The organism is Pseudomonas sp. RC10-4-2, from assembly GCF_050433085.1.
GTDB classification, from domain to species: Bacteria; Pseudomonadota; Gammaproteobacteria; order Pseudomonadales; family Pseudomonadaceae; genus Pseudomonas; species Pseudomonas aeruginosa.
Window position 1 is genome coordinate 387,148 of record NZ_JBNPXX010000001.1, and the last position, 113,086, is coordinate 500,233.

Consider the following 113,086-nt stretch of genomic DNA (forward strand, 5'->3'; position numbering starts at 1 on the left):
CCAGTTCCAGCGGCTGCTCCAGGTGGCTTTCGATGTAGTCGGCCAGGCGCCGCCGCACGTGCGCGGCCAGCCCGCCCTGCCAGCGTACGTCGTTACGCCTGCCGCACCCGGTGAGCAGCAGGTGGTCCACCGCCTGGTGGGCGAGGCTGGTGCATAGCAGGCGCTCGCCGGGTTCGTTCCAGTCCTGTCGTTCCAGGGTCCGGCACAGGGCGGCCAGCGGCTCGTCCTGGATGTAGGTGCGCTCCTCCAGTTGCAGGCTGCGTGGTTCGCAATCGAGGGTGCGTACCGCCGCGCCGGCCAGGCGTTCCGGGCTTATGTACAGGTGCATGAAGCCCAGGCCGCGTGTCACCGCCCAGTCGGAGTGGTGTTCGGCCGGCATCACGCAGAAGCGGTCGGGGCCGCCATAGAGCCCGGGACGATCGCGGCGGAAGGTCTGCCAGCCGCCCTGCAGGTAGAGCGACAGGGTGTGATGGCCGGGGTCGCTGTAGCCGAGGATCTCCGCTTCGTCGCGGTACCAATGGGCGAGCGCCAGGCCGTCGCTGAGCGTGCTGCTGCGCAGCAGGCGCGCATTGGAGGTCCGGTCGAGGGTGCGGAATACCTGGAAATCACTGGGTTGGTGCATGCCGGCCATGCTACCCGCGCCCGGACGCTGCCGCGAGAGGCGGCGGATGAAAAGCGCAAGAATGGACAATGGTCGCGCCCGGCCTCGCCCGCAGACTGACGGCATCCTGTCGTCGCGGAGTCGCCATGAATCTTTCGCTGTACCTGCTCACCGTGCTCATCTGGGGCACCACCTGGATCGCCATCAAGCTGCAGATGGGCCCGGTGGCGATCACCCTGTCGATCGCCTACCGCTTCGCCCTGGCGGCGCTGGTGCTGTTCGCCGTGCTGCTGCTCGGCCGCCGCCTGCAAAGGCTGGACGCACGGGGCCAACGCCTGTGCATGGCCCAGGGCGTATGCCTGTTCTGCCTGAATTTCATCTGCTTCTATACCGCCAGCCAGTGGATTCCCAGCGGCCTGGTGGCCGTGGTGTTCTCCACCGCCACCCTGTGGAATGCGCTGAACGCCCGCCTGTGGTTCGGCCAGCGCATCGCGTCGAACGTGATGGCCGGTGGCGGTCTCGGCCTGCTCGGCCTGGGGCTGCTGTTCTGGCCGGAATTGGTGGGTCACCAGGCCACCCCGGAAACCTTCTACGGCCTCGGCCTGGCCCTGCTAGGCACGCTGTGCTTCTCCACCGGCAACATGCTTTCTAGCCTGCAACAGAAGGCCGGCATCCGCCCGCTCACCGGCAATGCCTGGAGCATGCTCTATGGCACCCTGATCCTCCTGGCGCTGTGCCTGTTCCAGGGCGTGCCGCTGAGTTTCGACTGGAGCGCGCGCTACGTCGGCTCGCTGCTGTACCTGGCGATCCCCGGCTCGGTGATCGGCTTCACCGCCTACCTGACCCTGGTCGGGCGCATGGGCCCGGATCGCGCCGCCTACTGCACCGTGCTGTTCCCGGTGGTGGCGCTGAACATCTCGGCCTTCGCCGAGGGCTACCGCTGGACCGCACCGGCGCTGGCCGGGCTGGTCCTGGTGATGCTCGGCAACGTCTTGGTGTTCCGCAAGCCGAAGGCGCCGGCGCTGGCCGGGCCGGCGCGCTCGACCTAGCGGAGAGGGAGGCGCGCTCAGCCGCGTCGCCACACCTGCGGATTGACCAGGTCCAGCGGCCGCTCGCCGCGCAAGGCCGCCTCGAAGTTCTGCAGCGCCCGCTCGGCCATGGCCCGGCGGGTCTCGTGGGTGGCCGAGCCGATGTGCGGCAGGGTCACCACGTTGTCCAGGGCGAACAGCGGCGATTCGGCCAGCGGTTCCTTCTCGTAGACATCCAGGCCGGCGCCGAGGATGCGCTTCTCCCGCAGGGCGGCGACCAGCGCGGCCTCATCGACCACCTGGCCGCGGGCTACGTTGACCAGGATCGCCGAGGGTTTCATCAGGCCCAGTTCGCGCGCACCGATCAACTGCCGGGTCTGCGCTCCCAGCGGCACCACCACGCAGACGAAGTCGGCCTCGCCGAGCAGTTCGTCGAAGCCGAGGAAGCGCGCGCCGAGTTCCTGTTCCAGTTCCGGCTTGCGGTTGTTGCCGTGGTAGAGCACCTGCATGCCGAAGCCGAAACGGCCGCGCCGGGCGATGGCCGCGCCGATCCGGCCGAGGCCGAGGATGCCGAGTTTCTTGCCATGCACGTCGGTGCCGAACTGCGGGGCGTCGACGGTGCGCTTCCAGTTCCCGGCCTTGACCCAGGCGTCCAGCTCGGCGACCCGTCGCGCGGCGCTGATCAGCAGGGCGAAGCCGAGGTCGGCGGTGGTCTCGGTGAGGACGTCGGGCGTGTTGGTGAGAGCGATGCCGCGGCGGTTCAGGTAGTCCAGGTCATAGTTGTCGTAGCCGACCGAGACGCTGGAGATGACTTCCAGCTGCATCGCCTGTTCCAGTTGCCTGGCGCCGAGCGGCCGGCCGACGCCGATCATGCCGTGGGTATCGGGCAGGGCGGCGGCGTACTGGGCGTCGATGTCGCCCTGTTTCGGTTCGAGCACGCGGACGTTGAACTGGCATTGCAGGCGTTCGAGATGCTCGGGGGCGAGGCGACTGAAGACGAAGACGTTCTTTTTCATGACGGGACTCTGCAAGCGGGAGCGAAAGCGCCGACCATACCACCGCCATCGAAGCGGCGGGCAGGGGCCCGCCACTGGGCGGGCGATTATCGGCTCAGGAGGGTCTTCCGAGTTCCAGGCCCAGCTCCACCAGCGCCGCTTCGTCGCGCTGGAGCAGGCCGGGCAGGCTTTCCTTGAGGTATTCCACCCAGGTCTTGATCTTCGCGTCGAGATACTGCCGCGAAGGGTACAGCGCATAGACGTTGAGCTGTTGCAGGCGGTGTTGCGGCAGGACCCGCACCAGGGTGCCCTTGCCCAGGTCCTCGATGGCCGAATACACCGGCAGGATGCCGATGCCCAGCCCGGAGCGGATTGCCTCGGTCATGGCGTCGCCGACATTGACCTGGAACGGCGAGGCGCCGATGGAGACCATTTCCTGGCCGTTGGGACCGTCGAACAGCCAGCGATCCAGCGGCACCACCGGGCTGACCAGGCGCAGGCAGTCGTGGCTGGCCAGCTCCGAAGGCTCGCTCGGCGTGCCGTTCAGGCGCAGGTACTCCGGCGAGGCGCAAAGAATGCTGTAGGTCTCGCCGATGCGCTGGGAAATGAAGCCGGAATCGGGCAGCTCGGAGGCCACCACGATGGCCACGTCGAAGCCCTCGTCGAGCAGGTCCGGCACGCGGTTGGCCATGGTCAGGTCGAAGGTCACGTCGCGGTACTGCTGGCGGTAGCCGGCGATGGCGCGGATCACGTAGTGCTGGCCGATGCCGGTCATCGAATGCAGCTTCAGCTTGCCGGCGGGTCGGGCATGGGCGTCGCTGGCTTCGGCCTCGGCTTCCTCGACGTAGGCGAGGATCTGCTCGCAGCGCAGCAGGTAGCGCTGGCCGGCCTCGGTGAGGGCGATGCGACGAGTGGTACGGTTGAGCAAGCGGGTGCGCAGGTGCGTCTCGAGGTTGGCCACCGCCCGCGAAACATAGGCGGTGGTGGTGTTGAGCTGCTGGGACGCCGCGGTGAAGCTTCCGGTTTCCGCCACGCAGACGAAGGCTCGCATGTTTTGCAGGGTGTCCATCGACGGGGCCTCCTAGGCACGCGCAGAAGTGTGTCAGATTGTTGCGAGGGCGGATTATTTCACATTACGCAATAAACAATCGCACTTGAGCCAGCTTATCAGCAGCCGCCAGCCTCTTAAAATTCATCGGCCCCCGAGCGCACGAACGCTCGAGCGGGTTGAACGGCGCCCGTACCGTTCAAATTCCGTGCTTCGCCCCTCCAGGATCAGACAACGTGCCGCGTGCTCTCAGGAAGGAACTGACCTTGGTCGGCTCCTTCGTCGGTTTTCTCGTCGTTTTCTCCGCAATATCCGGTTGTGTCAGTACAGGCGATATCGCCCCCGAGGCCGCCACGCTCGACGTCAACGCCCTGGCCACCGACCATGCGATCCAGGCTGCCGCCCGCGAGGCCGGCTGGCCGCAGGCGCAGTGGTGGAAGGTGTATGCCGATCCGCAGCTGGACGCCTGGATCGAGAAGGCGCTGGACGGCAATCCAGGCCTGGCGGTAGCCCATGCGCGGGTACGCCAGGCGAAGTCCATGGCCGGGCTGGTGGAGTCCATCGAGTCGCCGCAGATCGAGGGCAAGGGCTCGCTGGTCCGCCACCGCTGGCCGGACGACTATTTCTACGGCCCCGGCGACCTGGCGCGGACCACTTCCTGGAACAACTCCACCGAGATCGGCCTGAACTACAAGCTCGATCTCTGGGGGCGCGACCGCAGCGACAGCGAGCGCGCCGTCGACCTGGCCCACATGGCCGCCGCCGAGGCGCGCCAGGCGCAGCTCGAGCTGGAGGGCAACATCGTCCGCGCCTACGTCCAGCTCTCGTTGCAGTACGCCGAGATGGACATCGCCAAGGCCATGCTGCAACAGCAGCGCGACATCCTCGCCCTGGCCCAGCGTCGCCTGCGCGGCGGCATCGGCACGCATTTCGAGGTCAGCCAGGCGGAAGTGCCGCTGCCCGAGACCGAGCGCCGCATCGAGGTGATCGACGAAGAAATCCAGCTCACCCGCAACCTGCTCGCCGCCCTGGCCGGCAAGGGCCCGGGCGAAGGCCGCACGATCCGCCGGCCAAGCCTGAACCTGGCGGCGCAGCCGAGCCTGCCCAGCGCCTTGCCGGCCGAACTGCTCGGTCGCCGCCCGGATGTGGTCGCCCGCCGCTGGCAGGTCGCCGCCCTGGCCAAGGGCGTGGACGTGGCGCGCGCCGACTTCTACCCCAACGTCGACCTGATGGCCTCGGTCGGCTTCAGTGCCGTCGGCGGCGGCATGCTGGAGTTCTTCCGCAGCGCCAAGTACACCTACAGCGCCGGCCCGGCGGTGACCCTGCCGATCTTCGACGGCGGCCGCCTGCGTTCGCAGTTGGGCGAGGCGGCGGCCGGCTACGACGCGGCGGTGGAGCAATACAACCAGACCCTGGTGGATGCGCTGAAGAACATTTCCGACCAGTTGATCCGCCTGCATTCGGTGGACATCCAGAAGGACTTCGCCGCGCAATCGGTGGCTTCCGCGCAGAAGACCTACGATATCGCCACCCTGGCCTACCAGCGCGGCCTCACCGATTACCTCAACGTGCTCAACGCGCAGACCCGGCTGTTCCAGCAGCAACTGGTCCAGGAGCAGGTGCAGGCCGCCCGGCTGGCCGCCCATGCCAGCCTGCTCACCGCCCTCGGCGGCGGCGTCGGGGCCGGCGCCGATACGCCGGTGCAGCGGAAGCTGGCGCCGGAGAACGTCCCGGTCAGAGCGGTGTCTTCGCGATGAGCGGCCGCTCCGCTGGTTTCGCCCTGCCCAGCCGCGACGAGTGGCGGCGCGCGCTGGCCGAGTGGGCGCGCAGCGACGGGGCGACCTGGATCTACGTGTTCAAGGTGCTCTGCGCGGCCTTCCTGACCCTCTGGCTGGCGATGCGCCTGGAATTGCCGCAGCCGAGCACGGCGACCATCACCGTGTTCATCGTCATGCAGCCGCAGAGCGGCCAGGTGTTCGCCAAGAGCTTCTACCGCATCCTCGGCACCCTGGTCGGCCTCAGCGTGATGGTCACCCTGATCGCCCTGTTCGCCCAGGAGCGAGTGCTGTTCCTGCTCAGCTCGGCGATCTGGATCGGCCTCTGCACCGCCGGGGCCGCCCGCTACCGTGACTTCCGCTCCTACGCCTGCGTGCTCGCCGGCTACACCGCGACGCTGATCGGCATCCCCGCCACCAGCCATCCGGAAGGCGCCTTCATGCAGGCGATCTGGCGGGTCCTGGAAATCAGCCTGGCGATCCTCTGCTCGGGGGTGGTCAGCGCGGTGATCATGCCGCAGACCACCAGCGCGGCGATGCGCAATGCGCTGTACGTGCGCTTCGGCCTGTTCGCCGCGTTCGTCCTCGACAGCCTGCGCGGGGTCGGCGGGCGCGAGCGCTTCGAAAGCAGCAACGTGGCCTTCGCCGCCCAGGCGGTGGGCCTGGAGACGATGCGCGCGGCGAGCGCCTTCGAGGATCCGCACATGCGCCTGCGCAATGGCCGGCTGATTCGCCTGAGCAGCGAGTTCATGGCCATGAATACCCGTTTCCACGCCCTCCACCAACTGCTCGAACGCCTGCGCGCGCAGGGCTCCACCCAGGTGCTGGAAGCGTTCGAACCGTGCCTGGAGGAAATCACCGGGCTGCTCGAGGAGATCCGTGGCCGCGCCGTCACCGACCATGACGCCGAGCGCTTCGCCCAGCGCCTCGCCGACTGCCGCGAACGCCTGATGGCGCGTATCCGCCAGGCGCGCGGCGAGCTGCTGGCGCGGGAGCCGGGCGAAGAGGCGCGGCTGGACTTCAATACCGCCGCCGAGCTGCTCTACCGTTTCGCCGAGGAAATGCACGACTACGCCCTGACCCATGCCTCGCTGGCCGCCCACCGCCACGAGCGCGAGCAGTGGAAGGACGCCTTCACCGCCAAGGCCAACGCGGTGGCGGCGGCAGTGGCGGGGATGCGCACCGGGTTGATGATCCTGCTGTTCGGCTGTTTCTGGATCTACAGCACCTGGCCCAGCGGCGGCACCTTCGCCCTCAACGCGGTGGCGGTCTCGGCGCTGGCCTCGGCGGCGCCGAACCCGAAGAAGGTCGCCATGCAGATGGCCATCGGCACCATGGCGGCGGCGCTGCTCGGCTTCAGCGAGATGTTCTTCGTCTACCCGCATATCGACGGTTTCCCGCTGCTATGCCTGGTACTGGCGCCGGTGTTCGCCCTCGGCGCGTTCATCTCCTCGCGGCCGCAGTGGGCCGGCTACGGTCTCGGCCTGCTGGTGTTCTTCTGCTTCGGTTCGGTGCCGGCGAACCTGACCGTCTACGACCCGGCCCACGTGATCAACGAGTACATCGCCCTGATCCTCTCGATGCTGCTCTCGGCCGCGGCCGCCGCGGTCATTCTGCCGCCCAACAGCGCCTGGCTGTGGAAGCGCCTCGAGCGCGACCTGCGGATGCGCGTGGTGTTCGCCATCAGCGGCAGGAGCAGGGGGCTTGGCTCGGCCTTCGAAAGCGGTACCCGCGACCTGCTGAACCAGGCCTATGGCGTCGCCGCCGGGCGCCCGGACGTGCAGCGCGGGCTGCTGCGCTGGATGTTCCTGGTGCTCGAGGTCGGCCACGCGATCATCGAGCTGCGTCGCGAGCAGGAGCGCCTGCCGGACGAACCCTGCTACGCCGAGGCCATGCCCTGGCGCCAGGCGATCCGCGCCATGGGGCGGGCCCTGATCCGGCTGTTCGTGCGCCCCGGTGCGGAGAACCTGGAGCGCGCCCTGGCGGCTGTCGACCAGGCCATCCACGCGGCCAGGCACACCGACGAACCCTGCGCGCCGCACTTCGACAGCTCGCCGCTACGGCGGGTGCGCAGCTACCTGCACTTCATCCGTTCTTCCCTGCTCGCGCCGACCTCGCCACTGACCGAACTGGCCGGCCGGACGAGCGGCCAAGGTACCGTCCATGCCTCGTGAAATCGCCATCCATGGGGTCTACATGCCGACCCTGACGCTGTTGTTCGTGATCGCCGCGGCGCTCACCTGGGGGCTCGACCGGATCTTCGCCTCGGTTGGCCTGTATCGCTTCACCTGGCACCCGGCGCTGTTCCGGGTCAGCCTGTTCGCCTGCCTGTACGGCGGCCTGTCCCTGACCATCTACCGCTGAGGCGGTAGCGCACCTCTTCGTTATCGTGAGCCGACCATGACCTTGAAATCCGTAATCAGCCTGCTGGCGACCCTGCTGATCCTGCTGGTCGCCGTATTCATCGGGCGGACCCTGTGGGTCAACTACATGGACACCCCCTGGACCCGTGACGGTCGCGTGCGCGCCGACGTGATCAATGTCGCCGCCGACGTTTCCGGGATCGTCGTCGACGTCCCGGTGCGCGACAACCAGTTGGTGAAGAAAGGCGACCTGCTGATGCAGATCGACCCCGACCACTACCGTATTGCGGTGAAGCAGGCCGAGTCGCTGGTTGCCTCGCGCAAGGCGACCCTGGAGATGCGCCAGTTGAACGCCCGGCGGCGCGCGGAAATGGATGAGATGGTGGTCTCCCGCGAAAGCCGCGACGACGCCCACAACACCGCCGCCGCGGCGATGGCCGACTACGAGCAGGCCAAGGCCCAGCTCGACGCCGCGCGCCTGAACCTGGAGCGCACCCGGGTGGTGGCGCAGGTCGACGGCTACGTCACCAACCTCAACGTGCACCGTGGCGACTACGCGCGGGTCGGCGAGGCGAAGATGGCGGTGATCGACAAGAACTCCTACTGGGTCTACGGCTACTTCGAGGAAACCAAGCTGCCGTACATCCGCGAAGGCGACCCGGTGGACATGCAGCTGATGAGCGGCGAACACCTCAAGGGCCACGTGGAAAGCATCGCCCGCGGCATCTACGACCGCGACAACCCGGAAAGCCGCGAGCTGACCGCCGACGTCAACCCCACTTTCAACTGGGTGCGCCTGGCCCAGCGCGTGCCGGTGCGGGTACACATCGACGAAGTGCCGGACGGCGTGCTGCTCTCGGCGGGGATCACCTGCACGGTGATCGTCAAGCCGCAAGGGCGCGACGACCAGGCCTCGGCGGCGCAGGCGCCGGGGCGGGCCGGTTGAGTGGAAGGGGCAGGGAGAAGCCCGGCGGATGCCGGGCTTTTTCGTTTCGGCGGGGCGGAAGAGGGCGCCACTCGCCAGGAATACGCTGCGGTTGGCGGCTGCCGGCGGTGAATATCCACCCGGCGGCCTAGGCCCCGACCTGTTCGGCCGGCGACACGATCAGGCCCTTGCCGCCGCGCGAGCGGCCGGAGCTGAGGTAGTCGGCGATGGATTCCTGGGTGACCTCGCCGAGGAACTGCTGGTCGGGGTCGAGCACCGGCAGCCAGGAGCTGTTGAACTCGTACATCCGCGACAACAGGATGCGCAGGTGCTCGTCGTGGCTGGCGGTGACCCGGAACGGGGTGACGAACGGCGCGCAGGTGCCCTCCTGGCGGCGCAGGTCCTTGCGTCGCACGTAGCCCAGGCCCTTGCCCTGGTCATCCACCACGATCAGGTAGCGCCGGTCGTTCTCGTCCATCAGTTCCAGCGCCTCGGCCACCGGGGTCTGCGGCCGGGCGGTGACCAGGCTGCTGTCGGCGGCGTCTTCGGCGCGCACCAGGAGCAGGCGCTTGAGCGTGCTGTCCTGGCCGGTGAAGGCGCTGACGAACTCGTCCGCCGGGTGCGCCAGCAGGGTGTCCGGGTGGTCGTACTGGAGCAGCCGGCCGCTCTTGAACACCGCCACCTTGTCACCCAGCTTGATGGCTTCGTCGATGTCGTGGCTGACCATGATCACGGTCATGCCGAGCTTGCGCTGCATCTCGAAGAACTCGTTCTGGATCGACTCGCGGTTGATCGGATCGACCGCGCCGAACGGCTCGTCCATCAGCAGCAGCGGCGCGTCCGCCGCCAGCGCGCGGATTACCCCGACGCGCTGCTGCTGGCCGCCGGAGAGTTCGCGCGGGTAGCGTTGCAGGTACTGCTTGGGCTCCAGCTTGACCATGCTCATCAGCTCGCGGGCCTTCTCCTTGCAGCGCGCCTTGTCCCAGCCGAGCAGGCGCGGCACGACCATGATGTTTTCCTCGATGGTCATGTTCGGGAACAGGCCGATCTGCTGGATCACGTAGCCGATGTGGCGGCGCAGGGTGACTTCGTCGAGGTCCGCGGTGTCCTGGCCGTCGATCAGCACGCGGCCGGAGGTCGGCGGGATGATCCGGTTGATCATCTTCAGGGTGGTGGTCTTGCCGCAGCCGGAGGGGCCGAGGAAGACGCAGATCTCGCCTTTCTCCACGGTCAGGCTGACGGAATCGACGGCGCGGAACTCCTTGCCGTTCTTCTGGGTGAAGGTCTTGCTGAGCTTGTCCAGTTCGATCATGTTCGGCTCCTGTCAGTGCGCGCTGGCGCGCAGTCCCTTGGGGGTGAGGATGCGTTGCAGCCATTGCAGCAGCAGGTCGGCGGCGATGGCCAGGAGGCTGACCAGTACCGCGCCGACCACCAGCATCGGCATGTTGCTCTGGCTGATGGAAGTGAGGATCAGCACGCCCAGGCCGCCGGCGCCGATCACCGCGGCGATGGTCATCACGCCGATGTTCATCACCACGGCGGTGCGTACGCCGGCGAGGATCACCGGCACCGCGAGGGGAATGTCGACCATCCGCAGGCGTTGCCAGAAGGTCATGCCGATGCCCTTGCCGGCCTCGCGGATGCCCGCTTCGACGCCGGTCAGGGCGAGGTAGGTGTTGCGCAGGATCGGCAGCAGCGAATAGAGGAACACCGCGGTGATCGCCGGCAGCGGCCCGAGGCCCTGGCCGAATACCGAGTAGACCGGCATCAGCAGGCCGAACAGGGCGATCGAGGGGATGGTCAGCATCACCGTGGCGGCGCCCTGCAACGGGCCGGCCAGCCACGTGAAGCGGGTCATCAGCACGCCCAGCGGCACGCCGACGAGGATCGCCAGGCCTACGGCGACCAGTACCAGCAGCAGGTGCTGGAGGGTGAGCTGGCCGACCTGGGACCAGTCGAGATGGGAAAGCACGCTGAAGAAGTCCATTACTGGCTACCTCCCTGGCCGGCCTGGCCGTCGTCGAGCAGGTGGTGTTCGCGGAGGAAGTCGGCGGCGACCTTCTGTGGCGTCTGCTGCTCGATATCGACCCGCGCGTTGAGCGCCTGCATGGTGGCGTCGTCGAGCCGCTCGATGATCGGATCGAACAGCGTGGCGAACTCCGGATGGCGCTGCATGACCTCCTTACGCACCACCGGGGCGGCGTTGTAGAAGGGGAAGTACTGCTTGTCGTCCTTCAGCACGCGCAGCTTGAAATCCTTCAGGCGGCCGTCGGTGGTGTAGACGAGGCCGAGGAACACCTGGCGGTTCTTCAGCGCGGTGTAGACCAGCCCGGCGTCCATCTGGCGGATGTCGTTGCGGGTGAAGTGCAGGCCGTACAGCTCGCTCATGGGGCCGAGGCCGTCGGGGCGGCCGGCGAACTCCGGGTCCATGGCGAACAGGTGGGTGCTCCCGGGCTCGGCCTCCTGCTGTTCGGCGAGCACCCGCGCGAGATCGCTGACGCTCTGGATGCCCAGGCGCTCGGCCTGTTCCTCGGGCATGGCCAGGGCATAGGTGTTGTTGAAGCGGGTCGGCTTCAGCCAGACCAGGCCCTGGGCTTCGTCGAGTTGCTTGACCCGGCGGTAGGAAGCCGCGGCGTCGAGCTTCTCGTCGATGTGGTTGTAGACGATCAGCGACGAGCCGGTGTACTCCCAGACGATATCCAGTTGGCCGCTTTCCTGGGCGGCGCGGGCCAGGGTGCTGCCCAGGCCGGTGGTGACCGTCACGTCGTAGCCGCGCTTCTGCAGGAACTGCGCGGTGATGGCGGTGAGGATGCGCTGCTCGGTGAAGGTCTTGCCGCCGATGCGCAGGGTTTCCGCCTGCGCCAGGCCGGCGGCGAACAGGCCGGCGCAGGCCAGGCAGAGTGAGCGGATCAGTCGGTTCATCAGGCCTCCTTGGCGGTCAGGCCGCGTTCCAGGAACATGCGGCTGAACAGCACCACCAGGGCGTCCAGCAGCAGGGCGAGGAGCGCCGTGCAGGCGGCGCCGAGCAGCAGTTGCTGGTGGTTGTTCAGGTAGATGCCGGGGAAGATCAGGCTGCCCAGGCTGTTGGCGCCGATCAGGAACGCCAGCGGCGCGGAGCCGACGTTCAGCGCCAGGGCCACGCGCACGCCGCCGACGATGATCGGCACCGCGTTCGGCAGTTCCACCCGCAGCAGCACCTGGTTGGGCGTCATGCCGATGCCGGTGGCGGCTTCCTTCAGCGCCGGCGAGACATTGCGCAGGCCCTCGTAGGTGTTGCGCACGATCGGCAGCAGCGAGGCGAGGAACAGGGCGAGGATTGCCGGGCCGTTGCCGATGCCGATGATCGCCAGGGCGATGGCCAGCACCGCCAGCGGCGGGATGGTGTTGCCGACGTTGAACACCTGCATCAGGCGTTCGGCCTGGGCCTGCATGCCGGGACGGCTGAGCAGGATGCCGGCCGGCACGCCGACCAGCAGGGCGGCCGCCATCGAACTGAAGACCAGCACCAGGTGGGCCTGCAAGTAGAACAGCAGGTCCTCGCGGTAGTGGAGGATGGTCGCGGGGGTGATCCAGTGGATCAGCAAGGCCAGTACGGCGGCTGCGGCGCAGAGGCCGAGCAGGGCCTTGCCACAGGTTTTCACCATGGTCGGGACTCCCTTCGGAATGAGCGTTGGCTACGCTGTCGGGCGCTTCGTCGAAGCGCGGAAACAGGCCGGAAATCAAAGGCTTCGGATGGGCACCGAATTCCCGACCCTGAAAGGGTTGACCGTTCGTCGTTCGCGGAGGTTCAACGAAACGGCCATGCTTGTGCCATGACCGGGCCTGGGCAAGCGGCCGCAGCCGCCGTCTCGCCTGGGCTGGCGGTGAACGAAGAAATTTTCCCGGGGAAGCGGTCGATAATGGTGCTGCCGCGTCGGCGGCGCGCCATGCACCGTATCGGTGCGCTGGACGTCCAGGGCTTTTCTGCGGTTATGATGCGGGTTCCGAAATTTTCTCGGGCTTTTCCAGACATTCGCACCCCACGGTTCACGGATCGGCCTTTTGGGGTAGGTGTTTTACCTTCTGCTAAGGGAGTACCCCGCGTCATGCTCGATCTCGTCGCGGCATTCATTGCCTTGACCACCTTGCTCACCTACGTGAACTACCGCTTCATCCGCCTGCCGCCGACCATCGGCGTGATGGCCACGGCGCTGGTGTTCTCGCTGATCGTCCAGGGGCTGTCGGAACTGGGCTATCCGATCCTCGAGGTGGAGATGCAGGAAATCATCCGCCGCATCGACTTCTCCGAAGTGCTGATGACCTGGTTCCTGCCCGCGCTGCTGTTCGCCGGCGCACTGCACGTCGACCTCTCTGACCTGCGCAGCTACAAGTGGCCGATCGGCCTGCTGGCCACCGCCGGGGTGCTGATCGCCACCTTCGTCATCGGTGGCCTGGCCTACTACACCTTCCCGCTGTTCGGCTGGCAGGTGGATTTCATCTACTGCCTGCTGTTCGGCGCGCTGATCTCGCCGACCGACCCCATTGCCGTGCTCGGCATCCTCAAGTCCGCCGGCGCGCCGAAACCGCTGGCGACCACCATCGTCGGCGAGTCGCTGTTCAACGACGGCACCGCGGTGGTGGTGTTCGCCATCATCCTCGGCATCCTCCAGCTCGGCGAGGCGCCCACGGTCAGCGCCACGGCGATCCTCTTCGTCCAGGAAGCCATCGGCGGCGTGGTCTTCGGTGCGGTGCTCGGCTACGGCGTGTTCGTGATGATGCGCGGCATCGACCAGTACCAGGTGGAGGTCATGCTGACCCTCGCCCTGGTCATCGGCGGTGCCGCGCTGGCCGCGCGCCTGCACGTATCGGCGCCGATCGCGATGGTGGTGGCCGGGCTGATCATCGGCAACCACGGACGCCACTACGCGATGTCGGACGAGACCCGGCGCTACGTGGACAAGTTCTGGGAACTGATCGACGAGATCCTCAACGCCCTGCTGTTCGCCCTGATCGGCCTGGAGCTGCTGCTGTTGCCGTTCTCCTGGCTGCACGTGGCGGCGGCCTTCGCCCTAGGCGGCGCGGTGCTGGTCTCGCGCCTGCTCACGGTGGGCCCGGCGATCCTGGTCCTGCGCCGTTTCCGTGGCGCCAACCGGCAGGTACCGGCGGGCACCATCCGCATCCTGGTCTGGGGTGGGCTGCGCGGCGGCGTCTCGGTGGCGCTGGCGCTGTCCCTGCCGTTGGGGCCGGAGCGCGACCTGATCCTCAGCCTGACCTACATCGTGGTGCTGGTATCGATCCTGCTCCAGGGGCTTTCCATCGGCCCGCTGGTGCGTCGTATCTACGCCGGCCAGCCGCTGGAGAAAAGCGAGGGGGCGCACTGAGCGCAGCCTTCGCAAAGCGAGCGCCCGCCGTCATGGCGGGCGTTTTCGTTGGCGGCCATCAGGCGCTGTCCTGTGGCGCTTCGTTGCGATGGGTGCCGCGCAGGTTCATCGCCGCCAGGCAGACCTGCAGCAGGATCAGCGCATAGGCCTGGGCGTACAGGCCCCAGGCGATCCACAGCAGGTTGCTGGCGAGGAACACCCAGAAGCCGACCTTGCGTCTTCGCCGATGCGCCGACGCCACCAGCCAGGCGGCCACCACCGTGACCAGCATGGCGGGCCATTGCAGGTAGTCCAGCCAGTGCATGCGTGCATCCTTTTTCCGACCTTTGAGGGTCAGACCAGCCCTGGCGCGGCAAAGTGCGGTCGGATCGGATAGCCGTGCAGCAGCGACCTGACCCGCTCCTCGTCGAGTGCTCCGTTGAACTCGGCGCCCAGGGCTTCGCGGTGGATGCCGGTGGCGCCCAGCCAGAGCGTATCGATGCGCGCGGCGAGGGCGCCGGGGACGTCGGTCACCAGCGAGTCGCCGACGAACAGGATGTGCCGCGCGCCGCGCGCTTCCAGTTGCCGCTGGGCGATGCGGAAGGCCGCCGGGTCGGGCTTGCCGTACCAGCTGACCTGGCCGCCTTCCTCGCTGAACAGCTCGGCGAGCATGCCCGCGCCGTATACCGTGCGGCCGCCGGAAACCACCACGCGGTCCGGGTTGGCGCAGAGGAACGGTAGGTCGGTGGCGCCGCGCAGGGGCGCGAAGCGCTGTTCCAGTTCATCCTGGGGAAAGCTGCCGACGCCGACGATCAGCGCCGCCTGGGCGATGTCCTCGACGAAGCGCTCGCGGATTTCCGCCGGCCAGCTCTGCTGGGCCAGGCCGACGCCGGCCAGGTAGATACCGCCACGCCGGTATTCGGCGGTTTGCAGCAGGGCGTCGATGGTCAACTGGCCGGACGTGGTGATGCCGGCGAACCAGTCGCGCCGGATGCCCAGGCGCTCGAGCCCGGCGCTCATTTCCGCCACGCTGCTGGACGAGTTGCTGAGGAACCAGACCGGGCGGCCTTCGGCGTGCCGCCGGGCGAGCCAGGCAAGGGCGCCGGGGAACGCCTCGGCGCCGTCCATCACTACGCCCCAGAGATCGAGAAGGAAGCCGTCATAGTCGGCGCAGAGCGCCTCCAGTTGCGCATGGTCGAGCAGGCGGGTGCTGGTGGCGGCGCTGAAGCGCGGGGAGGTCGGGGCATCGCTCATGGGAGTCTCGTCGCGGCTGTCGAAGTGGGCCGCCGCGTGCGGCGGCGAGTCCCAAGGGTGCCAAACTTGCGTGACGGGACCAAGCCTTTCGGCCCTGCGCGTGTTTACGGCCGGTCGAGCGCCTGGGCCATCCACTCGCGCACATGGCAGACGGCGAAGCGCGACGGGCTGCATTCGCCGTTGGCCATCGCCAGGCGCAGGCCGTCGACGTCGGCGCCGCGCACATAGGCGCTGGCGTCGCGCATGTCGTCCTCGTCGCCGAAACCGCCGTGCTGCATTTCCTCCAGCGCGGCCTGCTTGTCCCAGCCCTGCACGACGATGCGGTACATGGCGGCGAACAGTCCGGTGCGGTTGTTGCCGTGCTTGCAGTGCATCAGTACCGGGCCTTCACGCTCGGCGGCCTGCAACTGGCGGAGGACGCTGAGCACCTCGGCGTCGTCGACCCGGTCGGCGTGGGTCGGCAGGCTGAGCACCCGCACCGGAGCCTGGCCCAGCCAGGCGCGGTCGTCGTCCTTGATGAAGCTGACCACCGTCTTCACCTGCAGGCGTTGCAGCAGCGCGACGCTCTGTGCGTTGGGCAGCGCGCTGCGATAGAGGGTGGGGCTCATGCGGTAGAGGTTGATCGACGGGTCGACCGCTTGCGCCCAGGCTGGCGAACGCGTGGCGGCAGTCTCGGCGGCATGCAGCGGGCCGCCGAGCAGGAAGGCGCCGAGCACGGCGGCGAGGAGCAGGCGGAGCCAGGCGAGCGGTGAACGGTGCATGTCGGCCTCGTGCGGTGGGTGGCCAACACTAGGCGAGGGCGGGTCAAGCCGAGCTGAAGAGAATGTGAAGAATTCGTTGAGGCAGCCTCACCTGTCAGCGCAGGAAGAATCCATAGACCCTGCCGGAGAAGAACACCAGCAACAGCGCCGGATAGCACAGGTAGTGCAGCACCACGATGAGCAGTGCCGCCGGGCTTGGATCGCCTTTCAGCGAGGCGAGGCCGACCAGCAGCAGGTAAAGGACCCCGAGCACTCCGCCATACAGGGCGACCAGGCGCAAGCGCTCGCCCCAGGTCGGCCAGCGCCGCTGCGCGCGGGCGAACCACCAGGCCAGGCCGCCGGCGACCAGCGCGGCGATCAGCAGGCTGGCCGGCAGGCCGCCGAAGCGGACCACCCCGCGCAGCAGCACGTTGAGCAGGATCGCCGCGGCGATCCCGGCCAGGGCGTAGTAGCGGATGGGTACGGCAAGGCGGTCGCCCATGGCGGTATCTCCTGGCGGTTTCAGAGGCGCGTGTCGAGGCCGAAGCGCTTCTTCAGCAGCCGCTCCAGCAGGCCGCGCGGTAGCCAGCGGGCCAGCGCCGGCAGGGCCCGGCTGCCATTGCCGATGCGCACTAGCGGCGGGCGCGGACGGCGCTGCACGGCGGCTAGCAACTGGCGGGCGAAGTCTTCGGCGGACGTGGGATTGTCCTGGGATGCCGCGGCGCGCGCCTGGATCTGCCGGCGCAACGGCCACCAGGGCGAGCGTTCGTCGACCACGCTGTCCATCTCGCGGCTGGCGCTGGCGCCGAAGTTCGAGGCGATGGCGCCCGGCTGCACTTCCAGCACCTCGACGCCGAACGGTGCCAGCTCCAGGCGCAGGGCATCGCTCAGCGCATGCACCGCGGCCTTGGAGGCGCAGTAGGCGCCGGCGAAGGGCGTGACCAGCACGCCGGAGACGCTGCCGACGTTCACCACCAGGCCGGACTTGCGCCTCAGTAGCGGGAACAGCGCGCGGGTCACGCCGACCACGGCGAACACGTTGGTCTCGAACTGCCGGCGCATGGCTTCGACGCCGCCGTCCAGCAGCGGACCCATGGCGCCGTAGCCGGCGTTGTTGACCAGCACGTCGAGGCCGGCGGCTTCGACTCCCAGTTCCTCGGCCAGACGGGCCAGCGCGGCGGCGTCGTTGACGTCCAGTTGCACCGCCTGGAAGCCGGCCTCGGCCAGGGCACGCACGTCGTCCTCCTTGCGCGCGCTGGCCCAGACCCGGTAGCCGGCGCGCTGGAAGGCGTCGGCGAGGGCGCGGCCGATGCCGCTGGAGCAGCCGGTGACGAAGGCGACGGGTTGGCTCATGGGCAGCGTTCCTTGGCTGGGAGTTGGAAGGAGGGCGGCCTACCGTACTGGATTCGCCGGCCGCGGAAAACCGCTCGAAGGCTCGGTCAGGCGTCCTTGCGCGCGATCCGTAGCGCCAGCGGCATGCGAACCCTGCGTGTCGAGGTCGGCTTGCCCCAGAGCGCGGCGACCCGTTGCAGGGCCTGGCGCACGAAAGCGTTGCCCTGCGCCTCGCGGCACAGGCGGCTGGCCGACCAGGTGGCCATGTAGTCGAACAACCGGGCCAGGCTCCATTGTTGCTCGATGACGAAGGCCGGCGCGGGGAGTTCGCCCAGCGGCAGCTCGACATCCCGGTAGGCGTTCCACAGCAGGCGGTTCTGTTGCGCCCAGTACGGGCCGATCGGGCGCAGGTATTCCTCGTCGATGGCGGCATCGATCTGCGCGTCGATGCTGAACCAGCCGTAGCCCCAGGCGGCGAACACGCCGCCGGGACGCAGCACGCGCAGCAGCTCGCGGTTGAAGCGCGAATGGTCGAACCAGTGCCAGGCCTGGGCTACGCAGACCAGGTCGAAGGCGGCGTCGGGATAGTCGGTGGCTTCGGCGTCCTGCACGCTGTAGCGGATACCCGGATGGACAACGGCGTGTTCGATCTGCTGCGTGCTGGTGTCGCTGGCGAGGACTTCGCCGAAGTACTGCGCCAGGCCGAGCGCGGCCTGGCCGGTACCGGTGGCGCAGTCCCAGGCGTGCCGGCGCTGGCCGCAGAGCCCGGCGAGATGGCGGTAGAGCGCATCGGGATAACGCGGGCGGGCGCTGGCGTAGGCAGCGGAGCCCTGGTCGAACAGACGGCGGGTTTCCATCGGGTCCTCCCTCGGTCAGTTGCCGAAACGCCCGTCCAGGCGTTCGGCGCGGAATTCCAGGGTGCTGGCGCGATAGCCCGGACGCAGCGGCGGCAGCGGCAGGCAATCGTGCCAGCTGTCGCCGCCGAGCAGGGCGTTCGGCGCCCGGTAGCGCGGGCTGTCGAAGCTGGTGTCGGCCAGGTTGACGCTGTCGCCGGGGCGGTAGGCGGCGATCCTCCAGCGTAGCTCCAGCAACGGACGGTCGCTGCCGTTCTTCAGTTCGACCGCCAGCGGCCGGTCCACCGGACAGCGTTCCGGCGCATAGCTCAGGCGCAGTTCCTGGCGTTGCAGGTGGCGGCTTTCGTCGTTGTCCTGCCAGATCACCCAGGCCGCCACCAGGCCCAGCCCGGCGAGAGCCGCCAGGGAGACCGGCAGGGCCTTGGCCGGGTATCGGACGAGGAGGATGACCCAGGTGAGGACCAGCAGCGCACCGATCAGCATTGAAATGTCCTTTCTTCGAAGCCGAGGGGACATCCTAGCGCACTGCTGCGTATCGCAGGCGGTACGGGCACGCTTACGCGGCGGAGGCGCCGCGATATGCGCAAGGGAGGCCGAAAGTCGGGGATGCGGGTTTCGGCAGGCTGGGGATAGCCGCCGCCCCCGGCCTCGCCGTCATTCGCAGCGGCGCTTGCCGCCCGGCGTCAGCAGACGCTCCAGCTCGACGAACAGGCGCTCGGCGTCCTGCGCCTCGCAGTCCTCGCCGTAGCGCTTCTTCAGGCCGTGTTCGCTGAGGGTCAGGTGCAGGGTCGGGACTACCTCGTGGCGCGCCAGGCAGCCTTTCACGCAATGCAGCGGGCAACCGTCGAGGGCCAGGATCGGTCGCCCGGAGCGGGCCCGGCGGACCAGCAGCGGGACGTCGCCGCCGACTCCGGCGATGCAGGACATCTCCGCCAGCCGGGCGCGATCCAGGCGCAGCGCGAGATCGTTGGCCAGTTGCGCCACGTTGGAGCAGCCGGAGCAGGCGTAGACCAGGGGAAGGGGATCGTCGGGGCTGCGTTCGAACATCATGACGGGCGCCTCGTGGAAGGAAGCCGCCAGTATCGACGCAGCGCCGCGGTGGATTTCTTGACCGGAATCAAGCCCGCGCGCGGCTCACACCAGGTCGTTCTCCACCGCCCACACCGCGGCCTCGACCCGCGAACGCATGCCGAGCTTGTGCAGCACCCGCTTGACATGGACCTTCACCGTGCCTTCGGTGATGTCCAGCTTTCGCGCGATCATCTTGTTGCTGTAGCCGTGGGCGATCTGGCGGAGGATCTGCCGTTCGCGCTCGGTCAGCTCGTCGAGGCTCTTCGAGCGGTCGTCGCCCCGCAGGGCCTGGGCGAGGATCTGGGTCAACTGCGGGCTGAGGGTCATCTGTCCGGTGGCGGCCTGGCGGATGTGCTCGAGCAGGCGCTCCGGCTCCATGTCCTTGAGCAGGTAGCCGTCGGCGCCGGCGCGCAGGACGTTGACCACGTCGCCCTTGTCGTCGGACACGGTGAACACCACGATGCGCGCGTCGACTCCGGCCTCGCGCAACGCGCGCAGGGTGTCCAGGCCGTTCATGCCCTTCATGTTCAGGTCCAGCAGGATCATGTCCGGGTCCAGCTCGGCGGCCAGGCGCAGGGCTTCCTCGCCGCTGCCGGCCTCGCCGACCACGCTGAGGTCGTCTTCCAGTTCGAGCAACTGGGCGACGCCCTTGCGCATCATCGGATGGTCGTCCACCAGCAGCAGGCGAACCGGTTCGTCGGCGGTGGCTGGCATGTCCGTCATGGGGTCGGCTCCTTGGCGGCGGAGGGTTGCAGGGCGGTCGGCACGAAGCTGAAGAGCACTCGCGTGCCGTGAGGTGCGCGCGCTTCGAAGCGCAACTGGCTGCCGAGGGTCTGGCCGCGCTCCTGCATGATGGTAAGCCCATAATGGCCGCTGCGGTTCTGCTGCGGATCAAAGCCGACGCCATCGTCCTCGACGGCGATGCTCACCTGGCCGTCGGCCTGGCTGCTCAGGCGCACCCAGGCCCGTTGCGCCTGCGAATGGCGAACCACGTTGGAGAGCGCCTCGCGGACGATCTGCAGGACGTGGATTTCCTCGTTGGGGCTCAGCGGCACGTGTTGCAGGCGGTTGTCCAGTTCGATCGTCACCTCGCCGCGCTCGCCGAACTCGGCCACGGCGTTCCCCAGCGCGGCTTCCAGGCTCGGCTCGTCGAGGCTGAGGCGGAAGGTGGTGAGCAGTTCGCGCAGTTGCCGGTAGGCGCCGTTGAGGCCTTCGCGCAGTTCGTCGAGGGTGTCCTCGATCTTCTCCGCCGGCGCCTCGCGCTTGAGCAGGGTGCCCAGGCGGCTGACCTGGATCTTCAGGTAGGACAGCGACTGTGCCAGCGAGTCGTGCAGTTCGCGGGCGATGGTGCCGCGCTCGGCGAACAGGGCCAGGCGGCTTTCCTGTTCCTGTTGCAGGGACAGGGCGAAGGTGCGGGCGATGTTGTCGCAGAAGGTCTCGATCAGTTGCTGCTGCCAGTTCTCCAGGCGGCCGCTGCGGCTTTCGATGAACAGTTCGCCGAAACGGTGGCCGGCGATGGACAAGGGCTGCATCAGCAATGGCTGGGCCAGGGACGAGGGTTGGTCGCAGGCGCTGGCCTGCTCGCGGCAGCTACCGCAGTCGCCCTGCAGGCAGAAGTCCGCCGGGCGCTCGGTGGTGGTCAGCGAACTGTAGGCGCGCTCGACCCCGTCCTTGTTCAGGCAGAGGGTCACGCGGCCGGCGTCGAGCACTTTCTCCAACTGGTTCAGCAGCGGTTGCAGGGTGCGGCTGTCGTAGGGGTTCTCGCCCAGCCGGCGGGCGCTGGCGTAGAGCAGTTCGAGGCGCTGGTGGCTCTGCGAGAGGGCGCGGGTCTTGTCCTCCACGCGCTCTTCCAGGTCGCCGTAGATGCTCTTCAGCTCGCCGGCCATCTGGTTGAAGCGCTCGCCCAGTTGCGCCAGTTCGTCCTCGCCGCTGTAGGTGACCCGCGCGTCCAGCTCGCCGCGGCCCAGGCGGCGGGCGGTGCTGGTGAGTTCGCGCAGCGGGCCGATGACGTGATAGCTGAGGTCGTAGAGGGTGACGAACACCACCAGCAGGCTGAGGAACAGGCACAGGCCCTGCACCGTGCTGAGCAGTTGCGAGCGGCGCTCGGCCTTGGCCTGGAGGATGCCGACGAAACGGTCGATGTCGCCGACGTAGGCGTCCAGCACGGCGCGTCCGGGCAGCGCGCGCGGGTCCAGGCGCGCGAGGCCCTCGCGCAGCTCCTGGTGCAACTGGCGGATCGGGTCGTCGGCGTCCTGGCGTTGCAGCAGGCGGCGGATGTCGCCGCTGTCGAGGCGTTCGCCGAGGGTCCCGAGCAGCGCCTGGCGGCCTTCCAGGCTGGGCTCCAGGGCGACCCGGTAGGTGAGCATGCGCAACGAGCCGGCGTGGTTGATCACCGCGGCGTCCTGGTGCGTGTAGTCGGCGAAGAGCAGGGCGCTGAACATCCCGATCAGCGCCAGCGATACCAGCAGGGTGAGGTAGCAGCCGAAGCGGACTACCAGGGAGCGGCGCAGGATCGGCTTTCCGGCCCTGTCACTACCTCCAAAGAATCTGTCCCGCTGGTCAGCGTCCGGCGCGGTCGCCTTGTTCATGAGAAAAGCCTTTTAAAACAGTGAGTTGCGCAATAATTTCAGCCGTACCTCTTTCGAGGTAGGGGCGCGCATCTAGGCACGGAACGGCCGGTATTTCATTGATTCCTATCAAATTTGCATAGGAACACCTTCCCTAGGCTCTCGCTGAACGCTGTCCGTGCAGAGAGTTTAGCCATGGCTTCCCTACGTCAGAAACAGTACTCCGTCCTCGGCATGAGTACCTTGTCCTTCGCGGTGAATTTCGCCGTGTGGACGATGTTTTCGATCATCGGCATCCGCATCAAGGACGAGCTCGGCCTGAGCGAATCCCAGTTCGGCCTGATGGTCGCCCTGCCGATCCTCACCGGCTCCCTGGTGCGCCTGCCGCTGGGCCTGATCACCGACCGCTTCGGCGGCCGCATCGTGTTCTTCATCCACATGCTGCTGGTGGCCATCCCGATCTACGGCCTGGCCTTCGCCAGCCAGTACTGGCACTACCTGGTGCTCGGCCTGTTCGTCGGCCTGGCCGGCGGCTCCTTCGCGGTCGGCATCGCCTACACCTCGGCCTGGTTCGAGAAGGAGCGCCAGGGCACCGCGATGGGCATCTTCGGTGCTGGCAATGCCGGCGCGGCGATCACCAACCTGGTGGCGCCGATGATCGTGGTCGCCTTCGGCTGGCGCATGGTGCCGCAGGTCTACTCGGTGGCCATGCTGGTCACCGCCGTGCTGTTCTGGCTGTTCACCTGGACCGATCCGGCGCACCTCAAGGGCGCCGCCGAGGCCAGCCAGCGGCCGACCCTGGCCAAGCAACTGGCGCCGCTCGCCGAGCTGCGCGTCTGGCGCTTCGGCCTGTACTACTTCTTCGTCTTCGGCGGCTTCGTCGCCCTGGCCCTGTGGCTGCCGAAGTACTACATCGCCGAATACGGCCTGGACCTGAAGACCGCGTCCTTCATCACCATGCTGTTCACCCTGCCGTCCGGCCTGATCCGCGCCCTCGGTGGCTGGTTCAGCGACCACTACGGCGCGCGCTCGGTGAACTGGGGCGTGTTCTGGGTCTGCCTGGTGTGCCTGTTCTTCCTCTCCTACCCGCAGACCACCATGACCATCCACGGCATCCAGGGCGACCTCAGCCTGGGCATCGGCCTGAACGTCTGGCTGTTCACCTTCCTGGTGTTCGTCGTCGGCATTGCCCAGGGCTTCGGCAAGGCCAGCGTGTACCGGATCATCCACGACTACTACCCGAGCAACATGGGCACCGTCGGCGGCATGGTCGGGGTGATCGGCGGCCTCGGCGGCTTCTGCCTGCCGATCCTGTTCGGCTACGCCGCCGACCACATCGGCGTGCGCTCCTCCTGCTTCATGTTGCTGTTCGGCCTGACCGTGGTCTGCATGGTCTGGATGCACTACGCGATCAAGCAGCAACGCCGCATCGACGGCCAGGCCGCCTCGGCCGACGTCGACCTTCCTCCCACCCTTCCCACCCACTCCTGAGGAATGCCGTCATGGGCATGATCGCCAATACCCAACTGAAAGCCGCACGGGGACCGCTGCTGCTCGACTGGCGCCCCGAGGACCCCGAGTTCTGGGCGCGCAACGGCAAGCGCATCGCCAGCCGCAACCTGTGGATCTCGATCCCCGCGCTGCTGCTCGCCTTCGCCGTGTGGATGATCTGGAGCACGGTGACTGTGCGCCTGAACAGCGCCGGCTTCGCCTTCAGCAACGACCAGCTGTTCCTGCTCGCGGCGCTGCCGTCGATCTCCGGCGCCACCCTGCGGGTGTTCTATTCGTTCATGGTGCCGATCTTCGGCGGTCGTCGCTGGACCGCCCTGAGCACCGCCTCGATGCTGATCCCGTGCATCTGGCTGGGCTTCGCCGTGCAGGATCCGAGCACCCCGTACTGGGTGTTCGCCCTGATCGCGCTGCTCTGCGGCTTCGGCGGCGGCAACTTCGCCTCGAGCATGTCCAATATCAGCTTCTTCTATCCGAAGAGCCAGCAGGGCACCGCCCTCGGCCTGAATGCCGGGCTCGGCAACCTCGGCGTCTCGGTGATGCAGTTCGCCGTGCCGCTGGCGGTGGCCGGCGGCCTGTTCGGCGCCTTCGGCGGCGAGCCGCAGCAGCTCGGCGACGGCGGTCGCCTGTGGCTGCAGAACGCCGGCTGGATCTGGGTGCCGTTCATCGCCGTGGTATCGGTCGCGGCCTGGTTCGGGATGAACGACATCGCCGACGCCAAGGCCTCGTTCCGCGACCAGGCGGTGATCTTCAAGCGCAAGCACAACTGGCTGATGTGCTGGCTGTACGTGGCCACCTTCGGCTCGTTCATCGGCTTCTCGGCCGGCTTCGCGATGCTCAGCAAGACCCAGTTCCCCGACGTCAACCCGCTGCAATACGCCTTCCTCGGTCCGCTGGTGGGCGCCCTCAGCCGGCCCCTGGGCGGCTGGCTGGCGGACAAGTTCGGCGGCGCGCGGATCACCCTGTGGAACTACGCGCTGATGATCGGCGGGGTGTTCGCGGTGATCGCCTTCCTGCCGGGCGACGGCGGCCAGGGCAAATTCTTCGGCTTCCTTGGCGCCTTCATCCTGCTGTTCTTCTTCGCCGGCATCGGCAACGGCTCAACCTTCCGCATGATCCCGGTGATCTTCCGCAACGAGTGGGTCCGGCGGGTGCGCGACGGCCAGGCCGACGAAGCCGGCGCGGCGCGCAACGCGAGCATGGAGTCGGCCGCGGTGATCGGCTTCTCCGCCGCCATCGGCGCCTTCGGCGGGTTCTTCATCCCGAAGGCGTTCGGCACCTCGCTGCACATGACCGGCAGCGCCGAGGGCGCCCTCTACGTGTTCATCGCCTACTACCTGAGCTGCATCGTCGCCACCTGGTGGTGGTACGCGCGCAAGGGTGCGGAGAGTCCCTGTTGAGTCCGTCGGCAGCAGCCCGCGGCAACCCCTGATTAGCGTTGTAACGCCCGGCACAGACCGGGTGAGGAGATCAAGATGAGTCACCTGCTCGACCGCCTGCAGTTCTTCAAGAAGAAGCAGGGCGAATTCGCCGATGGCCACGGCGAGACCAGCAACGAGAGCCGCGCCTGGGAAGGTGCCTACCGGCAGCGCTGGCAGCACGACAAGATCGTGCGCTCCACCCACGGGGTGAACTGCACCGGCTCCTGCTCCTGGAAGATCTACGTGAAGAACGGCCTGATCACCTGGGAAACCCAGCAGACCGACTACCCGCGCACCCGTCCGGACCTGCCCAACCACGAGCCGCGCGGCTGCCCGCGCGGGGCCAGCTATTCCTGGTACATCTACAGCGCCAACCGCCTGAAGTACCCGAAGGTGCGCAAGCCGTTGCTCAAGCTCTGGCGCGAGGCGCGGGCGCAGCACGGCGACCCGGTGAACGCCTGGGCCAGCATCGTCGAGGACGCCGCCAAGGCGAAGAGCTACAAGAGCCAGCGCGGCCTGGGCGGCTTCGTCCGTTCCAGCTGGGACGAGGTCACCGAGATCATCGCCGCGGCCAACGTCTACACCGCCAAGACCTACGGTCCGGACCGGGTGATCGGCTTCTCGCCGATCCCGGCCATGTCGATGGTCAGCTACGCCGCCGGCGCCCGCTACCTGTCGCTGATCGGCGGGGTCTGCCTGAGCTTCTACGACTGGTACTGCGACCTGCCGCCGGCCAGCCCGCAGATCTGGGGCGAGCAGACCGACGTGCCGGAGTCGGCCGACTGGTACAACTCCAGCTACATCATCGCCTGGGGCTCCAACGTGCCGCAGACGCGGACCCCGGACGCGCACTTCTTCACCGAGGTGCGCTACAAGGGCACCAAGACCGTCTCCATCACCCCGGACTATTCCGAGGTGGCCAAGCTCACCGACCTCTGGCTCAACCCCAAGCAGGGCACCGACGCCGCGCTGGGCATGGCCTTCGGTCACGTGATCCTGAAGGAGTTCCACCTCGACCGGCCGAGCGCCTACTTCGTCGACTACTGCCGCCAGTACACCGACATGCCGATGCTGGTGTTGCTGGAAGAACACGCCGGCGGCGCGTTCAAGCCGACCCGCTACCTGCGCGCCGCCGACCTGGCGGACAACCTCGGCCAGGACAACAACCCCGAGTGGAAGACCATCGCCTACGACGAGCGCAGCGGCGGGCTGGTCTCGCCCACCGGCGCCATCGGCTACCGCTGGGGCGAGTCGGGCAAGTGGAACATCGCCGAGCTGGACGGCAGGAGCGGTGACCAGACGCGCCTGCAACTGTCGCTGCTCGATGGCCCGGAACATGCCTGCGAGGTGGCCTTCCCGTACTTCGCCGGGCAGGAGCACCCGCACTTCAAGGGCGTCGCCAACGACGAGGTACTGCTGCGCCGGGTGCCGTTCCGCGAGATCGTCGCGGCGGACGGCAAGCGCCTGCGGGTGGCCACCGTCTATGACCTGCAGATGGCCAACTACAGCATCGACCGCGGCCTGGGCGGCGACAACGTGGCGACCTCCTACGAGGACGCCGACACGCCCTATACCCCGGCCTGGCAGGAGCGCATCACCGGCGTCCCGGCGGCGCGCGCGACGCAGGTCGCCCGCGAGTTCGCCGACAGCGCCGACAAGACCCGCGGCAAGGCGATGGTGATCATCGGCGCGGCGATGAACCACTGGTACCACATGGACATGAACTACCGCGCGGTCATCAACATGCTGATGATGTGCGGCTGCATCGGCCAGAGCGGCGGCGGCTGGGCGCACTATGTCGGCCAGGAGAAGCTGCGCCCGCAGACCGGCTGGGCGCCGCTGGCCTTCGGCCTGGACTGGAGCCGGCCGCCGCGGCAGATGAACGGCACCAGCTTCTTCTACCTGCACAGCTCGCAATGGCGCCACGAGAAGCTGTCGATGCACGAGGTGCTGTCGCCGCTGGCCGACGCCAGCCGCTTCGCCGAACACGCCCTGGACTACAACATCCAGGCCGAACGCCTCGGCTGGCTGCCGTCGGCGCCGCAACTGAACCGCAACCCGCTGCGCATCGCCGCCGAGGCCGAGGCCGCCGGCCTGCCGGTCGCCGACTATGTGGTGCGCGAACTGAAGAGCGGCGGCCTGCGCTTCGCCAGCGAATCGCCGGACGATCCGCAGAACTTCCCGCGCAACATGTTCATCTGGCGCTCCAACCTGCTGGGCTCCTCCGGCAAGGGGCACGAGTACATGCTCAAGTACCTGCTCGGGGCGAAGAACGGGGTGATGAACGATGACCTCGGCAAGGCCGGCGGTCCGCGTCCCACCGAGGTCGACTGGGTCGACGACGGTGCCGAGGGCAAGCTCGACCTGGTCACCACCCTGGACTTCCGCATGTCCTCCACCTGCATGTACTCGGACATCGTCCTGCCGACCGCTACCTGGTACGAGAAGGACGACCTCAACACCTCCGACATGCACCCCTTCATCCATCCGCTGTCGGCGGCCACCGATCCGGCCTGGGAAGCCAAGAGCGACTGGGAGATCTACAAGGCCATCGCCAAGAAGTTCTCCGCCGTCGCCGAAGGCCACCTCGGCGTGGAGCAGGACCTGGTCACGGTGCCGCTGCTGCATGACACCCCCACCGAGCTGGCGCAGCCGTTCGGCGGCGACGGCCATGACTGGAAGAAGGGCGAGTGCGAGCCGGTGCCGGGACGCAACCTGCCGACGCTGCACCTGGTCGAGCGCGACTACCCGAACGTCTACCGCAAGTTCACCTCGCTCGGTCCGCTGCTGGACAAGCTGGGCAACGGCGGCAAGGGCATCGGCTGGAACACCGAGAAGGAAGTGAAGCTGGTCGGCGACCTCAACCATCGCGTGGTCGAGAGCGGCGTCAGCCAGGGCCGGCCGCGTATCGACAGCGCCATCGACGCCGCCGAGGTGGTCCTCGCCCTGGCTCCGGAAACCAACGGCCAGGTCGCGGTCAAGGCCTGGGAAGCGCTGTCGAAGATCACCGGCCGCGAGCACGCCCACCTGGCGCTGCCCAAGGAAGACGAGAAGATCCGCTTCCGCGACATCCAGGTGCAGCCGCGCAAGATCATCTCCAGCCCGACCTGGTCCGGCCTCGAGGACGAGCACGTCAGCTACAACGCCGGCTACACCAACGTCCACGAGCTGATCCCGTGGCGCACCATCACCGGTCGCCAGCAGTTCTACCAGGATCACCCGTGGATGCAGGCGTTCGGCGAAGGCTTCGTCAGCTACCGGCCGCCGGTCAACACCCGGACCACCGAGAAACTGTTGAACAGGAAGCCCAACGGCAACCCGGAGATCACCCTGAACTGGATCACCCCGCACCAGAAATGGGGCATCCACTCCACCTACAGCGACAACCTGCTGATGCTCACCCTGTCGCGCGGCGGTCCGATCATCTGGCTCAGCGAGCACGACGCGGCCAAGGCCGGGATCGTCGATAACGACTGGGTCGAGGTGTTCAACGCCAACGGCGCGGCGACCTGCCGCGCGGTGGTCAGCCAGCGGGTCAAGGACGGCATGGTGATGATGTACCACGCCCAGGAACGCATCGTGAACGTACCCGGCAGCGAGACCACCGGCACCCGTGGCGGCCACCACAACTCGGTGACCCGCGTGGTGCTCAAGCCGACCCACATGATCGGCGGCTACGCCCAGCAGGCCTGGGGCTTCAACTACTACGGCACGGTCGGCTGCAACCGCGACGAGTTCGTCGTGGTGCGCAAGATGAGCAAGGTCGACTGGCTGGACGAACCCCGCCACGGCGGACTCGGCGGCGACGCCCTGCCGCAACCGCTGCCCCAGGACATTTGAGGAGAGACGCCATGAAAATTCGTTCGCAAGTCGGCATGGTGCTGAACCTCGACAAATGCATCGGTTGCCACACCTGCTCGATCACCTGCAAGAACGTCTGGACCAGCCGCGAAGGCATGGAGTACGCCTGGTTCAACAACGTCGAGACCAAGCCCGGGATCGGCTACCCGAAGGAATGGGAAAACCAGGAGAAGTGGAAGGGCGGCTGGGTGCGCGCGGCAGACGGTTCGATCCGCCCGCGCATCGGCGGCAAGTTCCGCGTGCTGGCGAACATCTTCGCCAACCCGGACCTGCCCGAGATCGACGACTACTACGAACCGTTCGACTTCGACTACCAGCACCTGCATACCGCGCCCAAGGCCGAGCACCAGCCGGTGGCGCGCCCGCGCTCGCTGGTCTCCGGGCAGCGCATGGAGAAGATCGAGTGGGGCCCGAACTGGGAGGAGATCCTCGGCACCGAGTTCGCCAAGCGGCGCAAGGACAAGAACTTCGACCAGGTCCAGGCGGACATCTACGGTGAGTACGAGAACACCTTCATGATGTACCTGCCGCGCCTCTGCGAGCACTGCCTGAACCCGGCGTGCGTGGCGTCCTGCCCGAGCGGGGCGATCTACAAGCGCGAGGAGGACGGCATCGTCCTGATCGACCAGGACAAGTGCCGCGGCTGGCGGATGTGCATCTCCGGCTGCCCGTACAAGAAGATCTACTTCAACTGGAAGAGCGGCAAGTCCGAGAAGTGCATCTTCTGCTACCCGCGCATCGAGGCCGGCCAGCCCACCGTCTGCTCGGAGACCTGCGTCGGGCGCATCCGCTACCTCGGCGTGCTGCTCTACGACGCCGACCGTATCCACGAAGTGGCCAGTTGCGAGAACGAGCGCGAGCTGTACGAGAAGCAACTGGAGATCTTCCTCGATCCGTTCGACCCGGCGGTGATCGCCCAGGCGCGCAAGGATGGGGTGGCCGACAGCGTCATCGAGGCGGCGCAGAAGTCGCCGGTGTACAAGCTGGCGATGGACTGGAAGCTGGCCCTGCCGCTGCACCCGGAATACCGCACGCTGCCGATGGTCTGGTACGTGCCGCCGCTGTCGCCGATCCAGAACGCCGCCGCCGAGGGGCACATCGGCAGCGACGGGGTGATCCCGGACGTCGAGTCGCTGCGCATCCCCGTGCAGTACCTGGCCAACCTGCTCACCGCCGGCGACACCGCGCCGGTGCTGCTGGCGCTCAAGCGCCTGCTGGCGATGCGCGCCTACAAGCGCGCCGAGCACGTCGAAGGCCGCCAGGACCTGGAGGTGCTGGCCAAGGTCGGGTTGAGCGTGGAGCAGGTGGAGGAGATGTACCGCTACCTGGCCATCGCCAACTACGAGGATCGCTTCGTGATCCCCAGCGCGCACCGCGAGGAAGCGCTTTCCGATGCCTTCGCCGAGCGTTCCGGCTGTGGCTTCAGCTTCGGCAACGGCTGTTCCGGCGGCAGCAACTCCGCCGTCAACCTGTTCGGCGGCAAGCCGACCAACCGCCGCGACGTGATCCAGGTCGTGCAGATCCAGGAGTGAGCGCCATGAACGATCACAGCCAACTGTTCCGCCTGCTCGCCCTGCTACTCGACTATCCACGCGCCGAGCTGCGCGAGGAGAGCCTCGGCCTGCATGCGCTGATCCGCACCTGCGAACTGCCGGAAGCGCTGCGCGACGGCCTCGCGGCGCTGCTCAACGAGCTCTGCCAGGGCGACCTGCTGGACGTCCAGGCGCGCTACGACGGTCTCTTCGAGCGCGGCCGCTCGGTCTCGCTGCTGCTCTTCGAGCACGTCCACGGCGAGAGCCGCGACCGTGGCCAGGCGATGGTCGACCTGCTCGACCGCTATACCGGGGCCGGCCTGCAGATCGACGTACCGGAGCTGCCGGACTACCTGCCGCTGTACCTCGAATACCTGTCGCTGCTGCCGTTCGCGGCGGCCAGCGAAGGGCTCGCCGAAGTGGCGCACATCCTCGGCCTGCTGGCGCTGCGCCTGGAGGAACGCGGCAGCGCCTATGCGGCGATTTTCGAGGCGTTGCTGGAACTCGGCGGCGAGCGCCCGGACCTCGGCGCGTTGCGTCGCGACCAGGCCCAGGAACAGCGCGACGACAGCCTGGAGGCCATCGACCGGGCCTGGGAGGAAACCCCGGTGAGCTTCACCGACCCCGCCGGCGGTTGCCCGTCGAGCAGCGGCCGCCGTCCAACGGCGTCCACCGAACAACCATTGCAATGGGTCGCCCAGCCGGTACCGCAGATGCAGTACCGCGCGGCCCGCGAAGGAGTCTGAGCATGTCGACCAATCTTCTGTTCTTCGGGATCTATCCCTATGTCGCGCTGCTGATCTGCCTGGTCGGCAGCTGGGCGCGCTTCGACCTCTCGCAGTACACCTGGAAGGCCGGTTCCAGCCAGATGCTCAGCAAGAAGGGCATGCGGGTATACAGCAACCTATTCCACGTCGGCGTGCTGTTCATCCTCGCCGGCCACTTCGTCGGCCTGCTGACCCCGGCCTCGGTCTACCACCACCTGATCAGCACCGAGAACAAGCAACTGCTGGCGATGGTCTCCGGCGGCTTCTTCGGCGTGCTCTGCTTCATCGGCCTGAGCGGACTGATCCTGCGCCGCCTGACCGACGCACGGGTGCGCGCCACCGGCAACGCCTCCGACCTGATGATCCTGCTGGTGCTCTACGCCCAGCTGATCCTCGGCCTCTCCACCATCGTCGCCTCGACCCATCACATGGATGGCTCGGTGATGGTGATGCTCGCCGAATGGGCCCAGGCCATCGTCACCCTGCGTCCGCTGGCGGCGGCCGAGGCCATCGCGCCGGTGGGCCTGGTCTACAAGCTGCACGTCGGCCTGGGCCTTACCCTGTTCGTGCTGTTCCCCTTCACCCGCCTGGTGCACATCGTCAGCGCGCCGGTGTGGTACCTGGGCCGGCGCTACCAGATCGTGCGTCAGAAACGTCCTGCCTGAACCCTGGGCGGCCGGCGCATCCGGCGCCGGCCCGCCGAACCGAGGTGATCGATCATGAGTTGCTCCCACTACGAAGAACGCGTCGAGAAGGTCGAACTGCCGCAACTGAAGGTCAACGGCATGGCCATCGGCGAAGACCTGCTGGCCCGCGAACTGCAATACCACCCGGCGGACAGCTATGCGCTGGCGCTGGAGGCCGCCTGCCGTGCGCTGATCGTCCGCCAGTTGCTCCTGCAACGGGCCGACGCGCTGGGCATCGAGGCCCGCTGCGAAGACGGCGAGACGCCGGAGGAAGCGCGCATCCGCCAATTGCTGGAGGAAGAGGTGCAGGTCCCGGAAGCCGACGAAGACGCCTGCCGGACCTGGTACGCGGCCAATCCGGGGCGCCTGCTCGGCCCCTGGCGCCTGCAATTGCGCCATGTGCTGCTGGCCTGCGCGCCGGACGACCTGGAAGGCCGCGAGACGGCGCGCAAGCAGGCCGCGGAGCTGCTCGACGAGTTGCGCGGGCATCCCGAGCGCTTCGTCGACCTGGCCCGGCGTTTCTCCGCCTGCCCGTCGAAGGAGTCGGGTGGCGACCTTGGCTGGATCGAGCCGGGGCAGACCGTCCCCGAATTCGAGAAGCGCCTGCTGCGCCGCGCGCCCGGGCTGCTCGAGCATCCGCTGGAAAGCCGCTATGGCCTGCATGTGGTGGAACTGCTGGCGCGCGAAGGCGGCGAGCCGCTCGACTTCGACGCGGCCCGCGCACAGATCGCCGCGCACCTGCAAGCGCAGGTGTTGCAGCGAGCGGTGGGACAGTACATCGGCGTGCTGGCGGGAGACGCCTGCATCGAGGGCTTCGCCTTCGAGGGTGCGGATGGGGCGCTGGTGCAATAGCCTTCGGCGCCGATGTTTCCCTCTCCCTCCCGAAGATCAAACGGAGTACCCAGGACATGACCGACTGGATCGATGGCCAAGGCCGACAGATCGACTACCTGCGCCTGTCGGTCACCGACCGTTGCGACTTCCGCTGTGTCTACTGCATGGCCGAGGACATGCGCTTCCTGCCGCGCCAGCAGGTGCTGACCCTGGAGGAGATCGAGCGGGTCGCCCGGCTGTTCGTCGCCGGCGGTGTGCGCAAGCTGCGCCTGACCGGCGGCGAGCCGCTGGTGCGGCCCGGCATCGTCGGCCTGTGCGAGCGCCTGGCGGCACTGCCGGGGTTGCGCGAACTGTGCATGACCAGCAACGGCTCGCAACTGGTGCGCTACGCCCGGCCGTTGTACGACGCCGGCCTGTCGCGTCTCAACATCAGCCTCGATACCCTCGATCCGCTGCGCTTCCGGGCGATCACCCGCAACGGCGAGCTGGACAAGGTGCTGGGCGGCATCGACGCCGCCCAGGCCGCCGGTTTCCGCCGGATCAAGCTGAACGCGGTGGTGATGAAGGGGCGCAACGCCGATGAGGTGCCGGCGCTGGTGGACTTCGCCATCGCCCGCAGCCTGGATATCAGCTTCATCGAGGAGATGCCGCTTGGCCAGGTCGGCCGCGAACGTGGCGAGAGCTTCTGCTCCAGCGACGAAGTACGCGCGCTGATCGCCCAGCGCCACGCCTTGCTCGACAGCGCCGAGCAGAGCGGCGGGCCGGCGCGCTACGTGCGCCTGGTCGAGCATCCGCAGACACGCATCGGCTTCATCTCGCCGCACTCGCACAACTTCTGCGCCACCTGCAACCGCCTGCGCCTGACCGTCGAGGGCCGCCTGCTGCTGTGCCTCGGCCACGAGCATTCGCTCGACCTGCGCGCGCTGCTGCGCCGCCACCCGCTGCACGACGGGCCGTTGCTGGAAGCGATCGGCGAGGCGCTCCAGCGCAAGCCGGCGCGCCATGAATTCAGCGCCGCCGGCGAGGTGCAGGTGCTGCGCTTCATGAACATGAGCGGCGGCTGAGGCGACTCGGGGCGCCTCCAGCGGGCCTTCGCCAGCGGCCAGGGCGAGGCCGCTCTTCTGGTAGGCCAGCAGGGTCTCGTCGCCGGTCTCGCTGCTGTACAGCTCGCCCCCGGAAAACATCACGGCATAACCGTCGCAGGAACTGCGTGCGATCACCTAGCTGCGCCGCGCGTCCGGGTGGCCGGGCATGTCCAGCCCGACCGGGTCCCGTACGTCGCTCAGGCACCCTTCGGTACTCGCGCTCGGCGCCGACCTGGGCGCGCTAGCTGGCGGAGCGCGGCTTGCGACGGGTAGCGAAGCCTCTCAAGGGCGTTGACGAAACGAAAAAATCCCCGCGGCATGAGCGTGACGCGGGGATCCAGGCGTAAATAGAGCCTTAACCGTGATAGCTGAAATGGAGCAAGGGGTGATGTCTGCGTAGCGGAACACCTCGCGGGGTGGCTGTGTATGGCTCAAGACTAAGTCCCGCGGGCCGGCGGGCCTATTCCTCGAAGGAGGTAAGGAGGGGTAGCGGAGGAGGGACGGCGATTGACGATGTATACTTTTTGGTCCAGATTGGACGAAAAGTATAAAGGCGGATCACCGTCTGTTTCCTGCCCGGGCCGCGGGCGCACCTTCGTCACCCCTGGAGTCGTCCATGATCAAGTCGCTGAACACCAAGAACCTGCTGGGAGGCCTGCTGCTCGGCGTGCTCGCCAGCGGATCCGCCGTCGCCGCCGATGGCAACCTGCGGATCGGCATCGAGGCCGCCTACCCGCCGTTTTCCTTCAAGACCGCCGAAGGCGAACTGGCCGGCTTCGACTACGACATCGGCAACGCGCTGTGCGCGCAGATGCAGGTGAAGTGCCAGTGGATCGAGCAGGAGTACGATGGCCTGATTCCCTCGCTGAAAGTTCGCAAGATAGACGCCGCGCTGTCCTCCATCACCATCACCGAGGAACGCCGGCGCTCGGTGGACTTCACCCACAAGTACTACTTCACGCCGGGCCGCCTGGTGATGAAGGAAGGCGCCCAGCTCGACGACAGCTTCAGCCAGTTGGCCGGCAAGCGCATCGGCGTGCAGCGCGGCGCTACCGCCGACCGCTTCGCCAGTGCGGTGCTGGCCAAGGCCGGTGCCGAAGTGGTGCGCTACACCAGCCAGGACGAGATCTACCTGGACCTGGTGGCCGGCCGCCTCGACGCCACCTTCGCCGACTCCATCCCGCTGCAGACCGGCTTCCTCGATACCCCGCGCGGCAAGGGCTACGCCTTCGTCGGGCCGGAGTTCAAGGACCCGAAATACTTCGGCGAGGGCGCCGGGATCGCGGTGCGCAAGGGGGACGCCGAGCTGGTCGGCAAGCTCAACGCGGCGATCGACGCGATTCGTGCCGACGGGACCTACAAGCGCATCGAGGGCAAGTACTTCAAGAGCGACATCTACGGCGACTGACCGCTCGCCGGCGGCGGCTGCCGTCAGTCGCCGCCTTCCTTCAGCTCCTTGAGGTGCTTGTAGACCGTCGCCCGGCCCATGTTCAGCACGTTGGCCACATAGTTGGCCGCGCTCTTGCCCTTGAACGCGCCCTCGGCGTGCAGGGCCAGGACCAGTTCGCGCTTGTGCTCGCGGGTCAGCAGGTTCAAGCCGAGCTGGCGCTGCCGCAGCCAGCCGTGCAGGAAGGTGTTGATGCGCTCCTGCCAGTCGTCGCGGAACAGCGCGTCCGGTTGCGGAATCAGCTTGCTCGGCGAGAGGAACAGGTCGAGTGCCGCCTTGGCGCTCTCGAACAGGCTGATGTTCAGGTTGATGCACAGCACCGCCAGCGGCTGGCCGGCGGAGTCGCGCAGCACGGTGCTGACCGAGCGGATCTTCTGCCCGTCCCAGTTGAGCTTCTCGTAGGGACCGATGTTGCGCTCGTCGCTATCGCCTTCGAGCATGTCTTCCAGCGCCGAGTCGTCGCCGACCTCGCGCTTGGACAGGTTGTTGGCGATGTAGTCGACCCGCTGGCTGCGCAGGTCGTGCAGGACCACTTCGGCGTGGGGGAAGAACAGGGTGGCGATGCCGTCGGCGATCGCCCGGTAGTTCTCCAGGCTGGGGTCTTGGCTCGGGCTCATGCGCAGGAACTCTCGTGGGACGGCGGGCGAGGCGAGTGTGCCGCAAACCCGCCGCCGGGTCATCAGGGGGACAGGCGGCGCGGCGACAGCATCGCCTCGTCCAGGCCGTGCTCGCGCAGGTGCGCCGGCAGCGGCTGGTGGCGGATCAGCGCGGCGCTGGCCTCGCCCATCGCCGCCGAGGTCTGGATACCGTAGCCGCCCTGGGCGGCGACCCAGAAGAAGCCTTCCGCATCGGCGGCGTAGCCGGCCACCAGGTCGCCGTCGGCAACGAACGAGCGCAGCCCCGCCCAGGTGTGTTCCGGACGGCGAATGGTGAGGGTGGTGGCTTCTTCGATCAGGTACATGCCGGTGGCGATGTCCAGTTGCTCGGGCTGCACGTCGTGGGCCTCGACCGGATCGGCGTTGGCCGGCGAGCCGAGCAGCATGCCAGCGTCCGGCTTCAGGTAGAAGGATTCGTCGAGGCTGACCAGCATCGGCCAGTCGTGGCAGTCGATGCCCGGCGGCGGGGCGAAGATGAAGGCCGAGCGGCGCTTGGGTTGCAGGCCCAGCGGGCGGACGCCGGCCAGCCCGGCGATGGTGTCGCACCAGGCGCCCGCGGCGTTGATCAGCACCGCCGCGCGGTAGCTGCCGGCGGCGCAGTGGACTTCCCAGGCGCCGTCGACCCGGCGGATCTCCAGCGCTTCGTGGTTGCACAGGACCTGCCCCTGGTTGCGGCGGATGCCGCGCAGGTAGCCCTGGTGCAGGGCGTCGGTATCGATGTCGGCGCCGGTGGGGTCGTAGGTGGCGCCGAAGACCTTGTCGCGACGCAGCACCGGCACGATCGAGCAGGCCTGTTCCGCGTCCAGCAGGCGCATCTGCGGCACCAGCGCCTTGCCGCTTTCGTATTGGCGGCGGAGTTCTTCCGGATCGTCGCTGAAGTCGACCACCATTTCCGGACGCGGGCTGAGCAGCGGATGCTCGCAGAAGCCGGCCGGCGGGTTGTCGAAGAAGGCCCGGCTGGCGGCGGTGAGCGCGCGCACCTGGGGTGTGCCGTAGGCCACCGTGTAGTGCGCGGCGGAGCGGCCGGTGGAGTGGTAGCCGGGCTGCGCCTCGCGCTCCAGCACCACGACCCGGCCGTGGGCCGACAGCCAGTAGCCGGTGGATGCGCCGGCGATGCCGGCACCGATGACGAGGTAATCCGCTTCGATCATGCTGCTCTCCTGCATCACGCGATCAGCCTGCCTGGCGCAGGCGGTAGAGGGCGTTGGCCAGGGCTACGTCTTCCAGGCCCAGGCCGATCGAGCGGAAGAACGCCGGGCGCCGGTATTCCGGACGTGGCGCCTGGCCGCTGAGCAGTTCGGCGAGGTCGCCGCGGATCGCCTCGGGGCTCCAGCCATGCTGTTCGGCGGCGATCAGCATCTCGCCGGCGGAGCCTGGGGTGGTGTGCCGGTAGTCGCAATAGACGTCCATGGCCGCCAGGCTTTCCGCCGGTACCTCATGGGCGCGGGGCGCGTTGGTGCTGATCGAGGTGACCAGCGCCGGGCGCTTGAGTTGGCGCGGGTCGATCACTGCTCGGGCCGAGGAGGTGCAGAGCAGGATCACATCGGCTTCGTCCAGCGCTTCCTCCAGGCTGCCGGCGGCTTCGGCGCGCGCGTCGATGGCGCGCAGGCTTTGCAGGCGGCGCTCGTCCAGGCACGGCGAATGGACTCGCACGCCCTGCCAGTCACGCAGGCCCTTCACGTATTGCAGGTGGGCATGGGCTACCGGTCCGCTGCCGATCAGCGCCAGGCGGCCGGCTTCGGCCGGAGCCAGGGCATCCACCGCCACGGCGGTGGTGGCGGCGGTGCGCGCGGTGGTCAGCCGGGCGGCATCGCAGAGCAGCAAGGGCTGGCCGGTCTGCATCGACATCAGCAGGGTCCAGGCGGTGACCAACGGGCCCTGTTCGCGAACGATGTAGGGTGAAGTCTTGACTCCGTAGACCTGTTCCTGGGCGAGCACGCCGAGGTAGTTGATGAAGTCGCCGCGACCGGCGGGGAACTCCACCAGTTGCTGGGCCGGCTGGAGCGCCTGGCCGGCGGCCAGGTCGAGGAACAGCTGGCGCATGGCCTGGAGGACGTCGATACGGGCGAGCAGTTGCTCGGCTTCGGCCTGCTGGACGATCAGGGGAGTGGCGGCGCTCATGCGATCTCCGGAATGGATGTAAACAATTTGTCCATTCTGGACTTTAAGGTATTGCCGGGCAAGCGCCGACCCGCCTCGATGACCGACGGCGGCACCTGCGTGTCGCAGAAACGAAAAAGGCGAAGCCGGATGGCTTCGCCTTTTTTCTCCACGCCTGCGTTCAGTGCTTGCGCGGTACCGGCTTGAGCAGTTCGGCCGGCGGCATCTCGCAGGTGATCTTGCGGCCCAGCAGTTCTTCGATCGGCGGCAGGGCGAAGGCATCGTCCTCGCCGGCGAAGCTGATCGAGGTGCCCGAGGCGCCGGCGCGGCCGGTACGACCGATACGGTGTACGTAGTCGTCCGGGTCCTCCGGCAGGGTGAAGTTGATCACATGGCTGATGCCGTCGATGTGGATGCCGCGGCCGGCCACGTCGGTTGCCACCAGGACGCGGATCTTGCCTTCGCGGAAGCCTTCCAGGGTGCGGATGCGCTTGTGCTGCGGTACGTCGCCGGACATCTGGGCGGCGCTGATGCCGTCCTTGGTCAGGCGTTCCTCGATGCGGCGGACTTCGTCCTTGCGGTTGGCGAAGACCATCACCCGTTCCCAGTTGTTCTGTGCCACCAGGTTGTACAGCAGCTTGTACTTGTCGCTGCCGGCCACGGCGTAGACATGCTGCTCGACGGTGTCGCTGGCGACGTTCTCCGGCTCGATCTCGACGATCGCCGGATCGACGGTCCACTGCTTGGCGAGGTTCATCACGTCGTCGGTGAAGGTCGCCGAGAACAGCAGGGTCTGGCGTTCGCCCTTGTGCGGGGTCTGCCGGATGATCTGCCGGACCTGCGGGATGAAGCCCATGTCGAGCATGCGGTCGGCTTCGTCGAGGACCATCACCTCGACCATGTCCAGGTGCACCTCGCCGCGCTGGTTGAAGTCCAGCAGACGGCCTGGGGTGGCTACCAGGATGTCGCAGAAGCGCGCTTCCAGCTGCTTGAGTTGCTTGTCGAAGTCCATGCCGCCGACGAAGGTCATCACGTTCAGCCCGGTGTACTTGGTCAGCGCCGCGGCGTCCTTGGCGATCTGTACCACCAGTTCGCGGGTCGGGGCGATGATCAGCGCGCGCGGCTCGCCCATGTAGCGCTCTTTCGGCGGCGGGGTCTGCAGCAACTGGGTGATGATCGAGATGAGGAACGCGGCGGTCTTGCCGGTGCCGGTCTGGGCGCGGCCGATGGCGTCCTGGCCGCGCAGGGTGAAGCCCAGTACCTGCGCCTGGATCGGCGTGCAGTAGGGGAAGCCGAGGTCATGGATGGCGTGCATCAGGCTCGGGGCGAGGTTGAAGTCGTGGAAGCGGGTCTTGCCTTCCTGCGGTTCGACCACGAAGTCTTCCAGCTTCCAGTTGTCCACCGGCTTCGGCTTGCGTTCGCGGCGCGGCTTGTCGGTGCGCGGCTTGGCGTCCCGGCCTTCTTTGCCGGCGGGTTTGGCGGGCTTTTCGGCTTTCTCGGCCTTTTCAGCGGCGCGCGGGGCGCCGGACTCGTTGTCGGCGTGCGGGGGGCGCGGTTTGCGTGGGCGTTTCTCGGTCGGCTTTTCGCCGGTGGGGGCGGTACCTTTCGCGGTAGCGCCGGCAGGGCCTTGCGGGACCGGGGAGGAACCGCTCTGCGGCTGGGTTCCGTCGGCCTTGCCGAAGATTTTCTTGAGTGCTTTGAGCACGGCGATCTCGTAGTGGTTAAGGAATGAACGGGCGCCAGTGTAAAGCATGTTGCCAGCGGGGAGAAATCCATGCTTGGTCGGGCACCTCCAGGCCTGGCCGGACGGGGCCTGGAGGGGGCTGCGCGAAGTTCCCGGGAGAGCCTCCGGGAGGGTTCGTGCGCGGGACCGGCGGCGCGCTACAAAAAGACAACGGTAGGGCGACGACGGGGGTGGCATCTTCGGGATGGTGCCGGAGCGATCCGGCGAGTGTCCGCCCACTCACCAACGGAAGAACAAGAAAACCATGAATCCGTCCCCATCGATCGCCGGGCTGAGCGATATCGAAGCCCTGGAACGCGTGCCGCTGGAACAGCGCGACCTGCCGTCCAGCACCTACGAACTGTTGCAACGCTCGGCCCGGCGCCACGGCCAGCGTATCGCCCTGAGCTGCCTGCTGCATGGCAGCGCCGCCGAAGAACCGTTGCGGATCAGCTATGCCGAGCTGTTCGCCCGCGTCACCCAGACCGCCAACGCCTTGCACCGGCTGGGCCTGGAAAGCCACCAGGCGGTGTCCTTCCTGCTGCCCAACCTGCCGCAGACCCACTACGTGATCTGGGGCGGCGAGGCCGCCGGGATCGTCAATGCGATCAACCCGCTGCTGGAGCCGGAGCACATCGCCGAGCTGATCCGCGCCTCCAACACCCGGGTGCTGGTGACCCTGGCGCCGTTCCCCGGCACCGACCTGTGGCAGAAGGTCGCCGGCCTGCGCGCGCAGTTGCCGGAGCTGTACGCGATCGTCGTGGTCGATCCGGCCAACCTGTTACCGGCGCCGCAGCGCGAGGCGCTCAAGGCCCAGCGCGGGCCGCTGCCGGAGGGCGTGCTGGACTTCGATACGCTGATCGCCGACTGCCCGGCAGACCGCCTGGAGAGCGGACGGGCGATCCATCCGGACGACGTCGCTTCCTATTTCCACACCGGCGGCACCACCGGCACGCCGAAGCTGGCGCCGCACAGCCACTTCAACGAGGTGGCGATGGCCGAGATCATGGGCCTGAACGCCGACTACGGGGTGGACGACGTGCTGCTCTGCGGCCTGCCGCTGTTCCACGTCAACGGCGTGATGGTTACCGGCCTGGCGCCCTTCCATCGCGGCGCCCAGGTGCTCCTGGCCGGGCCCCAGGGCTACCGCAATCCGACCCTGATCCAGGACTTCTGGAAGCTGGTGGAACGCTACCGGGTCACCAGCTTCAGTGGCGTGCCGACCATCTACGCGGCGTTGCTGCAGGTCCCCAGCGATGGCCGCGACCTGTCCAGCCTGCGTTTCGCCCTGTGCGGCGCGGCGCCGATGCCGGTGGAGCTGATCCGCCAGTTCGAGGCGCGTACCGGGCTCAAGGTGATCGAGGGCTACGGCCTCACCGAAGGTACCTGCGGCACCAGTTGCAACCCGCGTGGCGGCGAGCGCCGGCCGGGTTCGATCGGCCTGCGCCTGCCGTACTGCCAGGTGAAGGTCGCGGTGCTCGACGGCGAGGGCAATTACCTGCGCGATGCCGCGCCGAACGAGGTGGGCAACCTCTGCCTGAAGGGCCCGACGGTGTTCAAGGGCTACCTGCAACAGGACCGGAACCGCGATATCTGGATCGGCGATGGCTGGTTCAATACCGGCGACCTCGGTCGTATCGACGAGGACGGCTACATCTGGCTCACCGGGCGCAGCAAGGACCTGATCATTCGCGGTGGCCACAACATCGACCCACAGATGATCGAAGAAGCGCTGCACCGGCATCCGGCCGTGGCCCTGGCGGCGGCGGTGGGCAAGCCGGACGCCAGGGCCGGCGAGCTGCCGGTGGCGTATATCCAGCTCAAGCCCGGCGCCAGCGCCAGCGAGGAAGAGCTGCTGGAGCACGCCAGCCGCCACGTACCGGAGCGCGCGGCGGTGCCCAAGGATATCTGGCTGATCGAGAGCATGCCGGTCACCGCGGTGGGCAAGACCTTCAAGCCGGCGCTGCGCCTGGACGCGATCCGCCGGGTGCTGGAGGAGGAAAGCCGGAGGATCGCCGAGGATATCCGCGTGGAGGTGGTCGCCGACGAGCGCCACGGCCAGCTCGCCCACCTGCACGTTCCCGCGCTTGACGAAAGACGCCGGGCGGCGCTGGAAGAGCTGCTCGGCGGCTACGCGCTGAACTACCGGCTGCACGCCGTCTGAGAGAAGCTCCGGGCGTCAGAGGCGCTTGCGCAGCCAGGCGCCGATGTCGTGGATTTCCTCCAGGGACACCTCGTGGCCCATCGGGTAGTCGTGCCAGCCCACCTCCACGCCCTGCGCCTGCAAGGCGTCATGGGCCGCGCGGCCAAGCGCCGGGTCGACCACGTCGTCCTGGCTGCCGTGCAGGTGCAGGACCGGAATCCGCTTGTGGCGCTCGTCCAGCGCCAGGTCGTCGAAGGTCGGCGCGTAGGTGGATAGCGCCAGCACCCCGCCGAGCGGCTGGGCGTAGCGGCGGAAGGCGGTATGCAGGACCACCGCGCCGCCCTGCGAGAAACCGGCGAGGATGATTCGCTCGGCGGCGATGCCCTTGGCGCGCTGTTCATCGATGAGAGCGATGACCTGGTCGGCGGAGGCGTTCAACTGGTCTTCGTCGATGGCCCGCGCCGGACTGAAGGCAAGGATGTCGTACCAGCTCGGCATGACCCAGCCGCCATTGACCGTCACCGCCTGGCTCGGCGCCTGGGGGAGGATGAAGCGGGTGCTCGGCAGGACCATCTGCAGGGCTTCGGCCACCGGTTTGAAGTCGGTACGGTCGGCGCCCAGGCCGTGCAGCCAGATGATACAGGCGTCGGCATTCGGGGCATCGAGGATCAGGGGTTCGCTCATGACGGCTCCAGGCAGGGGGCATATGCGTTCGGAATGGGAGGACCATTCGACAACAGGCGCTTTCCCGCTCGCAAGTCGGCCAGATTGTCGCAGATCATGCATTCGCCAATTTCCCGCGGATGCGCTTTGCTAAGGGAAGTGCGCCGGGTACGCCGTTCGTCGCCCGCCGCGGTCGCGCCGCCGGCTGCCTCTGCCGGTGCCGCGGCGCTTGCGGTTACAGTGCGGCGACCGGCCCGGGAAGCGACCGGCGCGGGGCCGGCGGTTCACCCAGGGGCGGCGAAGGGAGTGGCGAACAGATGACAATAATGAAAGGTACCTGGCTGCTGCTGGCCGCCGTTTGCCTCGGCGCCAGCGCCACGGCCGAGGCCGGTGCGACGCTGGATGCGGTGAAGCGCAAGGGCTACGTGCAGTGCGGCGTCAGCGACGGCCTGCCGGGGTTCTCCTACGCCGACGCCAAGGGCCGTTTCAAGGGGCTCGACGTCGACATCTGCCGGGCGCTGGCCGCCGCGCTGTTCGGCGATGCCGAGAAGGTGCGCTTCACCCCGCTGTCCGCCACCGAGCGGTTTTCGGCGTTGCAGTCCGGCACGGTCGACCTGCTGTCGCGCAACACCTCATGGACCAGCTCGCGGGATACCGCGCTGGGCATCCACTTCACCGGCGTCACCTATTTCGACGGCCAGGGCTTCTTGGTCAATCGCAAGCTCGGCGTGTCCAGCGCCCGCGAACTGAAGGACGCGACGGTGTGCATCCAGTCCGGCACCACCAACGAGCTGAACGTGGCGGACTACTTCCGGGCCCACGGCATCCGCTACAAGGCGGTGCTCGACGACAGCTACGAGAAGAGCGCCCGTGCCCTGGAGGCGGGGCAGTGCGACGTGCTCAGCTCCGACCAGTCGCAGCTCTACGCCCAGCGCCTGAAGCTGGCCAAGCCGGACCAGTACGTGGTGCTGCCGGAAGTGATCTCCAAGGAGCCGCTCGGCCCGGCCGTGCGGCAGGGCGACGAAGCCTGGTTCAACATCGTCCGCTGGACCCTGTACGGCCTGCTCAACGCGGAGGAGCTGGGGGTCACCTCGAGCAACGTCGAGCGCCAGGCCAGGGACAGCCGCAACCCGGACGTCGCCCGCCTGCTCGGCAGCGAGGGCGACGCTGGCAAGGACTTGCAACTGCCGCGCGACTGGGTGGTGCAGATGGTGCGCCAGGTCGGCAACTATGGCGAGATCTTCGCCCGCAACGTCGGCGACGGCAGCCCGCTGAAGATGCCGCGCGGCCTCAACGCGCAATGGAATCTCGGCGGCCTGCACTATGCGCCGCCGATTCGCTGACCGGCGGGGCTGGCTGAACTCTCGCCAGCACCGACAATCCGATAACAGACAGACGCACCGGTGCCGGTGCACTATAGAGCGACGCGTCATGCCGAACACCGAACAAGAGAAATGCCCGTGAACCTATCGATGACTCCCATCAACAAAGCCAAGGCCTGGGGCGTCCACGCCGTCACCGCCAGTGGCGTGATCCTGGCCTTGCTGGCCCTGCTCGCGCTGGTCGACAACAAACCCCAGGCCTGCCTGCTCTGGCTCGGCCTGGCCCTGCTGGTGGACGGCCTCGACGGCACCCTGGCGCGCAAGTACGAAGTCAAGGAAATGCTGCCGCATTTCGACGGCTCGGTGCTCGACCTGGTGATCGACTACCTGACCTACGTGTTCATCCCGGCCATCTTCATCTACCGCTACATCCCCCTGCCGGAGCATTTCGAGCTGCTGGCGGTGGGCGTGATCCTGGTTTCATCGCTGTTCTGCTTCTGCAACGTCAACATGAAGAGCACCGATAACTACTTCGTCGGCTTCCCGGCCGCCTGGAACGTGGTGGCGGTGTACTTCTACGTGCTCGACCTGCACCCCTGGGTCAACCTCGCCACGGTGCTGGTGCTGGCTGCCCTGACCCTGACCCGGATGAAGTTCCTCCACCCGTTCCGCGTGCGCCAGTTCATGCCGCTGAACATCGCCGTGACTTTCGTCTGGCTGATCAGCAGCGGTCTGCTGATCGTCCAGCAGCCGGCCGACCTGCCGATCCTGCTCGGCCTGTGGTTCGCCGCCTCGGCCTATTTCGTCGGTATCTGCCTCTGGCGCAGCGCCCGCGAGTGGTTCGGCTGAAACGACCCGGCACGACGGCGTTCCCGCCTGGGGACGCCTGGCAAGTCCCTATCATCGCAAGGAACCCCGCATGGCCCACCCCAACTCCGAACTGATCGAGCGCTTCTACCAGGCCTTCCAGCGCCTCGACGGCGAGGCCATGGCGGCCTGCTACGCTCCCCAGGCGACCTTCCACGACCCGGCCTTCGGCGAACTGCGCGGGCGCGAGGTGGGCGACATGTGGCGCCTGCTGACCAGCCGGGCGCGGGACTTCCGCCTGGACTACGCGAACGTCCGCGCCGACGAGAACGAGGGGCGTGCGCAATGGGTGGCCCACTACCTGTTCACCCAGACCGGGCGCAGGGTGGAGAATCGCATCGAGGCCCGTTTCCGCTTCGCCGGCGGTTTGATCGTCGAGCATCGCGACCAGTTCGACCTGTGGCGCTGGAGCCGCCAGGCGCTTGGCGCCAAGGGCCTGCTGCTGGGCTGGGCGCCGCCGGTGCAGCGGGCGATCCGCGGGCAGGCGCGCAAGGGCCTGGCCGCCTACCAGGCTGCCCATCCGGCGGCCGGCTGAGGCTGTCGGTGGCCGAAGCGCGGATAATCTCCTAAGCTCGCCGCGGACAACCCGCAGGACGCCGCGATGATCACGCTCTTCCAGTTCCCCGCCGCATTCAACGTACCCAATGCCAGTCCCTACTGCCTGAAACTGGAAACCTGGTTGCGCCTGGCCGGCCTGGAGTATCAGGTGAAGGTCGTCAGCGACCCGCGCAAGGCGCCCAAGGGCAAGCTGCCCTACGTGCGTATCGAGGGCGAGGCGATCGGTGACAGCGAGATCGTCATCCGTACCCTCGGCGAGCGCTACGGGGTCACTCTCGACGCCGGCCTGGATGCCCGGGGCAAGGGCTGGGCACGGGCGATCACGCGCCTGTGCGACGAACACCTGTACTACCTGATGCTGTATTTCCGCTGGTTCGACGAGGACAGCTGGCGCGTGCTCAAGCCGGTGTTCTTCGGCTCGCTGCCATTCGGCGTGCGCGACGCGGTGGCCTGGGCCATGCGCCGCAAGGTCCGCGCTACCCTCAGGGCGCAGGGACTCGGGGTCCACGGCAGGGACGAACTGCTGGCCTTCGCCCGCGACGACCTCGATGCCCTCGACGGCCTGCTTGGCCAGGTCCCGTACTACGGCGGCGAACATCCGTGCAGCGCCGATGCCGCCGCTTACGGTATCCTCGCCAACCTCATCGAGGCGACCCTGGATACCCCACTCAGCCATGTGGCGCGAGGCTATCCGCGCCTGGTGGCGTATTGCGAGCGGATGCGGGAGCGGGTCTGGAGTGAGTGAGGCGACGGCCGCCACGGCGGCGATCGGGAAGTGTTGGTCGGTCTACCTGGTGAGGGCGGAAAACGGCGCGTTGTACTGCGGCATCAGCGACGATCCGCTGCGCCGCTTCGACACTCATTGCAGCGGCAAGGGCGCGCGCTTCTTCCATTCCAGCCCCGCCCGCGCGCTGGTCTACGTCGAGGCCTGCGCCAGCAAGGGCGACGCCCTGCGCCGCGAGCGGGCGATCAAGGCCCTGAGCAAGCGCGCCAAGGAGCGCCTGTTGGTCGGCGTACCGGTGTTGCGCGAGGTCGGCGAGCCGGCAATCTAGGACGTTCATCTGCGGTCATGGGGTATTCGTGGGTTACCTGAAGAATCATTGGTGGAAACGCTGGATCCGCCGCCGCGGCTGCAAGCTGGCCGGCGGCCCGGCCAGTGTCGGCAAGCGCACCACGCTGGTGCTCGAGGAGCAGGTCGAACTCGGCCACCTGCGCATCGTCCCGCCGAGGCTGGAGATCGGCGCCTACAGCTATGTGCGCAGCGGCACCGACCTGTCCCTGGTGGCGTCCATCGGGCGTTTCTGCTCGATCGGCTCGGACTGCTTCATCGGCCAGGAAAAACACACCCATCCCAGCGACTGGGTGAGCAGCCACCCCTTCCAGCACACCGGCACCGCGCTGCGCTACGAGCCGGCGCTGAGCTACGCGGAAATCGGCCACGACGTCTGGATCGGGCACAGCGCGATGGTGATGGAAGGGGTCAAGGTCGGGACTGGGGCGATCATCGCCACGCGCGCCGTGGTCACTCGCGACGTGCCGCCCTATGCCATCGTCGCCGGGACTCCGGCGCAGGTGATCCGCTACCGGCATCCGCCAGAGATCATCGAGGGCCTGCTCGCCTCACGCTGGTGGGAGCTGGATAGCGCCTTCCTCACCGGCCTGCCGCTGGACCGACCCCGGGAGTTCCTCGCCGCCCTGGAGGCGCGCGAGGCGCCGCGTGCGGCGTACCGGCGGATGACCATCACCCGCCAGGGGTGCCGGCTGGATTGAGCGCGCCCATCGCCAGGCCCATCGGGCCAGGCGATGGGGCGCCCTTCATGTCCCGGATTGTCATAGGCGTGTTTTCCCAGCCGCGCTAAGCTGGTGCCTCACATCCGCCCGGAGGCGCCCATGTCAGAGCTGATCCTGCATCACTATCCCACTTCGCCCTTCGCCGAGAAGGCGCGCCTGCTGCTCGGTTTCAAGCAACTGTCCTGGCGTTCGGTGATGATTCCGCCGGTGATGCCCAAGCCGGACCTGGTGGCGCTGACCGGCGGCTATCGGAAGACCCCGGTGTTGCAGGTCGGCGCCGATGTGTATTGCGATACCGCGTTGATCGCCCGTCGCCTGGAGCAGGAAAAGGCGGTTCCGGCGCTGTTTCCCGAAGGCCAGGAGATGGTCGCCGCGAGCTTCGCCCAGTGGGCCGACGCGGTGCTGTTCCAGCACGCGGTAAGCCTGGCGTTCGCCCCGGAGTCCATCGCCGTGCGTTTCGGCAAGCTGCCGCCGGAATTCCTCAAGGCCTTCATGGCCGATCGCAGCCAGCTATTCAGCGGCGGCAGCGCCGGCCGCCTGCCGCTGGAACAGGCGCGCCACCAGTGGCCGGCATTCATGGCGCGACTGGAGCGCCAGTTGTCGCGCGAGGACGGCGATTTCCTGTTCGGCGAAGCGTCCGTCGCCGACTTCGCCGTGGCGCACTGCCTGTGGTTCCTCAAGGGCACGCCGGTCACCGCGCCGCTGGTCGACGATTACCCGCAGGTGCAGGCCTGGTTGGGACGGGTGCTCGGCTTCGGCCATGGCGCGCCAGCCGAGATGAGTGCGGAGGAAGCCCTGGAGGTGGCTCGCGGCAGCCAGCCTGCGGCATTGCCGGACGAATCCTTCAGCGACCCCAACGGTTTCCTGCCCGGCCAGGCGGTCGCCATCGCCGCCACCGACTACGGTGTCGACGCGGTACAGGGCGAACTGCTCTTCGCCGGCAGCGAGGAACTCATCCTGCGCCGCGAAGACCCGCGGGCGGGTACCGTGCATGTGCATTTCCCGCGCCTGGGCTTTCGCATCGAGGCGCGTTGAGGCATGCCGGCGGAGACCCCGCCGCTGCGGCCGGACGCCGATCCGCCGCAGTGCGCGTTGCCCGAGGCGAGGCCGGACCGCGACGCCGGCACCAAGCTGCGCGCCGCGGTGCTCGGTGCCAACGATGGCCTGGTGTCGAACCTGTGCCTGGTGATGGGCGTGGCGGGTGCGAGCATGGCGCATTCGTCCATCGTCCTCACCGGGATGGCCGGACTGGTGTCCGGGGCCTGTTCGATGGCCCTCGGCGAGTGGCTGTCGGTGACCAACGCCCGCGAGATGGCGAGCAAGCGCATCGCCGAGGAAGAACGCCTGCTCAGGCTCTGCCCGAACACCGAGACCCAGGAACTGATCGATATCTTCACCGCCAAGGGGCTGAGCGAGGTGTCCGCCCGGCGCGTGGCCCTGCAACTGATGAACGACGGTCGTGGCGCGCTGGACACCTTGTCCCGCGAGGCCCTCGGCATCGATCCGACGGAGTTGGGCGGCAACCCGTGGAACGCGGCGGGCACGTCGTTCCTGCTGTTTTCCCTTGGCGCCCTGGTGCCGGTGGCGCCGTTCCTGTTCCTCGACGGTGCCGCGGCGCTGGTCGCAAGCCTGCTGTTCAGCCTGCTTGCGCTGCTGTTCAGCGGCGCGGTCACCGCCCGTTTCACCGGGCGGCCGCTGGCGTTCTCGGCGTTGCGCCAGGTGCTGGTCGGTACCCTTGCCGCGGCCTTCACCTATGGGTTGGGCACCGCGCTCGGCGTGGGCCTGGGCTGAAAGTCCTTCGCCTGCGGGGGACTCCGTTTTACACTGCGACACCCGGCCGGCGTGGCCGGGAACAGGAAAAACCGACCAGGGAGTGGCCATGAACGCCTACGACATCGAAATCGTCAACGACGCCGCGCACGCCGGCGAAGCCAACCACGGCTGGTGCTTCGGCCTGCCGCCGGGCATCCGTCCGGAGCAGTGGCCGCTGGATCCGGACACCGGCTATCCGCTGATGCACGGCTTCACCCTGCTGCTGCCGGAGGACTACCGGGTGCATGGCCCGGAGATCGTCGCGCTGAGCTTCTTCTCCCTCGCCCCGGACCAGAACGACGGTGGACCGACCAGCGTCGACGGCATTCGCGAGATGCTCATCGATCCGCCCGTGCAACCGCCGGCCGAAGCGGAACTGCGGCCGTTCTGGGAGGCCGGGCGCAATAGCCATCCGCGTTTGCACCGGATGGAGGACATCCTCGGCGGTGCCTATGCGTTGATCCTGCTCGACGCCGCTGAATTCAGCGGCGCGCCCTGCCAGCCGCCGGCGCTGCCGGCGGGCAACCCGCTGTTGGCGCAGACCGAGCCGCCGCAGTGGCTGGAGGCTGGTTCGGCGGCCAGCTTCGTGCCGGACTGGGCGGAGGACGACTACTACCTGCTGCGCGCCCTCGGTGGCCGCCCGGCGGCCGGCCACCAGCAGCGCTACTCCCTGCGCTGGACGGCGCGGGCGCAAGACCCCAACGCCGGGGTGGTGCCCAGCGAATACGGCGACGGCGGCTACCAGCTGCCGCACTACTGGCTGGACGGCAAGATCGAGCGCGACAACTACCGCGAGCATCCCTGGGTGGAAGGGCACCTGCCGAACCATATCGGCGGCACCATGCGTCCGGTGCAGGGCGTGCCGGAGATGAGTCCCTTCTACGTAGAGTTCGAGGAATACCTGGGCGGCTACAACTTCGGCGGCGGCAACGCCCAGCTCGATTTCCGCGACATGCGCTTCGACTGGGCCTGCGGCTGAGGAGGGAAAGGGAGCGCCGGCGGCGCTCCGGGGCGGCGCGGGTCAGTCCTTGCGCCGCTTGAGCTGGTCCTTCAACTGGGTCGGCAACTGACGGATGATCAGCATGTCGCGCTCTTCGTCGTATTCCACCTTGGAGCCCAGCAGGTGCGCCTCGAAGCTGATCGACAGGCCTTCGGCGCGGCCGGTGAAGCGGCGGAACTGGTTGAGGGTGCGCTTGTCCGCCGGGATTTCCGGCGACAGGCCGTAGTCCTTGTTACGGATGTAGTCGTAGAACGCCCGCGGTTGCTGGTCGTCCATCAGTTCCGAAAGCGCGTCGAGGGTCATCGGCTCGCCGATGCGCGCCTGGGAGGTGGCGTAGTCGACCAGCGTCTCGGTCTTCTCGCGGGCCTGTTCCTCGGCCATGTCCTCGCTTTCCACGAAATCGCTGAAGGCTTTCAGCAGGGTGCGCGTCTCGCTCGGCGAATCCACCCCTTCCTGGCAGCCGATGAAGTCGCGGAAATAGTCGGAGACCTTCTTCCCGCCCTTGCCCTTGATGAACGAGATGTACTGCTTCGACTGCTTGTTGTTGCGCCATTCGGAGATATTGATCCGCGCGGCCAGGTGCAACTGGCCGAGGTCCAGGTGGCGCGACGGGGTGACCTCCAGCGACTCGTTCACCGCCACGCCTTCGCTGTGGTGCAGCAGGGCGATCGCCAGGTAGTCGGTCATGCCTTGCTGGTAGTGGGCGAACAGGATGTGGCCGCCGGTGGAGAGATTGGACTCCTCCATCAGCTTCTGCAGGTGCTCGACCGCTTCGCGGCTGAAGCCGACGAAGTCGCGATCGCCCTCCAGGTACTCACCGAGCCAGCCGCTGAACGGGTAGGCCCCGGACTCGCCCTGGAAGAAGCCCCAGGCCTTGTTCTTGGCGTTGTAGCTTTCGTTGAGGTCGGCCAGCAGGTTCTCGATGGCCTGGGAGTCGCCCAGCTCGGCGTCGCGCGCGTGGAGCACGGCCGGGGTGCCGTCGGGCTTCTTCTCGATCAGGTGGACGATGGCGTGATGGATCGGCATGTCAGGTTCGACCTTTCAGGTAATCGGCGGCGCCGCGCAGGTTTCCGCGACGCTGCGGGACACGCCGCTGGCGCGCCCGCGGATCGGCCAGTTTACCCGAGGTTGCCGGCTTCTGCCTGCGTCGCCTGGCGTTCCTGCAGACCGTGCAGGCGCTTGATCACGAAGTTCAGGTGCAGGTGCAGCTCGTACAGCTCGTGGTAGTAGGAGAGCGGCACCTCCACGGTGTTCAGCTCGCTCTCCAGTTTCTCCAGCCGCTCGATCTCGCTTCTCAGTTGCTCGGCGTCGGTACCGCTGTCGAGCTTGCGGTCGATGTCGCGGATGTAGCGGTACCAGCGGTAGATGCGCGCGCGGATGCGCCAGCGATACAGCGGGCCGATGGACTTCATCAGCGGGATGAGGATGGCGATGAACGGGATCAGCAGGATGATGTAGCGGTCCGCCAGGGAGGCGATGCGAAACGGCAGGTAGCGCTGCAGCAGCGGCAGGCCGCTCTTGTAGTAGCGCTCGGCGTCCTCGTGCAGGCGCAGGGTGCGCGGCTCGGCGCTGGGGAAGGCGCCGGGCTTGTCGAGCAGGCTGCCGTCCTTCATCACCTCGCGCGCGGCTTCCAGCACCAGCGGGATCAGCGCCGGGTGGAAGCGTTCGTTGATCACCAGGGTGGCCACCGGCGACAGGGTGCTGATGTTTCGTTCCGGCACGTTGCGCGGCAGGTTGAGCAGGCCTTCGCCGACCTCGACCCGCTTGAGGAACGGCAGGCGCGCCTCGTAGGCGGCGCTGCGGCGGAAGTTGACCAGGCGAAGCTGGTCGTTGTCGGCCAATTTCTGGATCGCCGGGTTCTCCGCCGGGCCGACGATGAACGCCGCGTCCAGCTTGCCGGCCAGCAGGTCGTCGACCACCGCGTTGCCGCCGCGGGCTTCCCAGGTGATCGGATAGTGTCCCGGGGCGATGTCGTTGGCCTGCAGGATCGCCTCGGTGGCGGCGCGGGTGCCGCTGCCGTCGCTGCCGATGGCCAGGCGCAGGTGCAGCAGGTCGCTGAGCTGGTCGATGTGCACGTTGCTGCGGTGGAACAGCCAGAGCGGTTCCTGGTAGACCGCGCCGAGGGTCTGCAACTGGCGCGCCTGCCCGGCTTCGAGCTGGCGCTCCTGGCCGCTCTGGACCAGGGCGATGTCGACCTCGCCGGTGCCGAGCAGGCGCTCCAGGTTGTCGCGCGAGCCGGCGCTGGGCACCAGCTTCAGTTCGAAGCCCTGCTCCTTGAGCTTTTCCCGGAGCTTGCCGGCGAACACGGCGTAGCCGCCGCCCTCGGCGCCGGTGGCCATGGTCGCGCTCATCGGCGGCGGTGGGGCGACGAAATAGAACACCGCGGCGACCAGGGCGGCGATCACCGGGATCAGCCAGAGGTTGGCGCGGATCAGGATGGCGAGGTCCTTGAGCAGGTGCTTGATGCGATTCATGAGCGGTCCTTGTGCTGCTCTCCAGAAGGGTATGACGGATGCGGGCGGGCGCACTCCTCAGCGTAGCCGAGGGTCACCGGCGGTCCGTGCGGAACTGCCGGCAGAGCACCCGGTGGCGATGCCGGAAGATGCGGGTGAGGAACCAGCGTACCAGTCCGGCGGCGAATAGCGGGCGCACGGTCAACTGGTCGACCAGCAGGCATTCCCCGGCCTCGCCCGGTGTCGGCAGGATGCGTCGCTCGTGGCGCCAGAGGCGCATGCCGGTCATCGGCGACTGTTCGATGAAGCCGTGGCCGGGCGTCAGCTCCAGCAGGGTCAGTTGCGAAGTGCCCAGCGGCAGCAAGCCGAACAGGCGCATGTGGCTGCGGAACAGCGGGCGCCGGGGCACTACCTCCAGGTCTTCGAGGCTGCGGATACCGGGCGGTACGCTCATGCTCAGCAACGGGCGTATCTCGCGGAGTATCCCGTCCACCGAGGTGATCCACCGCCAGAGCTGTTCGGGGCTGGCCTGCAGGCGCGATTCGAAATGCAGGCTGATATTCATCGCAGGCTCCTGCTAGGGTTGTGGGAGGACGCGCTGTCCATGGCGCCCGTGCCGTGCAAGCCTAAGCCAGACGAACCGAGACGTCGAACCGAAGGAGGACGCCATGCTGATCCGCGCCGCAACCTCGACCCTGCTGGTGGTCGATATCCAGGAACGCCTGCTGCCGGCCATCGACGACGGTCCGGCGCTGGTCGAGTACAGCCAGTGGTTGTTGCGCGTGGCCCGCGCACTGGACGTGCCGGTGCTGGCCAGCGAGCAGTACAGCAAGGGCCTGGGGCCGACGGTGGCGGCCCTGCGCGATGAGCTGGAGCCCACGCAGATCCTCGAGAAGCTGGACTTCTCGGCCGCCGCCGACGGCGCCCTGCTGCGCGCGCCCGGCGGCGACCGCCGGCAGTTCGTGGTTTGCGGCAGCGAGGCGCACGTCTGCGTGCTGCAGACCGTGCTCGACCTGCTTGGCCGTGGTCGCGAAGTGTTCGTCGTGGAGGAGGCGATCGGCTCGCGGCGGCCGAGCGACAAGGCGCTGGCCGTGGAGCGGATGCGCCAGGCCGGGGCGATGATCGTGTCGCGGGAGATGGTCGCCTTCGAATGGATGGAACGCGCCGGCAGCGACCGCTTCCGCGAGATCAGCCGCAACTTCATTCGCTGAGCGGCGGTTGCTCGGCCTGGTAGCGCCGGGCCTCCTCGCGCAGCCAGTCGGCGAAGGCCTGGTGGCGGTCGCTCGGCGGCTCGCGCTGCGGCCAGACCAGCCAGTAGGGATAGGGGTAGGGCACGCGGATGTCGCCCAGTTGCACCAGGCGGCCCTCGGCGAGGGCGCCGGCGACCAGGCTGCGACGCTCCAGGGCGATGCCCTGGCCCAGGCGCACGGCTTCCAGCAGCAGGTTCGAGTCATTGATCAGCAGTCCGTGCTGCGGTTCCGCCACGCCGGCGCGCTGGCACCAGAGCGCCCAGGATTCGGTGGAGCGCAGTGTAGGGCAGGCGACGATCTCGCTCGGCGTGCGCGGCAGGCGGCCGCCGTTGAAGTCGGGCGCGGCGACCATCAGCAACTCGTCGTCGAACAGGCGTTCCCGACCGATCCCTTCCCAGTCGCCCTTGCCGATGCGTACGCCGAGGTCGGCCAGGCCCTGGCGCAGGTTCTGCACGTCAAGACTGGCCACCAGCCGCACGCGACAGTGCGGATGGCGCTCGCGAAAGCGCGGCAGGCGCGGCAGCAGCCAGTTCAGGCCGAAGGACGGCATCACCGTGACCACCAGCTCACCCTCCCGTGGACGCGCCCGCACCACCCGCGTGGCGTCGGCGATCTCGCCCAGAGAGGCGCGTACCTGCAGGGCGTAGAACCGGCCGTTCTCGCTCAGGCGCAGGCCGCGCCCCTCGCGGACGAACAGGGCCAGGCCGAGGAGGTTTTCCAGTAGCTTGATCTGCTGGCTGATCGCTGAGTGGGTGACGTGCAGCTCGCTGGCGGCCTGGCTGATGCTGCCGAGCCGGGCGACCGCTTCGAAGCTGCGCAGGGCGGTGAGGGGAGGGAGGTCGCTCATGTAAGTTTTTCTAAAGGATTCGCTGAATTTATCTCGATATTTTTCGCGTTGTGCAACGACTAGAGTGATTTTCCCAGGCGTCGCCCTCTTAGCGGCGCTTAATCATCGACAAAGGATGCCGCGATGCAACTGATCGGTATGCTGGATTCGCCTTTTGTGCGCCGGGTCGCCATCGCCCTGCGCCTGCTGGACCTGCCCTACGAGCACCGGCCGCTGTCGGTGTTCCGCAATTTCCAGGCGTTCAGCCTGTTCAACCCGATGGTCAAGGCGCCCACGCTGGTGCTGGACGATGGCACCGTGCTGATGGACTCCAGCCTGATCCTCGATTACCTGGAGTGCCTGGCCGGCCGCGAACGCAGTCTGCTGCCGCAACGGCCGCAGGCCCGTGCACGGGCGTTGAGTCTGATCGGCGCGGCGCTGGTGGCCTGCGAGAAATCCGTGCAGATCTACTACGAACTGAACCTGCGTCCCGAGGAACGCCGCCACGGCCCCTGGCTGGAGCGGGTGGAGGGGCAGTTGCTGGCGGCCTACGACTGGCTGGAGGCAGCGCTGCGCCAGGAGCCGCTGGCACGCGACGGTGGCATCGAGCTGGTCGGGGTGACCGTCGCGGTGGCCTGGCGCTTCAGCCAACTGGTGGTCGCGGAGCGGGTCGCCGCCAGCGAATACCCGGAACTGGCAAGCTATTCGGATTATGCGGAGGGGTTGCCGGTGTTCCTCGAGACGCCGCCGGTCTGAGCCCGCGAGGCGCCAGGCTGGCGCCCCTCGAACGGCTCGATTCCGCCTGCGCCCGGCCTCGGTTCGCTGTAGGTCGCTGCCGTCGTCACGGCCCGGACCGGTTGTTGCGAACTGCTGTTCGGCGCCGGCCTGGAGACGGCCTGGCCCTGGCTCAGCCTGGTCCTGAGCGCGGCCCTCGGCTTGCTCTTCGGCATGCTGCTGGGCGGGCTCTGGTTCGGCTACTGGATCCGCCAGGAGGGATTGCAACTGACCCACCTGCTGCTGGTGGTCTGGGTGCTGGCGAACTTCTTCGTGCTCAACGTCCGCTGGAACTGATGGGGACTGCCGGTACGAGGAGCAGGACGCGAGGACGGCGACAGTGGAGCGAGCCGGACGCCCGTCGATAGCGCGAAGTCGCATCTCGCTCCTGCCACCCGATCCCTCGGCTCCCCTCTGTTCGCACGCGCTGCATGGGCTGACGCAGTTGGAACTGCCCCCGGGCAGTGGCAGCCGGCTGCCTCGAGGGCAGGTGCTCCGGCTGGCTCGGCATGGTCACTGGAGTTCAGCCCCGGGGTTCTTCGAGGAAAGCAGAACCTGCGGCATCGGCTCCTTTCGCCCGACTGGGCTCAGCGTAGCTCTTCGGCGGCGGCGACCAGTTGTTCGAGTTGATGGTGGATCTGGGCCCTGTCCAGCAACTGCAAGGGCTGGCGGTTCCAGAGCAGCCGTTCGCCGCTTTCGGGGTCGCGGCCCAGGATCGGCTTGCAAGGGTCCTGGCTGAACAGGTTCTGCTCGCTGGCCGTAGCGTCTCCTTGTCCTTCCAGGCGGGTGAACATCAACAGGTGATCGGTCGGATGTTCTGCCAGATGGCAGAGATGCGGGCCCACCTGCAGGCTGAGTACGCTCTCCTCGTCATTGGGCGTCGGGAGATCGAGAGCGAGAAAAAGCTGGTGGATGGCGGCGCGGTAGAGTGGATTCATGGCGTGTTCCGAGTCACTGGAGGCGGCCATTAGAGCAGTGCCAGCCCGGAGAGACTGTTAATCGTGGTTCTCTTTTTTTAGGTTTTGCCGCTGCCGATTCCAGTGAAAAAACGGCGGCCAATCCTGATAGGCGATGGGGTTTCCCGTTCCTAGACTGGCGGAGAAACATCAGGAGAAGGCAACCATCATGCATATTCAATCGCTTCAGCAGAGTCCGTCTTTCGCCGTCGAATTGCACCAGGCCGCCAGTGGGCGTTTGGGACAGATTGAGGCCCGCCAGGTCGCCACCCCCAGTGAAGCGCAGCAGTTGGCCCAGCGCCAGGACGCGCCGAAGGGGGAGGGGCTGCTCGCTCGCCTGGGTGCGGCACTCGTGCGTCCCTTCGTGGCGATCATGGACTGGCTGGGCAAGCTGTTGGGCTCCCACGCCCGCACCGGCCCGCAGCCCAGTCAGGACGCGCAGCCTGCGGTCATGTCCTCGGCCGTCGTGTTCAAGCAGATGGTGCTGCAGCAGGCATTGCCCATGACCTTGAAGGGACTCGACAAGGCGAGCGAGCTGGCGACCCTGACACCGGAAGGACTGGCCCGGGAGCACTCCCGCCTGGCCAGCGGAGATGGGGCGCTGCGTTCGCTGAGCACCGCCTTGGCCGGCATTCGTGCCGGCAGCCAGGTCGAGGAGTCCCGTATCCAGGCTGGCCGCCTGCTCGAACGGAGCATCGGCGGGATCGCGCTGCAGCAGTGGGGCACCACCGGCGGTGCCGCGAGTCAACTGGTGCTCGACGCAAGCCCGGAACTGCGGCGCGAAATCACCGACCAGTTGCATCAGGTAATGAGCGAGGTCGCACTGTTGCGCCAAGCGGTAGAGAGCGAGGTCAGCAGAGTATCGGCCGACAAGGCGCTGGCGGATGGCCTGGTGAAGCGGTTCGGGGCGGATGCGGAAAAGTACCTGGGCAGACAGTCTGGTGGCATCCACAGTGACGCCGAAGTGATGGCGCTTGGTCTCTACACCGGCATTCACTACGCGGACCTGAATCGCGCTCTGCGTCAGGGGCAGGAGCTGGATGCGGGACAAAAGCTGATCGACCAAGGTATGTCCGCGGCCTTCGAGAAGAGCGGACAGGCTGAACAGGTAGTGAAGACTTTCCGTGGCACCCGTGGCGGGGATGCCTTCAACGCCGTGGAAGAGGGCAAGGTTGGCCACGACGACGGCTATCTCTCCACCTCCCTGAACCCCGGTGTCGCGAGGAGCTTCGGGCAGGGCACGATATCCACCGTGTTCGGCAGGTCCGGAATCGATGTCAGCGGGATATCGAACTACAAGAATGAAAAAGAGATTCTCTATAACAAAGAGACCGACATGCGCGTGCTGCTGAGCGCCAGCGATGAGCAGGGAGTGACCCGCCGGGTCCTCGAAGAGGCGGCCCTGGGGGAGCAGAGTGGCCATAGCCAGGGACTGCTCGATGCTCTCGACCTGGCAAGCAAACCGGAACGTTCAGGCGAGGTCCAGGAACAGGATGTACGCCTGAGGATGCGTGGCCTCGATCTGGCCTGACCGGTCGTAAAAGAAAGACGTCACGAACGGACACCTTGGGGTGTCCGATTCTTGGCTCGGCAGCGGATCCGGGTGGAGAGGCGTGCTGGCTATTCGCCCAGTGGTTCCAGGAGGGCTGCTGTCCAACGCTCCTTGCGCCAGGCCCGGCGCTGCTTCTTGTCGAGGTAGGTCCAGGCGACGAAGCGGCTCTGCTTCTGTCCCTGGGCCATGTCCACCACGCGGATATCGCTGGCGCCCAACGTCTTCAGGCGCTCCTGGAGGTTCGGCAGGTTGCTCGCCTTGGATACCAGGGTGGTGAACCAGAACACCTGCGTGGCGAACGCCCGGCTTTCCTCGGCCATGCCGGCCAGGAAGGCCGCTTCGCCGCCCTCGCAGTACAGCTCGGCGCCCTGGCCGCCAAAGTTCAGTAGCGGCAGGGTACGGGTCGGGTCGAGCTTGCCGAGGTTCTTCCACTTGCGCCGGCTGCCGCGCGTGGCTTCGTCCAGCGAGGCGTGGAAGGGCGGGTTGCAGAGGGTCATGTCGAAGCGCTCATCGACGCCGATCAGGCCCTGGAATATCTGCCTGCGATCAGGCTGCCGGCGCAACTCGATGGCAGCGGCGAAGCGTGGGTTGGCGGCGAGGATCGCAGCGGCCGAGGCCAGCGATTGCGGGTCGATGTCGGCGCCGACGAAGCGCCAGCCGTATTCGTGGTGGCCGAGCAGCGGGTAGATGCAGTTGGCTCCGGTTCCGACGTCCAGCGCACGCAGGCCGGGACCGCGTGGAATCAGGCCATCGTGGCTGGCGCCGAGCAGGTCGGCCAGGTAGTGCAGGTAGTCGGCGCGACCGGGAATGGGCGGGCACAGGTAACCATCGGGTATATCCCACTCGCGTACGTCGTAGAACTGTTGCAGCAGCGCGCGGTTGAAGGCTTTCACCGCCGCCGGATCAGCGAAGTCGATGCTCTGCCTGCCGTACGGATTGAGGATGACGAAGCGCTCCAGTTCCGGGCTGCCGGCGATCAGGCGCGGAAAGTCGTAGCGTCCCAGGTGGCGATTGCGCGGGTGCAGCGGGCTGGCGCTCTTGCGCTCGGCGTCGGGATGCGGGCTGGTCGGGCGGGGCATGTTCTCGGTTTCCGTGACGGCGAGGCGGGCATTATTCACATCCGCCGGAGGCTGGCCAGTGTTTCTGCCGAGCGGCGCGCTCCTTGCCCGGTCACAATGGAAACAGCCACGGAATCACCAGCACGCAGACGAACATCACCAGCAGGGTAAATGGCACGCCGATCCGGACGAAGTCGCCGAAGCGGTATTGGCCAGGGCCCAGCACCAGGGTGTTCACCGGCGAGGAAATCGGCGTCATGAAGGCTGCCGAGGCCGCCACCGCCACCACCATGGCGAAGGGGTAGGGCGAGGCGCCGATCTGCTTGGCGGTGGCGATGGCGATCGGCGCCATCAGCACCGCGGTAGCGGTGTTGGAGATGAACAGGCCGATGGCCGCGGTGAGCAGGAACAGGCTGGCCAGCAGCACGCGCGGGCCGGCGTCGCCGAGGGCGTCGACCAGCAGCGAGACCACCAGGTCGATACCGCCGGTCTTCTGCAGGGCCAGGGCGAAGGGCAGCATGCCGACGATCAGGACCAGGCTTTGCCAATGGATGGCGCGGTAGGCGCCGTCCATGTCGATGCAACGGAACAGGCCCATCAACAGGCAGCCGACCAGTGCCGCGACCACGTTGGGCACCACCCCGCTGACCATCAGCGCCACCATCACGGCCAGGCTGAGCAGGGCGTGCGGCGCCTTGCTCAGGGCCGGCGCCACCTCGTCGATCTCCGCCGGCAGGCTGAGCACCAGGAAATCGCGGTTGCGTCCCTGCAACTGGCGGATCGCCTTCCAGGCGCCGATCACCAGCAGGGTATCGCCCAGGCGCAGCTTCTCTTCCAGCATGCCGTCGGTGAGCGCTTCGTGGTCGCGACGCAGGCCGACCACGTTGAGCCCGTACTGCGAACGGAAGCCCAGCTCCAGGACGCTCTTGCCGAGCAGGGTGGAGTCCGGCGGCAGAGTCACCTCGGCCATGCCGACCTCCCGCGACTGGTCGATGAAGTAGCTGGCGCGGAACGGCAGGCGCACCAGGTTCAGCTCGGCGCAGCGCCGGTCCATGTCCTCCGGAGGGGCGAAGACGTCCAGCAGCAACACGTCGCCCGCCTTCAGCTCGGTGCTGCCGCCGACCTTGACCACCTCGCTGTGGAACTTGCGTACCCGCTCCAGGCCGACCACGTTGGCGCCCAGGCGGGTGCGCAGTTGCAGTTCTTCCAGGGTGCTGCCGATCAACGGCGAGCCGAGCTGGACCTGCAGGCGCCGTTCGCGGCCGGCCAGGCGATAGTCGCGGATCAGGTCGCGCAGGGTCCGCCGTGCCTTCGGCGCGCCGACTTCCGCCGGGCTGGCGGCGTTCAGCCAGTTGCGCGTGAGCAGCATGTAGGCCACGCCGATGGCGAGCACCATGAGGCCTATCGGGGTGAAGGCGAAGAAGCCGAAGCCGGCATGACCCTCGCGCGCCAGCTCGCTGTTGACCACCATGTTCGGTGGCGTGGCGACCAGGGTCATCATGCCGCTGATCAGTCCGGCGAAGGCCAGCGGCATCATCAGCCGGCCCGGAGGGATCTTCAGCTTGGCGGCGATGCTCAGGACCACCGGGATGAAGATCGCCACCACCCCGGTGGAACTCATCACCGAGCCCAACCCGGCCACCGCCAGCATCAGCAGTACCAGCAGGCGCGCTTCGCTGCTGCCGGCGCGGGCGATCAGCCAGTCGCCGACCTGGTAGGCCACCCCGGTACGCACCAGGCCTTCGCCGATCACGAACAGCGCGGCGATCAGTATCACGCTGGGATCGCTGAAGCCGGCCAGGGCTTCGTTGAGGGTAAGGGTTCCGCTGACGCTGAAGGCCATGATCACCAGCAGGGCGATCACGTCCAGGCGCAGGCGGTTGTGGATGAAGAGGGCGACGGTGGTGGCGAGCAGGCCGACCACCCAGAGCAGTTCGAGGTTCATGCGGGCATCTGAGCGGGAGGATGCCTGCGAGTGTGGCAGACGGACGCGGATCGCGCCTTGATCTGCTGCAGGTCGACGGCGCCTCCCCGCTTCGCAGCGAAGAGGCGCCGCGGCCCTGTCAGCCGAGGAGGAGGGCGTCGTCGGCGAGCTTCTCGCCGCGCACCTTCTCGAACATCGCCAGCAGGTCCGGTACGTCGAGGCCCTTGCGTTGCTCGCCGGAGACGTCCAGCACCACCTGGCCCTGGTGCAGCATCACCGTGCGCTCGCCCACGTCCAGCGCCTGGCGCATGCTGTGGGTGACCATCATGGTGGTGAGTTTCTTCTCGGCGACGATCCGTGCGGTGAGATGCAGGACGAAGTCGGCGGTGCGCGGGTCGAGCGCCGCGGTGTGTTCGTCGAGCAACAGGATACGCGACGGCTGCAGCGCCGCCATCAGCAGGCTGACGGCCTGGCGCTGGCCGCCGGAGAGCAGGCCGATGCGGTCGCCGAGGCGGTTCTCCAGGCCGAGGCCGAGGGTCGCCAGGCTTTCCCGGAAACCGTCGCGCATCGATGCCTGCACCGCCCTGCCGAGGCCGCGACCGGCACCGCGACGCTGCGCCAGGGCCATGTTCTCCTCGATGGTGAGGTCCTCGCAGGTACCCGCCATGGGGTCCTGGAACACCCGCGCGACGCGGTTGGCGCGGGCCCAGACCGGCTTGCGGGTGACGTCTTCGTCGTCGATCAGGATCTGTCCGCTGTCGATCGGCAGGTCGCCGGAGACTGCGTTGAGGAAGGTCGACTTGCCGGCGCCGTTGGAGCCGATCACGGTGACGAACTGGCCGGCCGGGATGTCCAGCGACAGGCCGCGCAGGGCGCGGGTCTCGATGGGGGTGCCGGGGTTGAAGGTGATCTTCAGGTTCTTCGCGCTGAGCATGGTCAGGCTCCCTTCTTGCCGAGCAGGCGTTTCTTCATCATCGGAATCACCAGGGCGACGGTGACCAGCACCGCGGTGACCAGGTTCAGGTCCTGGGCCTGCAAGCCGATGAAATCGCTGTTCAGCGCCAGGGCGATGAAGAAGCGGTAGACGATGGCACCGAGGATCACCGCGAGGGTCGCCAGGATCAGCCGGCGCGAGGGCAGGATGCTCTCGCCGACGATCACCGCGGCCAGGCCGATGACGATGGTGCCGATACCCATGGAGATATCGGCGCCGCCCTGGGTCTGCGCGAACAGCGCGCCGGCCAACGCCACCAGCGCGTTGGAGATGGCCATGCCGAGCAGGATCATGCCGCCGGTGTTGACCCCCTGGGCACGGGCCATCCGCGGGTTGGAGCCGGTGGCGCGGATCGCCAGGCCTTTCTGGGTGGTGAAGAACCAGTCCAGCAGCAGCTTCGCGGCGATCACGATGAACACCAGCAGCAGCGGGCGGAACACGTAGTCGCTGAGCCATTCCGGCTGCAGCAGGGTGAACAATGTCGGCTCGGCGATCAGCGGTACGTTGGGCTTGCCCATGATGCGCAGGTTGATCGAGTAGAGCGCGATCATCATCAGGATGCTGGCGAGCAGGTCCATGATCTTCAGCTTGACGTTGAGCAGGCCGGTGGCCAGCCCGGCCAGTGCACCGGCGGCGGTGGCCGCCAGGGTCGCGCTGTACGGGTCCCAGCCAAGGGCGATGAGGGTCGCGCAGACCGCGCCGCCGAGCGGGAAGCTGCCGTCCACCGTGAGGTCGGGGAAGCGCAGCAGGCGGAAGGAGATGAACACGCCGAGTGCCACGAGGCTGAAGATCAGGCCGATCTCCAGGGCACCGAACAGGGAAAACAGAGACATGACTTCGTAACCGAGTGCGTGAAGGCAGGATTATCGTGCCGTCCGGCCACGGGCGGAACGCCCGCGGCCGGCGGCCGCTTTTTTTACTTGATGACTTCCGCGGCCGACTTGAGCAGTTCGTCGGACAGGGTCACGCCTTGCTTCTGCGCGGCCCCGGGATTGACGAACAGCTGCAGGTTGTCGCTGGTCTCCGGCTTGATCTCGCCCGGCTTCTCGCCCTTGAGGATGCGCACCACCATGCGGCCGGTCTGCTTGCCCATCTCCTTGTAGTTGATGCCGAGGGCGGCGATGGCGCCGCGCTTGACGCTGTCGGTGTCGGAGGCGATCAGCGGGATCTTCGCATCGTTGCCGACCTTGACCAGCGCCTCGTAGGCGGACACCACGTTGTTGTCGGTGTTGGTGTAGATCGCGTCGACCTTGCCGACCAGGCTGCGCGCCGCCGAGCTGACGTCCACCGAACGCGGTGCCGAGGCTTCGACCAGGCTCAGGCCCATCTTCGGCAGCAGTTCCTTCAGCTCCTTGACCACCACCACGGAGTTGGCTTCGCCCGGGTTGTAGACCATGCCGATGCGCTTGGCGCCCGGCACCACTTTCTTGATCAGCTCGATCTGCTTGTCCAGCGCGAGCATGTCGGAAACCCCGGTGACGTTGGTGCCGGAGGCTTCCCAGCTCGGCGTCAGGTGCGCGCCGACCGGGTCGGTGACGGTGCTGAAGACGATCGGGATGCTCTTGGTCGCGGCCACCAGCGCCTGGGCCGACGGAGTGGCGATGCCGACGATCACGTCGGGCTTGTCGCCGATGAACTTGCGGGCGATCTGCGCGGCGGTGCCGGTGTTGCCCTGGGCGCTCTGGTACTGCCACTTGAGGTTCTTGCCGTCTTCGTAGCCGGCCTCCTGGAGGGCCTCCTTGACCCCGTCGCGAGCGGCGTCCAGCGCCGGGTGCTCGACGATGGCGGTCACGGCCACCGACTTCTGCTCTTCGGCGTTGGCGCCGAAGGACAGGGCCATGCCAAGGGCCAGGGCACTGAGGGGCAACCATTTATTCTTATAGGCCTGCATCATGCGGCGATCTCCTGATTGTATTGGCGCGCTGTAGCGAATTGTTCTGATTGGGCGGTGCGGGTACAGCGTGGCCGAAACATCGCATTTTTCGCGCAAGTCGTCAGCAGGTTTGATGTTTTTTCTTGCGGCGGGATTACCGCTGGGGGGGCGGGCAAGGGGGAGTGCCTGCCCTTTGCGAAAATTCGATGAGGCCCCGCGTGGCCTCCGAACAGAAGGTCATCGGTTTCGAGCCCAACCAAAGATATGTGGCCAATTGATGGCCTTGTGGTAAACGTCTCCCGAGTTGCAAGGACGCGTACCGCACCGCCTGCCTGGGAGCGGTGCTTTGCGCCCGGTCTGCGTGCCTGCCATGGGGGCGGGCTCTGGGGGATGCATGGTGGGGCGTTGGAGTGCGTGGATCGTCGCCGTGGCGATCTGTCTCATGGTCGGGGACGCGACCGCCGCTGGCTGGCGTTCGGCAAACTTCCGTGTCTATAGCGGCGACTACAACGGCGACGGTCAGCCGGACCTCTACCTGAAGGCGGTCACTTCGGTGGTCGTGGTGGGGGGCGAAGTGGCTACGCCGATTCCGCTCCTGCCACCGTTGAAGAATGTCGTCCTGCTGCGCAATGGTGCCAGCTACAGCGCCCTCTACGATCCACCGGCGGCGGATCTGAACGCCGTGGCCTGGACGGCGGCGCCCTACCAGAGCTTCATCGGCGACCTGAATCGCGATGGCATCCTCGACCTGATCCTGCAGCCGAACGATTCCAGCGACTCGCTGCTGATCGTCAGCGGCAACCCTTCCGCGCACGGCGTACTGCAGGTAGCCAGCGGTACCGGGCTGGGCACCGAGATCGGCTACGACGCCGGCGCTCGTTTCGCCCTTGGCGATTGGCTGGGCAACGGCGGTACCAGCATCCGAGTCAGCCATCCGACCCAGGGGCAGAGCACGTTGTTCATCGATGCCGGTGGACAACTGGTGGCTCGCTACCTGAGCGTACCCACTCCGCTTCCCGGCGTGGTACTGGGCAAGGCAGCGGAAGCCTTCACAGCCTTGAACCTGCTGGCTCCCCAGGCAGGTGTGAGAGGCGACGGTGGGGTGGACTACCGCTATCCCCTCGAGCTGCCGCCAGGCATTGCTGGGCTGCAACCCGAGCTGGCGCTGGTCCAGGGCGGTGGGGGCGGCGTGCTGGGCGAAGGTTGGAGCCTGGCTGGGCTGTCGTCGATCGAGCGTTGTCCGGCGAGCATCGCCCAGGATGGGCAGAACCGCCAGGTCGGCCTGTTGGAGTCGGATCGCCTATGCCTGGATGGCATGCGCCTGCAGTTGCTGTCCGGCGAGTACTTCAAGCCGGGCAGCGTCTATCGTACCGAGATCGACAGCTTCTCCCGAGTCCAGGCCACCGGCAGCGCCGCCTCGCTCGGTTTCGAAGTACGCACTCGGGACGGTCGGATCCTGACCTATGACGGCGCGGCTGCGATTAAGGCGCAAGGAGCGGCGGTTCCCTATCAATGGGGCATCAGTTCGGCGACGGACCGCTTCGGTAATACCATCGAGTACCGCTACCTGGCCGCCAACAGTCTGGTCCCCAGCGAAATACTCTATGCCGGTAACCGGGTTTCCTTCGAGTACGCAGGCGCCTTGCGCAGCGTGCCGCGCTATTTCGCCGGTGGCTATACCAGCGCCACCCATGTGTTGACCGCGGTCGCCGTGCGAGGGCCTGCCGCGCAGCAGTTGTTTCGTACCGAGCTTGCCTACGAGCGCACCCAGGGGGACGCCAGCAAGGTGCGTTTGAAGCAGGTGCAACGGTGCGCCTGGGGGAGCGCCGGCAAGGAGTGTCTGAGTCCGGTTGCCTTCGACTACTTGGCGGGCGTCTATGGTTATACCGGGACGGCTGAATCCGCTGGCTTGGACAAGTTCGACTATGTGCTGATCAGCCAGGCCAGCTTCGTCACCGCCGATCTGAATGGCGACGGCCGCCACGCCCTGGTCAACGCCACCATGGGCAAGCTGAAGGCGGTGAGCTACGACGGCGGCAGCCTGGTCGAGCGGCTATTGTACGACGCCGATAATACGCCGTTGTTTTCCCTGACGCGGATGGATTTCAACGGCGACGGCAAGGACGAGATCCTCTTCCTGCGCATGAGGAAGGATCCGAATTCCGCGAACGCCGACATGCAGTGGATGCTGTATACGGCCAATGGCGTGGTTGCCCTGGGCGATACCTGGACCGCCCCGCCGGCCGGCCCCAACGGCATCGTCTATTCCCTGGCCGGCGGTTCCACCGGCTTCGCCACCTACGCGCCGCTGGTGGCTGATCTGGACCAGAACGGCTCGCTTGACCTGTTCCTGCCCATCAATGGCAGTTGGGTGGCTTACCTCAATCGTTCCGGAGCCATCCCCTCCTTCGCTCGTAGTGTCCTGCTCAGCGGCTTCAAGACCATCGACTATGGCTGGTTCTCCTACTGGGGCAGTGATCCCGGCGGCGGCGTGCGCCTGGCCAGCGGCAAGGCCGGCAAGCTGTCTGCAGGTATCTGGCGCAGTGGCAGCGGCATGGCGCCGGCGGCGATGGTCGACCTTGGCATCGAGCTGGCGCGGGCGCTGACCGCCGATGTCAATGGCGATGGGCAGATGGACTACCTGGTACCCAACGCCTCCGGCAAGGTCGATCTGTTGCTGAATACCGGCGGCCCCCTGTCGGCGGGTTTGTTCCAGCGCCTGGGGACTTCGTTGTCGGCTGCCCAGTTGCTGCCAGAGTACAGGTTTCGCGCCTCGCTCCAGGACTACGCGGCCAAGGCCGTCGACTACGATGGAGACGGCCGCGAGGAAATCCTCTATCCCCGCGCTTCCGGCACTTTCGGTCTGCTCCGCTTTACCGGCAACGGCTTCGAGGAACTGGACTCCGGGGTTCCGCTGAGCCGCCGTTTGGCAACCTCGACGACGCAACTGGACAAGAGTTGCCAGGATGCCCTGGCGGTCTGGAAGCGGATCATGGACACCGCGCCGGATGCCGCCGGGCGCGAGTCGGCGAGTTGGCTGTACTACCAGACCGCCGCCAACTGCGGCTTCAGCCCGGAAGGCCTGCTGGTAGACCCCTACGAGATGTTCGTCGCGGACGTCAACGGCGACGGTTTCCAGGATGTGCTGGTCGGCGGCAGCCTGGTCGTCGAGCCGCTCAGGCGCAGCATCCGTTGGCGGGCGTTCCTGCACAACCGACGCTCGCCGGAACTGCTCAGTCGGATCGACGCCGGCAGCGGCAACAGCCTCGGCATCGAATACGCCCGGCTCAACGATCCCGCCGTGCATACGCCGCAGGTCAGCGCCTTCCCCCAGGTTTCGCTGAATATTCCCAGACCGGTGGTCAGCCGCCTGCGGGTCGCCGACGGTATCGGCGGCACGCGCGACTACCAGTATCTCTATCAGGGGGCGCGGCTGGACCTGCTCGGCCGCGGCTTCCTCGGTTTCCGCCAGATGGAGGTTCGCGATCTGGCACGCGGGCGCACCCAGGTGAGGATGTTGCGCCAGGACTTCCCCTTCGTCGGGCGCCTGGACAAAGAGGAAACCAGCCTCGCCGGAAAACTCCTGGCGCGTCAGCAGAACCAGTGGAAGTCTGCCGCGACCATCGCCGGCAAGTCTTTCTTCGTCTACCCGGCCCAGTTCAACGAGGAACGCTTCGACCAGGGCGCGCCGGTCAGCGCCACGCGGCGCAAGGTGGTGATGGACGAGAGTTACGGCAATCCCACCCAGGTGACCGAGGAAATTGCCGCCAGCCTGACCGGCGGAACCTTGCACAGCCGGGTGGTGGAGCGCCAGTACAGCAACGACGGCGCCTCCTGGCTGGTTGGTTTCGTCACCCGCGAAACCGAAAGTACCAGTGGCGACAGCGACAGCAAGTCGCGGGTGCAATTGCGCAGCGCGCAGCCGGGGACTCTAGCGCCGGCCAGCGAAACATCTTTCAGTGGCTCGCCCGGTGCGGAGATCACCCGTCAATACAGCTACGATGGCAACGGCCGGATCGTCCGGATTACCACCAGCGGCGCCGGACTGGCGGCGCGCAGCGAACAGTTCGGCGCCTACCAGGGGCCCTGGCCGGGCACTCGGTCCAATGCCCTCGGCCATGTCGAGCGCTTCGCCTACGAGGCGGCCCGCGGCCAACCGACCAGCAAGGTCGACGCCAACGGCCTGGCCGAGAGTTATCTCTACGACGCTTTCGGCCGGGAAACCCTGCGCCGCTTCGCCGACGGTAGCCTGCTCGCCACCGACTATCTGGTTTGCGGCAGCCGGGCGATCTGTGCCAGCGGCGCCAAGGTAGCCGTGCGCACGCGTACTGTCAGGGGCAGCCAGCAGGGCGCGGCGGAACGCTGGCAGTACCTGGATGGCTTCGGTCGGGTCCTGCGCGACCGTCGCCAGGCCTTCGACGGTCGTTGGATCAATGTCGACAACAGTTACGACGCGCTGGGCCGGCAGCGTTCGACTACCGAGCCTTACATCGAGGCGGCGACCGTCCTACAGACCACCTGGGACGCCCAGGACCGGCCGTTGGCCCGGCAGTTGCCCAGTGGGGCGCAACTGAGCTACAGCTACGGCGCGCGCGCTGCTGGTGGCAGTTGGAAGCAATATAGCCTCGGCTACGACGGAAGGAGCCTGACCGAGCGCCGCGAATACGATGCGCGTGGCAAGTTGGTGCTCAGTACCAATGCCCTGGGCAGCGCCGGCGAGGTGTCCGTTCGCTACCGCTACGACGCCGACGGCAACCTGGCCTGGACCCAGGTCGCTGGCGACAGCCGCAGCGAGATCCGCATGAGCTACGACGCGGCGGGCCGTCGCACCGGCCTTTTCGACCCGAACAGCGGCCAGGAAAGCGTGCAGTACGATGCCCTGGGCCAGGCCCTGGTGCGTACCGCCAGCGACGGCAGTCGCACCGAGCGCAAGTACGACCTGCTCGGCCGGGTGCTCGAGCAGACCGACCGCCTGGGCGGCCAGGCCAGCATTTCGCGCTGGCAGTACGACACGGGAACGAAAAGCCTGGGCAAGCTGGTCGGCGTGGCCGGGCCGGGCTATCGCCAGGCGCTGCTCTACGACGATCTCGCGCGGTTGAAGGCGAGAGGCTGGGATATCGAAGTCGACGGTGTCACCCGCAGCTACCAGGAGTCGTATGGCTACGACGGCTTCAGCCGCCTGGCGAGCACCACCCTGGGCAACGGCCAGGTGCTGCGCCATCTCTACAATGGATACGGCTTCGCCGCTGGGGAGCAGGACGGCGCCGGGACGACGCTGCGGCAGATCCAGGCTCGCGACGCCCGCGACCAGATCGTTCGCGAAAGCTACGGCAACGGTGTGCTAAGCCAGCGCGACTACCAGCCCGCCACCGGCTGGTTGACGCGCATCCAGGCGAGCAAGGGCGGCAGTGTCCTGCAGAGCCTGAGCTACCGCTACGATGGCCTCGGCAACCTGCTGGAGCGCAGCGACGCCCGCGGCTACAGCGAAGTGCTGAGCTACGATGACCTCAATCGACTGTTGCGCAGCGCGCGGACCCTGGATGGCACACAGGTGGTCCAGGACTTTACCTACGACGCCCTGGGCAACCTGACCGGCAAGAGCGGTGTCGGCGCCTATCGCTACGGCAGCTATTCGAGCGCCGAGCAGCAGCTCTGCGCTGGTCGCGGCGGGGTGGCCCAGCCCGGACCGCACGCCGTGCGCGGCACCAGCGCCGGGACGTATTGCTATGACGCTCGCGGCAACCAGCTCAGCGGGCCGGGGCGACAAGTCAAGTACGCATCGTTCGATAAACCCGTGGAAATTTCCGCAGGTTCCAGCCTCAGCCGCTTCTCCTACGATCCCGAGCGCAAGCGCTACCTGCAGACGGTGGATGGGCGCACCTCTGTCTACCTGGACGAGGGGCGTTTCGAGGAGGTCAACGACGGCGGGCGCAGTTGGCAGGACGCCTACGTCGGCGACTACCTGATCCTGCGCAAGGAAGGGGGCGCCGTCAAAAAGCTCTACCTGCTGCGCGATGCGCTCGGCTCGGTGGAAATCCTGCTCGACGCCAACGGTGCCGTCAGCGAACGCCAGTCTTTCGCCGCGTTCGGCGAACACCGTGGCGCTGACTGGAAGGACAACGGCAACCAACCCACCGCCACCTCCACCCGGCGTGGCTTCACCGGCCACGAGCACCTGGAGGAGTCCGGGCTCGTCCATATGAACGGGCGGGTCTATGACCCGGTGATCGGGCGGTTCCTCAGCGCCGATATCGTCTATCAGGATACGGCCAATGCGCAGGCCTACAACCGTTACTCCTATGGCTGGAATAATCCGATCGCCAGTGTGGATCCGACGGGGTATGCGTTGGAGGAGATTTCTTCGTCCAAAAGTTGGTACTCGCCAGTTATTGATAATAGTTGGTTGTTCTTGAGCAACTTGTGGATGGGGAATAGTCCGGAAAGTGGCTTCGAATTTGGCCTGGGCATTTTAAAAGGAGGGTTATCCTTTTCTCAGTCTATGTCGTGGATCAATCCAGTTGCCGGAGGTGTTCAATATCTTTCGAATAACTGGACTTCTCAAGCTATTTGGGGTGAAGGGTTTAGTGAGTTAATATCTTATAAAAGTATCGATCAGCGTGCTGGCGGTGGCTTGTTTGATGTTGGCAGTGTCTTTCTTCCTGTCGGGCGCGCAAGAGTTTCTGTAGGTTTTGACTTTATGTTCGGGGCCGTCTCGGGAGCTGAGCGCGGACTAGGAGGGCGTGGTGGTCATAAATATGCTGCTGGTATACTTTCTGGGGGTAGTGGGAAAGCGTTCGCAGGGCACGGTAAATATGTTTTCGGTAGCGGGGATTTTTTGGTTCCTGATGGGACATACATAACTCTTCCAAGGCCTGGGATTAATATTCTGGATGAAACCGGTCGATTTATTGAATTGGGTGATTGGGTTGGTTTGGCGCAGGCTGCAAAAATTAATCCGAGACTTGCAGGTGATATTGAAGGCATGGCTACTTATTTGCCGCGTGCTGAGATTCCTAACTATACTCTAAGTGCCCCAACTGCTAGAGGTCCAGCATTGCATATCTATGGAAACTCAACGACTGTTGAGTTCAGTACCCCCTTGGAAAAACTGTTACAGCCTGGGATGGGATGCGTGCAGTGGGCTGCTTGTACAACATTTGCGAGGTAGGTGATTTATGTATTTTCCAGACATGTCTTTTTATTCGTATTTTCTTTTGAGGCCGTTAGGTAGTGTAAGAAACATAGGTTGGTTAGGAAGAGGGCAGCAGTACTCCAGGGGGCGGGTAAGTGCTGGATTACTTGATAAATTGAAGTTGATAATTATGTCGGAAGGGGCGGTTGATTTCCACGTTAATAGAGTAATGAGCGCACATGAGTGTGTAGTCGCTGGATGTCGGGATTTGTTCGTGGGAGATGTTGGTTTGGGTTTTTCTGAAATATGGATTCCTGGAGTTGAGAAAGGAGCATATTTTGCGTCTCCTTCGTTGATACTTCATTATATTGAAGAGCATGATTATTGCCCTCCGCAGATGTATTCGGAGGCGGTGATGGCTGTTGATTTGGAAGTTGGCTATAAAGCCCAGGAGGTATATGTGGGGCTTGTAGCTGGCCATTTTTAGATTTATAGAGTCTTGCGGTTATTAGGTCTGTTTCAACCTATTGATAAGATTTTTCTGAAAATTTTTCAGTCTTTAGGGGCCAAGCTAGGGTTCTTTGTCAATGAGGGGCTGGAAGGTGATGGGGAGGTCGGTCAGAAAAAGCATAAGTTTTTTTGGTTCAGTCAGGAAGTATGACGTGAAGGTTGAGAGCCAGAGAGGGATGTAATGGCTGATTTTGAATATTATATTGAAAGTGGTATGGCGCTACGGTTTAACTCAGAAGGGTTGTGGTATTTGTCCATGGGGGATCAGGTTTTTTTCTCCAGGAGGAAGAGAGTTTTTGGAGGGTTCTGGTTTATTGGAGAAACCCTACGAAGAGGTCAGGGAAAAGCTTAGGGGTGGATTTTGTTACTTAAATGTTGTTTTGGCGGGACTAGATAGTGAGTCTGACTACTGGATTAGTTTGGCACTTTCTTGGATAGAGCAAGGAGGAGCAGAAGCCAGTGATGTACTACTAGCACGCTTGAAGAGGGTGGTTGAGGGGCGGAGCGCCAATCAAAAAAACAGGCATAAAGCTTTTTCAGTATTGAGAAAAATAGGTGGGTAACTACTTGGATATTGGTTTTTCTAAAAGCATAGTTGCTTTGGTTGGTTGATGGAGCGGGTTTTGAAGTTTTTGCAGCGAGTGTTGTTATTGTGTTTTTTGTTATGGCTGGTTTGAAACTTTTTGTTGGTTTTTTCTGTTTTTAGATTTAAGAAGGTTTCTATGGCCAGAGTACTGATTTTTTTAGTGGGGTGGTGAAGAAATGCTTTGCATATCGTTGAAAAATGGCATTTAGGAGGTTATATGGGCAAGAGAGTGGTTGTATTGCTATGGCTGCTATTCACATCAATGTCAGCCCATGCCATCGATAAAAAAGTCAACAATGTCACCATCATGCGCGTGGGCTTCATGGTGGACGCGAATTCTCCGGGTGGAGGCTGGGGCTTCATCGTCAGCAAGCCGGGAGCGGCGGATTGCGGCTTTGGCCTGATGCGCCTGCCGCCGATGAATACCGATGCCGGCAAGGCCATGCTGTCGCTGATGCTGAGCGCCCAGGCCACACAGAACAAACTGCCGGAGATCGCCTATTCGGCCAGCGCCACGGTGAACGCGGTATGCCAGATCACTTCGGCGCAGATAGACAGCGGCACTTGAGGGAGAAGATGCAAGGCGCTGTTAGTGGGGGGGATAGGAGGGTTAACCGCTCCAATGGTTCAATTCGGCGACGGTAGCCAAGCCTCCGCGACCGCCTTTTCACCGGCCATGAGCAACTGGAGGAGTCCGGACTCGTTCGTATGAACGGGCGCTTTTATGACCCGGTGATCGGGCGGTTTCTATCTAGGCTGTTAGAAATATGGGGGGAGAGTTGATAGGGCTCCATCCATTTTTTAGAAAGTGGAGTAGTAGCCATCAAAGTGGGGGCATGGATTTACTGAATGGAAGTATAAGGCCAATTCATCATGAGTTCTCGGTGGTTTATGAAGATGTACGATATTTTAGCTTTGGTAGAGTTGTCTGAGGAAGTGCCTAGGCCTAAGGTGAAAGGTGTTGTGAGTGGATACTCCCCGCAGCATAAATTTCATCAGGTGGAATACCTTGCTAGCGGGGTTCACACCTATCCTGACGATAAAGCTCACTATCCGGGGGAGGCTGTTTTGACTAGGATAAAGTTTGCTAGCTGGGAGTTCTTCGGTAATGAAATAAAGGTTGGGGATGATTTTGAAGTCAGGGAGCTTGATCGAGTCGTCGGGACGGGGGTGGTTAAGGAAATATTTTGACTTTCTCTAACTTGAGAAATTGGTGCGGTTGTTTAAGTGGTTATTTATGAGGGTGTGCAAGTTTATAGGGAGGCTTATGTTGCCTGAGAGAGTTGGTTTGAGCGGCTGGGCTTGGAGAAGTAGTTCTCCTGTTGCCGTTATAAGTAGGTCCCTGGATGAAATGGTTGGTATCTGTGGTGATTTTGAACTTAGTGAGGATGGTTTGGATGAATTTCATTTTGCTGTTTATAGATATGTCGGTAAGTATTTCCTTTTGTTGAGATATTTCAATTACCCTGGTGAGGGGGACGTTTCCATGCATGATGGGGAGTTTGATTCTGAGGCTCTTTTCGGATTTTTAAGCGGTATTGGATTAAGTGAAAGCGATGTCTCTTGGATGCTGAGAGAGGGGAATGGTTAATGGAAGCGCATCAGGATATTTTGAATTTATATTCCCTCCGAGAATCCAGCGGATACTGAAGTAATTAGCCGTGCTCGATTGGGTCGAAGGGCGGGAGAAGTAAGTGTTGAAGTCTTTCTGAGTGGCTTTTCTTGATTTAACTTAAGAGTGGAGCTGCTGTTTAGGGTGTTCTGTAGGAAAGGTTCTCTAGGTATTTGGATTTTTTTAATCTTTTGAAAACTTGAGTTTTAACGTGCGAGAGTTATAAATAAGCTGAGGTCGTAAGTAAAGATTTTATACTTTTGGTCTTGCTGGTCTTGCTGGTCTTGCTGGTCTTGCTGGTCTTGTCGCGTCGTAAAATCTTGGCATGGTCAAGATGGTGTGAATCTTTACCAGTTAGCATATTAGGCGTTACTGGGATAGTCAGAAGAAAATCGCAAGGTATTTGTTGATGTGATGAGTAAATATAGTGTAAAGGTTGAGCGCCAGAGAGGAATGTGATGGCTGATTTTGAATATTATATTAAAGGTGGTATGGCGCTACGGTGTAATTCAGAAGGGTTGTGGTATTTGTCCGTGGGGGATCAGGTTTTTTTATCCAGGAGGAAGAGAGTTTTTGGAGGGTTCTGGTTTTATTGGAGAAACCTTACGAAGAGGTTAGGGAAAAGCTTGGGCGGGGATTTTGTTACTTAAATGTTGTTTTGGCGGGACTAGATAGTGAGTCTGACTACTGGATTGGTTTGGCACTTTCTTGGATAGAGCAAGGAGGAGCAGAAGCCAGTGATGTACTACTAGCACGCTTGAAGGGGGTGGTTGAGGGGCGGAGCGCCTCTCAAAAAAATAGGCATAAAGCTTTTTCAGTATTGAGAAAAACAGGTGGGTAACTAATTGGATATTTATTTTTCTAAAGACATGGTTGCTTTAGTCAGTTTATAGAGTGGGGTTTTGACGTTTTGCAGTGAGTGTTGTTAATGGTTTCTTGTTTTTAAGGTGTTATTGTTTTTTTGTTATGGCTGCTATTCACATCAATATCAGCCCACGCCATCGACAAGAAAGTCAACAACGTCACCATCATGCGCGTGGGCTTCATGGTGGACGCGAATTCTCCGGGTGGAGGCTGGGGCTTCATCGTCAGCAAGCCGGGAGCGGCGGATTGCGGCTTTGGCCTGATGCGCCTGCCGCCGATGAATACCGATGCCGGCAAGGCCATGCTGTCGCTGATGCTGAGCGCCCAGGCCACACAGAACAAACTGCCGGAGATCGCCTATTCGGCCAGCGCCACGGTGAACGCGGTATGCCAGATCACTTCGGCGCAGATAGACAGCGGCGCCTGAGGGGAGAAAGGTACGAGGCCGCAGCCCCGTACCTTGGCGAGAGTGCTTAGAGCGCGGCGATCTTCTGCCGTTGCTCGGCCAGCTTGGCCAGGGCCTGTTCGGCCTCGGCTAGCTTGGCGCGTTCCTTCTCGATCACGTCGGCCGGGGCCTTGGCGACGAAGCCTTCGTTGGACAGCTTGCCGCCGACGCGCTTGACCTCGCCTTCCAGGCGCTGGATCTCCTTGTCCAGGCGCCCCAGTTCGGCGCTCTTGTCGATCAGGCCGGCCATCGGCACCAATACTTCCATGTCGCCGACCAGGGCGGTGGCGGACATCGGCGCTTCCTCGCCGGCTTCCAGCACGCGGATGCTTTCCAGCTTGGCCAGTTTCATCAGCAGCGGCTCGTTGTCGGCCAGGCGGCGGTGGTCGCTGGGCGAGGCGTTCTTGAGGATGATGTCGATGCGCTTGGCCATGGAGATGTTCATCTCGCCGCGGATCTGCCGCACGCCGAGCATCAGCGCCTTGACCCATTCGATGTCGCCTTCGGCGGCGGCGTCGATCCTGCCTTCGTCGGCCACCGGCCAGGGTTGCAGCATCAGGGTCGGGCCTTCCTTGCCGGCCTGGCCCTTGATGCGTTGCCAGATTTCCTCGGTGATGAACGGCATGAACGGGTGCGCCAGGCGCAGGGCCGTCTCCAGCACGCGGATCAGGGTGCGACGAGTGCCGCGCTGGCGCTCGATGGGGGCGTTCTCGTCCCACAGCACCGGCTTGACCAGCTCCAGGTACCAGGCGCAGTACTCGTCCCAGATGAACTCATAGAGGGCCTGGGCGGCCAGATCGAAGCGGAAGGCGTCGAGCTGGCGGGTGACTTCCTGCTCGGTGCGCTGCAACTGGGAGATGATCCAGCGGTCGACCGAGGACAGCTCGACCGGCTCGCCGTTGACCCCGGTGTCCTGGCCATCGGTGTTCTCGATGACGAAGTTGGCGGCGTTCCAGATCTTGTTGCAGAAGTTGCGGAAGCCTTCGACGCGGCCCATGTCGAACTTGATGTCGCGGCCGGTGGAGGCCAGCGAGCAGAAGGTGAAGCGCAGGGCGTCGGTGCCGTAGCTGGCGATGCCTTCGGGGAATTCGGCGCGGGTCTGCTTGGCGATCTTCTCCGCCAGCTTCGGCTGCATCATGCCGCTGGTGCGCTTTTGCAGCAGGGTATCGAGGTCGATGCCGTCGACGATGTCCAGCGGGTCGAGTACGTTGCCCTTGGACTTGGACATCTTCTGGCCCTGGCCGTCGCGCACCAGGCCGTGGACATAGACGGTCTTGAACGGGATCTGCGGGGTGCCGTCGGGGTTCTTCACCAGGTGCATGGTGAGCATGATCATCCGCGCGACCCAGAAGAAGATGATGTCGAAGCCGGTGACCAGTACGTCGGTGGGGTGGAAGGTCTTGAGGAACTCGGTCTGCTGCGGCCAGCCGAGGGTGGAGAAGGTCCACAGGCCGGAGCTGAACCAGGTGTCGAGAACGTCTTCGTCCTGGCGCAACTCGGCCTCGTTGCCGAGCTTGTGCTTGGTGCGCACCTCGACCTCGTCGCGGCCGACGTAGACGTTGCCGGCCTCGTCGTACCAGGCCGGGATGCGGTGGCCCCACCAGAGCTGGCGGCTGATGCACCAGTCCTGGATGTCGCGCATCCAGGAGAAGTACATGTTCTCGTACTGCTTGGGCACGAACTGGATACGGCCGTCTTCCACGGCGGCGATGGCGTCTTCGGCCAGCGGCTTGGTGCTGACGTACCACTGGTCGGTCAGCCAGGGCTCGATGACGGTGCCGGAGCGGTCGCCCTTCGGTACTTTCAGCGCGTGGTCGTCGACCTTCTCGAGCAGGCCCATGGCCTCGAACTCGGCGACGATGGCCTTGCGCGCGGCGAAGCGGTCCATGCCGGCGTAGCTCTGCGGCAGGCTGGGGTCGAGGTTCGGGTTGACGCTGCCGTCGAGGTGGAACACCTGGGCCTGGGCCAGCACCGCGGCGTTCTTGTCGAAGATGTTGATCAGCGGCAGGTCGTGGCGCTTGCCCACTTCGTAGTCGTTGAAGTCGTGGGCCGGGGTGATCTTCACGCAGCCGGTGCCGAATTCGCGGTCGACGTACTCGTCGGCGATGATCGGGATGTGCCGGCCGACGATCGGCAGTTCGGCGAACTGGCCGATCAGCTTGGCGTAGCGCTCGTCTTCCGGGTGCACCGCGACCGCGGCGTCGCCCAGCAGGGTTTCCGGACGGGTGGTGGCGACCACCAGGTAATCCAGGCCTTCGCTGGTCTTCGCGCCGTTCACCAGCGGGTAGCGCAGGTGCCAGAGGTGGCCCTTCTCGTCGTGGTTTTCCACTTCCAGGTCGGAAATCGCGGTGTGCAGCTTGGTGTCCCAGTTCACCAGGCGTTTGCCGCGGTAGATCAGGCCGTCTTCATGCAGGCGCACGAAGGCTTCCTTGACCGCTTCGGAGAGGCCGTCGTCCATGGTGAAGCGCTCGCGCGACCAGTCCACCGAGGAGCCCAGGCGACGAATCTGCCGGGTGATGTTGCCGCCGGACTGTTCCTTCCATTCCCAGACTTTCTCCAGGAACTTCTCCCGGCCGAGGTCGTGGCGGCTCACGCCCTGGGCGCCAAGCTGGCGCTCGACCACCATCTGGGTGGCGATGCCGGCGTGATCGGTGCCCGGTTGCCACAGGGTGTTGCGGCCCTGCATGCGGCGGTAGCGGATCAGCGCGTCCATGATCGCGTTGTTGAAGCCATGGCCCATGTGCAGGCTGCCGGTCACGTTCGGCGGCGGGATCATGATGGTGTAGGGCTGGCCTTCGCCGCTCGGAGCGAAGTAGTCGTTGGACTCCCAGGTCTCGTACCAGGAAGTCTCGATGGCGTGCGGCTGGTAAGTCTTGTCCATGCGAAAGGGGACCAAAGCTGAATATGGCTGGGGAAAATGCGAAGAAAGTCCGGGAGTATAGCGGGGATGGCGGCCCGGGGGTAAGGCCGCGGGCCGCGGCGGGCGCCCGCCGCGTCCGGATCAGCCGTTGCGTTGGCCGAGCAGGCGACCCAGGCGGGCTTGCAGGCGGCGGCGCAGTTCGGCTTCGATCTGCGGGGCGAAGTCGTCGATGACTTCCTGCAGGATCAGTTCGGCGGACGCTCGCAACTCGTCGTCCAGGCGCTCCTGTTCGGCGGGCGCCAGCCCTGCCGTGGTGGCTGCCGCGGCCTGCGGCTCTGGCGCGCGCGGGGCGGTACCGGGGGAGACGACGTCGGAGAGCAGGGGAATGTTGTCCGGCTCGAAGGATTCGGTCAGCAAGGGCGGCTCGTTCCGTTCGTAGAGCAGGTCGTGGATCGACTCCAGGTCATCGAGCAACTGCTCCGGGGGTTGTGTCGGTTTGTGGCTGTCCATGGTCGTGCACTTCAGATACGCGGCAGGCGATGGTCCTGTAGAGGATAGCCCTGCTCCCGGTAGAAGCGGAATTTATCCCGTGCCGCCTGGCGGATCGCCGGCTCCTCGACCACCAGTTCGGCCACCCGCGAAAAGTTCGGGACGAAGCCGGGGGCCTCGAGGGTCAGGTTGATCAGCAGGTCGCGATGGTTCCCCGGGGGCTCGCCCAGGCCCAGGGCGACGGGCGCCTCGGCGTCTTCCTCGGCCAGGCTGTGAGGAATGAAGGCCTCGCCGCGGAAGCTCCACAGGCGGCCGTCCAACTCGCTGCGCTGCGCCTCGTCGGCGCAATGCAGGTAGACCTGCATGCCCTGCCGCCAGGCCTTCTCGGCCAGGCGGCAGGCGACCTGCAGGCGCGCCGACGGATCGGCGCTGGGGATCACGTAGAAATCGACCCGGGTCACTTGGCCCGTTCCAGCAGGTACTGGGTCAACAACGGAACCGGGCGGCCGGTGGCGCCTTTGTCCTTGCCGCCGCTGATCCAGGCGGTGCCGGCGATGTCCAGGTGCGCCCAGTGGTATTTCTTGGCGAAGCGCGAGAGGAAGCAGCCGGCGGTGATGGTGCCGGCCTTCGGCCCGCCGATGTTGGCGATGTCGGCGAACGGGCTGTCCAGCTGTTCCTGGTATTCGTCGAACAGCGGCAATTGCCAGGCGCGGTCGTCGGCGAACTCGCCGGCCTTGAGCAGTTGCCTGACCAGCGCTTCGTTGTTGCCCATAAGGCCCGAGGTGTTGCTGCCCAGGGCGACGATGCAGGCGCCGGTGAGGGTGGCGATGTCGATCACCGACTGAGGCTTGAAGCGCTCGGCGTAGGTCAGTGCATCGCACAGCACCAGGCGCCCTTCGGCGTCGGTGTTGAGGATCTCGACGGTCTGCCCGCTCATGGTGGTGACGATGTCGCCCGGACGGGTGGCTCCGCCGCTGGGCATGTTCTCGGCGCAGGCCAGCAGGCCGACCAGGTTGATCGGCAACTGCAGTTCGAGCACCGCGCGGAAGGTGCCGAAGACGCTGGCGGCGCCGCACATGTCGAACTTCATCTCGTCCATGCCCAGGCCCGGCTTGAGGCTGATGCCGCCGGTGTCGAAGGTGATGCCCTTGCCGACCAGCACGTGCGGGGCCTGGTCCTTCTTCGCGCCGTTGTATTGCAGGACGATCAGCCGCGGCGGCTGGTCGCTGCCCTGGGCGACGGCGAGGAACGAGCCCATGCCCAGCTCGCGCAGTTTCTTCTCGTCGAGGACCTCGACCTTCAGGCCCTTGAACTCCTTGGCCAGGCCCTTGGCCTGCTCGCCGAGGAACGTCGGATGGCAGACGTTCGGCGGAAGGTTGCCGAGATCGCGGGTCAGGGCCATGCCATTGGCGATGGCCTGAGCTTCCTTGCTGCCTTGCTCGACGGCGGCGCTGTCGGCCTTGTCGGCGAGCAGGGTCAGCTTCTTCAGTTTCAGCGGCTCGGCTTTCTGGCTCTTGTAGCGATCGAACACGTACAGGCCATCGGCCAGGGTTTCCACCAGCAGACGCGCCTTCGCGTGGGCATCGCGGCCTTTCACCGCGAGATCGCCGAGGGCCAGCACGGCATCGGCGCCGGCCAGGCCCTTGAGGGTCGACAGCACGGCGGAGGCCAGCTTGCGGTACTGGCGGTCGCCCAGTTCGCGCTCCTTGCCGGCGCCGACCAGCAGCACGCGCTCGGCCTTGAGATTGGGCAGGCTCTGCAGGAGCAGGGTCTGGCCGACCTTGCCGGCCAGGTCGCCACGCTTGAGCACTGCGCTGATGGCGCCGCCGGTGGCGTCGTCGACCGCCTTGGCGCTGGCGCCGAGCTTGCGGCCTTCGCCTACGGCGAGCACCAGGGTGGCGGTTTTCAGGGTTTCCGGGCGTACGCTTTTAACAAGGAATTCCATGGAAGAGGTCCCCAATACAGACAGTCGGGATGGCGCAAGGGGCGGCATCCGTTAGCGGTAAGCGATTGTTCCGAGCACGATTCGTCCCGAGGACTGACGGTCGCCGCCGGGGCGGTGACGCAGGCAGCGACAGCTTAGTCGTTGCGGCGGGGGTCGTTCCATGCCGAGGATGGCAACCGAGGTTCTACAGCGCCGGAGCCGGGTTGGCGGTGCCTCCCGGCCGTTGCCGCACATGGTCGCACAACTGCGGCGTGTCTGGCACGACTGTGTACGCATGGGAACCCGCGGCCATGCCGCGTCCCTATAATGAACGTTTCGTTCCGCAGGAGTCGCACCGTGCCCGCCAGCAAACCAGTCGCGGATCCCGCCCGGAGTACCGATCCGCGCGATTACCAGCGAGTCGGCCGGCCGCTCGGGGTCATGGCCAAGACCTTCCCGGCGGGGTTCGTGGTCGCCGAGCACCGGCACGAGCGGGCGCAGTTGATCCATGCCCTGTCGGGCGTGATCGAACTGCATGTCGGTCGCACGCTATGGCTGGTCCCGCCGCAGCGCGCGGTATGGATGCCGGCGGGGATGGCGCACGCGATGCTGGCGCGCGGCGAGGTCCGCTTGCACACTGTCTATGTCCGGCCGCAGTCCTGCCCGCCGGAATTCCCCCGGGTGCCGCGCGGAGTGATGGTCAGCCCATTGTTGCGCGAGTTGATCGTGCGCGCCGCCGGCCTGCCGTTGTTGTACGACGAGCGCGGCCGGGAGGGGCGGTTGATGGCGGTGCTGCTGGACGAACTGGAGTGGTCGCGGGAACAGCCCCTGGCCTTGCCCGACCCCGCAGACCGACGCCTGGGAAGAATCTGCCAGGCGCTGCTGGAGAACCCGGCCGACCCTCGCGGGCTGGAGGAGTGGGCGCGCTGCGTGGGGGCGTCCTCGCGGACCCTGGCACGGCTGTTTCTCTCCGAACTGGGAGTGACCTTCGTCCATTGGCGCCACCAGGTGCGCCTGGCCGCCGCCCTGCCACGCCTGGCGGCTGGCGAAGCGGTGGCGCGGATCGCCGTGGATCTCGGCTACCAGACGCCCAGCGCATTCAGTGCCATGTTCCGACGCCTGACCGGGAGCACGCCGAGCCGCTACTTCGCCTTGTCCGATTCGGCGTAGCCTTCGTCCGTTGGCGGACGGCGCCGACGCGGCAGGATTCCTATGCTGGGCCCGTTTCCAGACGACTGCCCCGGGAGGCAAGCATGCAACGACTGAACGTGGAATTCCGCTCCGAGGGTGTCGCCCTGCGCGGCTGGCTGTATTTGCCGGAGGCGCGTGCCGAGCGGCCGGCGATCGTCATGACGCACGGTTTTTCCGGGGTGAAGGAGCAGTACCTGGACCGTTACGCCGAGGTATTCGCCGCCGCCGGCTTCGTCGTGCTCCTCTACGATCATCCGAACTTCGGCGACAGCGACGGCGAGCCGCGCCAGGAAATCGATCCGGTGATGCAGCGTCGCGGCTATCGCGACGCGATCACCTGGTTGGGCGCCCAGGCACGGGTCGACGCGAGGCGCATCGGCATCTGGGGAACCAGCTACAGCGGCGGACATGTGCTGGAAGTGGCCGCACTGGATCGGCGGGTGAAATGCGTGGTGGCGCAGGTGCCGACCGTCAGCGGCCACGCCTCGGCGTTGCGCCGGACCCGCGCCGAGCAGTTGCCGGCATTGCTGGCAAGCTTCGACGCGGACCGCCAGCGGCGCTTCGAGGACTTGCCGCCGGCGCTGTTGCCGGCGGTCGCCGCGGGCCCCGACGAGCCTTGCGCGATGGCCGGCGCGGACGCCCACCGGTTCTTCACCGACAGCGCGGCGCTGGCGCCGAACTGGTGCAACCGGGTGACCCTGCGTAGCGCCGAGCTGGCGCGGGAGAACGAGCCAGGCATTCACATGGCGCGGATCAGCCCCACGCCGCTGCTGATGATCGTCGCCGACCGGGACCTGCTCACGCCCACGGACCTTTGCCTGGAGGCCTACCAGCGGGCATTGCCGCCCAAGCGGCTGCTGATGCTCGCCGGCGGCCATTTCACGCCGTACATCGAGCATTTCGACGCCACCAGCCAGGCTGCGGCAGACTGGTTCGTCCGTCATCTCGGAGAGGGCGGCGAGCAGCCAGCGACAGTCGTCGAATAAATCGGCGAGCGCTGAACGAGCGTTCGCCTCGACGGTCTATCGGGCTCTTGGTTCGGCCTGCGCAGTGACAGGCCCGCCGAATCGCAGGATAATGCCGGCTATTTTCTCCGCGCCATGCCGCCATGGCCGGAAACGCGTGATGACGGGGCCGACGGGCCCCGTCAGAGCCTGGCAACCCAGGAGTGTCCGGATTGATCGTTTTCCGTTATTTGTCCCGTGAAGTGCTGGTCACCATGAGCGCCGTCAGCGCCGTGCTGCTGGTGATCATCATGAGTGGCCGTTTCATCAAGTACCTGGCGCAAGCGGCGCAAGGGTTGCTCGACCCCGGTTCGCTGTTCCTGATCATGGCGTTCCGGATTCCCGGCTTCCTGCAGCTGATCCTGCCGCTTGGCCTGTTCCTCGGCATCCTGCTGGCCTACGGGCGACTCTATCTGGAAAGCGAGATGACTGTGCTCTCGGCGACCGGCATGAGCCAGAAGCGCCTGCTCGGCTATACCATGGCGCCGGCGCTGCTGGTGGCGATCCTGGTGGCCTGGCTGAGCCTGTTCCTGGCGCCCCAGGGCATCAACCAGTTCGCCCTGCTGTTGAACAAGCAGGATACCCTGACCGAGTTCGACACCCTGGTCCCGGGCCGTTTCCAGGCAATGCGCGACGGTACCCGGGTGACCTATACCGAGGAACTGTCGAAGGATCGCGGTGAACTGGCCGGCATCTTCATTTCGCAGAAGGACCTCAACAGCAGCAACCAGGAACGCGGCATCTCCATCCTGGTGGCGGAGAAGGGCACCCAGAACATCCAGGCGGATGGCAGCCGTTACCTGATCCTGCACAACGGCTACCGCTACGACGGCAATCCCGGGCAGGCCAACTACCGGGCGATCCAGTACGACACCTATGGCGTGATGCTGCCCAAGCCCGAGGCCAGCAGCGAGGTGAGCGAGCGTGACGCGGTGCCCACCGCCGACCTGTTCGGCAGCGACAACCCACGCTACCAGGCCGAATTGCAGTGGCGCCTGTCGACACCGCTGCTGGTGTTCGTGGTGACCCTGCTGGCGGTGCCGCTGTCGCGGGTCAACCCACGCCAGGGGCGTTTCCTCAAGCTGCTGCCGGCGATCCTCCTTTATATGGGCTACCTGGCCCTGCTGATCGCTGTCCGTGGCCAACTGGACAAAGGCAAGATCCCCATGGCCATCGGCCTGTGGTGGGTCCACGGACTATTCCTGGCGATCGGTCTTCTTCTGTTCTATTGGGAACCCTTGCGCCTGAAGCTGGCGTCCTCCCGTGCCGGTCGCGAGGTGGCGCATGGTTAAGCTCGATCGTTACATCGGTGTCACCGTCTTCGTCGCGATCCTCGCGGTGCTCGGGGTGATCCTTGGCCTGGCGCTGCTGTTCGCCTTCATCGACGAACTCAACGACATCAGCGCCAGCTACGGCATCGGCGACGCCCTGCGCTTCATCTTCCTCACCGCGCCACGGCGTGCCTACGACATGCTGCCGATGGCGGCGCTGATCGGCTGCCTGGTCGGCCTCGGCACCCTGGCCAGCAACAGCGAACTGACCATCATGCGCGCGGCCGGGGTATCCCTGTCGCGGATCGTCTGGGCGGTGATGAAACCGATGCTGGTGCTGATGCTGGCCGGCATCCTGGTTGGCGAGTACGTCGCGCCCTGGACCGAGAACATCGCCCAGAGCGGCCGCGCCCTGGCCCAGGGCGGCGGCGATTCGCAAAGCTCCAAGCGCGGTCTGTGGCATCGCCAGGGGCGCGAGTACATCCACATCAACGCGGTGCAGCCCAATGGCGTGCTGTACGGCGTGACCCGCTACCGCTTCGACGAGCAGCGTGGCCTGGAATCGGCCAGTTTCGCCAAGCGCGCGCGCTTCGAGACCGATCACTGGCAACTGGAAGAGGTCACCACCACCTTGCTGCATCCGAGGGAAAAGCGTTCCGAGGTGATCAAGCTACCGACCGAACGCTGGGATGCCCAGCTCAGCCCGCAACTGCTGAACACTGTGGTGATGGAGCCCGAGGCGCTGTCTATCAGCGGTCTCTGGCAGTACATCCACTATCTCGCCGACCAGGGCCTGAACAACAACCGCTACTGGCTGGCGTTCTGGACCAAGGTCCTGCAACCGCTGGTGACCGCCGCGCTGGTGCTGATGGCGATTTCCTTCATCTTCGGTCCGTTGCGCTCGGTGACCCTGGGCCAGCGGATCTTCACCGGCGTGCTGGTGGGCTTCGTCTTCCGCATCGCCCAGGACCTGCTCGGACCCTCCAGCCTGGTGTTCGACTTCCCGCCGCTGCTGGCGGTGGTGATCCCCGCCTCGATCTGCGCACTGGCGGGTGTCTGGCTGCTACGCCGGGCGGGCTGACAGGCCCGGCAGGCCGGGTATGAAAAAAGGCCACCCACGGGTGGCCTTTGTGCTTCCTTGTCGCGTCGGGCTGGAGCCTGGCCGCCGGCGCGACAAAGGCCAAAACAGCGCGTTCTGCGGACCTGTTTCGCTCACTTCTTGTGAGTGTTCTTCGGCAGCCTGACCACCTGGCTCTCCGAATAGCGGTCGTGCCACGTACGCTTGTCCTTGTCCCAGAGCATCCAGAGGAAGCCGAGGCCGAGGCACAGCCAGGAGGCGATGGCGATCATGAAGCGCAGCAGCGCCTGGAGCAGGCTGATGGCGCTGCCGTCGCGGTTCTGCACGCGCAGTCCCCAGACCTGCATGCCCAGGGTCTGGCCGTTGTGGGTCCAGAATTTGGCGAAGAAGCCGAACAGGGCGAACACCAGCAAGGTCGAGAGCAGCGGGTCGCCGATCAGCGCGCCGCGGTCGGCCAGTTCGCGCAGATGGTCGCTGCCGTAGATCAGTCGAAGGATGCCTTGCTGGTAGACCAGGGTGACCACCATCATCAGCGCCACGCAGAGCAGGAAGTCATAGAACATCGCCGCCAGGCGGCGGATCAGACCGGCAGGGGCATAGTCGCCCTGGGGAGAAAGCATGTGTTTCGGCATCGGCGTGTTCCGTGCGGGGCAAAGCCGGGGATTATACGTCCATCCGCAGCTTGCGCCGCCCACCCGGGCAACGCTTTTCCCCGGCTGTTCTAGTCTTTGCGCAGACCCCAATCATTACGAGTCTTTTCTATGCCGATTCCGGTGAAGCGAGCTAGGAGAAAGGCGCTCCGGCTGTCGTTGTCCGTGCTGGTCGGGGTGATGCCGATCGTCCTGGGGCTGCTCATCCTCTACTGGCAGGCCGAGCGAAGCCTCCAGGAGACGTCCGAGCAGGCAGCCGGGAATGCGGTGCGGCAGTTCGAACGGATGCTCGACAACGCTGCGTTGGCGGCGCGTAAGGTCATGCCGGTGGCGGGGCGTCCTTGTCCCGAGGCCGAGCTGGCGCTGCGCGAGCAAGTGGCGATCATGCCGTTCGTGCGCTCGGTCAATTTGACGCGCGACAATACGATCTATTGCACGTCGTTGTTCGGCGGCTTCGACGAGCCGGTGCGGATCGAGAACTATGTCGACGGACGCCTCCTGCTGATGCCCGGCAACCAGGTCACGCCGGACGCCGCGCTGCTGGTCCTGCGGGACTTCGACGGCAAGCGCGGGGTATTGGCGGCGATCGACGGGCGCTACTTGAGCTACGTACTGGACCTCGTTGACCGACGCAGCCGCCAGGTGCTGGTGGTCGGTCCCAATTGGCTGGATGCCGAGGGCCGCACTCACCGCGACGCGCCGCCCACCTATGAGGTCGCCGCCGTATCGCTCGCTTCGCAGCGTTATCCGTTGCGGGTGCTGTCGGGCTTCCCCGAGGGCGAGGAATGGCGATCGATCCGCTCGCAGAACCCGGCGATGTTCGGCCTGCTACTGTTCTTCGGACTGCTGGCCGGCACTCTGTGCTACTGGCTATCCAGGCGGGTCGCCTCGCCCAGCAGCGAACTGCGCCGGGCCCTGGAGGCCAACGAGTTCATTCCCTACTACCAGCCGCTGAGTCCCGGCCAGGGTGGACGCTGGATAGGCGTCGAGGTGCTCATGCGCTGGCGTCATCCGCGCGAGGGACTGATCCGGCCCGACCTGTTCATACCTTTCGCCGAGCGCTCGGGACTGATCGTACCGATGACGCGCGCGCTGATGCGCCAGGTCGCGGAAGACCTCGGCGGGCATGCCGGGAAGCTGGAGCCGGGCTTCCACATCGGTTTCAACATCAGCGCCACCCATTGCCACGATCTGGCCTTGGTGGACGACTGTCGCGAGCTGTTGGCGGCGTTTCCGCCCGGGCACATCACCCTGGTCCTGGAGCTGACCGAGCGCGAGCTGATCGAGTCGAGCGAAGTCACCGACCGCCTGTTCGACGAATTGCATGCCCTGGGAGTGAAGATCGCCATCGACGATTTCGGCACCGGACATTCCAGCCTGGCCTACCTGCGCAAGTTCCAGGTGGACTGCCTGAAGATCGACCAGAGCTTCGTCGCCCGCATCGGCATCGATACTCTTTCCGGGCATATTCTCGACAGCATCGTCGAGCTGTCCGCCAAGCTCGACCTGGATATCGTCGCCGAAGGCGTGGAGACTCCCGAGCAGCGTGACTACCTGGCCGCCCGCGGGGTGGATTACCTGCAGGGCTACCTGATCGGCCGGCCGATGCCGCTGGAGAGTTTGCTTTCCAGCCTGACTGTGCAGGAGGGGCAGGACGCTTCCGTCGTCGCACTTCCGGCAGATCGAGGCTAGCGGCTACCAGTCCCTCGGCGAGGGGCAGCCTCTCAGCTTCTTCGTTACGGATGAGACAAAAGGCCCGCAGGTCGAGCAGGTGCAAGCCCTGCATCGCCTCTGGCACGACAAAATGCCTCGCATCCGCGGGGCTATTTTTTTGCTTCGGCTGTGGTAGATTTTTTTCGCCGAGCTGGGAAGACAGCAGTTCGGGTAAAGGCAGCGTCTCGACTCCAGCGCTGCCTTTTTTTATTTGCAGGCCGGATCAGATCGCAGACAACAAAAAACCGGCGCGAAGGCCGGTTTCTCTGCTGTCCTGTGCTCCCCCTGGAAACGCTTGGGAAGTCAGGATGGTGCTCGGGAGGGAACCGAACTTATGGCCGAAGATGCTGATTCTTTAGAACTGTGTTTCCTTGCGCTCTTTTTGATGCCCCCAATAATGCCCCAAAAGAAATTGCACTCCGACTTTTCTCCTGCGAGGCCTTTTTGAAGGCGTTAGAGCAATCATAGTTGCCATGAGCGCCTGACTGTGCTCCTTTGATCAGCAGTGTCACGCCGTCAATTTATGTTTGCCAGCTCTGCAGGTTCAAACCCATGAGCATTGAGATGCCAGTCAAAGTACTTTCTGTTCTTTTTGTTCCATACCGACACTTGCTTGCCCAGCACGCTATTGACATAGCTAGCTGTAGCCTCGGTCATTTCGCGAGAAGGATGCATGACGACTTCTCCGTTTCTCACAGAAATGTAGCCATGCTCGAACAATGGATCACAACCAAGCCGGCACATGGGGGCTGCAATATTTTCGATGTCGAGCTTCTCGTCTGAGCTACAAGCAGACCGCCTCTTGATATGTGCCGCTACCAGCAAATGCCGAGGGTATTCCTTAAGGCAAATGCAACAGGTACTGGTGAGTTTGTTTTGGAATAAGTGCCGTACGATGTACTTATGTTCTAATCGAGTGGCACGGTTCGCGACTCCGTCAGTAGGTTGGTTTTGGATGTCATAACGGGCATCCTCCAAGGTGACGTCGTTGTCGCCGTAGTCGTGGTCAAGCTCTGCAAAACCTTCAAGGATCGCTGCGCTCTGCTCCTCGTTGTATCGATAGAAGGAGCGGTCATGTTGGCTGCCGATATGCGCTTGTATGGATTTGAAGCGAATTGCGTGGTGGCGTACATCAGTTACGAAGTAGATGTTTTCCCATGTGATGCCAGATGAGGCATCTGCCCAACCCCATAGCTTCAAGGCAAGATCGCGATTATGCGTACGATGAGTAAAGCAGGCACTGACTGTGACGACTGCTTTAGTGTTGAAGATGACGGTGTCACCTGGCTCCATGGTAAGCCAGGCATTTCTTGTTCTAGGTGATGCAAGTCCCCAGATGAAAAGCTTGCCGTCGGGGTATGCGGAATGCAGCTCAGCTCGCAACTCAGGCTCTAGCAAGTCTTCGACTTCACTGAGCTGCACTGGGTTGAGAATGGTGGTCTGTAGATTCTTGCGTGCAGTATCGTCCGAGCAGGGTTGGTAGACTACTCGGGCAGTCATTTGCTTCTCCTCGAGTACTTGACTGCGTTTCCCTTGGCTTGGTCGATGGGGTACTTCTCCGCGTTCCTTTTAAGCTTAGTTTGGGCGGCAGTTGCCAAGTTTATATTGAGGCGATCAGCTAGCCGAATTAGGTAAAGCAATACATCGGCCATCTCTTCTTCGATGCCTTCCAAGGCTTCACTCGACAAAGCTACCCGCTCGCTTTGCTCTGGGGTCAGCCATTGGAAGCGTTCAAGTAACTCGCCCGCTTCGCCAGATAGCGCCATAGCGAGATTCTTGGGGGTGTGGAATTGGTTCCAGTCACGTTCGGAGGCGAACTTGGCTAGCTCCGTCTGCAGATGCTTCAAGACGTCCATGAGGAGAGATTCACGAGTATTGCTGTAGGAATTTGGACGTTAGCTTGTAGGGTCTTTCGTGTCTAGGGCGGTCAATAGAGGATATCTGGGTGAAATAGCTTCGGGCTGACTGCTGTATCGATGAGGGGCGGTTGTAGTGGTCTACTGATCCCGGACACCGATTTAGGCGAGAATCCTCGCCGTGAAAGAGGTGTCTGATGAGCAAGCAACGACGTACGTTTTCCGCCGAGTTCAAACGAGAGGCCGCGGCACTGGTGTTGGACCATGGCTACAGCCATATCGACGCCTGCCGTTCGCTGGGGGTGGTGGATTCGGCCTTGCGCCGTTGGGTGAAACAGCTCCAGCAGGAGCGCGATGGCGTGACCCCGAAGAGCAAGGCGCTCACCCCCGAACAGCAGAAGATCCAGGAGCTGGAGGCTCGGATCAACCGGCTGGAGCGGGAGAAAGCGATCCTAAAAAAGGCTACCGCTCTCTTGATGTCGGACGAACTCGATCGTACGCGCTGATAGACCAGTTGAGTAAGCAGGAGTCGGTGGAGGTGGTCTGTTCAGCTTTCGATGTGGCGCGGTCTTGCTACTACGTCCACCGTCTTCGACGTCGTCGGGTCGATGCGCGCCGCGTGGCGCTACGCAGCCAGGTCAACCAGTTGTTCAGCCAGAGTCGGGGCTCGGCCGGCAGCCGCAGCATCCTGGGCATGCTGCGCGAAGAGGGCGTGACCATCGGTTGTTTCCGGGTGCGTCGGTCGATGCGTGAGCTGGGCTTGGTCAGCAAGCAACCGGACTCGCATGCCTGCAAACAGGCCACGGTTGAGCGGCCGGATATCCCGAATCGGCTGAACCGCGAATTCGCGACCGAGCATCCCAATCAGGTGTGGTGTGGCGACATCACCTACGTCTGGGCGCAAGGCCGTTGACACTACCTGGCCGCGGTGCTGGATCTGCATACCCGGCGGGTGATCGGCTGGGTGTTCTCGGCCAAGCCGGATGCCGAGCTGGTGATCAAGGCCCTGGACATGGCCTACGAACAGCGCGGCAAGCCACAGCAGGTGCTGTTCCATTCAGACCAGGGCAGCCAGTACGCCAGCCGCCTGTTTCGGCAACGGCTCTGGCTCTATCGGATGCAGCAGAGCATGAGCCGCCGGGGCATTGCTGGGATAACTCGCCGATGGAGCGCCTGTTCCGCAGTCTGAAGTCGGATCGGGTCCCGTCAACGGATTACCTGATGGCGCGGGAGGCCCAACGGGACATCAGTCATTACCTGATGCACCGCTACAACTGGATCAGGCCGCATCAATTCAACGACGGGCTACCGCCTGCGGTGGCCGAAGAAAAACTCAACCCACTGTCCGGGATGGGTTGACCACTACATCGTTGGATAGGTGCCGAGCGCCAACCCTTTCTCAGTCCCTCTCACTAGGTATTTGAGTCGCCACAGTTTCGAACCGTGGGGATTCACCTCCAGGAAGAGGCTGGCGCCGGCACTTACCTTGTAGGGACGGTCTTTGGGCTGCAGGGCTGAGAAGCCCGAGTCGTCTAGGGTTGCGCTCATTCTGGGGGAATCGTCCTTGACCGAACTCAGATTCCCCCATATATGCCCCCAAATCGATGGGCTTACAAGGGTTTGGTTGGGAATCGCAGGCAACAAAAAACCGGCCAGAGGGCCGGTTCTTCGTGGGTTTCGGGATTTCTTGGGAAGTCCTGAAACAATGTGGTGGTGCCTCGGGAGAGACTCGAACTCTCACTCTGTCGCCAGAAACGGATTTTGAATCCGCCGCGTCTACCGATTCCGCCACCGAGGCAATGGCGGCGCAGTATAGGGAGGCGCCTACCGTTGGTCAATCGGGTTCGTGGCGGGGAAAACACATTTCCGGTAAGCTACGCGGCCTTTCGAGAGTCTCCCCATGCGTGTCGCCGATTTTCATTTCGACTTGCCCGAGGCCCTGATCGCCCGTCATCCCCTGCCTGAACGCCGCGCAAGCCGCCTGTTGGCGCTGGATGGCCCGACGGGAACCCTCGCCCACAGACAATTCGCCGATCTCCTGGACTACCTGCGTCCGGGCGACCTGATGGTGTTCAACAATACCCGGGTGATCCCGGCGCGCCTGTTCGGCCAGAAGGAATCCGGCGGCAAGCTGGAAGTCCTGGTCGAGCGCGTGCTCGACCAGCACCGGGTGCTTGCCCACATACGCGCCAGCAAGGCGCCCAAGCCCGGCACGCGGATCCTCGTCGAAGGCGGTGGCAGCGCGGAGATGCTGCAACGCCACGACGCCCTGTTCGAACTCGCGTTCGCCGAACCCGTGCTGCCTTTGCTGGAGCGGGTCGGGCACATGCCGTTGCCTCCCTATATCGACCGACCGGACGATGCGGCCGACCGCGAGCGCTACCAGACCGTCTACGCCCGGCGCGCCGGTGCGGTGGCGGCCCCGACCGCCGGCCTGCACTTCGATGAGGCGCTGCTCGAGGCGATCCGCGCGAAGGGGGTGGATACCGCCTTCGTTACCCTGCATGTCGGCGCCGGTACCTTCCAGCCGGTGCGTGTCGAGCGTATCGAGGACCATGTGATGCACCGCGAATGGCTGGAGGTCGGCCAGGACGTGGTGGACGCGGTTTCCGTCTGCCGGGCCTGCGGCGGCCGGGTAGTCGCCGTCGGCACCACCAGCGTGCGCTCGCTGGAAAGCGCGGCACGCGACGGTGAGCTGAAGCCCTTCAGCGGCGACACCGACATCTTCATCTACCCGGGCCGGCCGTTCCATGTGGTCGATGCCCTGGTCACCAACTTCCACCTGCCCGAATCCACCCTGCTGATGCTGGTCTCGGCCTTCGCCGGCTACCCGGAGACCATGGCCGCCTACGCCGCGGCGGTGGCGCAGGGCTATCGCTTCTTCAGTTACGGTGATGCCATGTTCATCACCCGCAATCCCGCGCCCCGCGGACCCGAGGACTGATCCATGAGCTTCATGAACTTCGAGCTGCTGGCGACCGACGGCAAGGCCCGTCGCGGCCGCCTGACCTTCCCCCGCGGCGTGGTCGAGACCCCGGCCTTCATGCCGGTGGGCACCTACGGCACGGTGAAGGGCATGTTGCCGCGCGACATCGAGGACATCGGCGCGCAGATCATCCTCGGCAACACCTTCCATCTCTGGTTGCGCCCGGGCACCGAGGTGATCCAGCGCCACGGCGACCTGCACGACTTCATGCAGTGGAAAGGCCCGATCCTCACCGATTCCGGCGGTTTCCAGGTGTTCAGCCTGGGAGCCATGCGCAAGATCAAGGAGGAGGGCGTGACCTTCGCCTCGCCGGTGGACGGCGCCAAGGTCTTCATGGGGCCGGAGGAGTCCATGGCGGTGCAACGCGCCCTGGGCTCGGACATCGTGATGATCTTCGACGAATGCACGCCGTACCCGGCCGACCATGACGTCGCCAAGCGCTCCATGGAGCTGTCGCTGCGCTGGGCCAAGCGCTCGAAGATCGCCCATGGCGATAGCCCGTCGGCGCTGTTCGGCATCGTCCAGGGCGGTATGCACGAGGACCTGCGCCTGCGCTCGCTGGATGGCTTGCAGGAGATCGGCTTCGACGGCCTGGCCATCGGTGGTTTGTCGGTGGGCGAGCCGAAGGAAGAGATGATCCGCGTGCTCGATTTCCTGCCGCCGCAGATGCCGGCCGACAAGCCGCGCTACCTGATGGGAGTGGGCAAGCCGGAAGACCTGGTGGAAGGCGTGCGCCGCGGCGTGGACATGTTCGACTGCGTGATGCCGACGCGCAATGCGCGCAACGGCCACCTGTTCGTCGACAGCGGGGTGATCAAGATCCGCAACTCGGTACACAAGCACGACGACTCCACGCTCGACCCGACCTGCGACTGTTACACCTGCAAACATTTTTCCCGCGCCTATCTGCACCACTTGGACAAGTGCGGGGAAATGCTCGGTAGCATGCTCAATACCATCCACAACTTGCGGCATTATCAGCGGGTTATGGCTGGTTTGCGCGAGGCAATCCAACAGGGTACATTGGCCGCCTTTGTCGATGCCTTCTATGCCAAGCGCGGCCTTCCCACGCCGCCGCTGGATGCCTGACTTTCCTTTATCCAACTCTATTGCTTTGTGACAGGAGTGCTACATGAGCTTTCTAATTCCCGCTGCCTACGCCGACGCAGCCGCTCCGGCAGCCGCTGGCCCGGCCGGCACCGGTTTCGAGTGGGTCTTCCTGGTTGGCTTCCTGGTCATCTTCTACCTGATGATCTGGCGTCCCCAGGCCAAGCGCGCCAAGGAACACAAGAACCTGCTGGGCAACCTGCAAAAAGGTGACGAAGTCGTCACTTCCGGCGGTATCGCCGGCAAGGTGACCAAGGTCGCCGACGATTTCGTCGTCGTCGAGGTTTCCGACAACGTCGAGCTGAAGTTCCAGAAGGCCGCGATTGCCGCGACCCTGCCGAAAGGCACCCTGAAAGCGATCTGATTTTCACCTAAACACATGACGGGGCGCGCAAGGCGCCCCGCGTCATAACGGGCGGTGTCATGCTCAACAAGTATCCTCTGTGGAAATATCTGCTGATCCTGGCGGTCCTCGCCGTCGGGTTCATCTATTCCGCACCCAACCTCTACCCGGACGACCCGGCGGTGCAGATCAGCGGCGCCAGCACGGCGCTGCAGGTCACCCAGGCCGATGTCGACCGCGCTGCCAAGGCGCTGACCGACGCCGGTATCGCGGTGAAGGCCGACAGCCTGTCGAAGAAGGGCGGCCTGATCCGCCTGGTCAAGCAGGACGACCAGCTTCCCGCCAAGGAAGTGGTGCGCCGGACCCTGGGCGACGACTACGTGGTGGCGCTGAACCTGGCCCAGACCACTCCCGAGTGGCTGCGCAAGCTGGGCGGCAGCCCGATGAAGCTCGGCCTAGATCTGTCCGGCGGTGTGCACTTCCTGCTGGAAGTGGACATGGACAAGGCGGTCGATGCCCGCCTGAAGGTCTATGAAAGCGAAGTGAAGAGCCTGCTGCGCAAGGAGCGCGTGCGCTACCGCAGCCTGCCGATCCAGGATCGCGCGATCCAGCTCGGTTTCACCGACAGCGAATCCCTGGACAAGGCGCGCAGCCTGATCGCCAAGGACTTCCGCGATTTCGAGGTCGTGCCCGAAGAGCGCAACGGCCTGCAGGTCCTGCGCGTCGCCCTGACCCAGGCCAAACTGGCGGAAATCCGCGAATACTCCATCAAGCAGAACCTCACCACCGTCCGCAACCGGGTCAACGAGCTGGGCGTATCCGAGCCGCTGGTTCAGCGCCAGGGCGCCAATCGCATCGTGGTCGAGCTGCCGGGCGTGCAGGACACCGCGGAAGCCAAGCGGATCCTCGGCAAGACCGCCAACCTAGAATTCCGCCTGGCCGCCGAGCCGGACGCCCTGAAGTCCGCCACCGAGACCTTCGAGTTCCGCGAGCCGCGCCGGCCGCCGGTGCCGCTGGAGCGCGGGGTGATCATCACCGGCGACCAGGTCACCGACGCCAGCGCCAGTTTCGACGAGAACGGCCGCCCGCAGGTGAACATCCGCCTGGATGGCCATGGCGGCGAGCTGATGAACCGCGCCACCCGCAACAACGTCGGCCGCAGCATGGCGGTGGTGTTCATCGAGCAGAAGCCGGTGACCCGCTACACCAAGCAGATGGTCGATGGCGTCGAGAAGGAGGTCGCGGTTCCGGCGTTCAAGGAAGAGAAGCAGATCATCAGCCTGGCGACCATCCAGTCGCCGCTGGGCAACCAGTTCCGTATCACCGGCCTCGATGGCCCGGGCGAGTCCTCCGAGCTGGCCCTGCTGCTGCGTGCCGGCGGCCTGGCTGCGCCGATGTACTTCGCCGAAGAACGCACCATCGGCCCGAGCCTGGGGGCGGACAACATCGCCAAGGGTATCGATGCGTCGCTCTGGGGCATGCTCTTCGTATCGCTGTTCATCATCGTCATCTACCGTTTCTTCGGCGTGATCGCCACCGTTGCGCTGGCCTTCAACATGGTCATGCTGGTGGCGCTGATGTCGATCCTCGGCGCGACCCTGACCCTGCCGGGCATCGCCGGTATCGTGCTGACCATGGGCATGGCGGTGGACGCCAACGTGCTGATCTTCTCGCGGATACGCGAGGAACTGGCCAATGGCATGTCGGTCCAGAGGGCGATCCACGAAGGCTTCAACCGTGCCTTCACCGCGATCCTCGACGCCAACCTGACCTCGCTGCTGGTCGGCGGCATCCTCTACGCCATGGGCACCGGCCCGGTGAAAGGATTTGCCGTGACCATGTCGCTCGGCATCATCACCTCGATGTTCACGGCCATCATGGTCACCCGCGCAATGGTCAACCTGATCTTCGGCGGGCGTGACTTCAAGAAGCTGTGGATCTAAGGGGACTGAGATGAATATCAAGATCGGTACCATCAACTTCATGGGCATCCGCAACGTCGCGTTTGCCGTCACCCTGATCCTGACCGTCATCGCCCTGGGCAGCTGGTTCACCAAGGGCATCAACTTCGGCCTCGACTTCACCGGCGGTACGCTGATCGAGCTGACCTACGAACAACCGGCCGATCTCGGCAAGGTGCGTGGTCAACTGGTCGGCGCCGGCTACGAGGACGCCGTGGTGCAGAGCTTCGGCGACGCCCGCGACGTGCTGGTGCGGATGCCCAGCGAGGACCCGGAACTGGGCAAGAAGGTCGCTACCGCCTTGCAGCAGGCCGATGCCGGCAACCCGGCGAACCTGAAGCGGGTCGAGTACGTCGGCCCGCAGGTGGGTGAAGAACTGCGCGACCAGGGCGGCCTCGGCATGCTCCTGGCGCTGGGCGGCATCCTGCTGTACGTCGGCTTCCGCTTCCAGTGGAAGTTCGCCCTCGGTGCGATCCTCTCGCTGGTGCACGATGCGATCATCGTGATGGGCGTGCTGTCGTTCTTCCAGGTGACCTTCGACCTGACCGTCCTCGCCGCTGTGCTGGCGGTGGTCGGTTACTCGCTGAACGACACCATCGTGATCTTCGACCGGGTGCGCGAGAACTTCCGCGTGCTGCGCAAGGCCGATCTGGTCGAGAACCTGAACATCTCCACCAGCCAGACCCTGTTGCGTACCATCGCCACCTCGGTTTCCACGCTGCTGGCTATCGCCGCGCTGCTGTTCTTCGGCGGCGACAACCTGTTCGGTTTCTCCATCGCCCTGTTCGTCGGTGTAATGGCGGGTACCTACTCGTCGATCTACATCGCCAACGTGGTATTGATCTGGCTGAACCTGACCAGCGAGGACCTGATCCCGCCGCAGGCCAAGGACACCGTCGACGATCGCCCCTGAGGCGCTCTGGTTCGGCACTCCGGCGCCTGCCGGTCACTCGAGGACTCCCGCTTTTGGCGGGAGTTTTCGTATCTGCGCCAACGAAACGTTTGTCGGGAGCCTGGAACTTGGTGGTTTTTGCCCAGTCCTAGGCAAGGCAAAGGGCGAACATAGCCCGCATTGGATGAAAGCCAGGAGGTACATGTGAACAAGTCGATGCTCGTCGGGGCCGTTCTGGGTGCCGTAGGCGTGACCGCAGGTGGCGCGGTAGCCACCTATAGCCTGGTGGATCGCGGTCCCGACTACGCCGAGGTCGTCGCTGTCCAGCCGGTCAAGGAAACCATCAAGACGCCGCGCCAGGTCTGCAAGGACGTGGCCGTGACCCGCCAGCGTCCGGTCAAGGACCAGCACCAGATCGCCGGTACCGCCATCGGTGCGGTGGTCGGCGGCTTGCTGGGCAACCAGATCGGCGGCGGTACCGGCAAGAAGATCGCCACCGTGGCCGGCGCCGTCGGCGGCGGCTACGCCGGCAACAAGGTGCAGGAAGGCATGCAGGAGCGTGACACCTACACCACCACCGAAACCCGCTGCAGCACCGTGCACGACAGCAGCGAGAAGGTCGTCGGCTATGACGTGAAGTACATGCTCGACGGCAAGGCCGGGCAGATCCGCATGGAGCGCGATCCGGGCAGCCAGATCCCGGTCGACAAGAATGGCCGGCTGATCCTCAGCCAGGGCGAAACGCTGCGCTGAGCCTGACTGTCGCAATGATGCACAAGGGCGCCCGCGGGCGCCCTTGTGCATTTTCATGGAGATGAAAAACCCGGCGCCAGGCCGGGTTCTTCGTCAGCGGCGGATCAGTGCTTCAGCGACGGCGGCAGGTGCGGCTGGATGGTGGTCAGCAGTGCCTTGAAGCATTTGGTGTTGCCGGCGACGATGTGACCCTTCTCGAGGAATTCGTGGCTGCCGGTGAAGTCGCTCACCAGGCCGCCGGCTTCCTGTACCAGCAGGGCGCCTGCCGCCATGTCCCATTCGGACAGGCCGAATTCCCAGAAGGCATCGTAGCGTCCGGCGGCGACGTAGGCCAGGTCCAGACTGGCGGCGCCGGCGCGGCGGATGCCGGCGGTCTGGCCGACCAGGCTGCGGAACATGTTCAGGTAGTTGTCGAGATTGTCGATCTGGTTGTCGCGGAACGGGAACCCGGTGCCGAGCAGGGCGCCTTCCAGGCTCTTGCGGCCGCTGACGCGCAGGCGACGACCGTTGAGGGCGGCGCCGCGGCCGCGGCTGGCGGTGAATTCTTCCTGGCGCACCGGGTCGAGGACCACGGCGTGCTCCAGGCGGCCCTTGTACTTGCAGGCGATGCTCACGGCGAAGTGCGGTACGCCATGGATGAAGTTGGTGGTGCCGTCCAGCGGATCGATCACCCAGAGGTAATCGGCGCCCTCGCCGCTGCCTTCGATGAAGCCGCCTTCCTCGCCCATGATCGCGTGAGTCGGATAGGCCTTGCGCAGCGCGGCGACGATGGTCTGCTCGGCGGCGCGATCGACTTCGGTCACGTAGTCCTTGGCATCCTTCTCGTTGACCGAGATGACATCCAGGCGTTCGATGGAGCGGAAAATCAGTTCACCGGCGCTGCGAGCGGCGCGCAGGGCGATATTCAGCATAGGCTGCATGGAGAGGTCACCTGGGTCGTTAAAGAAAGCCGGCCATTCTAGCAGAAACCGATGGCGTTTGAAGGGCGACCTGTCGGCCGCATGGTATAAAGCTGACCTCTGCTGTAGGATTTCACACCCTTCAGTAACTTGGCGTTGGAGAGCATCGGCGTTGCTCGACCGTATTCGTGTGGTGTTGGTCAACACCAGTCATCCCGGCAACATCGGCGGGGCGGCCCGTGCCATGAAGAACATGGGCCTGTCGCAACTGGTGCTGGTGCAGCCGGAAAGCTTTCCCCACGGCGACGCGGTGGCGCGGGCTTCCGGCGCCACCGACATCCTCGACGCCGCAAGGGTGGTGGACACCCTGGAAGAGGCCCTGAGCGGCTGCAGCGTGGTGCTCGGCACCAGCGCCCGCGACCGGCGGATTCCCTGGCCGCTGCTGGATCCGCGCGAGTGCGCGACGACCTGCCTGGAGCACCTGGAGGCGAATGGCGAGGTGGCCCTGGTATTCGGGCGCGAATATGCGGGTTTGACCAACGAAGAATTGCAGCGCTGCCAGTTCCATGTGCATATCCCCTCCGATCCCGAGTTCGGCTCGCTGAACCTGGCGGCCGCGGTCCAGGTGCTCACCTACGAGGTGCGCATGGCGTGGCTGGCGGCCCAGGGCAAGCCGACCAAGATGGAAAAGTTCGAGTCCACCTCGATGCTCAACACCGAGCTGGTGACGGCCGACGAGCTGGAACTCTATTACGCGCATCTGGAGAGGACGCTGATCGATATCGGCTTCCTCGATCCGGAGAAGCCGCGCCACCTGATGTCGCGGTTGCGGCGCCTGTATGGGCGCAGCGCGATCAGCAAGCTGGAAATGAATATCCTGCGCGGGATCCTGACCGAAACCCAGAAGGTGGCCCGAGGCCTGTCCTACAAGCGGAGTGACGACTGATGTTCGAACGTGTGCGTGAAGATATCCAAAGCGTATTCCACCGTGATCCGGCGGCTCGCAACGCACTCGAGGTCCTCACCTGTTATCCGGGCCTACACGCCGTCTGGCTGCATCGGCTGGCCCACGGCTTGTGGACGTCCGGCTGGAAGTGGCTGGCGCGCCTGGTGTCCAATTTCGGCCGCTGGATGACCGGCATCGAGATCCACCCGGGGGCCAGGATCGGCCGGCGCTTCTTCATCGACCACGGCATGGGTATCGTCATCGGCGAAACCGCCGAGATCGGCGACGACGTCACCCTCTATCAGGGTGTTACCCTGGGCGGCACCACCTGGAACAAGGGCAAGCGCCACCCCACCCTCGGCAACAACGTAGTGGTCGGTGCCGGTGCCAAGGTGCTCGGCCCGTTCACCGTCGGCGAGGGCGCCAAGGTCGGCTCCAACGCCGTGGTGACCAAGGAAGTCCCGCCGGGTGCCACCGTGGTCGGCATTCCCGGGCGGATCATCATGCGCGAGGACTCCGAGCAGCAGGCCAAGCGCCAGGCGATGGCGGAGAAGCTCGGCTTCGATGCCTATGGGGTCAGCCAGGACATGCCGGACCCGGTGGCGCGTGCCATTGGTCAGTTGCTCGATCACCTGCAGGCCGTCGACGGCCGGCTCGAGGGCATGTGCCAGGCGCTCACCGCCCTGGGTAGCGACTACTGCGCGAAGGACCTGCCGGTATTGCGCGAGGAAGATTTCGCCGGAGTCAAGGATGAGGACGGCAATCCGGCCGCGTAATGCGCGGCCGGCGGCTTTCTGCTAGCATGTAGCGCCCTGAATTTGCCTAATCCTGAGTAATTTGATCGGTCTTATAGTTGACCTAATTACTCGGATAAGAGCATAATCCGCGTCAACCCCGAATGATCCCGATGGGAAAAGCCCATGCGTCTGACCACCAAAGGCCGCTACGCCGTAACCGCCATGCTCGACCTGGCGCTGCATGCTCAGCAAGGTCCGGTCTCGCTGGCCGATATCTCCGAACGCCAAGGCATTTCCCTGTCCTATCTCGAACAGCTGTTCGCCAAGTTGCGCCGTGGCAACCTGGTGACCAGCGTGCGCGGCCCGGGCGGCGGCTACCAGCTGTCCCGCCATATGTCGGGCATCCATGTGGCGCAGGTGATCGACGCGGTCAACGAATCCGTCGATGCGACCCGCTGCCAGGGGCAGGGCGATTGCCACTCCGGCGATACCTGTCTGACCCACCACCTGTGGTGCGACCTCAGTTTGCAGATCCATGAGTTCCTCAGCGGCATCAGCCTGGCCGATCTGGTCAGCCGCCAGGAGGTCCAGGAGGTCGCGCTGCGCCAGGACGAACGCCGTTGCTCAGGCAAGACGCCTCGTCTCGACAAGATTGAAGCGTCCGCCATCGACTGAGCAGGGCGCCAGCCTGTAGGAGTTACCTGATGAAATTGCCGATCTACCTCGATTACTCCGCGACCACTCCCGTCGATCCCCGCGTCGCCCAGAAAATGAGCGAATGCCTGCTGATGGACGGCAACTTCGGCAACCCGGCTTCGCGTTCCCACGTGTTCGGCTGGAAAGCCGAAGAAGCCGTGGAAAACGCCCGTCGCCAGGTGGCCGAACTGGTCAACGCCGATCCCCGCGAGATCGTCTGGACCTCCGGCGCCACCGAGTCCGACAACCTGGCGATCAAGGGCGTCGCGCACTTCTACTCGGGCAAGGGCAAGCACATCATCACCTCGAAGATCGAGCACAAGGCGGTCCTCGACACCTGCCGCCAGCTGGAGCGCGAAGGTTTCGAAGTGACCTACCTGGAGCCGGGCGAAGATGGCCTGATCACTCCTGCTCTGGTCGAGGCGGCGCTGCGTGACGACACCATCCTGGTCTCGGTCATGCACGTGAACAACGAGATCGGCACCGTCAACGACATCGCCGCCATCGGCGAGCTGACCCGCTCCCGCGGCGTGCTGTTCCACGTCGACGCCGCACAGTCGACCGGCAAGGTCGAGATCGACCTGGACAAGCTCAAGGTCGACCTGATGTCCTTCTCCGCGCACAAGACCTACGGCCCGAAAGGCATTGGCGCGCTCTATGTCCGGCGCAAGCCGCGCGTTCGCATCGAGGGCCAGATGCACGGCGGCGGCCACGAGCGCGGCATGCGCTCCGGCACCCTGGCCACCCACCAGATCGTCGGCATGGGCGAGGCGTTCCGCATCGCCAAGGAAGAAATGGCCCAGGAGAACGCCCGCGTGCTGGCGCTCCGCGACCGCTTCTTCGCGCAGATCGACGGCCTGGAAGAGCTCTACATCAACGGCAGCATGACCTCCCGCGTCCCGCACAACCTCAACGTCAGCTTCAACTACGTCGAGGGCGAGTCGCTGATCATGGCGCTCAAGGACCTCGCGGTCTCCTCCGGTTCGGCCTGTACCTCGGCGTCCCTGGAACCGTCCTACGTATTGCGCGCCCTGGGCCGCAACGACGAACTGGCGCATAGCTCCATCCGCTTCACCTTCGGTCGCTTTACCACCGAGGAAGAGATCGACTATGCCGCGAAGAAGGTGGTCGAGGCCGTTTCCAAGCTGCGCGAACTGTCGCCGCTGTGGGATATGTACAAAGAGGGCGTCGACCTGTCCCAGGTCGAATGGCAGGCGCACTGAGCGCCTCGTGCCCCGGAAAAACGTGAGGATTAGCCATGGCATATAGCGAAAAGGTCATCGACCACTACGAAAACCCGCGCAACGTCGGCAAGCTCGACGCTGCCGATCCCAACGTCGGCACCGGTATGGTCGGCGCGCCGGCCTGCGGCGACGTGATGCGCCTGCAGATCAAGGTCAACGAGCAGGGCGTGATCGAAGACGCCAAGTTCAAGACCTACGGTTGCGGTTCCGCGATCGCCTCCAGCTCCCTCGCCACCGAGTGGATGAAGGGCAAGACCCTGGACGAGGCGGAAACCATCAAGAACACCACCATCGCCGAAGAGCTGGCCCTGCCGCCGGTGAAGATCCACTGCTCCGTTCTCGCCGAAGACGCCATCAAGGCCGCCGTTCGCGACTACAAGCAGAAGAAGGGTTTGCTCTAAGCCGCTCGTGACGAGTAAGGAGTTGCAATGGCCATCAGCATGACCGAAGCCGCCGCCAAACACGTGCAGCGCTCCCTCGAGGGGCGCGGCAAGGGCGAGGGTATCCGTCTTGGCGTGCGCACCACTGGCTGTTCCGGGCTTGCCTATGTCCTCGAATTCGTCGATGAACTGGCGGCCGAGGACCTGGTCTTCGAGAGCCATGGCGTGAAGGTCATCATCGACCCGAAAAGCCTGGTCTATCTCGATGGCACCGAGCTGGACTTCACTCGCGAAGGGCTCAACGAAGGCTTTAAGTTCAACAATCCCAACGTTCGTGGCGAATGCGGCTGCGGCGAAAGCTTCAACGTCTGAGGCCGGCGTGGGTAAACCCTGTCATTTCGCCCAGTTCGACCTGCAACCGGCTTTCCTGGTCGATCTCGACGAGCTCGGCCAGCGCTATCGCGAGTTGGTGCGCAGCGTCCATCCCGACCGTTTCGCCGACGCTCCCGAGCGCGAGCAGCGTCTCGCCCTGGAGCGCGCGGCGCAACTGAACGAGGCCTACCAGACCCTGAAGAGCGCTCCGCGCCGGGCCCTGTACCTGTTGACCCTGAGTGGTCACGAGTTGCCCTTGGAGGCTACGGTGCAGGATCCGGAGTTTCTCCTGCAGCAGATGCAGCTGCGCGAGGAACTGGAGGAGTTGCAGGACAGCGCCGACCTGGCCGGCGTGGCGACCTTCAAGCGTCGGCTCAAGGCCGCCCAGGCCGAGCTGGAGCGTGAGTTCGCCGCGTGCTGGGACGATGCGCAGCGCCGCGAAGAGGCCGAACGCCTGGTCCGTCGCATGCAGTTCCTCGACAAGCTCGCGCAGGAAGTGCGCCAGTTGGAAGAGCGACTCGACGATTAATCCCTGCGGCCCCCGGGCCGCACCCCATAGTTAAGACAGAGCATGGCCCTACTGCAGATCGCCGAGCCCGGTCAGAGTCCCAAGCCCCATGAGCGTCGCCTGGCGGTTGGGATCGACCTGGGTACCACCAATTCGCTGGTCGCCGCGGTGCGTAGCGGCGTCGCCGAGCCCTTGCCGGATGCGCAGGGGCGCCTGATCCTGCCTTCCGCGGTGCGTTATCACGCCGAGCGGGCGGAAGTGGGCGAGAGCGCCCGCGCGGCCGCCGCGGAGGATCCCTTCAATACCGTCATTTCGGTCAAGCGCCTGATGGGGCGCGGCCTGGAGGACGTCAAGCAACTGGGCGAGCAATTGCCCTACCGCTTCCGCCAGGGCGAGTCGCACATGCCCTTCATCGAGACCGTACAGGGGTTGAAGAGTCCTGTGGAAGTCTCGGCGGACATCCTGCGTGAGCTGCGCCAGCGCGCCGAAACCACCCTCGGTGGCGAGCTGGTGGGTGCGGTGATCACTGTGCCGGCCTATTTCGACGACGCCCAGCGCCAGGCTACCAAGGATGCCGCGCGCCTGGCCGGACTGAACGTCCTGCGCCTGCTCAACGAGCCGACCGCCGCCGCCGTGGCCTACGGCCTGGACAAGGGCGCGGAAGGCCTGGTGGCCATCTATGACCTGGGTGGCGGAACCTTCGACATTTCCATCCTGCGCCTGACCCGCGGTGTCTTCGAAGTCCTGGCCACCGGCGGCGATACGGCCCTGGGCGGCGACGACTTCGACCATGCCATCGCTGGCTGGGTGATCGAGCAGGCTGGCCTTTCTGCCGATCTGGATCCGGGCAGCCAGCGGCAGTTGCTGCAAATCGCCTGTGCGGCCAAGGAGCGTCTTACCGACGAGGCGTCGGTCCGGGTCGCCTACGGCGACTGGAGCGGCGAGCTGAACCGGGCGACGCTCGACGAATTGATCGAGCCGTTCGTCGCTCGCAGCCTGAAGTCCTGTCGCCGAGCGGTGCGCGACTCCGGTGTCGATCTGGAAGAAATCCGCTCGGTGGTGATGGTCGGTGGCTCGACCCGCGTGCCCCGTGTGCGCACGGCGGTTGGCGAGTTGTTCGGCTGCGAGCCGCTGACCGATATCGATCCGGACCAGGTGGTCGCCATCGGCGCGGCCATCCAGGCCGATGCCCTGGCCGGCAACAAGCGCGGCGAGGAATTGCTGCTGCTGGACGTCATTCCGCTGTCGCTGGGCCTGGAAACCATGGGCGGGCTGATGGAGAAGGTGATTCCGCGCAATACCACCATCCCGGTGGCGCGCGCCCAGGAGTTCACCACCTACAAGGACGGCCAGACGGCCATGATGATCCACGTGCTGCAGGGCGAGCGCGAGCTGGTGAAGGATTGTCGTTCGCTGGCGCGCTTCGAGCTGCGCGGCATTCCGCCGATGGTGGCGGGCGCGGCGAAAATCCGGGTGACCTTCCAGGTCGACGCCGACGGCTTGCTCGGCGTGTCCGCACGCGAACTGAGTTCCGGCGTCGAGGCCAGCATCCAGGTCAAGCCGTCCTATGGGCTGACCGACGGCGAGATCGCGCGGATGCTCAAGGACTCCTTCGACTACGCCGGCGACGACAAGGCTGCCCGCGCCCTGCGCGAACAGCAGGTCGAGGCGCAGCGGCTGCTGGAGGCCGTGCAGTCGGCGCTGGACGTCGACGGCGAGCGGCTCCTGGACGAAGAGGAGCGCCTGGCCATCGCGGCGCAGATGGACACTTTGCGTGAACTGGCCGGTGGTAGCGACACCGCGGCCATCGAGAACCAGATCAAGCGCCTGTCCCAGGTGACCGACGCTTTCGCCGCACGGCGGATGGACGCGACCGTCAAGGCCGCGCTCTCCGGCCGCCGGCTCAACGAAATCGAGGAATAAGCGAAGATGCCGCAGATCGTGATTCTGCCCCATGCCGATCACTGCCCCGAGGGGGCGGTATTCGAGGCGAAGCCCGGCGAAACCATCCTGGATGCCGCGTTGCGCAATGGCATCGAGATCGAGCATGCCTGTGAGAAATCCTGCGCCTGCACGACCTGCCACGTAATCGTCCGCGAAGGCCTCGACTCCATGGAGCCGTCCGACGAACTCGAAGACGACATGCTGGACAAGGCCTGGGGCCTGGAGCCCGATTCGCGGCTATCCTGCCAGGCAGTGGTGGCCGACGAAGACCTGGTGGTCGAGATTCCCAAGTACACCATCAACCAGGTGTCGGAAGGCCACTGAGCCCGGCGGTAGTAGAGGAGCGTGCAATGAGCCTGAAATGGACCGATGTGCTGGAAATCGCCATCCAGCTCGACGAAAGCAAGCCGGAGGTCGATCCGCGATACGTCAACTTCGTCGATCTGCGGCGCTGGGTGGTGGAACTTCCAGAGTTCTCCGACGATCCTCAGCGTAGCGGGGAGAAAGTCCTGGAGGCCATCCAGGCCGCCTGGATCGAGGAACGGGACTAGCCATAGGCCCGCCCTACGCATTTGCCGGGAACCCGCGTATAATTCGCGGGTTTTATTTTAGGTAAGGCCTGAAATCGCCCGCGGGCGCATTCCAGGCTAGGCGCGCCGGGCCCGATGCCAGGCGCAGCCACGCTGATTCCGGCCCTTTCGGGCCGTTTTCGTCAGCGTCCTGAACGAATCACGGCGTCCCGCCCCGCTGGCGGGGCCGCCCATGCTAGACAACCTTGTTTCGGAGTTTTACCAATGGCACTGCAACGCACCCTGTCCATCATCAAGCCGGACGCCGTTTCCAAGAACGTGATCGGCGAAATCCTGACCCGCTTCGAGAAAGCCGGCCTGCGCGTCGTCGCCGCTAAAATGGTTCAGCTGTCCGAGCGTGAAGCCGGTGGCTTCTATGCCGAGCACAAAGAGCGTCCGTTCTTCAAGGACCTGGTTTCCTTCATGACTTCCGGTCCGGTTGTAGTCCAGGTCCTGGAAGGCGAGGACGCCATCGCCAAGAACCGCGAGCTGATGGGCGCCACCGATCCGAAGAAAGCCGACGCCGGTACCATCCGCGCCGACTTCGCCGTCTCCATCGACGAGAACGCCGTCCACGGTTCCGATTCCGAAGCTTCCGCCGCTCGCGAGATCGCCTATTTCTTCGCGGCTACCGAAGTCTGCGAGCGCATTCGCTGATCGAGCGTGGGTGAGGGTGAAACCATGACAACGACCACCGCCGGCAAGGTGAATCTGCTGGGCCTGACCCAGCCGCAGCTGGAACAGTTCTTCGAGTCCATCGGCGAGAAGCGTTTCCGGGCCGGCCAGGTCATGAAGTGGATTCACCACTTTGGCGTCGACGATTTCGACGCCATGACCAACGTCGGCAAGGCCTTGCGCGAAAAGCTCAAGGCCTCAGCCGAGATACGCGGTCCCGAGATCGTCAGCCAGGATATTTCCGCCGACGGCACCCGCAAGTGGGTGGTCCGGGTGGCGTCCGGCAGTTGCGTCGAGACCGTGTACATCCCCCAGGGCGGACGCGGCACCCTGTGCGTGTCCTCCCAGGCGGGCTGCGCCCTGGATTGCAGTTTCTGCTCCACCGGCAAGCAGGGTTTCAACAGCGACCTCACCGCCGCCGAGGTGATCGGCCAGGTGTGGATCGCCAACAAGTCGTTCGGTACCGTTCCGGCCAAGATCGACCGCGCCATCACCAATGTCGTGATGATGGGCATGGGCGAGCCGCTGCTGAACTTCGACAACGTGGTCGCCGCCATGAACATCATGATGGACGACCTCGGCTACGGTATTTCCAAGCGCAAGGTGACCCTGTCCACCTCCGGCGTGGTGCCGATGATCGACAAGCTCGGCGAGGTGATCGACGTGTCCCTGGCCCTGTCGCTGCACGCACCGAACGACGAGTTGCGCAACAAGCTGGTGCCGATCAACAAGAAATATCCGCTGGGCATGCTGCTGGATGCCTGCCGCCGGTATATTTCCCGGCTCGGCGAGAAGCGCGTGCTGACCGTCGAATACACCCTGCTCAAGGATGTCAACGATCAGCCCGAGCATGCTGAGCAGATGATCGCATTGCTGAAAGACACGCCTTGCAAGATCAACCTGATTCCGTTTAATCCATTCCCGCACTCCGGCTACGAGCGCCCGAGCAACAATGCCATCCGGCGTTTCCAGGACATGTTGCACAAGGGCGGCTTCAACGTGACCGTGCGTACCACCCGCGGCGACGACATCGACGCGGCCTGTGGCCAACTGGTTGGTCAGGTCATGGATCGTACCCGCCGGAGCGAACGTTATATTGCCGTGCGCCAACTGGCCGAGTCCGAGTCGGCGGCGAATCGAAATTGAGTGAGAGGAGGGTTCCGATGACTGTACGCGCCGCGCTGGTGTTCCTGTTGGCAGTTGGGCTGACAGGCTGCGTGACGAGCGGAGATCAGAATCCCCTGAAAACCGACAAGGGCCGTGACGAGGCGCGCGACGCCTATATCCAGCTTGGCCTCGGCTATCTCCAGCGGGGGAACACCGAGCAGGCCAAGGTGCCGCTGCGCAAGGCCCTCGAGATCGACCCTTCCAGCGCCGACGCGCACGCCGCGCTGGCGGTGGTGTTCCAGACCGAGATGGAGCCCAAGCTGGCCGACGAGGAGTACCGCAAGGCGCTCGCCAGCGATAGCCGCAATGCCCGGGTACTGAACAACTACGGCGGTTTCCTCTACGAGCAGAAGCGCTACGAGGAGGCCTACCAGCGTCTCCTGGAGGCCAGCCAGGACACCCTCTATCCCGAGCGCTCGCGGGTCTTCGAGAACCTCGGCCTGGTTTCGCTGCAAATGAAGAAACCGGCCCAGGCCAAGGAGTACTTCGAGAAATCCCTGCGTCTGAACCGTAACCAGCCCAGCGTCGCGCTGGAGATGGCCGACCTGCTCTACAAGGAGCGCGAGTACGTGCCGGCTCGCCAGTACTATGATCTCTTTGCCCAGGGCGGCGGGCAGAACGCCCGCAGTCTGTTGCTGGGCATTCGTCTCGCGAAGGTCTTCGAAGACCGCGACACGGCCGCCAGCTATGGCCTGCAGTTGAAACGCCTGTACCCAGGCTCTCCCGAATATCAGGAATTCCAGGCGGAAAAATGATGAAAGCGCCGCAGCCCGAAGTCGTAGCCACCGCTTCCCGTCAGAACCCCGGGGAAACCCTGCGCCAGGCGCGCGAGCAGAAGGGCCTGTCGCTGTCGCAGGTGGCCGGGCAACTGAACCTGACCGAGAATTCGCTGCGTCAGCTGGAAAACGGCGCGTTCGACAAGCTGCCGGGACACACCTTCTCGCGCGGTTACATCCGCGCCTACGCCAAGCTCATGGGCCTCGACCAGGCCGAGCTGGTCAACAGCTTCGACCATTTCACCGGCACCAATGCCAGCGGCAGCACCGTACAGAGCCTGGGACGGGTCGCCGAGCCGGTGCGCCTGTCGCGCAACGTGCTGCGTATCGTCAGTCTGTTACTGCTCGCCCTGCTGATCGGCTTCGGCTACTTCTGGTGGCAGGAGCATTCCGCGCGCACGCCGGAAACCGCCGGTCTGAGCCTTGAGCATGTCGAAGTGGAAAGCGCCGACGGCACCACCGAGATCCATACCCTGGACGAGCCTGAAGACCAGGCGGTGATCGAAGCGCAGAAGGAAGGCGAGCAAGCGCCCGCCGAGGTTTCTCCGGAAGTCGCTGCCCAGGCCGAGGGAGCGCCGCCGGTGGCGAGCGAGGGCGCGCAGGTTCTCGCCGCTCCGGCCCAGGGCACCCCCGCCGCACCCCAGCAGCCCGTTACCGCCGCGCCTGCCGGCACGGCTCCCGCTCCCGCTCCCGGTACTGCTCCAGCCGTTCCAGCGACGGCCAGTCCGGCCGCCCCGCCAGCGCCGAGCGAACCTGCCGCCGCGCCCGTGGTGGCCGGCGAGGGCCAGGGGGTGGTCAAGGTACAGTTCGTCGCCGATTGCTGGACCCAGGTCACCGACGCCAACGGCAAGGTCCTGGTCAGCGCGCTGAAGCGCAAGGGCGACAGCCTGGAATTGGCCGGCAAGGCCCCGCTGGAGCTGCGCCTCGGTTTCGCTCGCGGCGCCCAGGTCAGCTACAACGGCCAGCCGGTGGACGTGACCCCCTTCGTCCGCGGCGAAACGGCCCGTCTGAAGGTAGGACAATGAGCATTCATAGCGCTTCTCCGATCATTCGCCGCAAGTCTCGGAAAATCTGGGTCGGCAACGTCCCGGTGGGCGGCGATGCGCCGATCGCCGTGCAGAGCATGACCAACACCGAGACCTGCGACGTCGCTGCCACCGTCGCGCAGATCCGCCGCCTGGAAGATGCCGGCGCGGACATCGTGCGGGTTTCCGTCCCCGACATGGACGCCGCCGAGGCATTCGGCAAGATCAAGCAGCAGGTCAACGTGCCGCTGGTCGCCGACATCCACTTCGACTATCGCATCGCCCTGCGCGTCGCCGAGCTGGGAGTGGACTGCCTGCGCATCAATCCGGGCAACATCGGTCGCGAGGACCGGGTCAAGGCCGTGGTCGATGCCGCGCGCGAGCGCAACATCCCGATCCGTATCGGCGTCAATGCCGGCTCGCTGGAAAAGGACCTGCAGAAGAAATACGGCGAACCGACCCCGGAAGCCCTGCTCGAATCGGCCATGCGCCACGTCGATCATCTCGACAAGCTGGACTTCCAGAACTTCAAGGTCAGCGTCAAGGCCTCCGACGTCTTCATGGCCGTCGCCGCCTATCGCCTGCTGGCCAGGCAGATCGAGCAGCCCCTGCACCTGGGCATCACCGAGGCCGGCGGCCTGCGCTCCGGCACGGTGAAGTCGGCGGTGGGGCTGGGCATGCTCCTGGCCGAGGGAATCGGCGACACCATCCGGATTTCCCTGGCTGCCGATCCGGTCGAGGAGATCAAGGTCGGTTTCGACATCCTCAAGTCCCTGCACCTGCGCTCCCGTGGCATCAACTTCATCGCCTGCCCGAGCTGTTCGCGGCAGAACTTCGACGTGGTGAAGACCATGAACGAGCTGGAAGGGCGCCTGGAGGACCTGCTGGTGCCGATGGACGTGGCCGTGATCGGTTGCGTCGTCAACGGTCCGGGCGAAGCCAAGGAGGCCCATGTCGGCCTCACCGGCGGCACTCCGAACCTGGTGTATATCGACGGCAAGCCGTCGCAGAAACTGACCAACGACAACCTGGTGGACGAGCTGGAACGGCTGATCCGCCAGAAGGCGGCCGAGAAGGCCGAGGCCGATGCGAGCCTGATCGCCCGCGGCTGACCCGTTTAAGGACCCTACGTGAGCAAGTCCCTGCAAGCCATTCGTGGCATGAACGACATCCTGCCGGAGCAGACTCCGGCCTGGCGCTATCTGGAACGCACCTTCGCCGGCCTGCTGGACGGCTACGGCTACAGCGAGATCCGCCTGCCCATCCTCGAGTTCACCGAACTCTTCGCCCGCGGCATCGGCGAAGGCACCGATGTGGTCGACAAGGAGATGTACACCTTCCTCGACCGCAACGGCGAATCCCTGACCATGCGTCCGGAAGGTACCGCCGGTTGCGTGCGCGCCGTGCTGGAGCACGGCCTGAGCGGCGGTGGCCAGGTGCAGAAGCTCTGGTACACCGGGCCGATGTTCCGTTACGAGAAACCGCAGAAAGGTCGCTACCGGCAGTTCCACCAGATCGGCGTGGAAGTCTTCAACCTGCCCGGTCCGGACATCGACGCCGAGTTGATCATCCTCACCTGGCGCCTGTGGCAGAAGCTCTGCATGGCCGACGCGGTGACCCTGCAGCTCAACACCCTCGGCTCCAGCGAGGCCCGCGCACGCTATCGCGAGGCCCTGGTGGCCTATCTGCAGGAGCGCTTCGAGCAACTCGACGAAGACAGCCAGCGGCGCATGACCACCAATCCGCTGCGAATCCTCGACAGCAAGGTGGAGAGCACCCAGGCGTTGCTGGTTGGCGCGCCGACCCTGCACGACTATCTCGACGAAGAATCGATCGCCCACTTCGAGGGTCTCAAGGCCCGCCTGGATGCTGTCGGACTGCGCTACGAAATCAACCAGAAGCTGGTGCGCGGCCTGGACTATTACTGCCGCACGGCTTTCGAATGGGTCACCGACAAGCTTGGCGCCCAGGGCACCGTTTGCGGCGGTGGCCGCTACGACGGGCTGGTCAGCCAGTTCGGCGGCAAGCCGACCCCGGGCGTCGGTTTCGCCATGGGCGTGGAACGCCTGGTGCTGCTGCTGGAAACCTTGGGGGTGATCCCCGCCGAACTGAACCGTCCGGCCGACCTCTACGTCTGCGCCTTCGGCGAACCGGCCGAGCTGGCCGCCCTGACCCTGGCCGAACAGTTGCGCAGCGCCATTCCCGGCATACGCCTGCTGGTCAACGCCGGCGCCGGTAGCTTCAAGAGCCAGTTCAAGAAGGCCGACAAGAGCGGCGCGCGCTTTGCCCTGATCCTCGGGGAGGACGAGGTGGCCAATCGCGTGGTAGGTTTCAAGCCCCTGCGTGACGAGGGCGAGCAACAAAGCATTGCCTGGGATGCTCTGCCCGAGCACCTGGCAGCCTGTCTGGAACAGGCTTGAGAACATAAAGAATAGGAGTGATTGGGGTGACATCGCGTACCGAAGACGAAGACCTGGCGCAGATCAAGGACTGGTGGCAGCGCAACGGCAAGCCCCTGGTCACCGGCGGCATCCTCGCGCTGGCAGTGGTATTCGGCTGGCAGGCCTGGCAGAAGTACCAGACCAACCAGGCGCAGGGCGCCTCGATCGTCTACCAGCAACTGATCGAAACCGCGCTGAATCCGACCGGCCAGCCGGATCCGGCGAAGGTGGCGGAGCTGGCCGGCAAGCTGAAGAGCGAGTTCGGCGGCACCCATTATGCCCAGTACGGCAGCCTGTTCGTGGCCAAGGTCGCGGTCGACAGCGGCAAGCTGGATGACGCCGTTGCCGAGCTGAAGGCGGTCATGGACAAGCCGGCCGACGCCACCCTCGGCGAACTGGCGCGGCAGCGCCTGGCCCGGGTCCTGGCGGCCCAGGGCAAGGTCGAGGAAGGCCTGAAGCTGCTCGATGGAGATGCCGACAAGGCCTACGTCTCGACCCGCGAGGAGCTCAGGGGCGACCTGCTGGTGCAGCTCAAGCGCACCGACGAGGCGCGCGCGGCCTACGAGAAAGCCAAGCAGTCGCTGCCCGAAGACGGTGCCGGCGATGCCCTGCAGATCAAGCTCGACGACCTGTCCAAGGGAGAGGCCTGAGATGGTGCAATGGAAACACGCGGCGCTGCTCGCCCTGGCCCTGGCGGTCGTGGGTTGCAGCAGCAACAGCAAGAAGGAACTCCCGCCCGCCGAACTGACCGACTTCAAAGAGGAAGTCGTGTTGAGCAAGCAGTGGAGCCGCTCGGTCGGTGATGGTCAGGGCGACCTGTACAACCTGCTCGAACCGGCCGTCGATGGTTCCACCATCTACGCCGCGTCCGCCGAAGGGCGGGTGATGGCGATCCAGCGCGAGACCGGCGACGTGCTCTGGAAGAAGGACCTGGAACGTCCGGTTTCCGGCGGTGTCGGCGTTGGCTACGGCCTGGTGCTGGTGGGTACCCTGCGCGGTGACGTGATCGCCCTCGACGAAGCCACCGGCAAGAAGAAGTGGACCAAGCGAGTCAACAGCGAAGTGCTGTCGGCGCCGGCCACCAATGGCGACGTGGTGGTGGTGCAGACCCAGGACGACAAGCTGATAGGCCTCGATGCGGCCAGCGGCGACCAGCGCTGGATCTACGAAAGCACCGTGCCGGTGCTGACCCTGCGCGGCACCGGCGCGCCGCTGATCGCCGGCAACATGGCCCTGGCCGGCCTGGCCAGCGGCAAGGTGGTGGCGGTCGACGTACAGCGCGGCCTGCCGATCTGGGAGCAGCGGGTAGCGATTCCCCAGGGGCGTTCCGAACTGGATCGCGTGGTGGACATCGACGGCGGCCTCCTGCTGTCCGGCGACACCCTCTACGTGGTCAGCTACCAGGGCCGTGCCGCGGCGCTGGACGTGAACAGCGGCCGCCTGCTCTGGCAGCGCGAAGCGTCGAGCTACGTCGGCGTCGCCGAAGGCTTCGGCAATATCTACGTCAGCCAGGCCAGCGGTTCGGTGGAAGGCCTGGACTCGCGCGGTGCCTCTTCGCTGTGGAACAACGACGCCCTGGCGCGTCGCCAACTGTCGGCTCCGGCGGTGTTCTCCAGCAACGTGGTGGTCGGCGACCTGGAAGGCTACGTGCATCTGCTGAGCCAGGTGGACGGTCGCTTCGTCGGTCGCGAGCGGGTCGACAGCGATGGCGTGCGGGTTCGTCCGCTGGTGGTCGGGAGCTGGATGTACGTGTTCGGCAACGGTGGCAAGCTCGTCGCCTACACCATCCGCTAGACTGGGTTTCAAGTGTCCGGCCGCTGCCGTCCGACGTCAGCGGCCTTTGTGTTTTCTGAATTCTCGTGGAGAGCCGCATGGTTCCCGTTATTGCCCTGGTGGGTCGCCCGAACGTCGGCAAGTCCACTCTGTTCAACCGCCTGACCAAGTCGCGCGACGCCATCGTGGCGGAGTACGCAGGCCTGACTCGCGATCGCCAGTACGGCGAGGCGCGCTGGCAGGGCCGCACCTATATCGTCATCGATACCGGAGGCATCTCCGGCGATGAGGAAGGCATCGATGCGAAAATGGCCGAGCAATCGTTGCAGGCCATCGAGGAGGCGGATGCCGTCCTGTTCCTGGTCGATTCGCGCGCCG

The 113,086-nt window shown here is 65.4% G+C and carries 105 protein-coding genes, 1 tRNA gene and 2 pseudogenes (2 of these 108 running past the window's edge); 66 read left to right on the top strand and 42 right to left on the bottom strand.

The annotated features are described in order from the left end of the window. Positions 1 to 622: the 5' portion of a transcriptional regulator MdrR1 gene (gene mdrR1, locus FHW81_RS01875; RefSeq protein ID WP_031754616.1), read on the bottom strand. Its footprint begins 260 nt before the window's first position; the window shows 622 of its 882 coding nt (coding positions 1–622); it begins with the start codon at positions 620 to 622; its stop codon lies beyond the left edge, outside the window. Between the two features lie 125 nt (positions 623 to 747). Between mdrR1 and FHW81_RS01880 the strand changes: the two genes are divergently transcribed. Further along, positions 748 to 1,650, top strand: coding sequence for a DMT family transporter (locus FHW81_RS01880; RefSeq protein WP_003104227.1), 903 nt, complete (start codon positions 748 to 750; stop codon positions 1,648 to 1,650). 17 nt (positions 1,651 to 1,667) lie between these two features. Here the strand turns inward: FHW81_RS01880 and FHW81_RS01885 are convergent, their stop codons facing one another. Continuing rightward, the gene (locus tag FHW81_RS01885; RefSeq protein WP_003119251.1) at positions 1,668 to 2,645 is read right to left on the bottom strand and encodes a 2-hydroxyacid dehydrogenase; all 978 of its coding nucleotides are present in this window, start codon (positions 2,643 to 2,645) and stop codon (positions 1,668 to 1,670) included. Positions 2,646 to 2,739: 94 nt separating this feature from the next. Next, positions 2,740 to 3,693 (bottom strand): LysR family transcriptional regulator, encoded by a 954-nt coding sequence (locus FHW81_RS01890; protein ID WP_003092994.1) that lies wholly within the window; start codon positions 3,691 to 3,693, stop codon positions 2,740 to 2,742. Positions 3,694 to 3,938: 245 nt separating this feature from the next. Between FHW81_RS01890 and FHW81_RS01895 the strand changes: the two genes are divergently transcribed. The 4 genes from FHW81_RS01895 to FHW81_RS01910 are packed head-to-tail and all read left to right on the top strand — an operon-like array spanning position 3,939 to position 8,756. Then, positions 3,939 to 5,429, top strand: coding sequence for an efflux transporter outer membrane subunit (locus FHW81_RS01895; protein WP_014602525.1), 1,491 nt, complete (start codon positions 3,939 to 3,941; stop codon positions 5,427 to 5,429). After that, entirely contained in the window at positions 5,426 to 7,621 is a 2,196-nt protein-coding gene (locus FHW81_RS01900; RefSeq protein ID WP_003092992.1) for an FUSC family protein, read from the top strand. Before FHW81_RS01895 ends, FHW81_RS01900 begins: the two co-directional genes overlap by 4 nt. Next, positions 7,611 to 7,811 carry a DUF1656 domain-containing protein gene (locus FHW81_RS01905; RefSeq protein ID WP_003082823.1) on the top strand — a complete coding sequence of 67 codons (201 nt, stop codon included), beginning with the start codon at positions 7,611 to 7,613 and terminating at the stop codon, positions 7,809 to 7,811. The genes FHW81_RS01900 and FHW81_RS01905 overlap by 11 nt, the downstream gene beginning before the upstream one ends. 36 nt (positions 7,812 to 7,847) lie before the next feature. Further along, complete coding sequence (locus tag FHW81_RS01910; protein WP_003113767.1) at positions 7,848 to 8,756, top strand: efflux RND transporter periplasmic adaptor subunit; 909 nt, start codon at positions 7,848 to 7,850, stop codon at positions 8,754 to 8,756. Between the two features lie 127 nt (positions 8,757 to 8,883). Here FHW81_RS01910 and FHW81_RS01915 read toward each other — a convergent pair whose 3' ends face one another. Genes FHW81_RS01915 through FHW81_RS01930 form a run of 4 tightly spaced genes read right to left on the bottom strand, consistent with a single transcriptional unit; the run spans position 8,884 to position 12,379 of the window. Then, a complete protein-coding gene (locus FHW81_RS01915; RefSeq protein WP_003113768.1) occupies positions 8,884 to 10,047 on the bottom strand; it encodes a betaine/proline/choline family ABC transporter ATP-binding protein in 1,164 nt (387 codons plus the stop codon). A 12-nt stretch (positions 10,048 to 10,059) separates the two neighbouring features. Next, positions 10,060 to 10,722 carry an ABC transporter permease gene (locus tag FHW81_RS01920; protein WP_003119254.1) on the bottom strand — a complete coding sequence of 221 codons (663 nt, stop codon included), beginning with the start codon at positions 10,720 to 10,722 and terminating at the stop codon, positions 10,060 to 10,062. Beyond that, positions 10,722 to 11,657 (bottom strand): glycine betaine ABC transporter substrate-binding protein, encoded by a 936-nt coding sequence (locus FHW81_RS01925; RefSeq protein WP_003118286.1) that lies wholly within the window; start codon positions 11,655 to 11,657, stop codon positions 10,722 to 10,724. Before FHW81_RS01925 ends, FHW81_RS01920 begins: the two co-directional genes overlap by 1 nt. Next, the gene (locus FHW81_RS01930; protein WP_003092982.1) at positions 11,657 to 12,379 is read right to left on the bottom strand and encodes an ABC transporter permease; all 723 of its coding nucleotides are present in this window, start codon (positions 12,377 to 12,379) and stop codon (positions 11,657 to 11,659) included. The genes FHW81_RS01925 and FHW81_RS01930 overlap by 1 nt, the downstream gene beginning before the upstream one ends. Positions 12,380 to 12,820: 441 nt before the next feature. On the opposite strand from FHW81_RS01930, the gene FHW81_RS01935 reads away from it, so the two are divergent. Continuing rightward, complete coding sequence (locus tag FHW81_RS01935; RefSeq protein WP_003105667.1) at positions 12,821 to 14,095, top strand: cation:proton antiporter; 1,275 nt, start codon at positions 12,821 to 12,823, stop codon at positions 14,093 to 14,095. A 58-nt stretch (positions 14,096 to 14,153) separates the two neighbouring features. Here the strand turns inward: FHW81_RS01935 and FHW81_RS01940 are convergent, their stop codons facing one another. The 10 genes from FHW81_RS01940 to narX form a co-directional block, all read right to left on the bottom strand. After that, the gene (locus FHW81_RS01940) at positions 14,154 to 14,399 is read right to left on the bottom strand and encodes a YgjV family protein (RefSeq protein WP_003092978.1); all 246 of its coding nucleotides are present in this window, start codon (positions 14,397 to 14,399) and stop codon (positions 14,154 to 14,156) included. Positions 14,400 to 14,428: 29 nt separating this feature from the next. Then, complete coding sequence (locus FHW81_RS01945; RefSeq protein WP_003118288.1) at positions 14,429 to 15,328, bottom strand: TIGR01459 family HAD-type hydrolase; 900 nt, start codon at positions 15,326 to 15,328, stop codon at positions 14,429 to 14,431. Positions 15,329 to 15,432: 104 nt separating this feature from the next. Beyond that, on the bottom strand, positions 15,433 to 16,089 hold the full coding sequence (gene tpbA / locus FHW81_RS01950) for a tyrosine phosphatase TpbA (protein WP_003105672.1): 657 nt from the start codon (positions 16,087 to 16,089) through the stop codon (positions 15,433 to 15,435). A 94-nt stretch (positions 16,090 to 16,183) separates the two neighbouring features. Further along, complete coding sequence (locus FHW81_RS01955) at positions 16,184 to 16,570, bottom strand: hypothetical protein (protein WP_003113771.1); 387 nt, start codon at positions 16,568 to 16,570, stop codon at positions 16,184 to 16,186. A gap of 20 nt (positions 16,571 to 16,590) precedes the next feature. Then, entirely contained in the window at positions 16,591 to 17,421 is an 831-nt protein-coding gene (locus FHW81_RS01960) for an SDR family oxidoreductase (RefSeq protein WP_003113772.1), read from the bottom strand. Between the two features lie 86 nt (positions 17,422 to 17,507). After that, positions 17,508 to 18,257, bottom strand: coding sequence for a class I SAM-dependent methyltransferase (locus tag FHW81_RS01965; protein WP_106120607.1), 750 nt, complete (start codon positions 18,255 to 18,257; stop codon positions 17,508 to 17,510). Between the two features lie 15 nt (positions 18,258 to 18,272). Next, on the bottom strand, positions 18,273 to 18,737 hold the full coding sequence (locus FHW81_RS01970) for a hypothetical protein (RefSeq protein ID WP_003092973.1): 465 nt from the start codon (positions 18,735 to 18,737) through the stop codon (positions 18,273 to 18,275). Positions 18,738 to 18,908: 171 nt separating this feature from the next. Next, positions 18,909 to 19,304, bottom strand: a complete 396-nt coding sequence (gene anvM, locus FHW81_RS01975; protein WP_003092971.1) for an anaerobic/virulence modulator AnvM — start codon at positions 19,302 to 19,304, stop codon at positions 18,909 to 18,911. Between the two features lie 84 nt (positions 19,305 to 19,388). Further along, positions 19,389 to 20,048 (bottom strand): two-component system response regulator NarL, encoded by a 660-nt coding sequence (gene narL, locus FHW81_RS01980; protein ID WP_003092968.1) that lies wholly within the window; start codon positions 20,046 to 20,048, stop codon positions 19,389 to 19,391. After that, positions 20,045 to 21,913 (bottom strand): two-component system sensor histidine kinase NarX, encoded by a 1,869-nt coding sequence (gene narX, locus FHW81_RS01985; protein WP_003105296.1) that lies wholly within the window; start codon positions 21,911 to 21,913, stop codon positions 20,045 to 20,047. The genes narL and narX overlap by 4 nt, the downstream gene beginning before the upstream one ends. Before the next feature lie 174 nt (positions 21,914 to 22,087). On the opposite strand from narX, the gene FHW81_RS01990 reads away from it, so the two are divergent. From FHW81_RS01990 to FHW81_RS02030, 9 genes are all read left to right on the top strand, one after another. Beyond that, complete coding sequence (locus FHW81_RS01990; protein ID WP_003105298.1) at positions 22,088 to 23,383, top strand: nitrate/nitrite transporter; 1,296 nt, start codon at positions 22,088 to 22,090, stop codon at positions 23,381 to 23,383. An 11-nt stretch (positions 23,384 to 23,394) separates the two neighbouring features. Further along, the gene (narK2, locus tag FHW81_RS01995; protein ID WP_030048638.1) at positions 23,395 to 24,801 is read left to right on the top strand and encodes a nitrate/nitrite transporter NarK2; all 1,407 of its coding nucleotides are present in this window, start codon (positions 23,395 to 23,397) and stop codon (positions 24,799 to 24,801) included. 75 nt (positions 24,802 to 24,876) lie between these two features. Next, complete coding sequence (locus FHW81_RS02000; RefSeq protein ID WP_003105302.1) at positions 24,877 to 28,662, top strand: nitrate reductase subunit alpha; 3,786 nt, start codon at positions 24,877 to 24,879, stop codon at positions 28,660 to 28,662. An 11-nt stretch (positions 28,663 to 28,673) separates the two neighbouring features. Then, positions 28,674 to 30,215 (top strand): nitrate reductase subunit beta, encoded by a 1,542-nt coding sequence (gene narH, locus FHW81_RS02005; protein ID WP_003092958.1) that lies wholly within the window; start codon positions 28,674 to 28,676, stop codon positions 30,213 to 30,215. Positions 30,216 to 30,220: 5 nt separating this feature from the next. After that, the gene (gene narJ, locus FHW81_RS02010) at positions 30,221 to 30,961 is read left to right on the top strand and encodes a nitrate reductase molybdenum cofactor assembly chaperone (protein ID WP_003092956.1); all 741 of its coding nucleotides are present in this window, start codon (positions 30,221 to 30,223) and stop codon (positions 30,959 to 30,961) included. Between the two features lie 2 nt (positions 30,962 to 30,963). Further along, positions 30,964 to 31,647, top strand: coding sequence for a respiratory nitrate reductase subunit gamma (narI, locus tag FHW81_RS02015; RefSeq protein WP_003105305.1), 684 nt, complete (start codon positions 30,964 to 30,966; stop codon positions 31,645 to 31,647). A gap of 54 nt (positions 31,648 to 31,701) precedes the next feature. Beyond that, on the top strand, positions 31,702 to 32,520 hold the full coding sequence (locus tag FHW81_RS02020) for a peptidylprolyl isomerase (RefSeq protein WP_003105307.1): 819 nt from the start codon (positions 31,702 to 31,704) through the stop codon (positions 32,518 to 32,520). Positions 32,521 to 32,576: 56 nt separating this feature from the next. Next, entirely contained in the window at positions 32,577 to 33,566 is a 990-nt protein-coding gene (gene moaA / locus FHW81_RS02025) for a GTP 3',8-cyclase MoaA (protein WP_033980671.1), read from the top strand. A gap of 637 nt (positions 33,567 to 34,203) precedes the next feature. Next, positions 34,204 to 34,995, top strand: coding sequence for an ABC transporter substrate-binding protein (locus FHW81_RS02030; protein WP_003118292.1), 792 nt, complete (start codon positions 34,204 to 34,206; stop codon positions 34,993 to 34,995). 23 nt (positions 34,996 to 35,018) lie between these two features. On the opposite strand, the gene dauR is transcribed toward FHW81_RS02030, so the two are convergent. The 4 genes from dauR to rhlB form a co-directional block, all read right to left on the bottom strand. After that, positions 35,019 to 35,651, bottom strand: a complete 633-nt coding sequence (gene dauR / locus FHW81_RS02035; protein WP_003113779.1) for a transcriptional regulator DauR — start codon at positions 35,649 to 35,651, stop codon at positions 35,019 to 35,021. 62 nt (positions 35,652 to 35,713) lie between these two features. Beyond that, positions 35,714 to 36,841: an FAD-dependent catabolic D-arginine dehydrogenase DauA gene (gene dauA / locus FHW81_RS02040; RefSeq protein WP_010793392.1), complete on the bottom strand. Its 1,128-nt coding sequence runs from the start codon at positions 36,839 to 36,841 to the stop codon at positions 35,714 to 35,716. 22 nt (positions 36,842 to 36,863) lie between these two features. Then, the gene (gene dauB, locus FHW81_RS02045; protein WP_033986687.1) at positions 36,864 to 37,811 is read right to left on the bottom strand and encodes an NAD(P)H-dependent anabolic L-arginine dehydrogenase DauB; all 948 of its coding nucleotides are present in this window, start codon (positions 37,809 to 37,811) and stop codon (positions 36,864 to 36,866) included. A gap of 160 nt (positions 37,812 to 37,971) precedes the next feature. Further along, positions 37,972 to 39,495 carry an ATP-dependent RNA helicase RhlB gene (rhlB, locus tag FHW81_RS02050; protein WP_031630373.1) on the bottom strand — a complete coding sequence of 508 codons (1,524 nt, stop codon included), beginning with the start codon at positions 39,493 to 39,495 and terminating at the stop codon, positions 37,972 to 37,974. Between the two features lie 283 nt (positions 39,496 to 39,778). On the opposite strand from rhlB, the gene FHW81_RS02055 reads away from it, so the two are divergent. Next, positions 39,779 to 41,677 carry an acyl-CoA synthetase gene (locus FHW81_RS02055; RefSeq protein ID WP_106120609.1) on the top strand — a complete coding sequence of 633 codons (1,899 nt, stop codon included), beginning with the start codon at positions 39,779 to 39,781 and terminating at the stop codon, positions 41,675 to 41,677. Between the two features lie 15 nt (positions 41,678 to 41,692). On the opposite strand, the gene FHW81_RS02060 is transcribed toward FHW81_RS02055, so the two are convergent. Beyond that, positions 41,693 to 42,340, bottom strand: a complete 648-nt coding sequence (locus FHW81_RS02060) for an alpha/beta hydrolase (protein WP_003105021.1) — start codon at positions 42,338 to 42,340, stop codon at positions 41,693 to 41,695. A gap of 296 nt (positions 42,341 to 42,636) precedes the next feature. Between FHW81_RS02060 and FHW81_RS02065 the strand changes: the two genes are divergently transcribed. From FHW81_RS02065 to FHW81_RS02105, 9 genes are all read left to right on the top strand, one after another. Beyond that, positions 42,637 to 43,662 carry an amino acid ABC transporter substrate-binding protein gene (locus FHW81_RS02065; protein ID WP_003092927.1) on the top strand — a complete coding sequence of 342 codons (1,026 nt, stop codon included), beginning with the start codon at positions 42,637 to 42,639 and terminating at the stop codon, positions 43,660 to 43,662. 111 nt (positions 43,663 to 43,773) lie between these two features. Then, positions 43,774 to 44,490: a phosphatidylcholine synthase gene (gene pcsA / locus FHW81_RS02070; protein WP_003105024.1), complete on the top strand. Its 717-nt coding sequence runs from the start codon at positions 43,774 to 43,776 to the stop codon at positions 44,488 to 44,490. A 70-nt stretch (positions 44,491 to 44,560) separates the two neighbouring features. After that, positions 44,561 to 45,043, top strand: coding sequence for a nuclear transport factor 2 family protein (locus FHW81_RS02075; RefSeq protein ID WP_033942018.1), 483 nt, complete (start codon positions 44,561 to 44,563; stop codon positions 45,041 to 45,043). A 66-nt stretch (positions 45,044 to 45,109) separates the two neighbouring features. After that, on the top strand, positions 45,110 to 45,811 hold the full coding sequence (locus FHW81_RS02080) for a glutathione S-transferase C-terminal domain-containing protein (RefSeq protein ID WP_003092922.1): 702 nt from the start codon (positions 45,110 to 45,112) through the stop codon (positions 45,809 to 45,811). Next, positions 45,804 to 46,118 (top strand): GIY-YIG nuclease family protein, encoded by a 315-nt coding sequence (locus FHW81_RS02085; RefSeq protein WP_003119275.1) that lies wholly within the window; start codon positions 45,804 to 45,806, stop codon positions 46,116 to 46,118. The genes FHW81_RS02080 and FHW81_RS02085 overlap by 8 nt, the downstream gene beginning before the upstream one ends. Positions 46,119 to 46,146: 28 nt before the next feature. Continuing rightward, the gene (locus tag FHW81_RS02090) at positions 46,147 to 46,836 is read left to right on the top strand and encodes a CatB-related O-acetyltransferase (RefSeq protein WP_003092917.1); all 690 of its coding nucleotides are present in this window, start codon (positions 46,147 to 46,149) and stop codon (positions 46,834 to 46,836) included. 120 nt (positions 46,837 to 46,956) lie between these two features. Further along, the gene (locus FHW81_RS02095) at positions 46,957 to 47,892 is read left to right on the top strand and encodes a glutathione S-transferase family protein (protein WP_003092916.1); all 936 of its coding nucleotides are present in this window, start codon (positions 46,957 to 46,959) and stop codon (positions 47,890 to 47,892) included. Positions 47,893 to 47,895: 3 nt separating this feature from the next. After that, a complete protein-coding gene (locus FHW81_RS02100) occupies positions 47,896 to 48,648 on the top strand; it encodes a VIT1/CCC1 transporter family protein (RefSeq protein WP_003143097.1) in 753 nt (250 codons plus the stop codon). Positions 48,649 to 48,736: 88 nt separating this feature from the next. Further along, complete coding sequence (locus FHW81_RS02105; RefSeq protein WP_033942015.1) at positions 48,737 to 49,648, top strand: hypothetical protein; 912 nt, start codon at positions 48,737 to 48,739, stop codon at positions 49,646 to 49,648. A gap of 42 nt (positions 49,649 to 49,690) precedes the next feature. On the opposite strand, the gene yejK is transcribed toward FHW81_RS02105, so the two are convergent. The 3 genes from yejK to FHW81_RS02120 form a co-directional block, all read right to left on the bottom strand. Continuing rightward, complete coding sequence (yejK, locus tag FHW81_RS02110) at positions 49,691 to 50,695, bottom strand: nucleoid-associated protein YejK (RefSeq protein ID WP_003113787.1); 1,005 nt, start codon at positions 50,693 to 50,695, stop codon at positions 49,691 to 49,693. A 92-nt stretch (positions 50,696 to 50,787) separates the two neighbouring features. Further along, positions 50,788 to 52,143 carry a TAXI family TRAP transporter solute-binding subunit gene (locus tag FHW81_RS02115; RefSeq protein WP_003111143.1) on the bottom strand — a complete coding sequence of 452 codons (1,356 nt, stop codon included), beginning with the start codon at positions 52,141 to 52,143 and terminating at the stop codon, positions 50,788 to 50,790. A gap of 73 nt (positions 52,144 to 52,216) precedes the next feature. Further along, entirely contained in the window at positions 52,217 to 52,687 is a 471-nt protein-coding gene (locus tag FHW81_RS02120) for a hypothetical protein (RefSeq protein WP_003100569.1), read from the bottom strand. Positions 52,688 to 52,790: 103 nt separating this feature from the next. Here FHW81_RS02120 and FHW81_RS02125 point away from each other — a divergent pair, with 103 nt between their 5' ends. Next, positions 52,791 to 53,333 carry a hydrolase gene (locus tag FHW81_RS02125; protein WP_003100571.1) on the top strand — a complete coding sequence of 181 codons (543 nt, stop codon included), beginning with the start codon at positions 52,791 to 52,793 and terminating at the stop codon, positions 53,331 to 53,333. On the opposite strand, the gene FHW81_RS02130 is transcribed toward FHW81_RS02125, so the two are convergent. Continuing rightward, positions 53,323 to 54,219 (bottom strand): LysR substrate-binding domain-containing protein, encoded by an 897-nt coding sequence (locus tag FHW81_RS02130; protein ID WP_034030091.1) that lies wholly within the window; start codon positions 54,217 to 54,219, stop codon positions 53,323 to 53,325. The two genes, FHW81_RS02125 and FHW81_RS02130, sit on opposite strands and share 11 nt — an antisense overlap. Positions 54,220 to 54,342: 123 nt before the next feature. Here FHW81_RS02130 and FHW81_RS02135 point away from each other — a divergent pair, with 123 nt between their 5' ends. Further along, a complete protein-coding gene (locus FHW81_RS02135; protein ID WP_003113789.1) occupies positions 54,343 to 54,954 on the top strand; it encodes a glutathione S-transferase in 612 nt (203 codons plus the stop codon). A gap of 75 nt (positions 54,955 to 55,029) precedes the next feature. After that, positions 55,030 to 55,269 (top strand): annotated as a pseudogene (locus FHW81_RS02140) (DUF2165 family protein); the annotation flags it as partial. Positions 55,270 to 55,559: 290 nt separating this feature from the next. Here FHW81_RS02140 and FHW81_RS02145 read toward each other — a convergent pair. Then, complete coding sequence (locus FHW81_RS02145; RefSeq protein ID WP_003111148.1) at positions 55,560 to 55,910, bottom strand: CesT family type III secretion system chaperone; 351 nt, start codon at positions 55,908 to 55,910, stop codon at positions 55,560 to 55,562. A 187-nt stretch (positions 55,911 to 56,097) separates the two neighbouring features. On the opposite strand from FHW81_RS02145, the gene exoS reads away from it, so the two are divergent. Beyond that, a complete protein-coding gene (gene exoS / locus FHW81_RS02150) occupies positions 56,098 to 57,459 on the top strand; it encodes a T3SS effector bifunctional cytotoxin exoenzyme S (RefSeq protein WP_033942012.1) in 1,362 nt (453 codons plus the stop codon). 89 nt (positions 57,460 to 57,548) lie between these two features. On the opposite strand, the gene rlmF is transcribed toward exoS, so the two are convergent. The 5 genes from rlmF to FHW81_RS02175 form a co-directional block, all read right to left on the bottom strand. Next, complete coding sequence (rlmF, locus tag FHW81_RS02155; protein WP_003092887.1) at positions 57,549 to 58,559, bottom strand: 23S rRNA (adenine(1618)-N(6))-methyltransferase RlmF; 1,011 nt, start codon at positions 58,557 to 58,559, stop codon at positions 57,549 to 57,551. A gap of 91 nt (positions 58,560 to 58,650) precedes the next feature. Then, entirely contained in the window at positions 58,651 to 60,483 is a 1,833-nt protein-coding gene (locus tag FHW81_RS02160) for an SLC13 family permease (RefSeq protein ID WP_003100585.1), read from the bottom strand. A gap of 118 nt (positions 60,484 to 60,601) precedes the next feature. Further along, complete coding sequence (locus FHW81_RS02165) at positions 60,602 to 61,396, bottom strand: ABC transporter ATP-binding protein (RefSeq protein WP_003092883.1); 795 nt, start codon at positions 61,394 to 61,396, stop codon at positions 60,602 to 60,604. 2 nt (positions 61,397 to 61,398) lie between these two features. Next, positions 61,399 to 62,289 carry an ABC transporter permease gene (locus tag FHW81_RS02170; RefSeq protein ID WP_003092881.1) on the bottom strand — a complete coding sequence of 297 codons (891 nt, stop codon included), beginning with the start codon at positions 62,287 to 62,289 and terminating at the stop codon, positions 61,399 to 61,401. An 83-nt stretch (positions 62,290 to 62,372) separates the two neighbouring features. Further along, on the bottom strand, positions 62,373 to 63,350 hold the full coding sequence (locus FHW81_RS02175) for an ABC transporter substrate-binding protein (protein ID WP_003092876.1): 978 nt from the start codon (positions 63,348 to 63,350) through the stop codon (positions 62,373 to 62,375). Between the two features lie 406 nt (positions 63,351 to 63,756). Here FHW81_RS02175 and FHW81_RS02180 point away from each other — a divergent pair, with 406 nt between their 5' ends. From FHW81_RS02180 to FHW81_RS02205, 6 genes are all read left to right on the top strand, one after another. Next, complete coding sequence (locus FHW81_RS02180) at positions 63,757 to 70,497, top strand: FG-GAP-like repeat-containing protein (protein ID WP_258192843.1); 6,741 nt, start codon at positions 63,757 to 63,759, stop codon at positions 70,495 to 70,497. Positions 70,498 to 70,504: 7 nt separating this feature from the next. After that, a complete protein-coding gene (locus FHW81_RS02185) occupies positions 70,505 to 70,948 on the top strand; it encodes a hypothetical protein (RefSeq protein ID WP_153520425.1) in 444 nt (147 codons plus the stop codon). 826 nt (positions 70,949 to 71,774) lie between these two features. Then, positions 71,775 to 72,125, top strand: coding sequence for a hypothetical protein (locus FHW81_RS02190; RefSeq protein ID WP_023091066.1), 351 nt, complete (start codon positions 71,775 to 71,777; stop codon positions 72,123 to 72,125). A gap of 323 nt (positions 72,126 to 72,448) precedes the next feature. Further along, the gene (locus tag FHW81_RS02195; RefSeq protein ID WP_084361458.1) at positions 72,449 to 72,748 is read left to right on the top strand and encodes a hypothetical protein; all 300 of its coding nucleotides are present in this window, start codon (positions 72,449 to 72,451) and stop codon (positions 72,746 to 72,748) included. A gap of 76 nt (positions 72,749 to 72,824) precedes the next feature. After that, complete coding sequence (locus FHW81_RS02200) at positions 72,825 to 73,148, top strand: hypothetical protein (protein ID WP_126655313.1); 324 nt, start codon at positions 72,825 to 72,827, stop codon at positions 73,146 to 73,148. Positions 73,149 to 74,154: 1,006 nt separating this feature from the next. Next, a complete protein-coding gene (locus tag FHW81_RS02205) occupies positions 74,155 to 74,460 on the top strand; it encodes a hypothetical protein (protein ID WP_014833898.1) in 306 nt (101 codons plus the stop codon). 46 nt (positions 74,461 to 74,506) lie between these two features. On the opposite strand, the gene FHW81_RS02210 is transcribed toward FHW81_RS02205, so the two are convergent. The 4 genes from FHW81_RS02210 to FHW81_RS02225 all read right to left on the bottom strand — a co-directional run bounded on the left by FHW81_RS02210 (position 74,507) and on the right by FHW81_RS02225 (position 79,772). Beyond that, positions 74,507 to 77,359: a valine--tRNA ligase gene (locus FHW81_RS02210; protein ID WP_003113794.1), complete on the bottom strand. Its 2,853-nt coding sequence runs from the start codon at positions 77,357 to 77,359 to the stop codon at positions 74,507 to 74,509. Between the two features lie 120 nt (positions 77,360 to 77,479). Continuing rightward, positions 77,480 to 77,848 carry a hypothetical protein gene (locus tag FHW81_RS02215; RefSeq protein ID WP_003112023.1) on the bottom strand — a complete coding sequence of 123 codons (369 nt, stop codon included), beginning with the start codon at positions 77,846 to 77,848 and terminating at the stop codon, positions 77,480 to 77,482. 11 nt (positions 77,849 to 77,859) lie between these two features. After that, entirely contained in the window at positions 77,860 to 78,288 is a 429-nt protein-coding gene (gene holC / locus FHW81_RS02220; RefSeq protein ID WP_003100593.1) for a DNA polymerase III subunit chi, read from the bottom strand. Further along, positions 78,285 to 79,772, bottom strand: coding sequence for a leucyl aminopeptidase (locus FHW81_RS02225; protein ID WP_014602536.1), 1,488 nt, complete (start codon positions 79,770 to 79,772; stop codon positions 78,285 to 78,287). The genes holC and FHW81_RS02225 overlap by 4 nt, the downstream gene beginning before the upstream one ends. 336 nt (positions 79,773 to 80,108) lie before the next feature. Here FHW81_RS02225 and FHW81_RS02230 point away from each other — a divergent pair, with 336 nt between their 5' ends. The 4 genes from FHW81_RS02230 (at position 80,109) to lptG (ending at position 84,298) form a co-directional block, all read left to right on the top strand. Next, complete coding sequence (locus FHW81_RS02230; protein ID WP_003119285.1) at positions 80,109 to 80,921, top strand: AraC family transcriptional regulator; 813 nt, start codon at positions 80,109 to 80,111, stop codon at positions 80,919 to 80,921. An 83-nt stretch (positions 80,922 to 81,004) separates the two neighbouring features. Next, positions 81,005 to 81,928, top strand: coding sequence for an alpha/beta hydrolase (locus FHW81_RS02235; RefSeq protein ID WP_003159398.1), 924 nt, complete (start codon positions 81,005 to 81,007; stop codon positions 81,926 to 81,928). Positions 81,929 to 82,119: 191 nt separating this feature from the next. Beyond that, on the top strand, positions 82,120 to 83,238 hold the full coding sequence (gene lptF, locus FHW81_RS02240) for an LPS export ABC transporter permease LptF (protein ID WP_003092864.1): 1,119 nt from the start codon (positions 82,120 to 82,122) through the stop codon (positions 83,236 to 83,238). Then, a complete protein-coding gene (gene lptG, locus FHW81_RS02245; protein WP_009876978.1) occupies positions 83,231 to 84,298 on the top strand; it encodes an LPS export ABC transporter permease LptG in 1,068 nt (355 codons plus the stop codon). Before lptF ends, lptG begins: the two co-directional genes overlap by 8 nt. 131 nt (positions 84,299 to 84,429) lie before the next feature. Here the strand turns inward: lptG and FHW81_RS02250 are convergent, their stop codons facing one another. After that, a complete protein-coding gene (locus FHW81_RS02250) occupies positions 84,430 to 84,927 on the bottom strand; it encodes an RDD family protein (RefSeq protein ID WP_003100603.1) in 498 nt (165 codons plus the stop codon). A 129-nt stretch (positions 84,928 to 85,056) separates the two neighbouring features. Here FHW81_RS02250 and FHW81_RS02255 point away from each other — a divergent pair, with 129 nt between their 5' ends. Then, positions 85,057 to 86,637: an EAL domain-containing protein gene (locus tag FHW81_RS02255; protein ID WP_023083321.1), complete on the top strand. Its 1,581-nt coding sequence runs from the start codon at positions 85,057 to 85,059 to the stop codon at positions 86,635 to 86,637. Positions 86,638 to 87,174: 537 nt separating this feature from the next. Here the strand turns inward: FHW81_RS02255 and FHW81_RS02260 are convergent. Then, positions 87,175 to 88,158, bottom strand: coding sequence for a hypothetical protein (locus FHW81_RS02260; RefSeq protein WP_023091068.1), 984 nt, complete (start codon positions 88,156 to 88,158; stop codon positions 87,175 to 87,177). Beyond that, a complete protein-coding gene (locus FHW81_RS02265) occupies positions 88,155 to 88,514 on the bottom strand; it encodes a nucleotide pyrophosphohydrolase (protein WP_016562225.1) in 360 nt (119 codons plus the stop codon). The genes FHW81_RS02260 and FHW81_RS02265 overlap by 4 nt, the downstream gene beginning before the upstream one ends. A gap of 197 nt (positions 88,515 to 88,711) precedes the next feature. Between FHW81_RS02265 and FHW81_RS02270 the strand changes: the two are divergent. Beyond that, positions 88,712 to 89,873, top strand: a pseudogene (locus tag FHW81_RS02270) (IS3 family transposase). A 3-nt stretch (positions 89,874 to 89,876) separates the two neighbouring features. Here the strand turns inward: FHW81_RS02270 and FHW81_RS02275 are convergent. Together FHW81_RS02275 and FHW81_RS02280 are read right to left on the bottom strand one after the other, a co-directional pair. Beyond that, on the bottom strand, positions 89,877 to 90,062 hold the full coding sequence (locus FHW81_RS02275; RefSeq protein WP_023980159.1) for an Arm DNA-binding domain-containing protein: 186 nt from the start codon (positions 90,060 to 90,062) through the stop codon (positions 89,877 to 89,879). Positions 90,063 to 90,225: 163 nt separating this feature from the next. Then, positions 90,226 to 90,312, bottom strand: a tRNA-Leu gene (locus FHW81_RS02280). Positions 90,313 to 90,414: 102 nt separating this feature from the next. Between FHW81_RS02280 and queA the strand changes: the two genes are divergently transcribed. From queA to FHW81_RS02310, 6 genes are all read left to right on the top strand, one after another. Then, positions 90,415 to 91,458, top strand: a complete 1,044-nt coding sequence (gene queA, locus FHW81_RS02285; RefSeq protein WP_106120610.1) for a tRNA preQ1(34) S-adenosylmethionine ribosyltransferase-isomerase QueA — start codon at positions 90,415 to 90,417, stop codon at positions 91,456 to 91,458. Between the two features lie 12 nt (positions 91,459 to 91,470). Then, the gene (tgt, locus tag FHW81_RS02290) at positions 91,471 to 92,589 is read left to right on the top strand and encodes a tRNA guanosine(34) transglycosylase Tgt (RefSeq protein ID WP_003100607.1); all 1,119 of its coding nucleotides are present in this window, start codon (positions 91,471 to 91,473) and stop codon (positions 92,587 to 92,589) included. Positions 92,590 to 92,632: 43 nt separating this feature from the next. Then, positions 92,633 to 92,971: a preprotein translocase subunit YajC gene (gene yajC, locus FHW81_RS02295; RefSeq protein WP_003092856.1), complete on the top strand. Its 339-nt coding sequence runs from the start codon at positions 92,633 to 92,635 to the stop codon at positions 92,969 to 92,971. A 59-nt stretch (positions 92,972 to 93,030) separates the two neighbouring features. Then, complete coding sequence (secD, locus tag FHW81_RS02300; RefSeq protein ID WP_003100609.1) at positions 93,031 to 94,893, top strand: protein translocase subunit SecD; 1,863 nt, start codon at positions 93,031 to 93,033, stop codon at positions 94,891 to 94,893. A gap of 10 nt (positions 94,894 to 94,903) precedes the next feature. Continuing rightward, complete coding sequence (gene secF, locus FHW81_RS02305) at positions 94,904 to 95,824, top strand: protein translocase subunit SecF (RefSeq protein WP_003100612.1); 921 nt, start codon at positions 94,904 to 94,906, stop codon at positions 95,822 to 95,824. Positions 95,825 to 96,007: 183 nt separating this feature from the next. Continuing rightward, positions 96,008 to 96,556, top strand: a complete 549-nt coding sequence (locus FHW81_RS02310; RefSeq protein ID WP_003092848.1) for a glycine zipper 2TM domain-containing protein — start codon at positions 96,008 to 96,010, stop codon at positions 96,554 to 96,556. 104 nt (positions 96,557 to 96,660) lie between these two features. Here FHW81_RS02310 and suhB read toward each other — a convergent pair whose 3' ends face one another. After that, entirely contained in the window at positions 96,661 to 97,476 is an 816-nt protein-coding gene (gene suhB / locus FHW81_RS02315; protein WP_034033779.1) for a type III secretion system regulator SuhB, read from the bottom strand. A 151-nt stretch (positions 97,477 to 97,627) separates the two neighbouring features. On the opposite strand from suhB, the gene trmJ reads away from it, so the two are divergent. The 19 genes from trmJ to der form a co-directional block, all read left to right on the top strand. Continuing rightward, on the top strand, positions 97,628 to 98,401 hold the full coding sequence (gene trmJ / locus FHW81_RS02320) for a tRNA (cytosine(32)/uridine(32)-2'-O)-methyltransferase TrmJ (protein ID WP_003092842.1): 774 nt from the start codon (positions 97,628 to 97,630) through the stop codon (positions 98,399 to 98,401). Further along, positions 98,401 to 99,177 carry a serine O-acetyltransferase gene (gene cysE, locus FHW81_RS02325; protein WP_003100615.1) on the top strand — a complete coding sequence of 259 codons (777 nt, stop codon included), beginning with the start codon at positions 98,401 to 98,403 and terminating at the stop codon, positions 99,175 to 99,177. The genes trmJ and cysE overlap by 1 nt, the downstream gene beginning before the upstream one ends. Before the next feature lie 144 nt (positions 99,178 to 99,321). Continuing rightward, complete coding sequence (gene iscR / locus FHW81_RS02330) at positions 99,322 to 99,813, top strand: Fe-S cluster assembly transcriptional regulator IscR (RefSeq protein WP_003092836.1); 492 nt, start codon at positions 99,322 to 99,324, stop codon at positions 99,811 to 99,813. Positions 99,814 to 99,842: 29 nt separating this feature from the next. Beyond that, entirely contained in the window at positions 99,843 to 101,057 is a 1,215-nt protein-coding gene (locus FHW81_RS02335; protein WP_003092832.1) for an IscS subfamily cysteine desulfurase, read from the top strand. 35 nt (positions 101,058 to 101,092) lie between these two features. Next, positions 101,093 to 101,479 (top strand): Fe-S cluster assembly scaffold IscU, encoded by a 387-nt coding sequence (iscU, locus tag FHW81_RS02340; RefSeq protein ID WP_003092829.1) that lies wholly within the window; start codon positions 101,093 to 101,095, stop codon positions 101,477 to 101,479. Between the two features lie 27 nt (positions 101,480 to 101,506). Beyond that, complete coding sequence (gene iscA, locus FHW81_RS02345; RefSeq protein ID WP_003100617.1) at positions 101,507 to 101,830, top strand: iron-sulfur cluster assembly protein IscA; 324 nt, start codon at positions 101,507 to 101,509, stop codon at positions 101,828 to 101,830. Between the two features lie 7 nt (positions 101,831 to 101,837). Beyond that, positions 101,838 to 102,359 carry a co-chaperone HscB gene (gene hscB / locus FHW81_RS02350; RefSeq protein WP_003092824.1) on the top strand — a complete coding sequence of 174 codons (522 nt, stop codon included), beginning with the start codon at positions 101,838 to 101,840 and terminating at the stop codon, positions 102,357 to 102,359. A 42-nt stretch (positions 102,360 to 102,401) separates the two neighbouring features. Continuing rightward, complete coding sequence (gene hscA / locus FHW81_RS02355; RefSeq protein WP_106120611.1) at positions 102,402 to 104,261, top strand: Fe-S protein assembly chaperone HscA; 1,860 nt, start codon at positions 102,402 to 102,404, stop codon at positions 104,259 to 104,261. Positions 104,262 to 104,267: 6 nt separating this feature from the next. Then, a complete protein-coding gene (gene fdx, locus FHW81_RS02360; protein WP_003092818.1) occupies positions 104,268 to 104,606 on the top strand; it encodes an ISC system 2Fe-2S type ferredoxin in 339 nt (112 codons plus the stop codon). Between the two features lie 26 nt (positions 104,607 to 104,632). Then, positions 104,633 to 104,833, top strand: coding sequence for a Fe-S cluster assembly protein IscX (iscX, locus tag FHW81_RS02365; protein ID WP_003092814.1), 201 nt, complete (start codon positions 104,633 to 104,635; stop codon positions 104,831 to 104,833). A 243-nt stretch (positions 104,834 to 105,076) separates the two neighbouring features. Continuing rightward, the gene (gene ndk, locus FHW81_RS02370; protein WP_003092811.1) at positions 105,077 to 105,508 is read left to right on the top strand and encodes a nucleoside-diphosphate kinase; all 432 of its coding nucleotides are present in this window, start codon (positions 105,077 to 105,079) and stop codon (positions 105,506 to 105,508) included. A gap of 24 nt (positions 105,509 to 105,532) precedes the next feature. Continuing rightward, positions 105,533 to 106,672: a 23S rRNA (adenine(2503)-C(2))-methyltransferase RlmN gene (gene rlmN, locus FHW81_RS02375; RefSeq protein WP_003092809.1), complete on the top strand. Its 1,140-nt coding sequence runs from the start codon at positions 105,533 to 105,535 to the stop codon at positions 106,670 to 106,672. A gap of 17 nt (positions 106,673 to 106,689) precedes the next feature. After that, positions 106,690 to 107,448, top strand: a complete 759-nt coding sequence (gene pilF, locus FHW81_RS02380; protein WP_003092804.1) for a type 4a pilus biogenesis protein PilF — start codon at positions 106,690 to 106,692, stop codon at positions 107,446 to 107,448. After that, on the top strand, positions 107,445 to 108,494 hold the full coding sequence (locus FHW81_RS02385; protein WP_017002205.1) for a RodZ domain-containing protein: 1,050 nt from the start codon (positions 107,445 to 107,447) through the stop codon (positions 108,492 to 108,494). The genes pilF and FHW81_RS02385 overlap by 4 nt, the downstream gene beginning before the upstream one ends. Continuing rightward, positions 108,491 to 109,606, top strand: coding sequence for a flavodoxin-dependent (E)-4-hydroxy-3-methylbut-2-enyl-diphosphate synthase (ispG, locus tag FHW81_RS02390; RefSeq protein ID WP_003092800.1), 1,116 nt, complete (start codon positions 108,491 to 108,493; stop codon positions 109,604 to 109,606). The genes FHW81_RS02385 and ispG overlap by 4 nt, the downstream gene beginning before the upstream one ends. Positions 109,607 to 109,624: 18 nt before the next feature. Next, entirely contained in the window at positions 109,625 to 110,914 is a 1,290-nt protein-coding gene (hisS, locus tag FHW81_RS02395) for a histidine--tRNA ligase (protein WP_033942935.1), read from the top strand. A 26-nt stretch (positions 110,915 to 110,940) separates the two neighbouring features. Further along, positions 110,941 to 111,585, top strand: a complete 645-nt coding sequence (locus FHW81_RS02400) for a YfgM family protein (RefSeq protein WP_023083323.1) — start codon at positions 110,941 to 110,943, stop codon at positions 111,583 to 111,585. Between the two features lies 1 nt (position 111,586). After that, positions 111,587 to 112,729: an outer membrane protein assembly factor BamB gene (bamB, locus tag FHW81_RS02405; protein WP_003092789.1), complete on the top strand. Its 1,143-nt coding sequence runs from the start codon at positions 111,587 to 111,589 to the stop codon at positions 112,727 to 112,729. A 77-nt stretch (positions 112,730 to 112,806) separates the two neighbouring features. Next, on the top strand, positions 112,807 to 113,086 hold the beginning of the coding sequence (gene der, locus FHW81_RS02410; RefSeq protein ID WP_003092786.1) for a ribosome biogenesis GTPase Der. It continues 1,202 nt past the right edge of the window; 280 of the gene's 1,482 nt are visible here — the first part of the coding sequence; its start codon is at positions 112,807 to 112,809; the stop codon falls past the right edge of the window.

Coding starts and splice junctions, on each gene's coding strand:
- FHW81_RS01880 (WP_003104227.1), top strand. CDS start 748: ATGAATCTTTCGCTGTACCTGCTCACCGTGCTCATCTGGGGCACCACC.
- FHW81_RS01885 (WP_003119251.1), bottom strand. CDS start 2,645: ATGAAAAAGAACGTCTTCGTCTTCAGTCGCCTCGCCCCCGAGCATCTC.
- FHW81_RS01890 (WP_003092994.1), bottom strand. CDS start 3,693: ATGGACACCCTGCAAAACATGCGAGCCTTCGTCTGCGTGGCGGAAACC.
- FHW81_RS01900 (WP_003092992.1), top strand. CDS start 5,426: ATGAGCGGCCGCTCCGCTGGTTTCGCCCTGCCCAGCCGCGACGAGTGG.
- FHW81_RS01905 (WP_003082823.1), top strand. CDS start 7,611: ATGCCTCGTGAAATCGCCATCCATGGGGTCTACATGCCGACCCTGACG.
- FHW81_RS01910 (WP_003113767.1), top strand. CDS start 7,848: ATGACCTTGAAATCCGTAATCAGCCTGCTGGCGACCCTGCTGATCCTG.
- FHW81_RS01915 (WP_003113768.1), bottom strand. CDS start 10,047: ATGATCGAACTGGACAAGCTCAGCAAGACCTTCACCCAGAAGAACGGC.
- FHW81_RS01920 (WP_003119254.1), bottom strand. CDS start 10,722: ATGGACTTCTTCAGCGTGCTTTCCCATCTCGACTGGTCCCAGGTCGGC.
- FHW81_RS01925 (WP_003118286.1), bottom strand. CDS start 11,657: ATGAACCGACTGATCCGCTCACTCTGCCTGGCCTGCGCCGGCCTGTTC.
- FHW81_RS01930 (WP_003092982.1), bottom strand. CDS start 12,379: ATGGTGAAAACCTGTGGCAAGGCCCTGCTCGGCCTCTGCGCCGCAGCC.
- FHW81_RS01935 (WP_003105667.1), top strand. CDS start 12,821: ATGCTCGATCTCGTCGCGGCATTCATTGCCTTGACCACCTTGCTCACC.
- FHW81_RS01940 (WP_003092978.1), bottom strand. CDS start 14,399: ATGCACTGGCTGGACTACCTGCAATGGCCCGCCATGCTGGTCACGGTG.
- FHW81_RS01945 (WP_003118288.1), bottom strand. CDS start 15,328: ATGAGCGATGCCCCGACCTCCCCGCGCTTCAGCGCCGCCACCAGCACC.
- tpbA (WP_003105672.1), bottom strand. CDS start 16,089: ATGCACCGTTCACCGCTCGCCTGGCTCCGCCTGCTCCTCGCCGCCGTG.
- FHW81_RS01955 (WP_003113771.1), bottom strand. CDS start 16,570: ATGGGCGACCGCCTTGCCGTACCCATCCGCTACTACGCCCTGGCCGGG.
- FHW81_RS01960 (WP_003113772.1), bottom strand. CDS start 17,421: ATGAGCCAACCCGTCGCCTTCGTCACCGGCTGCTCCAGCGGCATCGGC.
- FHW81_RS01965 (WP_106120607.1), bottom strand. CDS start 18,257: ATGGAAACCCGCCGTCTGTTCGACCAGGGCTCCGCTGCCTACGCCAGC.
- FHW81_RS01970 (WP_003092973.1), bottom strand. CDS start 18,737: ATGCTGATCGGTGCGCTGCTGGTCCTCACCTGGGTCATCCTCCTCGTC.
- anvM (WP_003092971.1), bottom strand. CDS start 19,304: ATGATGTTCGAACGCAGCCCCGACGATCCCCTTCCCCTGGTCTACGCC.
- narL (WP_003092968.1), bottom strand. CDS start 20,048: ATGACGGACATGCCAGCCACCGCCGACGAACCGGTTCGCCTGCTGCTG.
- narX (WP_003105296.1), bottom strand. CDS start 21,913: ATGAACAAGGCGACCGCGCCGGACGCTGACCAGCGGGACAGATTCTTT.
- FHW81_RS01990 (WP_003105298.1), top strand. CDS start 22,088: ATGGCTTCCCTACGTCAGAAACAGTACTCCGTCCTCGGCATGAGTACC.
- narK2 (WP_030048638.1), top strand. CDS start 23,395: ATGGGCATGATCGCCAATACCCAACTGAAAGCCGCACGGGGACCGCTG.
- FHW81_RS02000 (WP_003105302.1), top strand. CDS start 24,877: ATGAGTCACCTGCTCGACCGCCTGCAGTTCTTCAAGAAGAAGCAGGGC.
- narH (WP_003092958.1), top strand. CDS start 28,674: ATGAAAATTCGTTCGCAAGTCGGCATGGTGCTGAACCTCGACAAATGC.
- narJ (WP_003092956.1), top strand. CDS start 30,221: ATGAACGATCACAGCCAACTGTTCCGCCTGCTCGCCCTGCTACTCGAC.
- narI (WP_003105305.1), top strand. CDS start 30,964: ATGTCGACCAATCTTCTGTTCTTCGGGATCTATCCCTATGTCGCGCTG.
- FHW81_RS02020 (WP_003105307.1), top strand. CDS start 31,702: ATGAGTTGCTCCCACTACGAAGAACGCGTCGAGAAGGTCGAACTGCCG.
- moaA (WP_033980671.1), top strand. CDS start 32,577: ATGACCGACTGGATCGATGGCCAAGGCCGACAGATCGACTACCTGCGC.
- FHW81_RS02030 (WP_003118292.1), top strand. CDS start 34,204: ATGATCAAGTCGCTGAACACCAAGAACCTGCTGGGAGGCCTGCTGCTC.
- dauR (WP_003113779.1), bottom strand. CDS start 35,651: ATGAGCCCGAGCCAAGACCCCAGCCTGGAGAACTACCGGGCGATCGCC.
- dauA (WP_010793392.1), bottom strand. CDS start 36,841: ATGATCGAAGCGGATTACCTCGTCATCGGTGCCGGCATCGCCGGCGCA.
- dauB (WP_033986687.1), bottom strand. CDS start 37,811: ATGAGCGCCGCCACTCCCCTGATCGTCCAGCAGGCCGAAGCCGAGCAA.
- FHW81_RS02055 (WP_106120609.1), top strand. CDS start 39,779: ATGAATCCGTCCCCATCGATCGCCGGGCTGAGCGATATCGAAGCCCTG.
- FHW81_RS02060 (WP_003105021.1), bottom strand. CDS start 42,340: ATGAGCGAACCCCTGATCCTCGATGCCCCGAATGCCGACGCCTGTATC.
- FHW81_RS02065 (WP_003092927.1), top strand. CDS start 42,637: ATGACAATAATGAAAGGTACCTGGCTGCTGCTGGCCGCCGTTTGCCTC.
- pcsA (WP_003105024.1), top strand. CDS start 43,774: ATGCCCGTGAACCTATCGATGACTCCCATCAACAAAGCCAAGGCCTGG.
- FHW81_RS02075 (WP_033942018.1), top strand. CDS start 44,561: ATGGCCCACCCCAACTCCGAACTGATCGAGCGCTTCTACCAGGCCTTC.
- FHW81_RS02080 (WP_003092922.1), top strand. CDS start 45,110: ATGATCACGCTCTTCCAGTTCCCCGCCGCATTCAACGTACCCAATGCC.
- FHW81_RS02095 (WP_003092916.1), top strand. CDS start 46,957: ATGTCAGAGCTGATCCTGCATCACTATCCCACTTCGCCCTTCGCCGAG.
- FHW81_RS02100 (WP_003143097.1), top strand. CDS start 47,896: ATGCCGGCGGAGACCCCGCCGCTGCGGCCGGACGCCGATCCGCCGCAG.
- FHW81_RS02105 (WP_033942015.1), top strand. CDS start 48,737: ATGAACGCCTACGACATCGAAATCGTCAACGACGCCGCGCACGCCGGC.
- yejK (WP_003113787.1), bottom strand. CDS start 50,695: ATGCCGATCCATCACGCCATCGTCCACCTGATCGAGAAGAAGCCCGAC.
- FHW81_RS02115 (WP_003111143.1), bottom strand. CDS start 52,143: ATGAATCGCATCAAGCACCTGCTCAAGGACCTCGCCATCCTGATCCGC.
- FHW81_RS02120 (WP_003100569.1), bottom strand. CDS start 52,687: ATGAATATCAGCCTGCATTTCGAATCGCGCCTGCAGGCCAGCCCCGAA.
- FHW81_RS02125 (WP_003100571.1), top strand. CDS start 52,791: ATGCTGATCCGCGCCGCAACCTCGACCCTGCTGGTGGTCGATATCCAG.
- FHW81_RS02130 (WP_034030091.1), bottom strand. CDS start 54,219: ATGAGCGACCTCCCTCCCCTCACCGCCCTGCGCAGCTTCGAAGCGGTC.
- FHW81_RS02135 (WP_003113789.1), top strand. CDS start 54,343: ATGCAACTGATCGGTATGCTGGATTCGCCTTTTGTGCGCCGGGTCGCC.
- FHW81_RS02145 (WP_003111148.1), bottom strand. CDS start 55,910: ATGAATCCACTCTACCGCGCCGCCATCCACCAGCTTTTTCTCGCTCTC.
- exoS (WP_033942012.1), top strand. CDS start 56,098: ATGCATATTCAATCGCTTCAGCAGAGTCCGTCTTTCGCCGTCGAATTG.
- rlmF (WP_003092887.1), bottom strand. CDS start 58,559: ATGCCCCGCCCGACCAGCCCGCATCCCGACGCCGAGCGCAAGAGCGCC.
- FHW81_RS02160 (WP_003100585.1), bottom strand. CDS start 60,483: ATGAACCTCGAACTGCTCTGGGTGGTCGGCCTGCTCGCCACCACCGTC.
- FHW81_RS02165 (WP_003092883.1), bottom strand. CDS start 61,396: ATGCTCAGCGCGAAGAACCTGAAGATCACCTTCAACCCCGGCACCCCC.
- FHW81_RS02170 (WP_003092881.1), bottom strand. CDS start 62,289: ATGTCTCTGTTTTCCCTGTTCGGTGCCCTGGAGATCGGCCTGATCTTC.
- FHW81_RS02175 (WP_003092876.1), bottom strand. CDS start 63,350: ATGATGCAGGCCTATAAGAATAAATGGTTGCCCCTCAGTGCCCTGGCC.
- FHW81_RS02185 (WP_153520425.1), top strand. CDS start 70,505: ATGTATTTTCCAGACATGTCTTTTTATTCGTATTTTCTTTTGAGGCCG.
- FHW81_RS02190 (WP_023091066.1), top strand. CDS start 71,775: ATGGGCAAGAGAGTGGTTGTATTGCTATGGCTGCTATTCACATCAATG.
- FHW81_RS02195 (WP_084361458.1), top strand. CDS start 72,449: ATGAAGATGTACGATATTTTAGCTTTGGTAGAGTTGTCTGAGGAAGTG.
- FHW81_RS02200 (WP_126655313.1), top strand. CDS start 72,825: ATGTTGCCTGAGAGAGTTGGTTTGAGCGGCTGGGCTTGGAGAAGTAGT.
- FHW81_RS02210 (WP_003113794.1), bottom strand. CDS start 77,359: ATGGACAAGACTTACCAGCCGCACGCCATCGAGACTTCCTGGTACGAG.
- FHW81_RS02215 (WP_003112023.1), bottom strand. CDS start 77,848: ATGGACAGCCACAAACCGACACAACCCCCGGAGCAGTTGCTCGATGAC.
- FHW81_RS02225 (WP_014602536.1), bottom strand. CDS start 79,772: ATGGAATTCCTTGTTAAAAGCGTACGCCCGGAAACCCTGAAAACCGCC.
- FHW81_RS02235 (WP_003159398.1), top strand. CDS start 81,005: ATGCAACGACTGAACGTGGAATTCCGCTCCGAGGGTGTCGCCCTGCGC.
- lptG (WP_009876978.1), top strand. CDS start 83,231: ATGGTTAAGCTCGATCGTTACATCGGTGTCACCGTCTTCGTCGCGATC.
- FHW81_RS02250 (WP_003100603.1), bottom strand. CDS start 84,927: ATGCCGAAACACATGCTTTCTCCCCAGGGCGACTATGCCCCTGCCGGT.
- FHW81_RS02255 (WP_023083321.1), top strand. CDS start 85,057: ATGCCGATTCCGGTGAAGCGAGCTAGGAGAAAGGCGCTCCGGCTGTCG.
- FHW81_RS02260 (WP_023091068.1), bottom strand. CDS start 88,158: ATGACTGCCCGAGTAGTCTACCAACCCTGCTCGGACGATACTGCACGC.
- FHW81_RS02265 (WP_016562225.1), bottom strand. CDS start 88,514: ATGGACGTCTTGAAGCATCTGCAGACGGAGCTAGCCAAGTTCGCCTCC.
- FHW81_RS02275 (WP_023980159.1), bottom strand. CDS start 90,062: ATGAGCGCAACCCTAGACGACTCGGGCTTCTCAGCCCTGCAGCCCAAA.
- queA (WP_106120610.1), top strand. CDS start 90,415: ATGCGTGTCGCCGATTTTCATTTCGACTTGCCCGAGGCCCTGATCGCC.
- tgt (WP_003100607.1), top strand. CDS start 91,471: ATGAACTTCGAGCTGCTGGCGACCGACGGCAAGGCCCGTCGCGGCCGC.
- yajC (WP_003092856.1), top strand. CDS start 92,633: ATGAGCTTTCTAATTCCCGCTGCCTACGCCGACGCAGCCGCTCCGGCA.
- secD (WP_003100609.1), top strand. CDS start 93,031: ATGCTCAACAAGTATCCTCTGTGGAAATATCTGCTGATCCTGGCGGTC.
- secF (WP_003100612.1), top strand. CDS start 94,904: ATGAATATCAAGATCGGTACCATCAACTTCATGGGCATCCGCAACGTC.
- suhB (WP_034033779.1), bottom strand. CDS start 97,476: ATGCAGCCTATGCTGAATATCGCCCTGCGCGCCGCTCGCAGCGCCGGT.
- cysE (WP_003100615.1), top strand. CDS start 98,401: ATGTTCGAACGTGTGCGTGAAGATATCCAAAGCGTATTCCACCGTGAT.
- iscR (WP_003092836.1), top strand. CDS start 99,322: ATGCGTCTGACCACCAAAGGCCGCTACGCCGTAACCGCCATGCTCGAC.
- FHW81_RS02335 (WP_003092832.1), top strand. CDS start 99,843: ATGAAATTGCCGATCTACCTCGATTACTCCGCGACCACTCCCGTCGAT.
- iscU (WP_003092829.1), top strand. CDS start 101,093: ATGGCATATAGCGAAAAGGTCATCGACCACTACGAAAACCCGCGCAAC.
- iscA (WP_003100617.1), top strand. CDS start 101,507: ATGGCCATCAGCATGACCGAAGCCGCCGCCAAACACGTGCAGCGCTCC.
- hscA (WP_106120611.1), top strand. CDS start 102,402: ATGGCCCTACTGCAGATCGCCGAGCCCGGTCAGAGTCCCAAGCCCCAT.
- fdx (WP_003092818.1), top strand. CDS start 104,268: ATGCCGCAGATCGTGATTCTGCCCCATGCCGATCACTGCCCCGAGGGG.
- iscX (WP_003092814.1), top strand. CDS start 104,633: ATGAGCCTGAAATGGACCGATGTGCTGGAAATCGCCATCCAGCTCGAC.
- ndk (WP_003092811.1), top strand. CDS start 105,077: ATGGCACTGCAACGCACCCTGTCCATCATCAAGCCGGACGCCGTTTCC.
- rlmN (WP_003092809.1), top strand. CDS start 105,533: ATGACAACGACCACCGCCGGCAAGGTGAATCTGCTGGGCCTGACCCAG.
- pilF (WP_003092804.1), top strand. CDS start 106,690: ATGACTGTACGCGCCGCGCTGGTGTTCCTGTTGGCAGTTGGGCTGACA.
- FHW81_RS02385 (WP_017002205.1), top strand. CDS start 107,445: ATGATGAAAGCGCCGCAGCCCGAAGTCGTAGCCACCGCTTCCCGTCAG.
- ispG (WP_003092800.1), top strand. CDS start 108,491: ATGAGCATTCATAGCGCTTCTCCGATCATTCGCCGCAAGTCTCGGAAA.
- bamB (WP_003092789.1), top strand. CDS start 111,587: ATGGTGCAATGGAAACACGCGGCGCTGCTCGCCCTGGCCCTGGCGGTC.